The 115,343-nt window shown below is 59.0% G+C and carries 101 protein-coding genes and 1 tRNA gene (1 of these 102 running past the window's edge); 76 read left to right on the top strand and 26 right to left on the bottom strand.

Annotated elements, in window-relative coordinates:
- The 4 genes from FGQ67_RS04040 to nhaA all read left to right on the top strand — a co-directional run.
- A protein-coding gene (locus tag FGQ67_RS04040; protein WP_197736861.1) for a PTS sugar transporter subunit IIA crosses the window boundary here: on the top strand, positions 1–231 show its 3' portion. Its footprint begins 102 nt before the window's first position; the window shows 231 of its 333 coding nt (coding positions 103–333); the start codon falls outside the window, past its left edge; it ends in the stop codon at positions 229–231.
- 241 nt (positions 232–472) lie between these two features.
- Complete coding sequence (locus FGQ67_RS04035; protein ID WP_117820909.1) at positions 473–1,426, top strand: ROK family protein; 954 nt, start codon at positions 473–475, stop codon at positions 1,424–1,426.
- A gap of 166 nt (positions 1,427–1,592) precedes the next feature.
- Complete coding sequence (locus FGQ67_RS04030; protein ID WP_138340242.1) at positions 1,593–2,516, top strand: manganese-dependent inorganic pyrophosphatase; 924 nt, start codon at positions 1,593–1,595, stop codon at positions 2,514–2,516.
- A gap of 267 nt (positions 2,517–2,783) precedes the next feature.
- The gene (gene nhaA / locus FGQ67_RS04025) at positions 2,784–4,142 is read left to right on the top strand and encodes a Na+/H+ antiporter NhaA (protein WP_138340240.1); all 1,359 of its coding nucleotides are present in this window, start codon (positions 2,784–2,786) and stop codon (positions 4,140–4,142) included.
- Between the two features lie 373 nt (positions 4,143–4,515).
- Here nhaA and FGQ67_RS04020 read toward each other — a convergent pair whose 3' ends face one another.
- On the bottom strand, positions 4,516–4,770 hold the full coding sequence (locus FGQ67_RS04020; protein ID WP_055285533.1) for a hypothetical protein: 255 nt from the start codon (positions 4,768–4,770) through the stop codon (positions 4,516–4,518).
- A 149-nt stretch (positions 4,771–4,919) separates the two neighbouring features.
- Here FGQ67_RS04020 and FGQ67_RS04015 point away from each other — a divergent pair, with 149 nt between their 5' ends.
- From FGQ67_RS04015 to FGQ67_RS03985, 7 genes are all read left to right on the top strand, one after another.
- Entirely contained in the window at positions 4,920–6,224 is a 1,305-nt protein-coding gene (locus FGQ67_RS04015) for an aspartate aminotransferase type Ic (protein ID WP_138340238.1), read from the top strand.
- A gap of 51 nt (positions 6,225–6,275) precedes the next feature.
- A complete protein-coding gene (locus FGQ67_RS04010) occupies positions 6,276–6,590 on the top strand; it encodes an STAS domain-containing protein (RefSeq protein ID WP_138340237.1) in 315 nt (104 codons plus the stop codon).
- A gap of 152 nt (positions 6,591–6,742) precedes the next feature.
- Positions 6,743–7,333, top strand: a complete 591-nt coding sequence (locus FGQ67_RS04005) for a twin-arginine translocase TatA/TatE family subunit (protein ID WP_171025189.1) — start codon at positions 6,743–6,745, stop codon at positions 7,331–7,333.
- Positions 7,333–8,124 carry a twin-arginine translocase subunit TatC gene (gene tatC / locus FGQ67_RS04000; protein ID WP_171025188.1) on the top strand — a complete coding sequence of 264 codons (792 nt, stop codon included), beginning with the start codon at positions 7,333–7,335 and terminating at the stop codon, positions 8,122–8,124. The genes FGQ67_RS04005 and tatC overlap by 1 nt, the downstream gene beginning before the upstream one ends.
- Before the next feature lie 6 nt (positions 8,125–8,130).
- Positions 8,131–8,487 (top strand): hydrogenase maturation nickel metallochaperone HypA, encoded by a 357-nt coding sequence (gene hypA / locus FGQ67_RS03995; RefSeq protein ID WP_138340233.1) that lies wholly within the window; start codon positions 8,131–8,133, stop codon positions 8,485–8,487.
- Between the two features lie 55 nt (positions 8,488–8,542).
- Positions 8,543–9,226, top strand: a complete 684-nt coding sequence (gene hypB, locus FGQ67_RS03990) for a hydrogenase nickel incorporation protein HypB (RefSeq protein WP_138340231.1) — start codon at positions 8,543–8,545, stop codon at positions 9,224–9,226.
- 54 nt (positions 9,227–9,280) lie between these two features.
- On the top strand, positions 9,281–11,875 hold the full coding sequence (locus FGQ67_RS03985) for a DNA topoisomerase I (protein WP_138340229.1): 2,595 nt from the start codon (positions 9,281–9,283) through the stop codon (positions 11,873–11,875).
- A gap of 76 nt (positions 11,876–11,951) precedes the next feature.
- Here the strand turns inward: FGQ67_RS03985 and FGQ67_RS03980 are convergent, their stop codons facing one another.
- The gene (locus FGQ67_RS03980; protein WP_138340227.1) at positions 11,952–12,938 is read right to left on the bottom strand and encodes a zinc-ribbon domain-containing protein; all 987 of its coding nucleotides are present in this window, start codon (positions 12,936–12,938) and stop codon (positions 11,952–11,954) included.
- A gap of 240 nt (positions 12,939–13,178) precedes the next feature.
- On the opposite strand from FGQ67_RS03980, the gene tmk reads away from it, so the two are divergent.
- The 13 genes from tmk (at position 13,179) to FGQ67_RS03915 (ending at position 27,013) form a co-directional block, all read left to right on the top strand.
- Complete coding sequence (tmk, locus tag FGQ67_RS03975; RefSeq protein ID WP_138340226.1) at positions 13,179–13,862, top strand: dTMP kinase; 684 nt, start codon at positions 13,179–13,181, stop codon at positions 13,860–13,862.
- A gap of 1 nt (position 13,863) precedes the next feature.
- Entirely contained in the window at positions 13,864–14,991 is a 1,128-nt protein-coding gene (locus FGQ67_RS03970) for a DNA polymerase III subunit (RefSeq protein ID WP_138340224.1), read from the top strand.
- Complete coding sequence (locus FGQ67_RS03965; protein WP_138340223.1) at positions 14,982–16,682, top strand: PSP1 domain-containing protein; 1,701 nt, start codon at positions 14,982–14,984, stop codon at positions 16,680–16,682. Before FGQ67_RS03970 ends, FGQ67_RS03965 begins: the two co-directional genes overlap by 10 nt.
- Before the next feature lie 101 nt (positions 16,683–16,783).
- Complete coding sequence (locus FGQ67_RS03960) at positions 16,784–17,590, top strand: ComF family protein (RefSeq protein WP_138340222.1); 807 nt, start codon at positions 16,784–16,786, stop codon at positions 17,588–17,590.
- 11 nt (positions 17,591–17,601) lie between these two features.
- Positions 17,602–18,711 (top strand): hypothetical protein, encoded by a 1,110-nt coding sequence (locus FGQ67_RS03955; protein ID WP_138340220.1) that lies wholly within the window; start codon positions 17,602–17,604, stop codon positions 18,709–18,711.
- A 732-nt stretch (positions 18,712–19,443) separates the two neighbouring features.
- The gene (locus FGQ67_RS03950; protein ID WP_249934379.1) at positions 19,444–20,454 is read left to right on the top strand and encodes a substrate-binding periplasmic protein; all 1,011 of its coding nucleotides are present in this window, start codon (positions 19,444–19,446) and stop codon (positions 20,452–20,454) included.
- A 317-nt stretch (positions 20,455–20,771) separates the two neighbouring features.
- Entirely contained in the window at positions 20,772–21,356 is a 585-nt protein-coding gene (hpf, locus tag FGQ67_RS03945; protein WP_055310422.1) for a ribosome hibernation-promoting factor, HPF/YfiA family, read from the top strand.
- A gap of 79 nt (positions 21,357–21,435) precedes the next feature.
- Positions 21,436–22,389 (top strand): DegV family protein, encoded by a 954-nt coding sequence (locus FGQ67_RS03940; RefSeq protein ID WP_118388337.1) that lies wholly within the window; start codon positions 21,436–21,438, stop codon positions 22,387–22,389.
- 92 nt (positions 22,390–22,481) lie between these two features.
- Positions 22,482–23,561, top strand: coding sequence for an NAD(P)-dependent oxidoreductase (locus FGQ67_RS03935; protein WP_138340216.1), 1,080 nt, complete (start codon positions 22,482–22,484; stop codon positions 23,559–23,561).
- 5 nt (positions 23,562–23,566) lie between these two features.
- Complete coding sequence (locus FGQ67_RS03930) at positions 23,567–23,995, top strand: hypothetical protein (RefSeq protein ID WP_138340214.1); 429 nt, start codon at positions 23,567–23,569, stop codon at positions 23,993–23,995.
- Between the two features lie 15 nt (positions 23,996–24,010).
- Positions 24,011–24,709, top strand: coding sequence for a hypothetical protein (locus FGQ67_RS03925; RefSeq protein WP_138340212.1), 699 nt, complete (start codon positions 24,011–24,013; stop codon positions 24,707–24,709).
- 6 nt (positions 24,710–24,715) lie between these two features.
- Positions 24,716–25,801: an isocitrate/isopropylmalate dehydrogenase family protein gene (locus FGQ67_RS03920; RefSeq protein WP_022094615.1), complete on the top strand. Its 1,086-nt coding sequence runs from the start codon at positions 24,716–24,718 to the stop codon at positions 25,799–25,801.
- A gap of 126 nt (positions 25,802–25,927) precedes the next feature.
- Positions 25,928–27,013, top strand: coding sequence for a hypothetical protein (locus FGQ67_RS03915; protein WP_138340210.1), 1,086 nt, complete (start codon positions 25,928–25,930; stop codon positions 27,011–27,013).
- A 114-nt stretch (positions 27,014–27,127) separates the two neighbouring features.
- On the opposite strand, the gene FGQ67_RS03910 is transcribed toward FGQ67_RS03915, so the two are convergent.
- Together FGQ67_RS03910 and FGQ67_RS03905 are read right to left on the bottom strand one after the other, a co-directional pair.
- Entirely contained in the window at positions 27,128–27,367 is a 240-nt protein-coding gene (locus FGQ67_RS03910; RefSeq protein WP_138340207.1) for a helix-turn-helix domain-containing protein, read from the bottom strand.
- Between the two features lie 9 nt (positions 27,368–27,376).
- Positions 27,377–28,015 carry a DUF2975 domain-containing protein gene (locus FGQ67_RS03905; RefSeq protein WP_171025187.1) on the bottom strand — a complete coding sequence of 213 codons (639 nt, stop codon included), beginning with the start codon at positions 28,013–28,015 and terminating at the stop codon, positions 27,377–27,379.
- Between the two features lie 701 nt (positions 28,016–28,716).
- Between FGQ67_RS03905 and FGQ67_RS03900 the strand changes: the two genes are divergently transcribed.
- The 8 genes from FGQ67_RS03900 to nagA all read left to right on the top strand — a co-directional run bounded on the left by FGQ67_RS03900 (position 28,717) and on the right by nagA (position 35,407).
- Entirely contained in the window at positions 28,717–29,160 is a 444-nt protein-coding gene (locus FGQ67_RS03900) for a PTS sugar transporter subunit IIA domain-containing protein (RefSeq protein WP_117743271.1), read from the top strand.
- The gene (gene yajC / locus FGQ67_RS03895; RefSeq protein ID WP_022094612.1) at positions 29,160–29,441 is read left to right on the top strand and encodes a preprotein translocase subunit YajC; all 282 of its coding nucleotides are present in this window, start codon (positions 29,160–29,162) and stop codon (positions 29,439–29,441) included. The genes FGQ67_RS03900 and yajC overlap by 1 nt, the downstream gene beginning before the upstream one ends.
- Positions 29,442–29,477: 36 nt before the next feature.
- Positions 29,478–29,960, top strand: a complete 483-nt coding sequence (gene agaV / locus FGQ67_RS03890) for a PTS N-acetylgalactosamine transporter subunit IIB (protein WP_117640370.1) — start codon at positions 29,478–29,480, stop codon at positions 29,958–29,960.
- A gap of 90 nt (positions 29,961–30,050) precedes the next feature.
- Positions 30,051–30,851, top strand: coding sequence for a PTS mannose/fructose/sorbose/N-acetylgalactosamine transporter subunit IIC (locus FGQ67_RS03885; RefSeq protein ID WP_138340202.1), 801 nt, complete (start codon positions 30,051–30,053; stop codon positions 30,849–30,851).
- Positions 30,841–31,923 carry a PTS system mannose/fructose/sorbose family transporter subunit IID gene (locus FGQ67_RS03880; RefSeq protein WP_022094609.1) on the top strand — a complete coding sequence of 361 codons (1,083 nt, stop codon included), beginning with the start codon at positions 30,841–30,843 and terminating at the stop codon, positions 31,921–31,923. Before FGQ67_RS03885 ends, FGQ67_RS03880 begins: the two co-directional genes overlap by 11 nt.
- A gap of 184 nt (positions 31,924–32,107) precedes the next feature.
- Positions 32,108–32,839, top strand: a complete 732-nt coding sequence (locus tag FGQ67_RS03875; protein WP_138340200.1) for a GntR family transcriptional regulator — start codon at positions 32,108–32,110, stop codon at positions 32,837–32,839.
- A gap of 114 nt (positions 32,840–32,953) precedes the next feature.
- Positions 32,954–34,120, top strand: a complete 1,167-nt coding sequence (locus tag FGQ67_RS03870; RefSeq protein ID WP_138340197.1) for an AgaS family sugar isomerase — start codon at positions 32,954–32,956, stop codon at positions 34,118–34,120.
- 117 nt (positions 34,121–34,237) lie between these two features.
- On the top strand, positions 34,238–35,407 hold the full coding sequence (nagA, locus tag FGQ67_RS03865) for an N-acetylglucosamine-6-phosphate deacetylase (protein WP_138340194.1): 1,170 nt from the start codon (positions 34,238–34,240) through the stop codon (positions 35,405–35,407).
- Positions 35,408–35,482: 75 nt separating this feature from the next.
- On the opposite strand, the gene FGQ67_RS03860 is transcribed toward nagA, so the two are convergent.
- The gene (locus tag FGQ67_RS03860; protein WP_249934377.1) at positions 35,483–36,067 is read right to left on the bottom strand and encodes an NADPH-dependent FMN reductase family protein; all 585 of its coding nucleotides are present in this window, start codon (positions 36,065–36,067) and stop codon (positions 35,483–35,485) included.
- A 158-nt stretch (positions 36,068–36,225) separates the two neighbouring features.
- On the opposite strand from FGQ67_RS03860, the gene FGQ67_RS03855 reads away from it, so the two are divergent.
- The 3 genes from FGQ67_RS03855 to FGQ67_RS03840 all read left to right on the top strand — a co-directional run bounded on the left by FGQ67_RS03855 (position 36,226) and on the right by FGQ67_RS03840 (position 38,773).
- Entirely contained in the window at positions 36,226–37,107 is an 882-nt protein-coding gene (locus FGQ67_RS03855; protein ID WP_138340191.1) for an aldose 1-epimerase family protein, read from the top strand.
- 59 nt (positions 37,108–37,166) lie between these two features.
- The gene (locus tag FGQ67_RS03850; protein WP_138340188.1) at positions 37,167–38,102 is read left to right on the top strand and encodes a hexose kinase; all 936 of its coding nucleotides are present in this window, start codon (positions 37,167–37,169) and stop codon (positions 38,100–38,102) included.
- Between the two features lie 197 nt (positions 38,103–38,299).
- The gene (locus FGQ67_RS03840; protein ID WP_117654927.1) at positions 38,300–38,773 is read left to right on the top strand and encodes a NanQ anomerase/TabA/YiaL family protein; all 474 of its coding nucleotides are present in this window, start codon (positions 38,300–38,302) and stop codon (positions 38,771–38,773) included.
- A gap of 196 nt (positions 38,774–38,969) precedes the next feature.
- Here FGQ67_RS03840 and FGQ67_RS03835 read toward each other — a convergent pair.
- Positions 38,970–39,045, bottom strand: a tRNA-Thr gene (locus tag FGQ67_RS03835).
- 157 nt (positions 39,046–39,202) lie between these two features.
- Between FGQ67_RS03835 and FGQ67_RS03830 the strand changes: the two genes are divergently transcribed.
- On the top strand, positions 39,203–39,685 hold the full coding sequence (locus FGQ67_RS03830; RefSeq protein WP_138340186.1) for a PTS sugar transporter subunit IIB: 483 nt from the start codon (positions 39,203–39,205) through the stop codon (positions 39,683–39,685).
- A 325-nt stretch (positions 39,686–40,010) separates the two neighbouring features.
- Here the strand turns inward: FGQ67_RS03830 and FGQ67_RS03825 are convergent, their stop codons facing one another.
- Positions 40,011–41,063, bottom strand: coding sequence for an aldose epimerase family protein (locus FGQ67_RS03825; RefSeq protein ID WP_138340183.1), 1,053 nt, complete (start codon positions 41,061–41,063; stop codon positions 40,011–40,013).
- Positions 41,064–41,267: 204 nt separating this feature from the next.
- Between FGQ67_RS03825 and FGQ67_RS03820 the strand changes: the two genes are divergently transcribed.
- Entirely contained in the window at positions 41,268–42,032 is a 765-nt protein-coding gene (locus FGQ67_RS03820) for a DeoR/GlpR family DNA-binding transcription regulator (RefSeq protein WP_249934376.1), read from the top strand.
- Here the strand turns inward: FGQ67_RS03820 and FGQ67_RS03815 are convergent, their stop codons facing one another.
- The 3 genes from FGQ67_RS03815 to FGQ67_RS03805 form a co-directional block, all read right to left on the bottom strand.
- Positions 42,033–43,289: an ATP-binding protein gene (locus tag FGQ67_RS03815; protein WP_138340180.1), complete on the bottom strand. Its 1,257-nt coding sequence runs from the start codon at positions 43,287–43,289 to the stop codon at positions 42,033–42,035. It abuts the gene before it with no gap.
- Positions 43,290–44,029: 740 nt separating this feature from the next.
- The gene (gene lacG, locus FGQ67_RS03810) at positions 44,030–45,451 is read right to left on the bottom strand and encodes a 6-phospho-beta-galactosidase (RefSeq protein WP_212746003.1); all 1,422 of its coding nucleotides are present in this window, start codon (positions 45,449–45,451) and stop codon (positions 44,030–44,032) included.
- A 76-nt stretch (positions 45,452–45,527) separates the two neighbouring features.
- Positions 45,528–47,285 (bottom strand): PTS lactose transporter subunit IIBC, encoded by a 1,758-nt coding sequence (locus tag FGQ67_RS03805; RefSeq protein ID WP_138340178.1) that lies wholly within the window; start codon positions 47,283–47,285, stop codon positions 45,528–45,530.
- A gap of 285 nt (positions 47,286–47,570) precedes the next feature.
- On the opposite strand from FGQ67_RS03805, the gene FGQ67_RS03800 reads away from it, so the two are divergent.
- Positions 47,571–48,572: a LacI family DNA-binding transcriptional regulator gene (locus FGQ67_RS03800; RefSeq protein WP_171025186.1), complete on the top strand. Its 1,002-nt coding sequence runs from the start codon at positions 47,571–47,573 to the stop codon at positions 48,570–48,572.
- Between the two features lie 109 nt (positions 48,573–48,681).
- Here FGQ67_RS03800 and lacG (FGQ67_RS03795) read toward each other — a convergent pair whose 3' ends face one another.
- Positions 48,682–50,121, bottom strand: a complete 1,440-nt coding sequence (lacG, locus tag FGQ67_RS03795) for a 6-phospho-beta-galactosidase (protein WP_138340173.1) — start codon at positions 50,119–50,121, stop codon at positions 48,682–48,684.
- A gap of 66 nt (positions 50,122–50,187) precedes the next feature.
- Positions 50,188–51,954 (bottom strand): lactose/cellobiose PTS transporter subunit IIB, encoded by a 1,767-nt coding sequence (locus FGQ67_RS03790; RefSeq protein WP_138340170.1) that lies wholly within the window; start codon positions 51,952–51,954, stop codon positions 50,188–50,190.
- 357 nt (positions 51,955–52,311) lie between these two features.
- Here FGQ67_RS03790 and FGQ67_RS03785 point away from each other — a divergent pair, with 357 nt between their 5' ends.
- The 7 genes from FGQ67_RS03785 to FGQ67_RS03755 all read left to right on the top strand — a co-directional run bounded on the left by FGQ67_RS03785 (position 52,312) and on the right by FGQ67_RS03755 (position 58,415).
- Positions 52,312–53,316: a LacI family DNA-binding transcriptional regulator gene (locus FGQ67_RS03785; protein ID WP_138340168.1), complete on the top strand. Its 1,005-nt coding sequence runs from the start codon at positions 52,312–52,314 to the stop codon at positions 53,314–53,316.
- Positions 53,317–53,530: 214 nt separating this feature from the next.
- Complete coding sequence (locus FGQ67_RS03780; protein ID WP_006234827.1) at positions 53,531–53,869, top strand: PTS lactose/cellobiose transporter subunit IIA; 339 nt, start codon at positions 53,531–53,533, stop codon at positions 53,867–53,869.
- A 218-nt stretch (positions 53,870–54,087) separates the two neighbouring features.
- Positions 54,088–55,101, top strand: coding sequence for a hypothetical protein (locus FGQ67_RS03775; RefSeq protein ID WP_171025185.1), 1,014 nt, complete (start codon positions 54,088–54,090; stop codon positions 55,099–55,101).
- A gap of 306 nt (positions 55,102–55,407) precedes the next feature.
- On the top strand, positions 55,408–55,836 hold the full coding sequence (lacA, locus tag FGQ67_RS03770) for a galactose-6-phosphate isomerase subunit LacA (RefSeq protein WP_138340165.1): 429 nt from the start codon (positions 55,408–55,410) through the stop codon (positions 55,834–55,836).
- Positions 55,837–55,899: 63 nt separating this feature from the next.
- Complete coding sequence (gene lacB, locus FGQ67_RS03765; protein WP_138340163.1) at positions 55,900–56,424, top strand: galactose-6-phosphate isomerase subunit LacB; 525 nt, start codon at positions 55,900–55,902, stop codon at positions 56,422–56,424.
- A gap of 117 nt (positions 56,425–56,541) precedes the next feature.
- Positions 56,542–57,423: an aldose 1-epimerase family protein gene (locus tag FGQ67_RS03760; protein WP_138340162.1), complete on the top strand. Its 882-nt coding sequence runs from the start codon at positions 56,542–56,544 to the stop codon at positions 57,421–57,423.
- Between the two features lie 56 nt (positions 57,424–57,479).
- Complete coding sequence (locus FGQ67_RS03755) at positions 57,480–58,415, top strand: hexose kinase (protein ID WP_138340159.1); 936 nt, start codon at positions 57,480–57,482, stop codon at positions 58,413–58,415.
- A gap of 257 nt (positions 58,416–58,672) precedes the next feature.
- Here FGQ67_RS03755 and FGQ67_RS03750 read toward each other — a convergent pair whose 3' ends face one another.
- The 3 genes from FGQ67_RS03750 to FGQ67_RS03740 all read right to left on the bottom strand — a co-directional run bounded on the left by FGQ67_RS03750 (position 58,673) and on the right by FGQ67_RS03740 (position 63,103).
- Positions 58,673–59,974, bottom strand: coding sequence for an ATP-binding protein (locus FGQ67_RS03750; protein ID WP_138340157.1), 1,302 nt, complete (start codon positions 59,972–59,974; stop codon positions 58,673–58,675).
- A gap of 304 nt (positions 59,975–60,278) precedes the next feature.
- Positions 60,279–61,907, bottom strand: coding sequence for a UDP-glucose--hexose-1-phosphate uridylyltransferase (locus FGQ67_RS03745; protein ID WP_249934375.1), 1,629 nt, complete (start codon positions 61,905–61,907; stop codon positions 60,279–60,281).
- Entirely contained in the window at positions 61,898–63,103 is a 1,206-nt protein-coding gene (locus FGQ67_RS03740) for a galactokinase (protein ID WP_171025184.1), read from the bottom strand. The genes FGQ67_RS03745 and FGQ67_RS03740 overlap by 10 nt, the downstream gene beginning before the upstream one ends.
- Positions 63,104–63,486: 383 nt before the next feature.
- Between FGQ67_RS03740 and FGQ67_RS03735 the strand changes: the two genes are divergently transcribed.
- Together FGQ67_RS03735 and FGQ67_RS03730 are read left to right on the top strand one after the other, a co-directional pair.
- Entirely contained in the window at positions 63,487–64,473 is a 987-nt protein-coding gene (locus FGQ67_RS03735) for a LacI family DNA-binding transcriptional regulator (protein ID WP_138340295.1), read from the top strand.
- A gap of 129 nt (positions 64,474–64,602) precedes the next feature.
- Positions 64,603–65,763 (top strand): FprA family A-type flavoprotein, encoded by a 1,161-nt coding sequence (locus FGQ67_RS03730; protein WP_171025183.1) that lies wholly within the window; start codon positions 64,603–64,605, stop codon positions 65,761–65,763.
- A gap of 67 nt (positions 65,764–65,830) precedes the next feature.
- Here the strand turns inward: FGQ67_RS03730 and FGQ67_RS03725 are convergent, their stop codons facing one another.
- Entirely contained in the window at positions 65,831–66,634 is an 804-nt protein-coding gene (locus FGQ67_RS03725) for a DeoR/GlpR family DNA-binding transcription regulator (RefSeq protein WP_138340154.1), read from the bottom strand.
- 334 nt (positions 66,635–66,968) lie between these two features.
- Between FGQ67_RS03725 and FGQ67_RS03720 the strand changes: the two genes are divergently transcribed.
- Entirely contained in the window at positions 66,969–67,826 is an 858-nt protein-coding gene (locus FGQ67_RS03720; protein ID WP_022095149.1) for a class II fructose-bisphosphate aldolase, read from the top strand.
- A 705-nt stretch (positions 67,827–68,531) separates the two neighbouring features.
- Here FGQ67_RS03720 and vsr read toward each other — a convergent pair.
- Positions 68,532–69,518: a DNA mismatch endonuclease Vsr gene (gene vsr, locus FGQ67_RS10260; RefSeq protein ID WP_249934374.1), complete on the bottom strand. Its 987-nt coding sequence runs from the start codon at positions 69,516–69,518 to the stop codon at positions 68,532–68,534.
- 249 nt (positions 69,519–69,767) lie between these two features.
- Here vsr and FGQ67_RS03705 point away from each other — a divergent pair, with 249 nt between their 5' ends.
- Both FGQ67_RS03705 and FGQ67_RS03700 read left to right on the top strand, forming a co-directional pair.
- Positions 69,768–70,553, top strand: a complete 786-nt coding sequence (locus FGQ67_RS03705; RefSeq protein WP_138340152.1) for an ABC transporter ATP-binding protein — start codon at positions 69,768–69,770, stop codon at positions 70,551–70,553.
- On the top strand, positions 70,543–72,744 hold the full coding sequence (locus tag FGQ67_RS03700) for an ABC transporter permease (RefSeq protein ID WP_138340150.1): 2,202 nt from the start codon (positions 70,543–70,545) through the stop codon (positions 72,742–72,744). The genes FGQ67_RS03705 and FGQ67_RS03700 overlap by 11 nt, the downstream gene beginning before the upstream one ends.
- A 183-nt stretch (positions 72,745–72,927) precedes the next feature.
- Here the strand turns inward: FGQ67_RS03700 and FGQ67_RS03695 are convergent, their stop codons facing one another.
- Positions 72,928–73,893 (bottom strand): response regulator transcription factor, encoded by a 966-nt coding sequence (locus tag FGQ67_RS03695; protein ID WP_138340148.1) that lies wholly within the window; start codon positions 73,891–73,893, stop codon positions 72,928–72,930.
- Positions 73,894–74,223: 330 nt separating this feature from the next.
- Between FGQ67_RS03695 and ptcA the strand changes: the two genes are divergently transcribed.
- From ptcA to FGQ67_RS03675, 4 genes are all read left to right on the top strand, one after another.
- The gene (ptcA, locus tag FGQ67_RS03690; RefSeq protein ID WP_117583532.1) at positions 74,224–75,297 is read left to right on the top strand and encodes a putrescine carbamoyltransferase; all 1,074 of its coding nucleotides are present in this window, start codon (positions 74,224–74,226) and stop codon (positions 75,295–75,297) included.
- 133 nt (positions 75,298–75,430) lie between these two features.
- Positions 75,431–76,870, top strand: a complete 1,440-nt coding sequence (locus FGQ67_RS03685; protein WP_138340146.1) for an APC family permease — start codon at positions 75,431–75,433, stop codon at positions 76,868–76,870.
- A 367-nt stretch (positions 76,871–77,237) separates the two neighbouring features.
- Positions 77,238–78,443 (top strand): agmatine deiminase family protein, encoded by a 1,206-nt coding sequence (locus FGQ67_RS03680; protein ID WP_138340144.1) that lies wholly within the window; start codon positions 77,238–77,240, stop codon positions 78,441–78,443.
- A 573-nt stretch (positions 78,444–79,016) separates the two neighbouring features.
- Entirely contained in the window at positions 79,017–80,444 is a 1,428-nt protein-coding gene (locus FGQ67_RS03675; protein ID WP_138340142.1) for an APC family permease, read from the top strand.
- A 35-nt stretch (positions 80,445–80,479) separates the two neighbouring features.
- On the opposite strand, the gene FGQ67_RS03670 is transcribed toward FGQ67_RS03675, so the two are convergent.
- Complete coding sequence (locus FGQ67_RS03670) at positions 80,480–80,671, bottom strand: hypothetical protein (protein ID WP_138340140.1); 192 nt, start codon at positions 80,669–80,671, stop codon at positions 80,480–80,482.
- 89 nt (positions 80,672–80,760) lie between these two features.
- Here FGQ67_RS03670 and FGQ67_RS03665 point away from each other — a divergent pair, with 89 nt between their 5' ends.
- The 4 genes from FGQ67_RS03665 (at position 80,761) to FGQ67_RS03650 (ending at position 86,551) form a co-directional block, all read left to right on the top strand.
- Positions 80,761–81,753 (top strand): LuxR C-terminal-related transcriptional regulator, encoded by a 993-nt coding sequence (locus tag FGQ67_RS03665; RefSeq protein WP_171025182.1) that lies wholly within the window; start codon positions 80,761–80,763, stop codon positions 81,751–81,753.
- 307 nt (positions 81,754–82,060) lie between these two features.
- Positions 82,061–83,689 carry an amidohydrolase gene (locus FGQ67_RS03660; RefSeq protein ID WP_138340136.1) on the top strand — a complete coding sequence of 543 codons (1,629 nt, stop codon included), beginning with the start codon at positions 82,061–82,063 and terminating at the stop codon, positions 83,687–83,689.
- 87 nt (positions 83,690–83,776) lie between these two features.
- Positions 83,777–85,153, top strand: coding sequence for an MATE family efflux transporter (locus FGQ67_RS03655; protein WP_138340134.1), 1,377 nt, complete (start codon positions 83,777–83,779; stop codon positions 85,151–85,153).
- Between the two features lie 228 nt (positions 85,154–85,381).
- A complete protein-coding gene (locus FGQ67_RS03650) occupies positions 85,382–86,551 on the top strand; it encodes an ATP-binding protein (protein WP_212746002.1) in 1,170 nt (389 codons plus the stop codon).
- 371 nt (positions 86,552–86,922) lie between these two features.
- Here FGQ67_RS03650 and FGQ67_RS10255 read toward each other — a convergent pair whose 3' ends face one another.
- Positions 86,923–87,726 carry a helix-turn-helix domain-containing protein gene (locus FGQ67_RS10255; RefSeq protein WP_249934373.1) on the bottom strand — a complete coding sequence of 268 codons (804 nt, stop codon included), beginning with the start codon at positions 87,724–87,726 and terminating at the stop codon, positions 86,923–86,925.
- 178 nt (positions 87,727–87,904) lie between these two features.
- Here FGQ67_RS10255 and aguA point away from each other — a divergent pair, with 178 nt between their 5' ends.
- From aguA to FGQ67_RS10080, 3 genes are all read left to right on the top strand, one after another.
- The gene (gene aguA / locus FGQ67_RS03640; protein ID WP_138340132.1) at positions 87,905–89,026 is read left to right on the top strand and encodes an agmatine deiminase; all 1,122 of its coding nucleotides are present in this window, start codon (positions 87,905–87,907) and stop codon (positions 89,024–89,026) included.
- Positions 89,027–89,245: 219 nt separating this feature from the next.
- The gene (locus tag FGQ67_RS10085; protein WP_171025181.1) at positions 89,246–89,416 is read left to right on the top strand and encodes a hypothetical protein; all 171 of its coding nucleotides are present in this window, start codon (positions 89,246–89,248) and stop codon (positions 89,414–89,416) included.
- A 75-nt stretch (positions 89,417–89,491) separates the two neighbouring features.
- Complete coding sequence (locus FGQ67_RS10080) at positions 89,492–89,662, top strand: hypothetical protein (protein WP_171025180.1); 171 nt, start codon at positions 89,492–89,494, stop codon at positions 89,660–89,662.
- A 358-nt stretch (positions 89,663–90,020) separates the two neighbouring features.
- Here FGQ67_RS10080 and FGQ67_RS03635 read toward each other — a convergent pair whose 3' ends face one another.
- From FGQ67_RS03635 to FGQ67_RS03615, 5 genes are all read right to left on the bottom strand, one after another.
- Complete coding sequence (locus FGQ67_RS03635) at positions 90,021–90,671, bottom strand: GNAT family N-acetyltransferase (RefSeq protein ID WP_138340130.1); 651 nt, start codon at positions 90,669–90,671, stop codon at positions 90,021–90,023.
- Positions 90,672–91,128: 457 nt separating this feature from the next.
- A complete protein-coding gene (locus tag FGQ67_RS03630) occupies positions 91,129–92,160 on the bottom strand; it encodes a 3-deoxy-7-phosphoheptulonate synthase (RefSeq protein ID WP_138340128.1) in 1,032 nt (343 codons plus the stop codon).
- 578 nt (positions 92,161–92,738) lie between these two features.
- A complete protein-coding gene (locus FGQ67_RS03625) occupies positions 92,739–94,595 on the bottom strand; it encodes an ABC transporter ATP-binding protein (protein WP_099432176.1) in 1,857 nt (618 codons plus the stop codon).
- Entirely contained in the window at positions 94,595–96,961 is a 2,367-nt protein-coding gene (locus FGQ67_RS03620; protein WP_138340126.1) for an ABC transporter ATP-binding protein, read from the bottom strand. The genes FGQ67_RS03625 and FGQ67_RS03620 overlap by 1 nt, the downstream gene beginning before the upstream one ends.
- On the bottom strand, positions 96,958–97,407 hold the full coding sequence (locus tag FGQ67_RS03615) for a MarR family winged helix-turn-helix transcriptional regulator (protein WP_050766108.1): 450 nt from the start codon (positions 97,405–97,407) through the stop codon (positions 96,958–96,960). The genes FGQ67_RS03620 and FGQ67_RS03615 overlap by 4 nt, the downstream gene beginning before the upstream one ends.
- A gap of 248 nt (positions 97,408–97,655) precedes the next feature.
- Between FGQ67_RS03615 and FGQ67_RS03610 the strand changes: the two genes are divergently transcribed.
- The 4 genes from FGQ67_RS03610 to grcA3 all read left to right on the top strand — a co-directional run bounded on the left by FGQ67_RS03610 (position 97,656) and on the right by grcA3 (position 102,388).
- Positions 97,656–98,405, top strand: a complete 750-nt coding sequence (locus FGQ67_RS03610; RefSeq protein WP_006234857.1) for an SDR family NAD(P)-dependent oxidoreductase — start codon at positions 97,656–97,658, stop codon at positions 98,403–98,405.
- Between the two features lie 110 nt (positions 98,406–98,515).
- Complete coding sequence (locus tag FGQ67_RS03605; RefSeq protein WP_138340124.1) at positions 98,516–99,535, top strand: 2-keto-3-deoxygluconate permease; 1,020 nt, start codon at positions 98,516–98,518, stop codon at positions 99,533–99,535.
- A gap of 464 nt (positions 99,536–99,999) precedes the next feature.
- The gene (pflB, locus tag FGQ67_RS03600) at positions 100,000–102,051 is read left to right on the top strand and encodes a formate C-acetyltransferase (protein WP_055310750.1); all 2,052 of its coding nucleotides are present in this window, start codon (positions 100,000–100,002) and stop codon (positions 102,049–102,051) included.
- A gap of 85 nt (positions 102,052–102,136) precedes the next feature.
- Positions 102,137–102,388, top strand: coding sequence for an autonomous glycyl radical cofactor GrcA3 (grcA3, locus tag FGQ67_RS03595; RefSeq protein WP_117746636.1), 252 nt, complete (start codon positions 102,137–102,139; stop codon positions 102,386–102,388).
- 120 nt (positions 102,389–102,508) lie between these two features.
- On the opposite strand, the gene FGQ67_RS03590 is transcribed toward grcA3, so the two are convergent.
- Positions 102,509–103,798: an IS110 family RNA-guided transposase gene (locus tag FGQ67_RS03590; RefSeq protein WP_171025179.1), complete on the bottom strand. Its 1,290-nt coding sequence runs from the start codon at positions 103,796–103,798 to the stop codon at positions 102,509–102,511.
- 468 nt (positions 103,799–104,266) lie between these two features.
- Between FGQ67_RS03590 and FGQ67_RS03585 the strand changes: the two genes are divergently transcribed.
- The 11 genes from FGQ67_RS03585 (at position 104,267) to FGQ67_RS03535 (ending at position 115,271) form a co-directional block, all read left to right on the top strand.
- The gene (locus tag FGQ67_RS03585; RefSeq protein WP_225093894.1) at positions 104,267–105,277 is read left to right on the top strand and encodes a LacI family DNA-binding transcriptional regulator; all 1,011 of its coding nucleotides are present in this window, start codon (positions 104,267–104,269) and stop codon (positions 105,275–105,277) included.
- 184 nt (positions 105,278–105,461) lie between these two features.
- Positions 105,462–106,844 (top strand): family 43 glycosylhydrolase, encoded by a 1,383-nt coding sequence (locus tag FGQ67_RS03580; protein WP_138340120.1) that lies wholly within the window; start codon positions 105,462–105,464, stop codon positions 106,842–106,844.
- Positions 106,845–106,889: 45 nt separating this feature from the next.
- A complete protein-coding gene (locus tag FGQ67_RS03575; protein ID WP_052044095.1) occupies positions 106,890–108,341 on the top strand; it encodes a PTS transporter subunit EIIC in 1,452 nt (483 codons plus the stop codon).
- A 101-nt stretch (positions 108,342–108,442) separates the two neighbouring features.
- Positions 108,443–109,885: a glycoside hydrolase family 32 protein gene (locus FGQ67_RS03570; RefSeq protein WP_138340118.1), complete on the top strand. Its 1,443-nt coding sequence runs from the start codon at positions 108,443–108,445 to the stop codon at positions 109,883–109,885.
- Positions 109,886–110,160: 275 nt separating this feature from the next.
- The gene (locus tag FGQ67_RS03565) at positions 110,161–111,015 is read left to right on the top strand and encodes a DegV family protein (RefSeq protein WP_249934372.1); all 855 of its coding nucleotides are present in this window, start codon (positions 110,161–110,163) and stop codon (positions 111,013–111,015) included.
- A gap of 186 nt (positions 111,016–111,201) precedes the next feature.
- Complete coding sequence (gene pflA / locus FGQ67_RS03560; RefSeq protein ID WP_138340114.1) at positions 111,202–112,020, top strand: pyruvate formate-lyase-activating protein; 819 nt, start codon at positions 111,202–111,204, stop codon at positions 112,018–112,020.
- A 262-nt stretch (positions 112,021–112,282) separates the two neighbouring features.
- A complete protein-coding gene (locus tag FGQ67_RS03555; RefSeq protein ID WP_138340112.1) occupies positions 112,283–112,843 on the top strand; it encodes a hypothetical protein in 561 nt (186 codons plus the stop codon).
- A gap of 20 nt (positions 112,844–112,863) precedes the next feature.
- Entirely contained in the window at positions 112,864–113,370 is a 507-nt protein-coding gene (locus tag FGQ67_RS03550) for a serine hydrolase (RefSeq protein ID WP_138340110.1), read from the top strand.
- Between the two features lie 78 nt (positions 113,371–113,448).
- Complete coding sequence (gene mtnN / locus FGQ67_RS03545; RefSeq protein ID WP_006234870.1) at positions 113,449–114,189, top strand: 5'-methylthioadenosine/S-adenosylhomocysteine nucleosidase; 741 nt, start codon at positions 113,449–113,451, stop codon at positions 114,187–114,189.
- Between the two features lie 38 nt (positions 114,190–114,227).
- Positions 114,228–114,818: a ribosome biogenesis GTP-binding protein YihA/YsxC gene (yihA, locus tag FGQ67_RS03540; protein WP_055252447.1), complete on the top strand. Its 591-nt coding sequence runs from the start codon at positions 114,228–114,230 to the stop codon at positions 114,816–114,818.
- Positions 114,819–114,911: 93 nt separating this feature from the next.
- Positions 114,912–115,271 (top strand): DUF3990 domain-containing protein, encoded by a 360-nt coding sequence (locus tag FGQ67_RS03535; protein ID WP_138340108.1) that lies wholly within the window; start codon positions 114,912–114,914, stop codon positions 115,269–115,271.
- Positions 115,272–115,343: the final 72 nt, after the last annotated feature.

The following is a 115,343-nucleotide window of genomic DNA, read 5'->3' as shown; positions in this document are numbered from 1 at the left end:
GGCGATTTTGACGCCGCCGAGGAGCTTATCAAGCAGGGCGACGAGGCCTATAACGGTGGCCACGATGTTCACATGGGGCTTCTGAAGAAGGAGGCCAACGGCGAGCGTAACGGCGAGGCCCCGTTGATTTTGCTGCATGCCGAGGACCAGATGGCCGGCACCGAGACCATGCGCGTCATGGCGACGGAGCTCATCGAGGTTCACAAGCAGCTGCAGGCACTTCAGGCCTAGTCGGCGTTATCGCCGCGACGGACCGTGCGGTCCAACAGACAACATAGTCCCTTTGACGGGCGCCGGGAGCCTCCGCCTCCCGGCGCCTTTATTTTTGGGGATGGTCTTGCGCGGCCTGTTGGGCAGCCAATTGCGTTACCCCAGATAAAACCTGCCAAAACAAACCTGTCCCTTTTTGGTAGGTTTTTGCCTTGAGAGCGGTACCATACAGGCAATGTTTAAACGAGAAAGGTGGGCTCCCATGGAACCTAAGCAGTACTACATCGGCATCGACGTCGGCGGCACTTCGGTTAAGGAGGGCCTGTTCGACGAGGACGGCAACCTGCTTGCCAAGGCCAGCGTGCCCACGCCTCCTATCGTTGACGCTGCGGGCTTTGCCGCGGTGACCGAGGCTATCGACCAGGTGGTCGCCAAGGCACAGATTCCGCGTGCCTTTGTGGCGGGCATTGGTCTGGCCGTTCCGTGTCCCATTCCGGCGTCGGGCGATGCCAAGGTCAAGGCCAACATTGCCATTAACCTGCCCGAGCTGAGGGTCGCCATTCAGGAGCACTGCCCCGATGCGGTCGTTAAGTATGAGAACGATGCCAACGCCGCTGCCATGGGCGAGGCCTGGCTCGGTTCTGCCAAGGGCGTGCAGAACGTGGTGATGGTCACCATCGGTACCGGCGTGGGCGGCGGCGTTATCGTTAACGGCGACGTGGTATCGGGTGTTGTGGGCGCCGGCGGCGAGATTGGCCACATGTGCCTGAACCCGGCTGAGGAGCGCACCTGCGGCTGTGGCGGCCATGGCCATCTGGAGCAGTATTCCAGCGCCACCGGCGTGGTGAGCAACTACCTTGCCGAGTGCAAGAAGGCGGGCGTCGAGCCCATTGAGCTCACCGGCCCCTCCGATTCCAAGGACGTGTTCCAGGCCTGCCGCGAGGGCGACAAACTCGCGCTGGCAGCTGCCGATACCATGGCTGACTATCTCGGCCGTGCTCTGGCACTTATCGCCAACGTGGTCGACCCCGAGATGTTCCTGATCGGTGGCGGCGCGTCCGCTTCGGCCGATGTCTACCTCGATAAGGTTCGCGAGCACTTTAAGCAATACGCGCTTTCCGCCTCGCGCGAGACGCCCATTAAGGTCGCTTCGCTCGGAAACGACGCCGGCATCATCGGTGCTGCCTACGTAGCCCTGCGCGCCGCCGGTAAATAGCTGCTGCAAGGGGGTCAAGTTGCTTTGCACCAACACGGTGCAAAAGGGACAGCCTTGGCCCCCATGCCTGCCCCAAAATATGCCGTGCCCCTTCCGTCTGCGAAGGCTCGGCGCCAGCGTGCTACCATAGCTACGTCCAAGTACACATATCAAGTGGAGGATATCCATGGCAAACGTTCTTGTCTTTGGTCACCAGAACCCCGATAACGACGCCATCATGAGCGCCGTCGTCCTGTCCCAGCTGCTTAACCAGGTTGAGTATGCCGGCAACACCTACGAGGCTTGCGCTCTGGACCAGCTTCCGGCCGAGTCCGCCAAGCTGCTCGCCGATGCCGGCATTGCCGAGCCTCGCGTAATCGAGTCCGTCGAGGCCGGTCAGCTCGTCGTCCTCACCGACCACAACGAGTCTGCCCAGTCTGTCGCCGGCCTTAAGGACGCCACGGTCTTTGGTGTCGTCGATCATCACCGCATCGGCGACTTCGAGACCGCCGGCCCGCTGCACTACATCTGCCTGCCCTGGGGCTCCAGCTGCACCATCGTCACCAAGCTCGCCGGCGTGCTCGGCGTTGAGCTTTCCGACGTCCAGGCCAAGCTGCTGCTCTCGGCCATGATGACCGACACGCTCATGCTCAAGAGCCCCACCACCACCGATGTCGACCGCGCTGTCGCCGCCAAGCTCGGCGAGCAGGTGGGCGTCGACCCGGTCAAGTTTGGCATGGAGGTCTTCCTCACCCGTCCGTCCGGCTCCTTCACCGCAGCCGAGATGGTCGGCAACGACATCAAGATGTTCGAGCCCGCCGGCAAGAAGCTGCTCATCGGCCAGTACGAGACTGTCGACAAGACCCGCGCACTCGGCATGATCGACGAGATCCGCGAGGCCATGCGCGCCTACGCCGCCGAGAAGGGTGCCGACGGCATTGTCCTGTGCATCACCGACATCATGGAGGAGGGCTCGCAGGTCCTGCTCGAGGGCGAGACCGAGGCCGCTCAGAAGGGCCTGGGCATTGCCGACGAGCACGATGGCGTCTGGATGCCGGGCGTCCTCTCCCGTAAGAAGCAGGTCGCTGCCCCCATTATGGCCGCCTGCTAGGTTTAGTTGGCCAAACGCCACGACCGGATCGCGGACGTCCCGCGCTCCGGTCGTTTTTTGTGCACGGCGCCGCGTCGTCTCTTGGACAGGCGTGCCTGTGCCGTTGAGCAAATAATGTTCAACCTGTGGTTCCGCTTTTCGGCCACGCCTGCGTGCTTGTCGTGCAGGGTAGGCTAGATGCAAGCGTAATACGTTAGAGCGCGGCGCCGCCACTTGGGCGGGCCGTGCTTTTTTAAGACGGGAGCTTTCCCGTGAAAGGAGCCGCCCATGGCAGCAACTGAGCAGCTGTTCAACGTTCGTGAGCGCAAGCGCTTTGAACGTCACGACATTTGGGAACGCATCGCCGAGAACGGCACGATTTCCGCCGCCGTCATGGTCTTCGCCGCCATCGCCGCCGTCATTTGCGCCAATACCGATGCCTACGAGGCCATCCATCACTTTTTGGAGACCCCGCTGTATGTGGGTCTGGGCAACCTTACGGCCGGTCTTACCGTTGAGCTTTTCGTCAACGACTTCCTCATGGCGATTTTCTTTTTGTTGGTGGGCATTGAGCTTAAGTACGAGATGACGGTCGGCGAGCTCAAGAATCCGCGTCAGGCCATGCTTCCCATGCTGGCGGCCGTGGGCGGCGTCGTCGTTCCCGCCTGCATCTACCTGATCTTTAACCATGCCGGCGCCCACAACGGCTGGGCCATCCCCATGGCAACCGATATTGCCTTCGCGCTGGGCGTGCTGTCGCTTTTGGGCAATCGCGTGCCCAACGGCGTGCGCGTGTTCTTCTCGACGCTCGCCATCGCCGACGACCTCATCTCCATCGCCGCCATTGCCATCTTCTACGGTCAGAGCCCCAACCCGTTTTGGTTGGGCGCCGCCGCGCTTGTGACCTGCGCGCTCGTGTGGCTCAACAAGACGCAGCATTACCGCCTTGCCCCGTATTCGGTACTGGGTCTGCTGTTGTGGTTCTGCATGTTCAAGAGCGGCGTACATGCTACGCTTGCCGGCGTCATCTTGGCCTTCACCATCCCGGCCAAGTGCGGCGTCAAGCTCGATAGCCTCACCGATTGGTTGGGCGAGTGCCTGCCGCTGCTCGATGACCGCTACGACGACGAGGCACACATCTTGGGCCAGCATGACTTTACCGTCTCGACCACCAAAGTCGAGCGCGTCATGCACCGCGTGACCCCGCCGCTCATCCGCATGGAGCGTCTGATCTCCACGCCGGTCAACTTTGTGATCCTGCCGATTTTCGCGTTCGTCAACGCACAGGTTCGCCTGGTGGGCGTGGATATGAGCACGCTGCTCACCGACCCGGTGACGCTCGGCGTGTACTTTGGCATGCTGCTGGGCAAGCCGATTGGTATCTTTGGCATGACGTTCGCCTTGGTCAAGCTCAAGATCTCCGAGCTGCCGCATAACGTTAACTGGCACATGATTGCCGGCGTGGGCATTCTGGGCGGCATCGGCTTTACGATGTCGATTCTCATTAGCGGCCTCGCCTTCCCGACGGCCCAGTTTGAGGTTCTGGCCGCCAAGGCCGCTATTCTCGCCGGCTCTGTTACCGCGGCCGTACTTGGCATGATCTACATGAGTGTGATCTGCAAGCACCCCGCGCCCAAGGACGAGTAAGAGCGCGAAAACCGGCTCCAGAACCGATTCGGGCGCGTTCAAAATGCGGATTCGGGTGGTGCTTGCCGCCTGCCAGACACGCCAGTGGTCAAAAAACGCCGTTTGTGAGTACTGTCACAAACGGCGTTTCATTTTAGGTGCGGAAAATAATGAACACAATCATGCTATCTGTATGTTAACGAGTAATCGCTTGACTCCAATTTGGCGATAGCTACTACTCGGAAAGAAAATCCAGGCGAAAAAACGCCGATTTGGGGGCTTAATCGCTGCTACTAAAAAGGTAACAGTACTCATATTTGCCCTTTTTTGGCCACAAGCCCTAAAACAAGCCTCGCCAGGGTCGGGAAACGGGCCAAATCGTCGGCCTCGAGGCTCATTCCACGGTGCCGTAGATGGCGCCCCAGCCGTGGGCGGCCAAGGCGGAGTTGAGTTGGTCGCAAAGTGACTGGCGGTCGTAATAGCCGGGCGGCAAAAGGTTGACGATTTCCATGAGATCGGGCGCCAGGTCCAAGATTTCGGCCTGTACGATTAGATCCAGTCGGTCGATGGCGTGGCGGTCGTAAAACAGCCCGTCGACCAGGCGCTGTAGGTCGCCGAACTCCTCGGCCTGGAACGATCCGTACTCCATAGTGCCTCCTTGGGCGCCCCACGCCGGCATGCGCGGCGATTCGTAATTTATTGCGATGGACTTAATCTATCACGGCTTCATACCCTTGCGGCGGTGGCGGTCTATACTTAGACGAACTGCAACGTCCCGCTTCGCGAAAGGTCGCACCCATGCAGACGATCTACCAGAAGATGGAAACCACCGAACTCGATGCCGCCATCGAGGCGCTCAAGGCCGAGGTCGCCGAGGTCAAGGCCAAGGGCCTGGCGCTCGACATGGCCCGCGGCAAACCGTCGCCCTCCCAGGTTGACATCTCTCGACCCATGCTCGATATCCTCAATGCCGATGCCGATCTGCACGACGGCAACGTCGACTGCTCCAACTACGGCTGCTTTGAGGGCATTCCCTCGGCGCGCAAGCTAGCGGGGGAGTTCTTGGGCTGCCCTGCCGAGCAGACGCTCGTGCTGGGTTCGTCGAGCCTGCTGATCGAGCACGATATCGCCGGCATGTTCTGGCGCTGCGGCTCGTGCGGCAGCGAGCCTTGGGAGGCTTACGAGGCCGCGCACGACGGCAAGAAGGTCAAGTTCCTGTGCCCGGTTCCCGGCTATGACCGTCACTTTGGTATCACCGCCGACCTGGGTATCGAGAACATCCCCGTCGCGATGACCGAGAATGGTCCCGACATGGACGAGGTCGAGCGCCTCGTTGCCGCCGACGATTCCATCAAGGGTATCTGGTGCGTGCCCAAGTATTCCAACCCCACGGGCATCACCTTTAGCGAGGACACTGTGCGCCGCCTGGTCGAGATGCCCACGGCCGCGCCCGATTTCCGCATCTTCTGGGACAACGCCTACTGCGTGCACGACCTGTACGACGAGACCGACGAGCTCGCAAACATCTTTGACCTCGCTCGCGCGGCGGGCACCGAGGACCGCGTGGTGGCCTTTGCATCGACGTCCAAGATCACCTTCCCGGGCGCCGGCATCGGCTTTATCGGCGCGAGCCCCGCGGTCATCGCCGAGTTCTCCAAGCGCCTGAAGGCCGGTCTGATCAGCGCCGACAAGCTCAACCAGCTGCGTCACGTGCGCTTCCTTCCCACCATCGAGGCGGTCAAGGAGCACATGAAAAAGCATGCCGAGTTCCTGCGTCCGCGCTTTGAGGCCGTCGAGCGCAAGCTCACCGAGGGCCTGGGCGACACGGGTTGCGCCACCTGGACGCATCCCCGCGGCGGCTACTTTGTGAGCTTCGATGGTCCTGAGGGCTCGGCCCAGAAGGTCGCCGCGCTTTGCGCCGACCTGGGCGTCAAGCTCACGCCGGCTGGTGCCACCTGGCCTTATGGCAAGGATCCGCGCGACACCAACATCCGCATCGCGCCGAGCTATCCCACGGTCGAGGACCTGGAGGCCGCGCTCGATGTGCTGGTGCTGGCCGTTAAGCTCGTCGCTGCCGAGCTTGCGCGTGCCGAGCGCGCCTAACGCGCGGCTTCCCGTACTATCCGCACTTTCGATACGTAAAGGAGCGTATACATGGATTTGGGTATTTCCACCAACCCCACGCCGGAGCTCTACACCATCAAGGTGGCCGGCGAGATCGATATCTCTAACGCCGACAGTCTGCGTAATGCCATCGACCTGGCGCTCGAGCAACCCACTGAGGCCGTTGAGCTCGATTTTGCCCAGGTGAGCTACATCGATTCGACGGGCATTGGCGTGCTCGTGGGCGCTGCGCACCACGCGGTCGACCATGGTAAGCGCTTTAGCTGCACCAATGTGCAGCCCCAGGTGATGCGCGTGGTTCAGCTGCTGGGCGTCGACCAGGAGATCTCGATCACGGCGGCATAAGCCCTGCCCCAAAAGGGCGTGCCGTTTGGCATATGTTTGTGATGCGCTCGGACGTTTTGGCGTCCGGGCGCTATACTTGACCGAATGAATAGACGAGTTCCGGCCGAATGGCGCGGTGCGGGCTCGACTCACATCGAGCCTTGGAGGTATGTGTGTTTGGTATTGGAGAGGGTGAGCTCGCGATCATCGTGGTCTTCGGCTTTTTGCTGTTTGGCCCGGATAAGCTCCCACAGATGGGCCGCACGATCGGCCGTGCTATTCGTCAGTTCCGCGAGACGCAGGAAAAGATGACGGCCGTTGTTCAGTCCGAGATTATCGATCCGGTGAGCGAGGCCGCGTCGGCCCCGGTCAAGCCCAAGAAGGCTGCCGTCGATGACGATTCCGATGCGGACGAGGATGCTGCCGAGACGACTGCGCCCGCAAAGAAGGAGACCTTTGCCGAGCGTCGCGCCCGTCTTGCTGCCGAGAAGGCCGCGAGTGAGGCTGCCGTCGAGGGCGAGGGTGCTGCTGGGGAGGCCGAGGGTGCCGAGCCTGCCGAGGCCGAGCCTGCTGCTGCCGCCGCCGAGCCTGAGCCTGCTGCAGAGCCGGAGCCCGAGCCCGAGCCGACAGAGCCCACGACGGCTGACCTCTACGCCCGTCGTCCCCGCAAGCGCAAGGCCGTCGTCGACCAGCTCGCCCGCGAGCTCGAGGCCGAGGACGACGCCACCGCTGCCGCCGACGCCCCGAAAGGAGACGATGAGTAATGCCTATCGGACCTGCGCGTATGCCGCTCTTCGATCACCTGGGAGAGCTCCGTCGCCGCCTGACCATCGTGGTTGTTTCGGTGTTTGCCGCAGCTATCGTGCTGTATTTCGCCACGCCTGTGGTGCTCGACATTCTGGAAGACCCCATCCGCTCCTTTGTGCCGGACGGTAAGTTCTACATCACCACCACGCTCGGCGGCTTTGGCCTGCGTTTCTCGCTGGCCATCAAGATGGCCGTGGTCATGTGCACGCCCATGATCATCTGGCAGATCTTGGCGTTCTTCCTGCCGGCGCTTCGCCCCAACGAGCGCAAGTGGGTCGTGCCTACGGTGCTCGCCTCGACGGTGCTGTTCTTCCTGGGCGCAATCTTTTGCTACTTCATCATCATTCCTGCGGGCTTTGAGTGGCTCATCGGCGAAACCTCGGCCGTCGCCACGGCGCTGCCCGATCTGGAGAACTACGTCAACATGGAGCTGCTCTTTATGATCGGCTTTGGTGTGGCGTTTGAGCTGCCGCTCATCATCTTTTATCTGTCCGTCTTCCATATCGTGTCCTACGCGGCCTTCCGCAGTGCCTGGCGTTTCGTGTACGTTGGCCTGCTTGTGGGCTCGGCTGTGATTACGCCCGACGGCTCGCCCGTTACGCTGGGCCTCATGTATGGCGCCCTGCTCTCGCTCTACGAGATTTCGCTTGCCATCGCCCGTGTGGTCATTACCGCGCGCGAGGGCAAGGAGGGCTTGTTCGTGAGTCGTCTGGACCTGTTCTCGGACGACGAGGACGACGAGGAGTAAATCGGTATGCACGAGGTTGGCATTGTCAACGGCATACTCGATACAGTGATTCGCGCGGCGCGTGGGGCGGGGGCCTCGCGCGCCGTTTTGGTAACGCTGCGTATCGGGGATATGACCGAAGTTGTGCGCGAGGCGCTCGACTTTGCGTGGGAGACGTTCCGAGACGAGGACCCTCTCACATACGGCTGCGAGCTTGCCGTGGAGGAAGTCCATCCACAAAGTGAGTGTCTGGACTGCGGTGAGGTCTTTGAGCACGACCGATTCCATTGCCGTTGCCCCCAGTGCGGCGGCGCCAACGTGCGTCTGCTGCACGGCCGCGAGCTCGACATCGCAAGTATCGAAATCGAAACCCCCGACGATTAGCCCGCCAGCTACCTGGGGACGGGGTATAAATGGTAGAAGTTAAGGAGTGCCGAGTATGGCCGAGAAAACAATTGATATCGCGTCGCCGATCCTGTCGCGCAACGAGCGCCTGGCAGATCAGCTGCGTCAGCGATTTAATGAGACAAACACCTATGTGATCAATGTGCTGTCGAGCCCCGGCTCGGGTAAGACAACCACGATTTTGGGCACCAACGAGCGCCTGCGCGATAAGGCCGGCCTGCGTTGTGCCGTCATCGAGGGCGATATCGCCTCGGATGTCGATGCCATCACCATGAAGGAAGCCGGCATGCCCGCCATCCAGATCAACACGGGCGGCCTGTGCCACCTCGAGGGCAACATGATCATGGAGGCCGTTGACGCCTTCGACAAGGCTGTGGGTCTGGAAAACATCGACGTTATCTTTATCGAAAACGTGGGTAACCTGGTCTGCCCAGTCGACTTTGACTTGGGCGAGAACCTGTCCATCATGATTCTCTCGGTGCCCGAGGGCGACGACAAGCCCGTCAAGTACCCGGGCATCTTCCAGCACGCCGGCGCGCAGCTGCTCAACAAGGTCGACGTGGCTCCGGCTTTCGATTTTGACATGGATAGGTATACTAAGACACTCGATGACCTCAATCCACAGGCGCCGCGGTTTGCCGTGAGCGCGCGCAAGGGCGAGGGCATGGATGCCTGGTGCGATTGGCTCATCGGGCAGATTGAGCAAGCAAGGGCGTAAGTCGGCCGCCATACGGGCGGGCGTAGCCGCAGAGATACGAGATAGGAGCCTCTTTTGAAGCTCATCATCGCCGAGAAAAACGACGCCGCGCGTCAGATCGCCGAGCGTCTGTCCACGGGCAAGCCCAAAAAGGACAAGGTGTACAACACCGCAATCTACCGTTTTGAGTGGAAAGGCGAGGAGTGCGTGACCATCGGCCTTGCCGGTCACATCCTGGCGCCCGATTTTTGCGACAGCGTGCTGTTCGATAAAAAGCTGGGTTGGTATTCGGTCACCGAGGACGGCGAGATGTTGCCGGCCGATATGCCCGATGGCCTGGCCCGCCCGCCGTACGACACCAAGCGCAAGCCGTTCCTTGCCGATGGCATTTCCATCAAGGGCTGGAAGCTCGAGAGCCTGCCTTACCTCACCTGGGCACCCGTCATTAAGCTACCGGCCGAGAAAGAGCTCATTCGCTCACTCAAGAACCTGGCCAAGAAGTCCGACAGCGTCATCATTGCCACGGACTTCGATCGCGAGGGCGAGCTGATCGGTTCGGATGCCCTCAACAAGGTGCGCGAGGTTGCGCCCGACCTGCCGGTCGCCCGCGCCCAGTATTCTTCGTTTACCAAGGCCGAGATCACGCAGGCCTTCGATAACCTCGTCTCGCTCGACCAGAACCTGGCCGATGCCGGCGAGAGCCGTCAGCACATCGACCTCATTTGGGGTGCGGTGCTCACGCGCTACCTGACGCTCGCCAAGTTTGGCGGCTTTGGCAACGTGCGTTCCGCCGGCCGCGTGCAGACGCCGACGCTTGCCCTGGTGGTCGAGCGCGAGCGCGAGCGCATGGCGTTTGTGCCCGAGGACTATTGGCAGATCCGCGGCATGGGTGCCGCTCAGGGTGCTGCCGAGGATGATCGCTTTAAGATCGCTCACAAGACGGCGCGCTTTACCGACAAGGATGCTGCCGAGACGGCGTACGGCCATGTCGACGGCGTTGCGACGGCAACCGTCGCCGCGGTGACCAAGCGCTCGCGCAAACAGCAGCCGCCCACGCCGTTTGCGACCACCTCGCTGCAGGCTGCTGCCGCAGCCGAGGGCATCTCGCCTGCGCGTACCATGCGCATCGCCGAGTCCCTCTACATGGCGGGCCTTATCAGCTATCCGCGTGTCGACAACACCGTGTACCCCGCGACGCTCGATCTGGGCGCCGTGGTGAGTGACCTGGCAAAGATCAACCCGGCGCTGGCGCCCGTGTGCAAAAAGGTGCTCGCCGGTCCCATGAAGCCCACGCGCGGCAAGGTCGAGACCACCGACCACCCGCCCATCTACCCCACGGGCGAGGGCGATCCGTCCACGCTTGATGGCGGTCAGCGCAAGCTCTATGACCTCATCGCTCGCCGCTTCCTGGCGACGCTTATGGGTCCCGCGACCATCGAGAACACCAAGCTCGAGCTCGATGTGAACGGCGAGCCGTTCGTGGCTTCGGGCGATGTGCTCGTGACCCCGGGTTTCCGCGAGGCGTATCCGTATGGACTCAAGCGCGACGAGCAGATGCCGCCGCTGGAGCAGGGCGATACGGTCGACGTGTTCGACATTAAGCTCGAGGCCAAGCAGACCGAGCCGCCCGCGCGCTACAGCCAGGGCAAGCTCGTGCAGGAGATGGAGAAGCGCGGCCTGGGTACCAAGTCCACGCGCGCGAGCATCATCGAGCGCCTGTACGCCGTGCGCTACCTCAAAAACGATCCCGTGGAGCCGAGCCAGCTGGGTATCGCCATTATCGATGCGCTGTCGCAGTTTGCCCCGCGCATCACGAGCCCCGATATGACCAGTGAGCTCGACGGCGACATGACCCGCGTGGAGCGCGGCGAGGATACCGAAGAGCATGTCGTTACGCACTCGCGTGCGCTGCTGGCTGGCGTGCTCGACGAGCTGCTCAAGCACACGCAGGAGCTCGGCGACGCCATCAGCGATGCCGTCACGGCCGATGCGCGCGTGGGCGCCTGCCCCAAGTGCGGCAAGGACCTGGTTATGAAGACGAGCGCCAAGACCCGTGGCAGCTTCATTGGCTGCATGGGTTGGCCCGACTGTGACGTGACCTATCCGGTGCCGAGCGGCGTCAAGGTGAGCCCGCTCGAGGGTGAGGCGGCCGTGTGTCCCGAGTGCGGCGCGCCGCGCATCAAGTGTCAGCCGTTCCGCCAGAAGGCCTTCGAGATTTGCGTGAACCCGACGTGCCCCACCAACTACGAGCCCGACCTTAAGGTGGGCGAGTGCAAGGTGTGTGCCGAGGCCGGACGCCATGGCGACCTGATCGCGCATAAGAGCGAAAAGAGCGGCAAGCGCTTTATCCGCTGCACCAACTACGACGATTGCGGCGTGAGCTATCCGCTACCGGCGCGCGGCAAGCTCGAGGCGACGGGCGAGACCTGCCCCGAGTGCGGTGCTCCCATCGTGGTGGTCAACACGGCACGCGGCCCGTGGCGCATCTGCGTGAACATGGACTGCCCGACCAAGGAGAAGAAGCCCGTCCGCGGCCGTAAGACCACGACTAAGGCGAGCACGGTGAAGAAGACCACGGCGGCCAAGAAGACGACGGCTAAGAAAGCCACTGCCGCCAAGAAGACGACCGCGAAGAAGTCGACTGCCAAGAAAGCAGCCGCCGACAAGTAACGGCGCAGTCGAAACAATGCCCAAAAAACGAGCGAGGACCCCGCGATCCTCGCTCGTTTTTTAGACCGGCAGAGCGCTAGTTCACTTCGACGGGTTTGGCGCCGGGATAGCGCTCCTCAAAGTCTAGGCGGTACTTATTGTCATTGGTGCCCGCCACGTTGTCGCGCGACAGCGGCGCCACGATCTCATTCTTGTGGTCCGCAGGCTTGGCGTATTTCAGGCTGATCTCCCAGGCATCACAGATTGCGTCAATGCGGTGATCCAGGTCGTCGTACAGGGCGATGATGTCCTTCCAGGAGCTGTAGTTCTTGGAGCTCGTCGGGACGTCTAGGTCCTCGACGATGTCGTAATACTGCTCGATGGTGTTCTCCGTGCGCTCGGCGACGTCGGCGAGATTTTGACGGGTGGTTCGATCCTCTTCCAGATAGCTGCCGTTGAAGTTCTGCGCGCAGCCACGGACGTAGTTGTCGAGGTCTTCGAGCAAGTCGTAGTATTCGCTTAGTCGGCGGTAGAGATTCTGCTCGGAGAGCGTTGCTTCGCCGCCATCCTCGTCGTCGTCATCGTCATCATTGTCGTACAGGCTGTTGGGATCGCCGAGAGGCTTTAGGTCATCGTCGTCGACGTCATGGTGCAGCTTAGCTACCTCGGCGGTCGTCTGCGTGGCGGCGTTGTCGAAAGGCTTGATCACAAAGAAAACGACCAGGGCGATGATGATCGCCACCAGCACAACGATAACGGCGATAAGCGGCCCGGTGCCGCTCTTTTTGGGAGCGGGGGTCTGTGGTGAAGCGGGCGCGTATGCGGGAGCCGGCTGCTGTTGGGGCGAGCCACTCGCGACGGGTACGCGCTGCGTAGTCTCGACGGTCGCGGGGCCTGCGGCGGGGTCGGGGCGATAGGCGAGGGGGTCGTCCGCCTTGGCTTGCGGCGTATCGAGGGAACCGGTCTGCTCAAAAGCGGGCTGGCTATCGCTCGCGGTTGTTTGCTCAACGGGTGCACCGCACGAGGTGCAGAACTTGGCATCATCTGCAAGAAGCTTGCCGCACGAGGCGCAATACCGAGACATTGCCACTCCTTTCGCCACATTTCAATGCAATACGACGATTATACCCAGCGTCCAAAATTCCCCATCATAAGTTGCGGTGAAATAGGGACTGTTTGGCGGTCTCAGAGCTTCAATCAGTCCCTATTTCACCGCAACTTTGGAAAGGCACCTTTAGCCATTGGGGACGCACCGAGCACTGGGGTATCATGGCTTGGTTGCTATAAATCGCATTTACGCGCCTTGTAGGAAGGGGCTGCGCCCATGGCTTTTGAGCCCGCTCAACATAGCTTTATCACGCTCGAGGGCGTCGACGGTGCCGGCAAGTCCACGCAGGCGCGCCTGCTTGCCCGCGCGCTCGAACTCGCTGGCTACCAGGTTGTGAGCCTGCGCGAGCCGGGCGGTACCGCCATCAGCGAAAAGATCCGTGCTCTGCTGCTCGACCCCGCCAACACGGCGATGGGTGACACCTGCGAGCTGCTGCTCTACGAGGCGGCGCGTGCCCAGCTGGTGCACGAGGTCATAGCTCCCGCCCTTGCTGCCGGCAAGGTGGTCCTGTGCGACCGCTTCTACGATTCCACAACCTGCTATCAGGCGTTTGCCGATGGCCTCGACCGTCAGATGGTACGCGATGCCAACAACCTGGCTGTCGCCGGTACGCATCCGGCGCTCACGCTCGTCTACCACATCACACCCGAGCAGGCGGCGTTACGCATGGCAGCCCGTGGCGCGGCAGATCGCATGGAGGCAAAAGGCATGGCCTTCCAAGAGCGCGTCTACCAGGGATTTTGCGCCATTGCCGCCGAGGAACCAAACCGCGTAAAGCTCATCGACGCGACCACGTCCATCGAGGACGTCTTCGCGCAGACGGTCGAGCAGGTTCGCGCCTACGGCCTCGACATTTCCCAGGACGCCGTCACCGCCGCGCTTGCCCAGGAGGCCGAGTAGCATGGCCCCCGCTCAGGCAAGCCTACTGGCCAAGCTCGACACCCAAGAGCGCGTGCGCGACTTTTTGACCAATGCCGTCGCCAGCGGTCGCGCATCGCACGCCTACCTGTTTTTGGGCGCGCCCGGCGCGGGCAAGCTCGACGCCGCGTGGGCGCTCGCCCAAGCCTTCCTGTGCGAGCGGGATGGCTGCGGCTCATGCGATAGCTGCGTGCGCGTCGCCCGCCATACACACCCCGACGTGCACTATTACACGCCCGAGAGCGCCACGGGCTACCTCATCGCCCAGACCCGCGAGCTGCTCGATGACGTGCCTCTGGCGCCCATCCGTGCCAAGGCCAAGGTCTACATCATCGACCGTGCCGAGCAACTGCGCGCCAACACCGCCAACGCACTGCTCAAAACACTCGAGGAGCCGCCCGAGGGCGTTATGTTCATCCTGCTGGGCACCTCGGCAGACGTGATGTTGCCCACCATCGTGAGCCGCTGCCAGTGCGTGCCGTTTCGGCTGGTATCGCCCACCGTCGCCGCGCAGGCCGTGAGCCGCGCCACCGGTCAGGACCCTGCGCGTTGCCGCATGGCCGTCGCCGTAGCGGGAAGCCCCACGCGTGGCATCGAGTTCCTCAAGAGCGCCGAGCGCCAGGACGCCCGCCGTCAGATGGTTCGCGCCATCGATTCGCTTATCGTCGCCGACGAGGCCGACGTGCTCAGCCGCGCCAAGTCACTCATCGTCGCCGTTAAGGCGCCGCTCGCCGAGGTCAAGTCCACGCAGGAAAAGGTGCTCGAGCAAAACGCCGACTACCTGTCGCGTGGAGCATTGAAGCAGCTTGAGGACCGCAACAAGCGCGAACTCAACGCGCGCGAGCGTTCGGGTATCATGGAAGCGCTGGCGAGCGCGCGGACGCTCATGCGCGATGTGCTGCTGACGCTTCAGGACGAGGCAGCCGACGTGGTGAACGAAGACGTGCGCGACACGATCGGTCGGCTTGCCGCCGCGACCAATGTTGCGGGTGCCACCCGGGCGCTCGAGGCAGTCGCGACCGCCGAGCGCAACATCGCCAGAAACGTTACTCCCCAGCTGGCCATCGAGGTCATGCTGTTCGATATCAGGAAGGCACTGAAATGCCGTTAGTCGTACCCGTTAAGTTTACCTACGCCTCGCGCGACCTGTGGTTCGACCCGCAGGATCTGGATATCCTCGAGGCCGATTATGCCATTTGCTCCACCGAGCGCGGAACCGAGATCGGCCTGGTCACGGCCGACCCCTTCGAGGTGCCGCTCGACGAAATCGGTCAGCCGCTCAAGCCCGTGTTGCGCGTGGCGAGCGACATCGACCTGCAGCTTGCCGACGACCTGGCCATCCAGGGCGACGAGGCCATGGTCGACTTCCGCCGCCTGGTCAAGGAGCTCGACCTCGAGATGAAGCCGGTCGGCGTCGAGTACCTGTTTGGCGGCGAGAAGGCCGTGTTCTACTTTGCGGCCGAGGAGCGCGTCGATTTTCGTCAGCTCGTCAAGGACCTGTCCTCGACGCTGCACATTCGCGTCGACATGCGCCAGATCGGCGTGCGCGACGAGACCCGCCTGGTGGGCGGCTATGCCCAGTGCGGCCAGGAGCTCTGTTGCACGCGCTTTGGCGGACAGTTTGAGCCCGTCTCGATTCGCATGGCAAAAGAGCAGGACCTACCGCTCAACTCGTCCAAGATCAGCGGCGTTTGCGGCCGCCTGATGTGCTGCCTGCGTTATGAGTTCGAGGCGTACAAGGACTTTAAGAGCCGTGCGCCCAAAAAGAAGACACTCATCGATACGCCGCTCGGCAAAGCGCGTATTCAGGAATATGACACGCCGCGTGAGCAGCTGGTGCTGCGCCTGGAGAACGGCAAAGTCTTTAAGGTCAACCTGGCCGATATGACGTGCTCGGAGGGCTGCAAAAAGAAGGCTGCCGAGCAGGGCTGCAACTGCCGCCCCGACTGCGTGACGCGTGACGTGCTCGAGCGCATCGAATCGCCCGAGATGCGCCTGGCGCTCATGGAACTCGATCGCGAGAACGGCGTCGACGTGGGCGATGGCCTGTCGAGTGCCGACCGTCTGGCCGGCACGTCGATGCCCAAGCGCCGTCGTCGCGATGCCGATTCCGATACCCGCGCTGCTCAGAGCCAGGGCGAGGGTCGTGGCCGCGGAAAGGGCCGTGGTAAGGCCGAGGCACCCGAGGCCGAGGAGGCCGCCGGTGGACGTCGTCGTCGCAAGCGCGCGGGCTCGGGCGATGCTGCCGAGGCTGCAGCCGCGGGCAAGAACGCCTCTCGCGAGCGCGAGGTTCAGCAGCCCCAGCAGCAGAATCGTGGCGGTGGCATGAACCCCACACGTCGCCGCCGCCGTCATCTGTCGAGCGAGGAGCGCGAGGACGCCTTCCGCGCCGCAGCTGCTCGCGAGGCTGGTGCCGCTTCCAAGGGCCCCTTGGCCTCCGATGCACCTGCCGACAAGGGCGGCAAGTCACATGGCGAGGAGGAGCGCGCGCCGCGTCCGCGCCGTCGCCATTCCTCGGGCGCGCAACAGAAGCCCTCGGTGCCCTCCGTGGCCGATCAGGTCTCGGATGGCGAGGTCAAGGTCACGCGCCGTCGTCCTGGAGACGGTGGGGGAGCTGCTGCCAAGGCTTCGCGCGGCGCCGCTCGCGACGAGCGCGAGCCGCGCGAGGATCGCGGTGGCGAGGGCTCGGCCGACCAGGGCCAAAAGCGTCGCCGTCGCCGTCGCTCTCGCAAGCCGCGTCAGGACGGTGGCGAAGGTTCGACCCACACCTCGTCCGCACCGCAACCGCCTGCCGGCGAATAACGTCCGTAAGCGGATGTAACCCGCCTGACCCCAGCACCTTTGGGTATCATGGCTCTACACCGACAACCCTCCCTTCGCCTTCGCGTAGGGAGGGTTGTGTCATGAAAAGACATCTGAACGTATTGGCTCGCTTGCAGGGCGCAGACGTCCTACCGTTTGCGGACGAATTGCTACCGCTTGCCGAGCGCGCGACGTACGAGGCGCTCGAGGCGTTGTCGCCCACGCGATGCGCCGGTTGCGAGCGTTCCGGTGCGCTTATTTGCCAGGATTGCCTGGCCTCATTCGCGCTCATCGATCCGTGCCATAGTTGCATCCGATGCGGCGCCCCGTTTGGGGATTTGCTGTGTACCGAGTGCTCGGTCGAGGGCACGTCTTCGGCAATGGCCGAGGCGCTCGATCGCTGCCTGACATGTGCCGTCTACGCACATCCGTTGCCGCGCATCATCAAGGCGTACAAGGATGCGGGCGAGCGCCGTCTGGCACCGTATCTGGCGGAGTTGCTCTACGACACTGCCTTGCATGCCCAGGTGGCAGCCCCCGATCGCTACGACAGTGTGCTGTCCGGCGCCGACGCGGTGGTATTTGTGCCCGCGACTGCGGCAGCGTTTCGGCGGCGTGGGTTCGATCATATGGAAGCAATCGCGCGCCCATTTTGCGAGCTGTCGGGTGTTCCGCTGCTCGACGCCCTCGTTAAGTACGGCCATGGCGACCAACGTGAACTCGGTCGTGAAGAACGCCGTGAACGCGCCCGAGGCATGTACGAGACCGTTGAGGACGTGCGGGGCCGCCGCCTGCTGCTTATCGACGACGTTATCACCACGGGTGCGACGATGGCAGCGGCTTCGGCGGAACTCAAGCGCGCCGGTGCCGCGACCGTTGATGGCCTCGCTATCGCACGCGTTTGGTAGGGGTGATTCATGTGGCGGTAAAGATTGAGCGGTGCAACGAGCCGACAGGCGAACGGCTAGCGGCTTCCATAATCCTAACAGGCGCCTCGGCGCTACGCATGATGCGCGCCGAGCGCCGGCAGATGGGCTACATCGGCTGGAAGGACCTTGAGCCCGAGGAGGAGTGCCGCGTGCTGTGTACGTCATCGCCTTCGACCGAGGATATCTATCTTCCCGACCTGGTGCGAATTGGAGTCAAAAGCGGCGAGGTGCAAGAAGATCTGTGCTTGCTGGTGGGATCTGCGGCGCAGCGCCGACGCATGCCTGGTGTGGGCTGGTCCGTGTGTTCCGGGTTGCCTGCCGGCTCGATTCTAGAGGTGGAACCGGGGGTGTACAGCCTATCTCCCGAGGCCCTTTGTGTTGCCGTCGCCCGCGAGGTCGGCTGTATCCAGGCGTTTGCCCTGGCCCAGGAACTGTGTTCCAAGATTTCACTGAGCGATCGCGGGAAGTATCTGCCTCCCTACACCTCACCTGTTGCGAATAGACTCGCAAAGGACAAGGACCAACCGGCAGACGTGGGCTACTTTGAAGTCGAGCCGGTGTTGACGCCCGATCGCCTGACAGATTACCTCGCGGCATGCAAGGGGAGTGCGGCCAAACAACTGCGGCGGCTGTGTCCCTATCTGTCGGAAAACCTGCGCTCACCCATGGAGTGCATCATGCTTGCCATGTTTTCGCTTCCGTTTTCCTATGGCGGATTTGCCTGCGGTCCCTTTAAGACCGACTACAAGATCGAGTTCGATGACCGCGCGCAGGCAATCTCGGGGATGCCGCATGCAGTTTGCGATGCGTATCAGGAAGCAGCCCGGTTTGACCTGGAATACAACGGTGAGCTGGGTCATTCCTCTCGAAGGGGACGTGTCCATGACGAAAAACGCAACACGGGCTTGATTACTATGGGAATCGAGGTCGCGACGGTCAATAACGAGATGCTCTGCGACATGGAAGCGATGGAAGCGCTCGCATGGCGCATTCACCAGCGCATGGGTAAGCGATATCAGAATCGCGTAGAGGCGCGTCGAAAGAGGCAAGATACTCTGCTGAATACGCTCCGAGTGTGCTTTGGGCTCAAGCCGGCGTAAAACTATGGCTTTATAGGGGGTCTGTTTATATGCCCTGTGCAAATAACGGCAAATATGAGTACTGTTACTAGATTAGTGGCAGCAAAAACAAAGAAACTTGGGCCGAAAATCTGGATTCATTGAAGAGATAATAAACGAATGTGGAATATCTTGGCGCCAAGCAGGCTGTGCGGAACTCAAGAAGGACTCGCGGGGCGGAAAAACGCTGCTACTAAATTGATAGCAGTACTCATATTTGCCGTTTTTTGCACACGGCACCCTGAGGCGGGTGCCCCGGAGCTCCCCGTAGGGGAGCTCCGGGCTTCATGGGGGCACGAATGGTCCGCTCCGACCTGCAAAATCTATGCTCACGGTGCGAATGGCGCCCCTAACCTTAAACTTTAGCTTGAACTTAGCTATAATGCGCTACGTTCCTGCCAGGCTGTGGTTGCGGACGGACGAAATGTCCATCCTAGTCCAAGACAGACGCGGTCAAAGGGATCCACGTAAGCGACCGCGTGCGCGCGGCGCGATCATGGCGCGTCCTAGATGTAAGCCGCACCGTCCGTTCTACTTTCTTTGGGGCAATACCGCCTCGCGGGCGAGCGGGCCAGTCGTGAAGGTGGCTATGGCCTCCCGAGCAAACACCCCGGTGCGCAAGTGTGGGGTCAAATACCAGGTCAGCTGGTGGGAACACCCGTTATTCCGCGCAACGCACGGATTGTATACGACACAGAAGGCAGGGTAGTGGACATGGTGAGGGGCAGCTTGATGCACGCGGCTCGGTTGGGTGCTGGGACCGCGGCGGTCATTGCCGTATTGGGCTTGAGCGGATGCGCGTTCAACCCACTGTCCACGTTCACGACGCCCACGATTGACCAGATCGAGCGCCAGACCGTTACCCCTACGGTGTCGGACGATGCCCTGGTCACTCCCGGTACCCTGACGGTTGCCCTCGATACCTCCGATGCCCCGCAGGCCATGCAGGGCGCCGATGGTAACCTCACGGGCTACGCGGTCGATGCTGCCCGCGCCCTTGCAAGCCGTATGGGCCTCAAGGTTGCCTTCGTCGATGCGTCTTCTGCCGATTCCGCGCTTGGCGACAAAAAGGCCGACATCTTCATTGGCGATATCAATTCCGCGGATGGTGATATCAGCACGCTTGGTACTTGCCTGTACGACGCTGCGGCAGTGTTCGGAAAGACGAGCGACGGCGAGTCGCTGAGCGTTTCCACCGAAACGCTTAACACCGCTACCCTGGGCGTTCAGACCTCTTCGGCCTCGCAGGAAGCGCTCGCCAAGCAGAGCATCACGGCCAACCAAAAGACCTTCTCCAACATCAACGAGTGCTTTGAGGCGCTCGAGTCCGGCGAGATCGACTACGTGATTTGCGATTCCACGGCCGGCGGCTACCTTGCGCGCCTGATGAGCCAGATCTCTTACGTCGGCGCGCTCGAGACGCCCTCGACGCTCGGCGTCGCGGGCCTCGCGGCCAACGACGGGCTATGCCGTGCCGTGAGCGATGCCCTCGACGGTATCACGGTCGACGGCACGCTCGAGGCGGTCCACTCCGTCTGGTACGGCACGATGCCCTATGACCTCACCACCAAGACGGTCTCGGGCGCCGACGTGCAGTCAACCGACACCGGATCCAGCGAGTCCTCATCCTCCGATTCGAGCAGCGAGGGCGCAACCTCCGAGGATAAATCGTTCAGCCAGGAGGGCACTATCACCGACGACGACATTAACAAGCTCAATAGCTAGTTATTGCTAGGGGTGGCGTCTCACATGCGCTAGGAGAGAGGCCTCTTCACGGTTTCAACACGCATTGCCGGGCTTTCCCAACAGGGGAGCCCGGCTTTTTCGTTTCCATAAAACCAGCAGGTCGAATACGTTTTTTAGGTGCAAAACCAAAGTCGCCGTCGCTCTCCCATAGCGCACTTTGCCGTGGAAAAGTACGAGACTTCGGTATGCGGTATCAAGCAATCGTTATTCGGGTCTTTAGGAATCCGCGTGATTAAATGCACGGCAATGGGTACATAGCCAGTACAGTAAGTCCCCGAGGCAGATTGGAGCCACGTATGGATATCAAGGTTTCTGGACGCAAGACGACGGTAACCGATGCTCTGCGTGCGCATGTGGATGAGAAGATCGGCGAGGCGCTCAAGGTTTTCGATATCGAGCCCATGACGGTCGACGTTGTACTTCGCTATGAGAAGAACCCCTCGAACCCCAACCCGGCAATCGTCGAGGTTACGGTTCGTGTCCGCGGTTCGGTGATTCGCGTTGCCGAGCACGGTGCAGATATGTACGCCGCCATCGACCTCTCCGCCGATAAGGTCACTCGCCAGCTGCGCAAGTTCAAGACCAAGGTCGTGGACAACCGCCAGGGCGGTGCCAGCGCGGCGGATGTCGCACCGGTCGAGCGCGTCGAGGATCTGGCCGACCTGCTGCTGCCCGAGGAGGAGGACGACCTGCTCGTCCGCGAGAAGGTCATCGATGTCACCCCGATGACTGAGGAGCAGGCGCTGGTGCAGACCGATCTGCTCGGCCACGACTTCTACGTGTTCGAGAACGCGACGACTGGCCTCATCAATGTGGTGTATCACCGTAAGAATGGTGGATATGGCATCATCAAGCCCCGCATCGAAACACTTGACGAGTAAAATACGTTAACTTGCATGAGTTAACGGTTGGCGGCCATCCCATGCGGGTGGCCGCCTTTTTACGAAAGGAGTCGCTTTGATGGACAAGGCCGCATCCGCCGGTCATTCGGACCGTTGCCGCATCGTCGTCGATACCTGCTGCGACTTTAGCCCCGAGGTCGCCGCGAACCTCGATGTCGATATCTTGGGCTTCCCCTTTATCATCGATGGTGAGGAGCGCACGGACGATATCTGGTCGAGCATGAGCCCTAAGGAGTTCTACGACCGCATGCGCGCCGGTGCCCGCGTGTCCACCTCGGCCGTGTCGCTCGGTCGCTATATCGAGTTCTTTACCGAGTGCGCCAAAGAGGGCACGCCCACGGTCTACCTGTGCTTTACCTCGGCGCTGTCGTCGAGCTACAACTCCGCGTGCCAGGCGGCAGATGCCGTGCGCGCCGAGTATCCCGATTTTGAGTTGTACGTGGTCGACAACGCTCTGCCCTGTGCGACCGGCGAGCTCTTGGCGCTCGAGGCCGTCCGTCAACGCTCGGCGGGACTCACCGCCAAACAGCTGGTCGACTGGGCAAACGAGGCCAAGACCTATGTCCACGGCTACTTTACGCTCGAGAGCTTTGACGCGCTGGCTGCCGGCGGCCGCATTCCGCCTGCGGCGGCACAGCTCACGGCAAAGCTCGACGTCAAGCCCGAGCTCTCTTACGACCTTGCCGGCTCGCTGTCGCTGATCGGCGTCAACCGCGGCCGCAAGAAGGCGCTCAAGTCCATCCTCAAGTCGTTCCGCGAGAACTATGTGCCCGATCGCACCATGCCCATCGCCATCATGACGGCCGATGCCGAGAAGGATGGTGACTGGCTCGAGGCTGCCGTTCGCAAGGAGGAAGGTTGCGCCGACGTCACGATTATCCGTAGTTCTGTCGGTCCTACCATTGGCTCGCACGTGGGGCCCGGCATGGTGGCACTTGCGTTTTGGGGCAAGAACCGCGCCGAGAAAGCCTCGCTTTCCGACCGCATCGCACGCCGTGTGCGTGGTGAGTAGACAGGCGCTACGACCACAGGCGCCCCGCAGCTCAAGCGCTGGCACTGAGTATTCAACCTGGTAATAACACCCAACCCAAAAGGAAAGGTTTCATGGCAAACAAGCTCTCCGTCGCATTTATCGGCACCGGAATTATGGGTGCCCCCATCGCCGGTCACATCCTGGATGCCGGCTATCCCGTCACGGTCAACAACCGCACCAAGTCCAAGGCTGCCGCGCTTATCGAGCGCGGTGCCGTTTGGGCCGATACGCCGGCAGATGCCGCGGCGAACGCCGATGTCGTCTTTACCATGGTGGGTTATCCCTCCGAGGTCGAGGAGCTCTACCTGGCGGGCGACGGTCTGCTCGCGTGCACTAAGCCCGGCGCGGTCCTGATCGATCTCACCACGAGCTCGCCCGAGCTCGCCCGCGACATTGCCGAGGCCGCCCAGGTCTCCGGCCGCATGGCGTTTGACTGCCCCGTCACCGGCGGCGAGTCGGGTGCTATCGCCGGCACGCTCACGGCTATCGTGGGCGCTACCGAGAACGATATCGCGCCGGTCCGCGACATCCTTGCCACCTTTGCGGCCAACATCTGCTGCTTCGACGGCGCCGGCAAGGGCCAGGCTGCCAAGCTCGCCAACCAGGTGTCGCTGGGCGCCTGCATGGTCGGCATGGCAGACGCTATGGCATTTGCCGAGCTGAGCGGCCTTGACCTGGAGAAGACCCGCCAGATGATCCTGGGCGGTACCGGCAAGTCCGGCGCCATGGAGAGCCTGGCTCCCAAGGCGCTCGACGGCGACTACAAACCCGGCTTTATGGTCGAGCACTTCATTAAGGACCTGCGTCTGGCGCTCGCCTACGCCGATGACCGCGAGCTCGCGCTGCCCGGTGCCGACGTGGCCTTTACGCTTTACGACATGCTCGACGCCATCGGTGGCGCCAAGCTGGGCACCCAGGCCATCACGGTCCTCTACAAGGAGGAGGCCGACGCCATCGCCGCCGGTCTGGACTGGTCGCAGTATCGTCCCGAAGAGCACGGTGCTCACGAGGACGGCTGCGGTTGCGGCGAGCACGGCGACGATCACGAGTGCGGTTGTGGCCACCACCATGGCGAGGACCACGAGTGCTGCGGCGGCCACGGCCACGATGACGGCCACGAGTGCTGCTGCGGCCACCATCACGGGGAGTAGCGCCCATGAGCTGGACGTTCGTGGTGCTCGCGCTAGTGCTCTTTATCTTTGCGATTTACATTGGCTTTTTGTGCGGCCAGTGGGCGTGCGAAAAGCGCGTCATCACCAAGCGTGACTACTGGATTGCCAATTTTGCAGGCGCGGCGGCAGTCGTCCTACTGACCTGGGTGTTTTCGCTGTTTCCGCTGGTGCAGTTTGCGCCGATCGGCTGGCTCGGCGGCTTTATCGCCGGCCTTAAGATGAGCTTTGGCGAGTCCGTCGGCCCGTGGCGCAAGCACGACGAGGTCTTTAATGTCAACAAGGCCCATCGCGCCGCCGCCGATGCGGGCGACGCCGAGGAGCGTCGCCGTGCGCGTCACAATGGTGCAGCCGACCGACAGCTCATCTCGGTCACCGATGACAGCAAGGGTGCTGGCAAGCACGCTAAGAAATAGTAAGAAGAGGTAACTATGGCAGAAAACAAGGAAGAACAGCTCACCGACGAGGAGCTGGCACAGCTTCAGCTGGTAGAGGAGAACGAGAACGCCGTCGACCGCCTGGTCAAGGAGCTCGGCTGCCCCACGCGCCGCATCCGCCAGTTTGCCGCCCGCGTGCTGCATCTGCTGGCCGAGCGCGATCCGCAGCGCGTCGTGCCCTGCGTGCCCGCGCTGATCGAGGCACTCGACCGCCCCGAGGCTCAGACCCGCTGGGAGGCTCTCGATGCCTTAGCGGCGCTCGCCACTACCTGCCCCGAGCAGCTGGGCGATGCCTTTGAGGGCGCCGAGACCGCGCTGTTCGACGAGATTTCCTCCACGCTGCGCTATGCCGCCTTCCGCCTGCTGTGCGTGTGGGGCGCCACGAGCGTCGAGCGTTCGCGCGAGGCTTGGCCCATTCTGGACGAGGCCATCCAGTGCTACCACGGCGACCTCGAGTATCGCGACATGCTCGGTTGCCTGTACGAGTTTGGCCAGGGCGAGATCGACGCCGAGGTCGCCGAGAAGCTTGCGCTGCGCCTTAAGTTCGATGCCGAGAACGGCAAGGGCAGCTATCTCAAGGCCCGTTCGAGCGAGATTTGCGAAATGCTTGTTAAACGTTTTGGCCTGGATCTCTCCAAAAAGAAGAAGCGTGCTAGCGTTAAAAAAGCTGACGACGCCGAAGACGAGGAGTAACAGATTATGGCGCACGATGTAGTCCTGATTCCCGGTGACGGTATCGGTCCCGAGATTACGCAGGCCATGCGCCGCGTGGTCGAGGCCACCGGTGTCCAGATCAATTGGAACGTCCAAGAGGCCGGTGCCGGCGTCATGGACGAGTTTGGCACGCCACTGCCTCAGCACGTGCTCGACGCGGTCGCCGAGACCAAGGTTGCTATCAAGGGCCCCATCACCACGCCGGTCGGTACGGGTTTCCGCAGCGTCAATGTGGCCCTGCGAAAGCACTTCGACCTGTATGCCTGCGTGCGCCCTTGCCTGTCGCAGCCGGGCGACGGCTCGCGCTTCCGCGACGTCGACCTGGTCATCGTGCGCGAGAACACCGAGGACCTCTACGCCGGCATCGAGTTCGATGAGGGCGCTGCCGAGGTCGAGGAGCTCTCGCAGCTCGTCGAGCGCTCGGGTCAGAAGACCTTCGCCGCGGATTCCGCCATCTCAATTAAGCCGATTTCCATCGCCAAGAGCCGCCGTATTGTGGAGTACGCCTTTGAGTACGCCCGCCGCTGCGGCCGCAAAAAGGTGACGGCCGTGCATAAGGCCAACATCATGAAGGCGACCGATGGTCTGTTCCTGCGCGTTGCGCGCGAGGTGGCCGCCAACTATCCCGATATCGAGTTCAACGACAAGATCGTCGACGCCACCTGCATGGGCCTGGTCCAGAACCCCAACGACTTCGATGTCCTGGTGCTGCCCAACCTGTACGGCGACATCGTGAGCGACCTGTGCGCCGGCCTCGTGGGCGGTTTAGGGATGGCCCCCGGCTCCAACATCGGTGCTGACTGCGCCATTTTCGAGGCAACGCACGGCTCCGCGCCCGATATCGCTGGCCAGGATATCGCCAACCCCACGGCCGAGATCCTCTCTGCTGCGATGATGCTCGATCACCTGGGCGAGAACGACGCTGCCAATCGCATTCGCGCCGCCGTATCTGCCACGCTCGACGAGGGCGAGCAGGTTACCGGTGACGTGCGTCGTGCCCAGACCGGCTCCGTTGAGGGTGCTGTGGGCACGCAAGCTTTTGCCGATGCCGTTATCGCGCACCTGGCCTAAGGTATGCACACTGCAAACGCCTAAATAGTACTTAAGTGTTTGCGTATAACCTGAGAATCAATACGCCCGGCGCTCTGTCGGGCGTATTCTATTGCGGACTATGTTTCCTAACAAGGAGTAACTGATATGGGTCTGATTCAAAAGAAGGACGAGAAGGACGAGATCGACGGCATCCAGATCATCGAGCGCGGCGAAGGCCCCGACGGTGACGAGGACGAGAAGATCGACCTGGTCGCCGGCACGTCTGCCGAACATATTGCCGCCGACACGACCGCCGAGGAGGAGGACGCTCGCCTGGAGGCAAAGATCGCCGCGGACGCAGCTGACGAGAACCTCATGCCCGAGGAACAGGACGAGGACGACGACTCCGACGTGGACGACCATGCATCCAAGCATAAGAAGACGATGATTGCCGCCTTTGTGGTTGCCGTCGTGATCGCTGCCGTGGTCGGATTCTTTATTGGCAATGGCGGCTTTGGCGGCAAGGGTGTCGGCTCGTCGACCCTGACCGAGGACCAGCTCGATTCGACCGTAGCAAGCTACAGCTACAACGGCAAGAAGAGTGACATCACCGCGCGCGAGGCCATCGAGAGCCAGTACAGCCTCGATACCGTCAAGGACGGCGATGGCAACTACGCCGCTCCCTCTGCCGACATCATCCTGTCCTACGTACGCAACAAGATTCTGCTCGATGCTGCCGAGGACGAGGGCATCACCGTCTCTTCCAAGGAGATGAAGAAGTACGCCGAGGATTCCATCGGCACTTCGGACTACAAGACCATGGCCAAGCAGTATGGCGTGTCCAAGGATCAGGCCAAGCAGATCGTCCGTCAGTCCGCGACGCTGCAGAAGCTCTACAAGAAGAAGGTCGGCGACAGCTCCGCAAGCATGCCGACCGCCCCGACCGAGCCTGCTGACGGCAACGAGGAGACCGCGAGCAAGGACTACGCCGATTACATCATCAAACTTGCAGGCGACGAGTGGGATAGCGAGAAGGGCACCTGGAAGGACGCCGATAGCACCTACGCTAAGGCCTTCGCTGACGATGCCTTTACGGCCGATAGTGCCACCTACAAGCAGGCCATGACCGCCTATTACACCGCCTATCAGCAGTATTCCTCGCAGGCTTCGAGCGCCAGCTCCAAGTGGACCGAGTACGCCAACGGCCTCTACGCCAAGGCCAACATCAGCATCTACGGCCTGTTTGCGTAAAGAGTCGCACGGCTCATCGAACATCTAGCCGATAGACAACAAATAGCCCGCCAGTACAGAAGTCGTTCTGGCGGGCTATTTGCGTTGAGGGCATGATCGGCGGCTTAATTATGGCTATTCACCTTTAAGCCCAAAAAGGCTATCGGCTTCATCGTCGGATATATATTCCAGCACATCGCCCGGTTGGCAGTCGAGTGCACGGCATATCGCGTCAAGAGTTGAAAAACGTATGGCAGAAACCTTGCCCGTCTTAATGCGTGACATATTGACCTGGGAGATGCCCACACGTTCCGCAAGCTCTTTGGATGAGATCTTGCGTTCGGCGAGCATGCGGTCAAGCCGCAGAATAATCATGGATTCCCCCTAGAGCAACTCGTCATCTTGTTTTTGCAGGATATACCCGTAGCGGAAGATGCTGGCAATCAGGCAAATAATCAGGCCTGCAAAGAGCATGGAGGGCTCGAATAACTGGCCGGCGAACGCATCCGTAAAGCTGCCGCCAAATCCTGAGAGTATCATTCCCGTGATTACGGCACCAAGAAGCCTCACGGCAGCGCCGCCGATAAGGAATAAATGTCCTACTCGACGAAGTGTGTGGTTGCATTCAAGGTCAAAGGGCCTACCTTCCTTCTCAATGTTGAAGAAAAGCCTGCGCACGCTTAGCGCGATGGTGAGCGCGAGGCATGTCATCAAGAGACTCCCTATGGCAGTGTGACCATCGTGTGCGACGAGCATAAGTGGGGCCTGTGCATTAGTACCGACGATAGCGAGGCACGGTCCTTCGCCGGCTTGAAGTTCTACGGATTGGAGACACGACCCTTGGGAGAGGCCAGGCAATATGAGTAGAAGGTCAATCGCAATGACTGCGAGGAGTCCCTGAGCGAGCGCGGTGGTGATGCAGATCGTGGCCCATTTGCAGATGCGAGCGAGCTTCCTCAGTTTGGCTATCGTCTGTTCGCGGCTGATGGTTTCATTCGATATAGATGCGTTTCGATGGGCCATAACCCCTCCAATCGGCGATTCGGATGATACTTGTATCATATCAGAATTAACGATAAACGATAAATAATTACGGATACTGAGTAAGTAATGATTGAAAACGATTAGCGTGAGCTATTAGCCCATTTTGGGTGCCGGAGTTGGCGTTCGGGGGATGAGGACAAATGCCAAAACTTCCCGTGATCGCGCATGCGCTCCATCGGGTTCCCCTAATTCATCAGGGAAAACAACTGCAAACGATTGCAAGTAACCGGTGAACGGTCGAAAACTACCGTTCACCGATAATCTCAAAACTGGTTCTAACTGGTATTAAGTCAAAAAGACCAATTCACATATCTTCACAATGACCTGCAATTTTTCTTTACGCTATTTTTAGCCGCCCTGCGTTGTATTGACACGAAAAGAGTTCCGATTTTTTGCCAAAGCGTTTCGAAACGGTTTCAAAACCGCAGGTAGAAGTATTAACGACCGGTAAACGGTCGATTTATCACCGTGAGCGGTGCAAAAACGTTTTACCGTATGAATCAACGAAAGCGACCTCTTCTGTGGTGATATAGTGGCAACAATACGTCACGTGGTTACTACCAGTTGAGAAACCACTGGTCTTTAAAGAACGCTTTCCAAGAAGCTTTAAGGGCGATTGCCCGCTGGCTTCCGAAAATCATCGGACTCAGATCGTACACACCTTCGGAAGGGAAATTTGAATGGTTGGCTTTATTCTTACCGGTCATGGACAGTTCGCACCCGGCCTTGCAAGCGCTATCGCTATGGTTGCCGGCGACCAGCCCGCTTTTACCGTCGTTCCTTTTGAGGGCGACCAGGCTGCTTCCTACGGTGAGGATCTCCGCGCCGCTATTACCGCCATGCGCGAGGAGTGCGATGGCGTGCTCGTCTTTACCGACCTGCTCGGTGGTACCCCGTTCAACCAGTCGATGATGATTGCCCAGGATGTCGACAACGTCGAGGTTCTGACTGGCACCAACCTTCCCATGGTTATTGAGCTTCTGTTCCTTCGCGGCAACGCCACGCTCGCCGAGCTTGGCGAGCAGGCCGTGACCGTTGGTCAGACGGGCATCACCGCCCAGACGGTCGCATCCGTTGCCGGCTCCGACGAGGAAGATATCTTCGGCGACGAGGACGGCATCTAATGGCCGATTTCGGAGCCAACGTCCTGAGCTCTTCGGTCGCCCTTTTAGGCCTGCTTGTCATCATGGGCTTGATTTACACCATCTGGTCGCAAATCAACATGAAGAAGAAGCAGAAGTACTTCAAGGAGCTGCATACCGAGCTCAAGCCGGGTCAGGAGGTTCTTTTCGCCGGCGGTATCTACGGAACCGTTAAGGGCATCGAAGGCGAAAAGGTCCAGATCAAAGTCCGATCCGGAGCCGTCGTAGATGTTTCGCGTTACGCGATTCAGGAGATCAAGTAACTGTCGTCAGCAAATAACGAAAGGAAGCTGATCAACATGGCAGAACCCAACATTCTTCTTACCCGCATCGATAACCGACTGGTTCATGGTCAGGTTGCCACCCAGTGGAACTCCACTCTGGGCTCCAACCTCATCCTCGTCGCCAACGACGACGTGTCGACCAACACCATGCGCCAGAACCTCATGAAGATGGCCGCTCCCACCGGCGTCGCTACGCGTTTCTTCTCCCTGCAGAAGACCATCGACGTCATCGGCAAGGCGAGCCCGCGCCAGAAGATCTTCATCGTGGCCGAAACACCGGAAGACGTGCTTACGCTCGTCAAGGGCGGTGTGCCTATAAAGAAGGTAAACATCGGCAACATGCACATGTCGGAAGGAAAGCGCCAAGTCGCCACCTCCGTCGCAGTTAACGACGAGGATGTCGCTGCGTTTAAAGAGCTGCAGGAATTGGGGGTGGAGTTGGAGATCAGGCGCGTTCCGAGCACGCCTGTTGAGGACACGAGCAAGCTCTTCTCGTAATCCTCGTGATCCACGTTGTCAGGAGTGAAACCCTGACATTCTGTACGTGATATCCAAAGTGCGTACATACATTTTGAAAGGAGGAGCAAGATGGAATACACGATCTTCCAGGTCGCTCTGGTCTTCATCGTCACGTTCGTCGCGGCAATCGACCAGTTTAACTTCCTCGAGTCTCTCTATCAGCCCATCGTCACCGGCGCCGTCATCGGTCTTATCCTTGGCGACCTCAACACCGGTCTTCTCGTGGGTGGTACTTATCAGCTCATGACGATCGGCAACATGCCGATCGGAGGTGCTCAGCCGCCTAACGCTGTTATCGGCGGCATCATGGCAGCCATTCTCGCTATCGCCACGGGCCTCGAGCCCAACGCGGCAGTCGGCCTTGCCATTCCGTTCGCTCTGCTTGGTCAGCTCGGCGTTACCCTGGTCTTCACGCTTATGTCGCCGCTCATGTCCTCCGCGGACAACATGGCTCACAACGCTGACACCAAGGGTATCGAGCGTCTGAACTACTTCGCCATGGCTCTGCTCGGCCTGATCTTCGCCGTCGTCGTCACCCTGTTCTTCATCGCTGGCGCCACCATCGGTCAGACCATCGCTTCCGCCATCCCGACTTGGCTGCAGACCGGTCTCTCCGCTGCAGGCGGCATGATGCGCTTCGTCGGCTTCGCCGTCCTGCTCAAGGTTATGATGAACCGCGATATGTGGGGCTTCTTCTTCATGGGCTTTGGCCTCGCGCTCATCACCGTTGCCAACGATTCTCTGGCAACCCCTGCTCTGCTCATCCTCGCTCTCATCGGCTTCGGCATCGCTTTCTGGGACTTCCAGCAGCAGACCGAGCTGAAGGGTGCAGCTGTTTCTGACGGAGGTGACTTCGAAGATGGCATCTAATGAGTATGTGATCCCGGAGCACTACGAGGATCTCACTCCTGCTCCGCAGCTCGACCAGAAGACCCTCAACAAGATGGCTTGGCGCTCCTGCTTCCTGCAGGCCTCGTTCAACTACGAGCGTATGCAGGCCGCTGGCTGGCTCTACTCCATCATCCCCGGTCTGGAGAAGATCCACACCAACAAGAACGACCTCGCGGCTTCCATGAGCCACAACCTGGAGTTCTTCAACACTCACCCGTTCCTCGTCACCTTTGTTATGGGCATCGTGCTTTCGCTCGAGCAGAACAAGGTTGACATCCCCACGATCCGCGCCGTCCGCGTCGCCGCAATGGGCCCGCTCGGTGGTATCGGTGACGCCCTGTTCTGGCTGACGCTCGTGCCTATCACGGCCGGCATCACCTCCAACATGGCCATCAACGGCAACGCCGCTGCACCGATCATCTTCCTGGTGATCTTCAACGTCGTCCAGTTCGCTCTGCGCTTCTGGCTCATGAACTGGTCCTACAAGCTTGGCACCAGCGCTATTGACGCTCTGACTGCCAACATGCAGGCCTTCACGCGTGCCGCTTCCATCATGGGCGTCTTCGTCGTCGGTTGCCTGGTCGTCACCATGGGTGGCACCCAGATCAACCTCCAGATCCCCAACGGCACCACCCGTGGCCTCTCCGCCACTACCGTGATCGTCTCCGAGAAGGAGGCCGAGAACTTCACCGGTATGGAGGGCATCGATACCGAGACCGCTGAGGCCGGTACCATCGCCATGACCGATGAGGACGGCAACGCCCTCACCGCTTCCGATGCCGACGGCAACGCTGTCGAGTGCGGCGTCACCGATCTGGGCAACGGCATGGAGTCCGTGACCTACGGCACCGTTACCGAGGATCCGGTCAACTTCTCTGTTGCCGACACCCTCAACACCATCGTCCCGAAGCTCGTCCCGCTTATGCTTACGCTGCTGCTTTACTACATGTTCGCTAAGCACAGCTGGACCCCGACCAAGGGCATTCTGCTGCTCTTCGTCCTCGGCATCCTGGGCGCTGGCCCGCTTGGTCTCTGGCCGAGCATCTGGTAAGGCTCTAGCTTGAGGGGTGTGTCCCTACGCGGCTCACACCCCGACCCCTTAAGCCATGTGTATGTTAAAAGCCGCGTGCTCGAAAGAGCGCGCGGCTTTTGTTTTCTTGTTGATTTGGGTGTGGCAGACAGATAATGCTAAACACCCAAGGTAGTAGCCGAGTTTGAGAAAATGGGAGGATAGGATGGCGATCGGAGCGCGTAAGCAACCGCTGTACGATCAGCTGGTCGATATTCTGACCGAAAAGATCGACCATGAATATCGCGCCGGTGACATGATTCCTTCCGAGCGCGAACTATCGGAGCGCTATGGTCTCTCGCGCACTACGGTACGCCTGGCTCTGCAGGAACTGGAGCGTTTAGGATTGGTGGTTCGGCAGCACGGTCGCGGTACCTTTGTGACCGACCGTTCGGCAAAGGCAACCAATCTTATGCAGTCCTACAGCTTTACCGAGCAGATGCGCGCGATGGGTCGCGACCCCGAGACCACGATTCTCGAGTTTTGTGAGATGGAGGCCGATAAGAATCTGGCCGAGCATATGGGATGCCGTATCGGCGACCGTATCTTTAAGCTCAAGCGCCTTCGTTCCGCCGACAACATGCCCATGATGGTCGAACGCAGCTATCTACCGGTTCGTCAATTTCTGTCCCTAAAGCGACCGCTACTGGAGCGTAAGCCGCTTTACGATGTGATTGAGCAAGACTTTCAGCAAAAGATACGCGTGGCCGAGGAGGAGTTCTATGCGAGCATAGCCCGTCCCACCGACGCTCACCTTTTGGGAATTGTCGAGGGCTCGCCTGTGCTCGATTTGGTCAGGACTACGTATAACGAGTCAAACGAGGTTGTGGAGTATACACTCTCGGTTGCTCGTGCCGATCAGTTTAAATACAAGGTTTACCACCAGCGTAGCGACTAGTGTTCGCATCGTATCCATATGATGATTCTTTGCATTTAACTGGTTACTACCAGATAACCAACTGAAGTGTATAATTGCACGTCAGAGGATTACTTCTAGAGAGAGGTATTAGAAATGTTCGAGAAGAGTGTCGAGGAGCTCACCGAGCTCGGCGCCCAGATCACCACGGCCGAGATTGCTCAGCAGCCCGAGCTTTGGCGTGATACGCTCAACATCTATCGCGAGAACAAGGAGGCCATCGAGGCCTTCCTGGCCGAGGCTCGCGCTATGGGCGAGGGCCGTCTGTCCGTTGTCTTCACCGGTGCCGGTACGTCCGACTACGTTGGCGATACCTGCGCCCCGTACCTGCGTCACGCTGGCAACACTGATCTCTACGACTTTAAGCCCATCGCCACGACCGACATCGTGAGCGCTCCGCGCGACTTCCTGCGCGCCGAGGATCCCACGCTCGTGGTTTCCTTTGCCCGCTCTGGCAACAGCCCCGAGAGCCTTGCCGCCGTTGCCGTTGCCAAGGAGCTCGTCCACAACGTCAAGTTCCTCAACATCACCTGCGCTCCCGAGGGCAAGCTTGCCGTCGAGTCTGCCGATGATCCCAATGCGCTGACGCTGCTCATTCCGCGCGCCAACGACAAGGGCTTCGCCATGACCGGTTCTTATTCCTGCATGACCCTGCTCTCCACCCTTATTTTCGACACTGCCTCTGACGAGCAGAAGGCCGAGTGGGTCGAGACCATCGCCAAGATGAGCGAGGAGGTCATCTCCCGTGAGCCCGAGATCGCCGATTACCTGGCTGGCGACTTCAACCGCGTGACCTACTTGGGTTCTGGCTCCTTCGGTGGCCTTGCTCAGGAGAGCCAGCTCAAGATCCTCGAGCTCGCTCACGGTCTGGTCGCTACTTCCTACGACACCTCCATGGGCTATCGTCACGGACCTAAGTCCTTCGTCGACGATAAGACGCTCGTCTTCGTGTTCGTCAACAACGACGCCTACACCCGTCAGTACGACATCGACATCCTCAACGAGATCGGTGGCGACGAGATCGCTCAGCACACCATCGCCGTTCAGCAGGAAGGTGCCACCGTCTATGAGGGTGAGTCCTTCACCTTTAAGGGCTACGAGGCACTTCCCGAGGGTTACCTTGCTCTGCCGTTCGTGATGTTTGCCCAGGCTATCAGCCTGCTCAACTCCGTGCGCGTGGGCAACACGCCCGATACGCCGAGCCCCACCGGCACGGTCAACCGCGTGGTTAAGGGCGTGACGATTCACCCCTTCACCGCTTAATCGCGTCCCCCTGTAAGGGCGCCCGTCCGCTCATAACGGCGGGCGGGCGCTTTTTGTTTTACGTGAGCTGGGTATAAGCATCACCACAGTCAACTGCTTTAGAAGCAAGGAGTGCATATGAGCACGTACGCAATTAAGGCTGACAAGTTCTTCTTGCCGGCAGGCCCGCAACTGGGCGGCTATCTTATGGTCGAGGATGGCGTCTTTGGCGCCTGGCAGGCCGACGAGCCCTCTTGCGAGATTAAGGACTACACGGGATCGTGGATCGCACCGGGTATGGTCGATACTCACATCCATGGCTTCTACAACCACTCAACTACCGATAACGATCCCGAGGGCATCGATATCAGCTCGACCGAGCTCGCCCGTCGCGGTACCACCAGCTGGCTGCCCACGACGTTCACCGATGGCGTTGAGCAGATCAAGGACGCCTGCGCCGCTATCGCCAAGGCGGACGAGGGTCGCGGCCCCGACTTCTGCGGTGCTCGCATTCAGGGCATCTACCTGGAGGGCCCCTTCTTTACCATGAAGCACGTGGGCGCGCAGAACCCCGCTTATCTTATCGACCCCTCCGAGGAGGTCTTCGATCAGTGGCAGGAGGCTGCGGGTGGTCGCATCGTTAAGAGCGCCATGGCGGCCGAGCGCGACGGTTCCGCTGCTTATGCGGCTGCTCTGAACGCCAAGGGTGTGGTGACCAGCATCGGTCACTCCGACGCCACCTACGATGAGTGCATCGCCGCCATCAACGCCGGTGCCAGCTGCTTTACGCATACCTATAACGGCCAGCGCGGGCTGCATCACCGTGAGCCCGGTGTCGTGGGTGCTGCCATGTCCACGCCCGAGACCTACGCCGAGATCATCTGTGACGGCAAGCACGTAAACCCTGCCGCCATCAAGGCACTGCTGCAGGCAAAGGGCTGGCAGCACACGGTGCTCATCACCGACTGCCTGGGTTGCGGCGGCATGCCCGAGGGCAGCTACACCAGTGGTGGCATGGACGTCATCATGAAGGACAACCTGTGCTGGCTCGCTGACGGCAAGAGCATTGCCGGCTCGGTGCTCACGCTTGCCCAGGGCGTCAAGAACATCGTCGACTGGGGCATCGCCAGCGCCGATATCGCCATTCGCATGGCAACCGAGGTGCCGGCACGCTCCGCGCACATCGAGGATAAGTGCGGCAGCATCATGCCGGGTCGCGACGCCGACTTTGTCGTGTTCGACCATGAGCTCACCCTCGTCGAGACGTATGTTGGCGGCCAAAGCGTCGGCAACGCCTTTACCGAGTAACGATAGAAAAAGACGGCGGGCCCGAATCTGCTCGGACCCGCCGTATGGGTTAAACGCTCAAAAGCACCTTAACAGTTACAGCTTGTTAGCGATCTTCTTTGCCGTGCGCTTAACGCCGGCCACCAGGCCTCCTGCAGGATGCTCCTTTTCGTAGGCTAGACGCTTCTCGCGCTTGGCGTACTCTTCCACGATGATGTCGCCATACTCGTTTTCGATCTTGTCGAAGAAGTCGACGGCGCCCTTAATTTCCTCGGCGGTCGGGTGTCCCTTTTGGACACCGCCGGTGAGTTTGAACGGCCCCCACGTATCAAAGCCGGGGCAGCCGTAGACACCCATAAAGATGGCCTGCTTCATGCGGCAGATGCCATCGATATCCTTGCCGTACCACTTGTTTTTGCCACCGTAGGTCATAAGGCCAAACACCTTGTCCTGCGGTTGCAGCACGTTAGTGAGCACGCGTGCCATGTCCTTGTCGATCTCGGAGTAATAGATGCCCGTGGCGACACCGATCAGATGATATTCGTGCAGGTTGGGATACTCGTTTTTGCCGAGCGCCTTGACGTCGAGGGTATCGATCTCGGGGTGTGCCTCGACGATGGCGTCCACGAGCTTTTTCGTATTGCCGTGATGGCGCGAGGCGTAGAGGATGATGGTTCGCATAAGAAGGCCTTTCAGCTGTAATTGCATCAATGTCTGTATGGTACCCCGTTGCATGGCTGGGATACCGGACGCATCGATGAACGTGCGGGTTTGTCCTTTGGTCAGGGCCGAGACGGGTTCTTGCGAGCAAAAAAAGCAGTTGTTCGAAAGGATGGGCAATGGAATACGCTCTCTCCAACGATTCGATTTCTATTAAGGTGTCTACGGCCGGCGGCTCGTTTACCTCGATTGAGGCCGACGGTCGCGAGTATTTGTGGCAGGGTGATCCCGCAGTGTGGTCCGGCCAGGCGCCGATCTGCTTCCCGATTTGCGGAGGCCTGCGCGATGGCAACGCCATGACGTTTGCCGGGCATCATGTAAAGCTCGCTCGCCACGGGTTTGCGCGCAAGCAGGAGTGGAAGCTGCTGAGCCAAGGCGAGAACGAGCTGGCGATGTGCCTGGCTTCCGAGGATAACGCCGCGCTGCTGAGCGATTATCCGTATCCGTTTAAGCTTGTCGCCCGTTATACGCTCGAGGATACCGCCGTGCGCGTCTCCTATGAGGTGACCAACGAGGGAACCGAGGACATGCCGTTCTTTATCGGCGGTCATCCCGGCTTTAGGTGTCCGCTCGATGAGGGCGAGGCCTATACGGACTACGAGCTGCGCTTTGAGAAAGACGAGGCTGCGGAGCTCTGCACCGCCGTTCCCTCGACTGGATTGATTGACGTCGCAAACCGCTCCAAGAACCCCATGGTGGGAAAGACGCTGCCCCTGTCGCACGAGCTCTTCGATTTTGCGGAGACCATCTTTGACGTGCTCGAGAGCCGTCAGGTCACGCTTTCCAAAAAGGGCGAGGACAAGGGCGTCCGCCTGAGCTTTGAGGGCTTCCCATATCTCATTGTGTGGAGCAAGCCCGAGGGCGATTTTGTGGCAGTTGAACCTTGGGGCGGCCTCTCGACCTGCTCCGATGAGGACGACGTACTTGAGCATAAGCGCGGCTGCCTTGTCGCCAAGCCCAAGGAGACCATCGTTCGCTCGTTCACGATTGAGATTCTGTAATTCCGTTTTGTCGACTCGTATCGCGAGGCACAAGGAGCCTGCGAGATAAGGAGCTAAAAATGATCCTCACCGTTACGATGAACCCGTCTGTCGATACGCGCTATCAGCTCGATGAGCTCGTTATCGACGACGTCAACCGTGTGACGCCCGAAAAGACCGCCGGCGGCAAGGGCCTCAACGTGGCCCGTGTGCTGGGTCAGCTGGGTGACGACGTTGTGGCAACCGGTCTGCTCGGCGGCCACATGGGCGCCTACATGGCTGAGCTCATGGACGCCAACGGCATTAACAACGACTTTGTGCCCATCAAGGGCGAGACTCGCATTTGCCTCAACATCCTCCACGCCGGCAACCAGACCGAGCTGCTCGAGAGCGGCCCGACAATTGCCCCCGAGGAGCTCGATGCCTTTACTGCCAAGTTTACCGAGCTTGCGAGCAAGGCCGATGTCGTTACCATCTCGGGTTCGCTGCCCCGCGGCGTCGAGGCGGACTACTATGCCAAGATCACGGGCATTGCCGAGAACGCCGGCGCCAAGGTGCTGCTCGATACCTCGGGTGCCTCGCTTGAGGCTGCGCTCAAGTCCGAGGTCAAGCCCGAGCTGGTTAAGCCTAACCTGACCGAAATTAACGGCCTTCTGGGCACGAGCTTTACCACCGACGATGTGGACGAGCTCCGTTCCGCGCTCGCCTCTGACGCCCGCTTCTCCGATATCCCCTGGGTCGTCGTATCCATGGGCGCTGCCGGCTCAGTTGGCTTCCATAACGGCCGTGCGTTCCGCGCCAAGACCCCCGATATCCCCGCCGTTAACGCTACGGGCTCTGGCGATTCGACCATTGCCGGCTTCGCACATGCGATTGCTGCTGGTGCGGATGACGAGACGGTGCTGCGTACCGCCAACACCTGCGGCAAGCTCAACGCCATGGATCCCATGACCGGCCATCTGGTCATGGATCGTTGGGACGAGGTCTACAACGGCGTTGTCGTGACTGAGCTGTAAGAGTTTGGGCGACGGCCCCGGCATCGCTTGCTAGCTCATGTTGACGACAAGTGCGGTAGCATTATGCCGGGGCGCGACGCCGACGTTGTCGTGTTCAATCCCGACCTTACCCTGGTCGAGACGTATGTGGGTGGCAACAGCGTCGGTAATGCGTTTACCGAGTAGCTGCCAAAGAAACGATCCGAGAGGGGATTTAGATGATTTACGGTGCATTGGGCGATATCGAGGAGTACCGCGGAATGCTCAAGGGCCTCGACGTGCTGATCGACTGGCTCGAGGAGAACGACCCGGCGCAGCTCGAGGTCGGCAGCCATCCGATTCTGGGCGATAAGGTCTTTGCGAACGTCATGGCTCCCACGACGCGTCCCGAGGCCGAGGCCCACTACGAGACGCATCAGCGCTATCACGACCTGCAGATCGACGTCGAGGGTCGCGAGGCCTTTAAGGTCGCCACGGGCAGCCTGACGCTGGTCCAGGAGTTTGACGAGAAGGACGACTACGACCTGGTCGATTCCGACGCTTCGATCGCCGGCGATCTTGCTGACGACAAGTTTGCACTGTTCGTTGCCGGTGAGCCGCATATGCCCACGCTCGAGTTCCCGGGCGATGGCGCACAGCCGGTCAAGAAGATCTGCTTTAAGCTGCTTGCAGACGCTTACTGGGAGGAGTAACGCGCTGCTCGTGAGCTAGCGTGGTTCCCCTTGGGGAGCGCGTTTGAGCCCCGCCGATCGCGATTCCTTTGGGGATTGAGGTTGGCGGGGCTTGTTGTTGAGTAGGGGAGTTATAGGCAGCGTTGTGCTTGGATTGGCGGATGTTCGCCAGAAATCGGCAACAAAAAAGCCGCCCGAAGGCGGCTATCTTGTGCAATGGAGCCAGCGACCGGGCTCGAACCGGTGACCCCCGCTTTACGAGAGCGGTGCTCTACCAACTGAGCTACGCTGGCGGCCATGTGGTGACGCAACTGAGGCGTCAACGGCTGTCTATGATACGGGACATCGCACATCCGCGCAAGTGTTCTGACGGCTTTTCTCACTTTAAATGCACTAATATTGGAGACGTGATGTCCCGCTCGTATGGGTCTCAAACAGAATGGGGCAGCCATGGCTCAACCCAAGATCCTTCTCACGCGTATCGATGACCGTTTCATTTACGGGCAAGACGTTGAGCTGTGGAACGAAGCCGTGGGTTCCAACCTTGTTTTAATCGTCAACGATGAGATCGCGGCGGATTCGCGCCAATGGGCACCCATGAGGGTGGCGGCGCCGGAAGGCGTTTGGACGCGGTTTTTCTCGGTGCAAAGGACCATCGACATCATTCATACCGCAACGCCGCGTCAATGGATTCTGATCATGGTAGACTCACCCGTCGATGCGCTCGCGCTGGTTAAGGGTGGTGTGCCGATCACCAAGATCAACATTGGCCATATGCAGGCAGGGGAGGGCAAGTACCCCATAACGCCCGCAGTCGCCGTAGACGACGCAGATATCGCTGCCTTCAAAGAGCTGCAAGAACTCGGCATAGAGCTAGAAATCCGCTACCTTCCCAGCTCCAATCCCGACCCCATCGACAATTTGTTCAACTGATCCCTTGGGGACGGAGGAAAACGGATCATTTTGCCCTTGCGAGGGATGCGCGCGATACCGCCTATCAAAAACTATGCCCATTTACTACGTTTGATCGGCTATCGCCGAGCATGTCGAATTTGAGAAAAACAAAACCGCAGGTAGGCGGCTCGCGAATTTAGCAAAAACCGGTGCATGGTCGGGCATCCCGAGCTAAACGTAGTAAATGGGCATAGTTTTGATATGTCACTCATACAGTCACAGCGAAAATGAACCCAAAAGATGAAAAACGCCCACCGGCGGTGGTGTCGGCGGGCGTTGCTGTGCGATATGTCGCATTGTGGGCTTAGTGCCTCATAAAGTGGTACTCGATTACATTGCTATAGGGGTGACCCGGGCCCACGATGCCCTGCGGGAACAGCGGCTGGTGCGGCGTGTCGGGGTACATCTCGGCTTCGAGGGCAAAGCCGGCGCCCCAACCATAGTTGGCGTCGTCCTTGGCGTGCTCGTCGCCAAGCCAGTTGCCGGTGTAGAGCTGCACGCCCGGGGCGGTGGTGTAGTAGTCCAGCTCGCGGCCGGTCCACATCTCCTCGACATGCAGGGCGCGACGCAGGTTGCGGCCGTACTGATAGCCATCGATGCACAGGCAGTGGTCGTAGCCACGTGCCTGCTTAATCTGCGGGTCGTCGGCTTCCATGCCGGGAGCGACGGGGCGCAGCTCACGGAAGTCAAACGGCGTGCCCTCGACCGGAGCAATCTCGCCGGTGGGAATGTTCTGCTCGTTGATGGGCAGGTAGTGGGCGGCGTTGGCGACAAAGAAATGTTCGCAGTCCATGCCGGCGTTATGGCCGGCAAGGTTAAAGTACGTGTGGTTGGTCATGGACACGTAGGTGGCGCGGTCGCTCTCGCAGCCATACTCGATACGAAAGACGCCGGTGCGCGTCACGGTAAACACGGCTGTAAAGGTGCGGTTGCCGGGAAGATCCAGCTCGCCATCCTCAAGCGAGGTGGTCATGCGCACGGCGTTGTGAGTCTCGTCGAGCTCAACGTCCCACACGCGTTTATGCAGACCGTGCTCAAGATCGCTGTGCAGGTTGTTGACGCCCTCGTTGGCCGGCATATGCCAGTCCGTGCCGTCGATGGTGATCGTGGCGCCCGCGGTGCGGTTTGCCACGGGGCCGATGGTCGCGCCAAAGCAGGCGGGGTTGTCAAAGTAATCCTCGAGCTTATCGAAGCCCAGCACCACATCGCGCACATTGCCGGGAATGTCGGGCACATCGATGCCAAGCACGGTGGCGCCATAGTCCATAATGCGAACGCAGATCTCGGGCCCGTTGAGGGTGTAACGATGAACGGGGGTGCCGCACGGCGCGGTGCCGAAAAGCTCGGAAGTGATCATTTGGTTCCTAACATCGAGGTATTTCGGACAAACTGTAGCGCGAACAGGCAAGATTATCACTACACCCCACTAAAGCAGGGAGTATTTTTCTCAAAAAAAGTAATGAAGGCGCAGTTGAAGGCTCATTTTTGGTCCGCGCAAGTCTGATATAATTTGTTCATTATTGTTTGAATTGACGTATGCGCGGAACAGCGAGGACTCATCGTGATTAAGGCAGAGCGACAGGATAAGGTTCGCCAGCTGCTCGAGGAGCAGGGAACGGTCTCGGTTAAAGAGATCTCGGACGCCCTGGGCGTCTCGGACATGACGATCCGCCGCGATCTGGAGGAACTCGCGAGCCTGGGCGAGATCGAGCGCGTTCACGGCGGCGCTCGCAGCGCGCAGAGCCGTCCCCATGCCATGCTGCGTCACGAGTACTCTCATAGCGAAAAGCGCACCAAGCACGCCGAGGAAAAGCTGCAGATCGCGCGCCGTGCCGTGGAGCTTATTGAGGAGGGCTCGACTATCTTTTTGGGTACGGGCACCACGGTTGAGCAGATGGCCTCGATGCTGCCGGCGTGTCGCCTGCGCATCGTGACTAATTCCCTTTCGGTTTTTAGCCTGCTCGAGGCGCGCGAGGATTGCGAGCTGTGCCTGGTGGGCGGCATGTATCGCCGCCGCACTGCCGCTTTTGTGGGACCAACAGCCGAGGATACCCTGCGTGCACTGGGCATCGATGCGGCGTTTATCGGCGCCAACGGCATTCTGGATGGCGACGTGTCCACGTCCAACATGGATGAAGGCCGCATCCAGCAGCTCGCCTTTAGCAAGGCCGACTCGCGCTATCTGATCGCCGACTCCAGCAAGATCGGCAAGCGCGACTTCTACACCTTCTGTCGTCTGGACAATTTGGACGCCGTGGTGTGCGAGCCGGGTATTGCCGCCGAGGATCGCGCAGCCATCGAGGAACACACGCAGGTCATTTGCTAACTAGCGTAGCAGGCGATACTTCTGCCCTCTGCCGGTGCCTTCAACTGTCGCCAGGCCTGTCTCAACGAGTTTTTTGAGGATGCGAAGAAGCTTCGAGCGACTAAAGGTGACTTTGGCCGCAAGCTCGCTTGTCGATTGAGGGTGTACTCCGCTCAGCAGTCCGAATACGATAAGTTCGTCGCCTTTGAGCCCCGGGTTATCCATGAGTAGGGGAAGTGTTACCACAATGGCGTTATCCGAAACTTGAAACCGGGGCTTTCTGACGCTGTCCTTATAGGTATCGCGAATTCGCATGATGCCCGTTCCAAAGGCTTCGATAAGACCCAGGCGCAAAAAGACTTCGGCAAGAATACGATTGCGTCTAACGGATAGCATGTCGGACAGATATTCATCGACGGTCATGCTTGCCGGCAAGCCGCCGGGCGAAGCGACTTCCACACGGTCGTCGAACATCGAGATGCGGATGTGTGCGGGCGCATCCCAAGTCCTATGAACGACTGCATTGGTAATGGCCTCGCGGAATGCTTCGAGCGGAATGAGCTCCTTGCGGATCCGCTCCATCCCCTGGATCTCTTCGTAGCAGTACTGGGCTTCGAAAAGCTCAAGGGCTCCGTCAATTTCCGCTAGAACGGATGCATGTTCAAGAGTCTTGCGCTGCTTAATGAGGTTGATAGTTTCACCAAACACTGCGATGTCGATACCCGGGAAGCCATTCTCGTCCGCGAGCAGTTCTGCCGCGTTGTTGTAGGTTCCGGTTTCATCAAGCAGGCCAAGGGTTTTGAGAGTATCGGTTGTGAATGACTGAAGCGAAAGTTTTGCTGTTAGACGATTCTCTAAAACGGTGAAAGATAAATCTTGTTTGTTTGCCGGGAGCTGCTCAAAGGAGAGGTTTTGACCCTCGAGTACAAGACGCGAAAGGCCTAGGGTATCAACTGGAATGGTCGCGGTGTCATTGCGCTTGTATGCCTTCGAGCGGTATAGGTAAGGCTTCGATCTGCCGGGAAAGACCGTAAGCTCCACGGTTGCATCGGGCTCGTCGATCTTTAGGGAGTAATCGGGCTGGGGGATGATCGAATCGTTAATCTTGTTTTCGATATCCAGGCAGGTCTGCTTGGGGTCATCGAGGCCAACGGCTTCTCCGTCGTCGTTAATTCCAAATAGAACGCGTCCTCCCGTGCCATTTGCATAAGCGGAGACGGTTTTAAGGAACGAATTGGTGACGCATTCCTTGAATTCAAGATCTTTGGATTCTTGCATTGTGATGCTCCGTTTCGCTTCAATTTGACGTGAAAAATAACACGTAAAAATTTTACACGTCATTTTACGCGTCAAAATTATGACACGAAAAAATTTGCGTGTCATTATGCGCGTCAAAGTGACGCGAAATGACGCGCAAACGCGAATGCATTGGCATTCTGAACAATAACGGAGTTTGTAAGCCTGGGGCTTGATTGGGCTAACGCATGGAATTATCCGTATTCTCGAACACGCTTTCGGTATCATTTTGGCATTAAAAGATACCGAAGTGTGTTCGTGATGCCGATAATAATTAAGAAAGAGGAGCGCTTCGTAGCTGCCTGGAAAGTGAGGATTTGACCATCTGATTGTCTCGATCTGTAACAACTAGGCGATCAAATGCTCGTTAGATGTTACAGATTTAGATTTTCTGCCTGGCCGATTCCGTTTGTCTCAATCTGTAACAACTGGGACCGAAAAGCTCGGCTAGATGTTACAGATCGAGATTGAGCGGATTGACCTGTGCGTTTGTCTTGATCTGTAACAGGTAGACGGTCGAAAGTGGGCTACGTGTTACAGATTTAGATATTTCTGCTCGGGCGTTCTGTTTGTCTCGATTTGTAACAACTAGGGCCGAAATACTCGGCTAGATGTTGCAGATCGAGACGAATGATCCGCTCGGGCTCACCAAAAAACAAAAAAGGCCGCATGCGAACCCGTGGGGGATTCGCATGCGGCCGACAGGGGGTATGCGGCGGAAACTAGGCCATGAGCAGGCCGGTCTCCGAGACGTTCTTGTACCAGTACGCGCTCGCCTTGGGATAGCGCTTCTGGGTCTCGAAGTCGATGTAGAACAGACCGTAGCGCTTGTTGTAGCCGTTGGTCCAGGAGAACTGGTCCTGCAGCGACCACACAAAGTAGCCGTCGACGTTCACGCCGCCGTCGATTGCCTTGAGGATCCACGCGAGATGCTGGCGCATGTAGTCGATGCGAGGGGCGTCGTCGATAAAGCCGTCCTCAAAGTCGTCCTTATAGCCCATGCCGTTCTCGGTGATGTAGATCTTCTTATAGTTGGGGTAATCGTTCTTAATGCGGAGCAGCAGGTCGTACAGGCCCTCGGGATAGATGATCCAGTCCCAGTCGGTGGTGGGTACGCCTTTGCGCACGCATGACTCGCCCACGCCCTTGAGGAACCAGCGCGAGGAGCCCTTGTCGCCAGTGCCATTGTGGTTGATGTCGTTTTCGCCCTCGGCGGCACGCAGGAACTGGCACTTGTAGGTGTTGACGCCCAGGCAATCGTTGTAGGGGAGCGCGGCGGTCAGCGCGGCGATGTCCTCGTCGCGAACATCGAGCTCGCCGCCGGCGATATGGGCCAGCTTGGTCGCAGCCTCCATGGTGTCGGCTGCATAGTGGCCGCGAAAGGTGGCGTCGAGTACCCAGCGGTTGTTGATGACGTCGGCCATGCGGGCGGCCTCGCAGTCGGCAACACTGTTGGGATCGAGGGGATACTTGGGCTCCAGGTTCTGGACAATGCCGATCTCGCCCTCAAAGCCGCCCTCGTGGAAGGCGACGACGGCCTTGGCATGGGCCACCATCATGTTGTGCATGAGCTGGAAGGCCTTGTCCAGGCGATACTTCTCGCCGTGCGGCCAGTTGCCGACGATAAAGCTGCCCTCGGCGGTCGCGGGAATCTCGTTAAAGGTAAACCAGTGCTTGACCTCGGTGAACTCGGCAAAGCAGAACTTGGCGTACTCGACAAAGGCGTCGATCGTCGTGCGCGTCAGGAAGCCCTCGCCACCGTCCTGGTAGAAGGCCTCGGGAGTGTCAAAGTGATCGAGCGTGACATAGGGGATAACGCCGGCTTTGTTGCAGGTGGCAAAGAGCTCGTGATAGAAGGCAACGCCCTCGGGGTTAATCTCACCAGTGCCGTTGGGGAAGATGCGGCTCCAAGCGATGGAGACGCGGATGCCGTTGATGCCGAAGCGCTGGCACAGGTCGATATCGACCGGATACTTGTTGTAGAAATCGCTTGCGGGGTCGGGGGAGAAGCGACCCTGAGCAGCCAGGAAATCGTCCCAGGGCACTTTGCCCTTGCCGTGCGTGCGGGTCTCGCCCTCAACCTGGTAAGCGGCGGTGGCGCCGCCAAACACAAAGCCGTCGGGGAACTTCATGGGATTGGTCATGAGTCATCCTTTCTGTGGGATACGAATAGGGAGAGGTGCCCGAACTGGGGATTCGGGCACCAACAGAGGGAGGTAACTAGTCGAGGTTCTCGCGGAGCCACTTGATGGCGCCAGCGGGGTCACGGGTAAGGTCGATATATTCCTTACCGCGCGGGGCGAGCAGCTTAATACCCAGACGGTCGGTGTCGGCCTTCATGTCGTTGTAGTAGCTGCGAACCTGCGGAGCGAGCACGATGACGTCGTACTGGTCCATGATGGCAGTGTGCTGGCCATAGGCGCCTGCAGAGGAGGCGATGTTCTCGCCGGTCTGTGCGGCGCCTTCCTTAATGGCGTTGGCGAGCATGGCGGAGGTGCCAGCGCCGGCGCACAGGACGAGGACCTTCAGACCGTCGACATCCTTCTTGGCGGATGCGTCGGCGGCGGGCTCGGGCTGATCGGCGACAGGCTCGCTGTCGACGGCAGCGGCGGTCGGCTCGATGACGGGCGCAGGGGTGCTGGCAGCGATGGTGGCAGCACCATCGGACTCGAGACCCAGCTCGGCGGCGCGCTCGGCCTCCTGGTCGCAGAGGAGCTTATCGTATGCCTTCAAGAACGGCAGGTAGATGACGGCGTCCAGCAAGATGATGATCGCGACAAATACCAGGGCAATAAGCTGGAAGTTCGTGGTGATGAAGATACCGATGGGGGCGGGGGTGGCCCAAGGCACCACGAAGGAGAAGCCGTTCATGCCCACGTTATCGATAAAGAACTTGGCAACACTCACGTTGACGCAGCCGGCGGCAACAAAGGGGATGAGCATGTAGGGGTTGAGGATCATGGGCGCGCCAAAGAGCAGCGGCTCGTTGACAGCGAAGGCAACAGGAACAATCGAGGCCTTACCGACGGCTTTGAGCTGCTTGGACTTCATAAAGAGAATCAGCAGAAGCGGCACGATGAACGTGGCGCCGGTGCCGCCGAACTCACCCACGAGCGACATGTTAAAGGTGAGGGAGTGGGCAGGGTGGCCACCGGCCAGCAGAACCTGCAGGTTCTCGGCCTGGTTGGCAAGACGGATGGGGTCGATGCCCGGCTGGACAATCGAGGGGCCGTGGACGCCGATAAACCAGAAGAACGCGGTGGCAGCCTGGATAAGGATGAGGCCAGGGTAGGTCTCTGCTGCGGTGAAGAGCGGAGAGAGCAGCTTGATGAGCAGCTCGGAGAACGGAACGCCCATGAGGTTGCGCACAACCACATCGATGATGCCGCAGATGATGACAGCACCGCCGAAGGGGATGATGTCGCGGAAGTTCTGAGCGATGGCACCTGGGACCTCCTTGGGCAGCTTAATGGTCAGATCGCGCGAGACGCAGAACTTGTAGACCCACACGGTAATGAACGCAGCGATATAGGCCGAGAACAGCCCGCGCGTGCCCATGCTGGTGCAATCGAAGACCGAAAGCTCGGAGCCGTCGAGCTTGGTGGTGAACTGCGTAACGGCGAGCAAAAGCATGCTGCACTGGGCGGCAACCATGGTGGAGCCGTCGTTGAGCACCTTGCCGGCGGGCATCCGACGGTTCATGGAAGCCGTGAAGTTCTTGGCGGTGGTGCCGGCAACCATGATGCCCATGACGCCCATGGTGAAGTTGTACAGCTTGTTGCACCAGTCGATGAGCGGCTGGGGAAGCGTGACGCCAACGACGCCGGGGAGCGTGGCGATGAGCAGGAAGATCGAAGAGGTGAGGACAATGGGCATGCACCCAAGGAATCCGTCCTTGATGGCCTGGAGATAGATGTTCCTCGAGATCTTCTCAAAGAACGGTTGATGCTTTTCGAGCATCTTTACGATGGCGTCCATAGAGCTCCTTTGCTACTTGATGCGCGATGCATGTGGATGGAACTGGTCGTCGATGGATGGTCAGGACTGCCCGGAAACCTTCCTGCGTAAGGAAGGCGTTACGAAATGACAACGTTGTCATTTCGTTAATGACAACGTAAGACATTTTTGGAAGAGCAACAAGGATTTACGCGTGAGCGGTCGATATTGTCCGGTAAACGGTTGATTCGAGAATTGAGCAGGTAGTGTATGCTAGAACGCAAAAAAACAAGCGATACGAAACCGACGGGAGAAGCAGTGGCAACGATGGACAAGAAAAACGTCTCAATGAACGATGTAGCGGTTGCCGCAGGTGTCTCCCTCAAGACGGTGTCTCGTGTGATCAACGAGCCCGATAGCGTGCGCGAATCGACGCGCGATAAAGTCCATGCGGCCATGGAAGCGCTTGGGTTTCGAACTAACTTTGCCGCGCGCTCGCTCAAGTTGGGCCGTTACGGGTGCATTGGCGTGGTGTTGTTTCACTTGTCAGGCGGTGCCGTGGACATGATCGACGGTATCGCCGATGCCGCCGAAGAGCGCGGGTTTGCGCTCACGATGATCAAGAAGCGGGCAGGGGAGAAGATGACCCTTGCCGATGCGGCGCGCAGGATGTCACAGCTGCCTGTCGATGGCATGATCTTCAACTTGCGCCAGATGGTCGACGACTTCGATACGTTCGAGGCGCCAAAGGACCTCAAGACCGTAATCATCACACCGATGGAGCATCCTACCTGCTCCACCGTCAGTGACGACCAAGAGGGTGGTGCGCGCATGGCGTGCGAGTACTTCTTGGATCATGGTCACAAGAACGTCTACTTCGTTGCCGGTAAAGAAGAATCGCTGTCGAGCCAGTGCCGTATGAAAGGCTGGCGCGCGGCGCTCGAGGCGCGTGGCATTGAGCCGCCCGACCCGCTGCAGGGCGATTGGAATGCGGATAGTGGCTATGCCGCAGGCCTTGTGCTTGCCGATAAGCCCGATTGCACGGCGGTCCTCGCTGCTAACGACTGCATGGCAAACGGCGTGATGATGGCCCTGCATGACAAAGGACTGAGCGTGCCCGACGACGTGTCCGTGATTGGCTTCGACGACGAGCTCTACAAGACGATCCCCAACTCGATTCTGACGTCGGTGAAGTTTCGCCACCGCGAGCTGGGCATCCGTGCGCTCAATGAGGTCGTCGCAGGTTTGGAGGCTCCGAGCTCCAGGAGCCGTACGCTCGTCTCGGGCGTGTTGGTCGAGCGCTTGAGCGTGCGAGACTTGCGGGCATAAATCAGCCCACCCAAAACCAAAAAAGCCGGGGGCGGCGCGTCGTGTGACGTGCCGCCCCCGGCTGAGAAATGGGGAGCAGGTTATGTGAGCGGGGCAGCCCCGCGAGCCGCTAGTCCAGACGACGGGTCTCGGCTACGTGCTTATACCAGTATGCGCTTGCCTTGGGCGTGCGCTTCTGGGTCTCAAAGTCTACGTAGAAGAAACCGTAGCGCTTGTTGTAGCCGTTGGTCCAGGAGAACTGGTCCTGCAGGCTCCACAGGAAGTAGCCTCCCACGTTGACGCCGACCTCCATGGCCTTGAGCAACCAGCGCAGGTGCTGCTCGATGTAGTCGATGCGCGGCTGGTCGTCCACAAAACCGTCCTTGTAGGGGTCCTTGTAGCCCATGCCGTTTTCTGTAATGAAGATCTGCTTATAGTTGGGGTAGCGCTGCTTAATGTAGACGAGCAGATCGAACAGGCCCTCGGGATAGATGATCCAGTCCCAGTCGGTGGTGGGGATGCCAGGCTTGTTCACATGCTCGCCAATACCCTTAACGCGCCAGCGGCCGGTGCCCTTCTCGCCCGTACCGTTGTGGTGCAGGTCGTTCTCGCCATCGTAAGCCTTCAAAAAACGGCACTGATAGTTGTTAACGCCCAGGTAGTCGTTGTAGAGCGCGGCCTCGCGCATAATCTCGAGGTCCTCGTCCAGAATCTCGATGGTGCCGCCCGAGACGGCAGCCAGGCGGTTGGCGCACTCCAAGGTGTCAGGCGCGTAGTCGCCGCGGAAAGTGACGTCGAGCAAGAACTGGTTCTGCAACACGTGCTCGTTATTAGCGGCTTTGATGTCGGCGGGGTCGTTCTCGTTGAGCGGGTACTTAAACTCCAGCGACTGGATGACGCCGATCTTGCCCTTAAAACCGCCGTTGTGGAAGGCCAGCACGGCCTTGGCGTGGGCGAGCATCATGTTGTGCTCGCACTGGAAGGCTTCGGCCAGATGCGCCTTGACGCCACCGGGGAAGGTGCCCTCGATGTAGGTGTTGGAGGCGTCCGCCCAGATCTCGTTAAAGGTGAACCAATAGGTCACCTGGTCGGCGTACTCCTTAAAGCAGAAGGTAGCAAAGTCCACAAAGGCGTCGATGGTCTCGCGGTTGAGGAAGTCGCCCTTCTCAAAGAGGGGCAGCGGCGTATCGAAGTGATGCAGCGTGACGAACGGCTCAACGTGGTGCTTATGGCACTCGGCGAAGAGGTCGTGGTAGAACTGCACACCCTCGGGGTTGATTTCGCCGGTGCCGTTGGGGAAGATGCGGCTCCAGGCAATGGAGAGACGGATGCCGTTGATACCGAACTCCTCGCACAGCTCCAAGTCGACGGGGTACTGGTTGTAGAAGTCGGAAGCGGGATCGGGGGAGAAACGGCCCTGGGCCTCCAGGAAGTCGTCCCAGGCAACCTTGCCCTTACCGTGGGTGCGGGTCTCGCCCTCTACCTGGTAGGCAGCGGTGGCGCCGCCAAAGACAAAGTCCTCGGGAAACTGCGCAGGCGGGTTGGTGACGCTAGCAGGGTTAACGGACATGATGATCCAATCGTCTAAATCGAAGGGCCAGCCGGTCTTGGATGGTCGGCTGGCCCTGAGCGTTACTTACTTCGAAAGCTGCTCGGAGACGAAGGCGAGAGACTTATCGCCGTTCTGGGAGAGCTCGATGTACTGCTTGCCACGGCAGGCGACGCACTTGTTGCCCACGCGTTCGCAGTCCTTCTGCAGGTCGGCCAGGTAGCTTGCGGCCTGCGGGGCCAGGACGACCAGGTCGAAGTCGGGGAGCATGTCGACGTGGTTGCCATAGGCCTCAGCAGCGGTCTCGAGGTTAATACCGCGCTCCTTGGCAGCCTTGGCCAGCGCGTTGGCGAGCAGGCCCGAGGTGCCGCCGCCCTGGCAGAGCACGAGCACGCGCTTGCCGTTGAGGTCGCTAGTGGCCGTAGCCTCGGTGGCGGCAGTGGCGGGGGCGTCGGCCTTCACAGCCTCGGCAGCAGCGCCGGCGGCAACGCTCTTGGCGTCAGCCTTGCCCTGGAAGGCATCGTTGAGCTTGGCGGCCTTTGCGGCGTTCTTGGCGGCGAGCTCCTCCTGGGAGATCTCGGCCTCCTCGGCGCACTTCTGGGCGTCATAGGCACGGAAGAACGGATAGTACAGGGCAAAGTCGACGACCAGGATGATGGCGAGCATCACAAAGGCGAGCGGCTGGAAGCCCAGGCCCATGATGGTGCCGATGGGGCCGGGGACGGTCCAGGGCAGGGTGTACATAAAGCCGTTCATGCCCAGGAAGTCGATAAAGATCTTGAGGATCCAGATGTTGGCGATCGGGGCAAAGACGAACGGGACAAAGAAGACGGGGTTGAGCACGATGGGCGCGGCGAACAGCAGCGGCTCGTTAACGGCAAAGCACACGGGGACGATAGCGGCCTTACCGACGGCGCGCATCTCCTGGGACTTGGCCAGGAAGCAGAACATAAAGACCAGGACGAGCGTGGCGCCAGTGCCGCCCATGCAGACGACGAAGTACTGGGCGCCCTGGGTCAGGACAGCGGAGGCGTGCTCGCCGGCCTGGAATGCAGCCAGGTTGTCGGTCATGTTGGCAACGAGGGCGGCGGCGATGGCGGGCTCGACGATCGAGGGGCCGTGGACGCCGACGAACCAGAACAGGCTCATGGCGCCGTAGATCACAGCGAGACCGATATAGCCGTCGGCAGCGGTGAACAGGGGCTGGAACACCTGGATGACGCCCTGGGCAAAGCAGAAGCCAAAAGCAGCGCGGAAGACGATGTCAAAGACCCAAAAGACGGCGATGCAGACGGAGAAGGGGATGATGTCCTTAAAGGTCTGCGAGATGTTGGGCGGAACCTGCTCGGGCATCTTGACGGTGATGTTGCGCTTGATAAAGAACTTGTAGATGATGCCGGTCACAAACGCAGCGATGAAGGCGGTCAGCAGGCCCTTGGAACCAAGGTAGGTGGTGTTGAAGCCGCTGGCGGCGTCCGTGGCGATGGTGTCGCTCGAAAGGAGCAAGAAGCCGATGATGGCCGCGCACATGCACGAGATAAAGTTGATCTGGTTATTCTTGGGCAGGTCACGGTTCTGAGCGTCGGCGAAGTGCTTGGCGGTGGTGGCGGCACAGGCGATGGCCAGGATGCCCATGGAGTAGTTGTAGCACTTCCACAGGGCGTTGTTGATGTCATCGGGCCAGTAGAAACCCCAGATGTTGGGGACCGAGGCTACGAGGCAGAAGATGGAAGAGAAGATGATGATGGGGATGACGGAGATAAAACCGTCGCGGATCGCCTTGAGGTACTTGTTGCGGGCGATCGCGTTGAAAAAGGGCTGGCCCTTTTCGATAGTGGCGATGAGTTGCTCCATGCAAAGCTCCTAAGAGTCGGTGGGTTAGCAACGATGGTAGCTTTTGACGTTTGCTTGCCAAAATGTTGACGTTGCCATTTTGCGACACAAAAAAAGACGCGAACCGGTGGTTCCTGTGCCTGCGAACCGTCGATTCCTTGCGCGTAAACGTTTGAGCCGCCCGGTGGCTCTGTGTTTGCACAATGGCAACGTTAACATTTGGGCGACAAAAGCCGTTCGGGGAAGCAAAAATGTCGGTGAACGGTAGGTTTTGGGTGGTGAGCGTATGGTGGGGGAGGCGTTGGATATACTTGAAGGCGTTAAAAATGACTGCGTAGGGTGCCACCAATGGCATCGTCGACATAGAAAGATCGACCTATGGCCGCTGTTAAAAAATCGGTTTCCGTTAAGGATGTGGCGCGTCTCGCGGGCGTCTCGGAGCAGACAGTCTCGCGTACGGTGCACGATTCGCCCAGCGTGCGCCCCGAGACCAAGGAGCGCGTGCGTGCCGCCATGCGCGAGCTGGGGTATCGCCCCAATTTTGCCGGTCGATCGCTGCGCCGCGGTAAGTTTAAGACCGTCGGCGTCGCCATGTTCAACATTACCGGCACCGGCAACCTCGACCGTATGGAGGGCTTTGCTGCCGCCGCCGATAAGCACGGATACGCCATTACCCTCACGAAAGTAGATGGGCATCCGTATACCCTCGAGAGCGCATCGTCGCGCATGAGCGCACTGCCGGTGGATGGCATGGTCGTGATCATGAATCGCATGCCGGCGGACTTTGGAACCTTCGAGCCACTGCCCGGCATGCAGACAGTGCTCGTTACGATGTTGGAGCACCCGCTCTGTTCAACGGTCGATAACGACCAGTTCGATTGCTCGCGCCAGGTTGTCGAGTACTTGCTGAGGCAGGGGCACAAGACCGTGCATTTCATCTCGTGTCCCGAGCGCTCGCTTTCGGGCATGCAGCGCGAGGAAGGCTGGCGCGAGACATTGCACGCACATGGTATTGAGCCGCCGCGACTCGTTCGTGGCGATTGGACGGCACAGAGCGGGTATGCTGCCGGTCAGGCTCTGGCGGACGATCCGACCTGTACGGCCATTTATGCTTCCAACGACGCCATGGCCTACGGCTGCATTCGCGGACTCGAGTCGCGCGGAAAGCACGTGCCCGAGGACGTGAGTGTGGTGGGTGTTGATGACAGTCTGGGCGACATCGTGCCCGATCGTCGCCTGGCCACCGTGCGCTTTGACAACAGGCGCGTCGGCATGTGGGCGGTCGACAAGATCGCCGGCGCCGAGGGCGTTGTGTCTGGCGTGGAGCACATGCTGATCCCCGGCGTGCTCGTGGAGGGCGATACGGTACGCGATTTGCGTTAGGGTGCGGTCCTGTTTGGGTTTCCGCTAATCATGTTTGATATTGTTCGAAATGGTTTGGAAACCGTTCACGGGCGAAAAAAGACCGTTCACGGCTCGAAATAACGGTTTGCATTGTTCCTTTTTGTTTGAATGTTATTGTTTCTGTCATACACAGCGCAGCGCGTATGCCCGGACGCGATGCTCTCCGTTGGTTCATATGTGAAAGGAACGCAATATGGCAACCAAAGAAGAAATCTCGATGGTTGGATTCGAGATCGTCGCATACGCGGGTGACGCCCAGACCGACCTGCTTGCAGCGCTCGATGCCGCCCGCGAGGGTGACTTTGAGAAGGCCGAGCAGCTGCACAAGGATGCCAGCGACGCGCTCATCGGCGCTCACGACACGCAGACCAAGCTGCTTTCGCAGGAGGCCGGCGGCGGCGAGATGGAGATGACCTTCATCATGGCCCACGCTCAGGACACCCTGATGACCACCATGATTCTGGAGAAGCAGACCCGCTTTACCATCGATGCCTACAAGCGCATTGCCGAGCTCGAGGCCAAGCTCGCCTAACGAGCCCTCACAACCAAGTCTCCTTCCAAAAGCTCTGCCGCATCCGCGACAGGGCTTTTCTGTCCCTCAGCCTAAGTTGCGGTGAAATAGGGACTGGAAAGGGGTTGGCAGGCATAAAACAGTCCCTATTTCACCGCAACTTATTGGGCGCTGTTGGACATTTTGCTTCGTGGGTATACTTCCATCCGCAATACAGGCCGGACTGAGGAGGTATCCAAATGCCGGACAATGGATCGATTCAAAAGAAAGGCGCGCATGAGATGTCTCACGGGCGCCCTGTCCAAATAACCGAGCATACGACAGTGACGGAGCTGCAACCCAGCCTGTCCGATGTCGTGTGCGCAAACAAAAAGTTGCAGATCGGGTTCATCGTCGCGCTCGTGGTGCTGGCACTTCTGTCGGGCTTTGTCGCGCGCCCGCATTTTGCAGACACCAAGACCTGGGATTCCACCATCGAGGTCATCGACCAAAAGAAGGGCAACGTGCTGGCGCTCACGACGTCGTGCGTAGCGTTGTCTGCGGGTATCACCGCACTGCCGGGCGACACAGGAACGCCGGTGGCCGAGCAGCTCGCACAGCTTTCGGGCAACCTGGGCATCGTGCTCGCCGTGCTCTACCTCGAGAAATACCTGCTTACTATCTTATGGTCGGTCGGGCTGGGCATCCTGATCCCGTTTTCGCTCGTACTCTTTGCGGTGTCGCTTGGCATTCACGGACGCTGGAGCACCAGCGCTGTCCTGCGCCGTGTGGCAACGCGCGTGCTGGTGGTTGCTATGATCGGCATGGCGCTTGTACCCGTGAGTGTGTGGGTATCGCAAAAGGTCGACGAGACATATCGTGTCAGCATTGAGCAGGCCGAGCAAAAGGCGGAGGATGCTGCGGAGAAATCGACCGATGCCAGCTCCAAAACAAGCAAGAAAAAGTCCAAGGCCACGGAGTCCAAGAATGTGCTTGAGCAGCTTGCCGACGGTGCCTCGGGTCTTGTCACGACGGTGACCAGCGGCGCCAAGCAGATGACCGACGAGATCGTGCAGCAGGTGACCGACCTGATCGAAGGCGTCATCGTAATGATCGTGACCTCGTGCGTCATCCCGCTGCTGGTGCTCGTGGCGTTTCTGTGGCTGGGCCATACCCTGCTAGGGATTGATATCTCCGGTCCCGCGAACTACCTGACGGGCCGTTTTCTGAGCGCTCCGTCCAAGCATGCCAAGAAGAGCGGGCAGGCTGAGTGATCAACAAGGCGCGTTTTTGGAAGACCGAACCGTAAGAAGGGCGGCCGAGATGCGTTCTCGGTCGCCTTTTTTGTTGAGTGCGTGAGCGTTCGCGCCTCCGTCAGACCTAACGGTCTGAAATCATCCGTGAACGGTAATTGTTCAAAAAAGAACAAAGATAAACAAATAGTTGTTGCAGTCGCTGTTCGAATGTGTTCAAATAAACATGAACAGTGAAGAACCGCACATTCAGATGCCCGGACCTGAACGCGATTCAACACTTCCAAACAGAAACTACGCACCTGCGTATCTCTCAAGGAGGATGTCATGAGGGTTGTAATCGCTTCCGATGCCGACGGTATGTCGATGAAGGAGTCCATCAAGGAGATGCTCATCGCCGACGGTCACGAGGTCGTCGACTATTCCGAGACCCCTGCCGCGGACTTTGTCGATTCCGCGACCGCCGTCGCCAAGGACCTGCTGGAGCACAAGGATTCCCAGGGCTTCGCATTCGATAAGTACGGCGTCGGTTCCTATATGGCCGCCGTCAAGATGAAGGGCATGGTCGTCGCCAACATTTCCGACGAGCGTTCCGCCTACATGACCCGCGAGCACAACGGCTCGCGCATGGTCACCATGGGCCCGGGCGTCGTTGGCACCGAGGTCGCCAAGAAGATCGCCCGCGAGTTCCTGCGCGCTCAGTACGCCGGCGGCCGTCACCAGATCCGTGTCGACATGCTCAACAAGATGGCCTAACGAGAGCCACCGAGAACTCGAACTTCTACCTCAACTTGTGAATTCAGACGAAAGGACGTTCTGATGAAGAAGACCATCGCAATCGGTTGCGACCATATCGTTACGGACGAGAAGATCTATCTGGCCGACCGCCTGGAGCAGGCTGGCTACCAGGTGCTCGACTGCGGCACCTATAGCCACAGCCGCACGCACTATCCCATCTACGGCAAGGCCGTGGGCGAGGCTGTTGCCAGCGGCAAGGCCGACTTTGGCGTGGCCCTGTGCGGCACCGGCATCGGCATCACCAACGCCGTCAACAAGGTCCCCGGCGCCCGCTGCGCCCTGGTCCGCGACATGACCTCTGCCCTGTATGCCCGTCGCGAGCTCAACGCCAACATCGTGGGCTTTGGCGGCAAGATCACCGGCGAGTTCCTGATGGCCGATATCATGCTTGCCTTCCTGGAGGAGCCCTACGAGAAGACTCCCGAGCACGACGCCCTGATCGCCAAGATCGACGCCTGCAATAAGGCCGACGCCGAGGCTCAGGCTGACCCGCACTTCTTTGACGAGTTCCTCGAGAAGTGGGACCGCGGCGAATACCATGATTAGCGGGTATCCGGCGTAATTAACTAGTCCGTTGACGGCTCGCGTTTCTGTGAGGGGCGCGGGCCGGTTTTCTATCAGCCCATTGACTCGGCGGGCTGGCGTAAGAAAGGGAAGGCTCCTATGGAGTTTGTTCTTGATAACGGTTCTATCCGCATAGCGCTAAGCACGGCGGGTGGCTCATTTACCTCTATTACGGCAAATGGTCGTGAGTACCTGTGGCAGGGCGATCCGTCGGTCTGGTCGGGTCAGGCGCCCATTTGCTTCCCGATCTGCGGTGGCCTTCGTGACGGCCGCGCGATGACCATGGGCGGTCGCGAGGTAAAGCTCGCCCGCCACGGCTTTGCGCGCAAACAGGAGTGGAAGCTTGAGGAGCAGAGCGACAACATGGTTGCGCTGAGCTTAAGCTCTGCCGACCATGCTGAGTTGCTCGAGCAGCACCCGTATCCGTTTAAGATCGTCGCTCGTTACACGATCGATTCGGAAAAGGTGGCCGTGTCGTACGAGGTGACCAATGAGGGCACCGAGGACATGCCGTTCTTTGTGGGCGGTCACCCCGGCTTTAAGTGCCCGCTCGACGAGGGCGAGTCCTACGACGATTACGAGCTTCGTTTTGAGCAGCGTGAGGCCGCCGAGCTCTGTACTGCCGTTCCCTCGACGGGCCTGATTGATGTTGAGCATCGCAGCAAGAACCCCATGATCGGCCAGAACCTACCGCTTACCCACGAACTCTTTGACTTTGCCGAGACTATCTTCGACGTGCTCGAGAGCCGCGTGGTTACGCTGACCAAGAAGACCGAGGACAAGGGCGTGCGCCTGACGTTCCCCGATATGCCGTACCTGATTGTGTGGAGCAAGCCCGAGGGCGACTTTGTGGCCGTGGAACCGTGGGGCGGCCTGTCCACCTGCTCCGACGAGGACGATATTCTGGAGCACAAGCGTGGCTGCCTGGTGGCCAAGCCGGGGGAGACCGTCACCCGCGGCTTTGAGATCGAGATCCTTTAAAGAGCTATCGTATGTTTGGGGACGCACATGTCGTGCCCCGGAAACAGGAGTTCAAGATGATTCTGACCGTTACCATGAACCCGTCGATTGATACGCGCTATCAGCTCGACAAGCTGATTATCGACGACGTGAATCGCGTGACGCCCGAAAAGACCGCTGGCGGTAAGGGCCTCAACGTGAGCCGCGTGCTGTTGCAGCTGGGAGATGACGTGCTCGCAACCGGTCTGCTCGGCGGCCACATGGGCGCCTATATGGCAGAGCTTATGGATGCCGACGGCGTCAAAAACGAATTTGTGCCCATCGCCGGTGAGACGCGCATTTGCCTGAACATCCTGCACGAGGGCAATCAGACCGAGCTGCTGGAGAGCGGTCCGCAGATCGCGCCTGCCGAGCTCGACGCCTTTACGGCAAAGTTCGCCGAGCTTGCTGCTAAGGCGGACGTCGTGACGCTTTCGGGCTCGCTGCCGCGTGGCGTCGATGCCGGCTACTATACCGAGCTCGTCAAGATCGCCGAGGAGGCGGGCGCCAAGGTGCTGCTTGACACCTCGGGTGCATCGCTGGAGGCCGCGCTGGAGTCCGACGCTAAGCCTGAGCTCGTAAAGCCCAACCTGACCGAGATTAACGGCCTACTGGGTACGTCCTTTACGACCGATGATGTCGATGCCCTGCGCGAGGCGCTTGCCGCCGATGGCCGCTTTGCCGGTATTCCCTGGGTTGTCGTTTCGATGGGTGCTGCCGGTTCGGTGGGCTTCCATGAGGGCCGTGCGTTCCGTGCCAAGACGCCCGCGATTGCCGCCGTCAACGCGACGGGTTCCGGCGACTCGACGATCGCTGGCTTTGCGCATGCCATCGCTGCCGGCGCCGACGATGTCACCGTGCTCAAGACAGCCAACACCTGCGGCAAGCTCAACGCCATGGATCCCAAGACCGGCCACCTGGTCATGGACCGCTGGGATGAGGTCTACAACAGCGTTGAAGTAACGGAGCTTTAGAGTTACGCGGTTTTACCAAACGCCGTAACCGGCCGACGCTGAGCGGGCCGCATTTGGACAATCTGACGTTCAACTTCAAGGGCGCGACCAGAAGGTCAGCGCCCTTTCGTTTCACGTCACCTTGTCTCAAATGCGGCCCGCTCGCTGCCGTTGCCAAGACATCGGCGTTGCCTTGCTTCGGGAATGCGGCAGATGGGGACGTTTCTTTTCTGCCGGCAGTTTGGGACACTCCTTACGGGGCACCCCCTCCACAGCGCCTACGCCAGCTTGTCGATTTGCCCAATCTCCCAGAGCGGAATGTTGACGAGCGTGCCCTCGTCTCTATATGTCGCTAACGATGTTCTCACGCAGCGCTCGAGCTTGAACTTTTCGCAGGCAATCCTCAGGCTCTTTGCTTTGAGGTTCTCTGCCGCCTTGACCTCGAGCGGAAGCACGGTCCCCGCATGGTCGATGGCAAAGTCAGTCTCTGCATTGCCGGAGGAGGATGACCAATACGCGGGAGTTTTGCCTTGGAGCAAAAGCTCCTGTGCGACGTATTGCTCGGTCAGCGAGCCTTTGAACTCCGTAAAAACAGCGGGCCCGTTCAGAACAATGGCTGGCGAGAGGCCGGAGAGTGCTCCGAGGATGCCGGTGTCGATGCAGAACAGCTTGAAGCCCGAGAGATCCTCGTAGCTTGTGAGCGGTGCTCTTAGGGCGGAAACACGTGGTACCTTATGAACGATTCCATAGTCCATGAGCCACTGGAGGCTTTCCTCAAAATCGCGTGCGCGCGCCCCGGGACGAAGCGCGCCGTAGACGAACTTCTTGTTTTCCTTTGCGAGCTGGCCGGGAAGGGATTTCCAAACCAGCCTCATGCGCTTGACGATGCGGGCTGGTGCATGCTTACCAAAATCGGATTCATAAGCTTCGATGATTTGCTGCTGAAGCCTGCGGGCCTCGATGAAATCGTGGGAGGCGGCGAAAGCGGAGACAACTTCTGGCATGCCACCGACGACGAGGTATTCCTTGAGCAGGCGCTCGAGCTTTTCGGAAACGTTTGCCAGCAGGTCCATGTTTGCGGCAAGGATGGCATCTGCGAGCGGATCGCCATCGACGGCACGAACGAACTCGACAAACCCCATGGGGCGCATGGTAAGCTGGTCGATCTTGCCGACGGGGAACGACTCGTTTTCGCGTCGGAGCGCGAGCCCCATATAGGAGCCGGCTGCCACGATATGGTATTCCGGCGCCAGCTCGTTGAAGTATTTGAGCGAGGTGATGCCACGCGGTGCCTCTTGGATTTCGTCGAAGATGATGAGCGTGTCTGTCGGCGTTATGGTCTGGCCGCGCAGGAGCTCTATCTGGGAGATGATGCGTTTGGGGTCAAGGCTTCCGTCGAACAGCGAACGTGCGCCCGGTTCGAGCATAAAGTCAAAACGGATGACGTTTTGATACTGCTGGCCTGCGAATTCGTTGAGAAGCCAGGTTTTTCCCGTCTGGCGGGCCCCCTTAAGTAGGAGGGGTTTGCGGTTTGCCCTAGATTTCCAAGCGATGAGTTCGTCCATTAGCTGTCGCTGCATACTGCCTCCTAACGATCATGGTTAGTATAAGATCGTTTTGGTCTTTCCATCGAAAAATGTGGGAGTAAACCACGTTTTTCCATCGAATAATGTGGGAGGCATCCACGTTTTTCCTTCGAATAATGTGTGGGTTTAGGTCGGCACCTGGGGACGTTCCTTTTCTGCCGGCAGTTTGGGACACTCCTTGCTTTGGTGTAAATTAGTTACCCTTGCATCAGAAAACGGCGCCCGTCGGCGATGTTGCCGGCGGGCGCCGTGGTCGTGTAGGCGCTATTCGTTAAGTGCGTGCGTTCGAGCTCGCGTGCTACAGCGAGTCGATAAAGCGCTGCTGGGCGGCGCGTCCTGCCCCGTCCCATTTAAAGACGCCGGCGTTGTCGAGCACGTGGCCAAACACCACGCCGACCTCCTCGTGCAGGATGTCGATGGCGTTATCGGCCGTAAGCTCATTGGCACGACGGGTGTAGACGTCCAGGGCCCACGCGGTGTGGCTGCGGCAAAGGTCGTCGCCCTCGAGTGCGGCGGCAAGATCGTAGCTTGCGTCAGCCTTGGCTGCCAGCAGGTGCTCGCGAACGGCACCAAGCTCGGGAACCAAACGCGGCGGTAAAATGGCCAGGCCCATGACCTCGATCAGGCCAATGTTCTCCTTCTTAATGTGGTGGTATTCGGCATGCGGGTGGAAAACGCCCAGCGGATGCTCGTCGGTCGTGATGTTGCAGCGAAGCGCCAGGTAGGCCTCGTAGATTTCGCCGCCGGCATTGCCGCGGGAGTCGACGCGGCGGATGACGGGCGTCACGGTGTTGTGCGCCACGCCATCGGCTGTGTGCGCGACGACGCCAACCGACTCATCGGTCCACTCGCGCCAGGCAAGGATAATCTTCTCGGCGGCGTCGAGCAGCTGGGCGCGGTCGTGCGAACGCAGTCGCAGCACCGAGAGCGGCCACTGCAACACGGTACCGCTGACCTGGTCAAAGCCGGGCACGCTAAACTGCGAGACCTCAGCGGCGTGCATCATGGGGAGCTCGTGTGCGCCGCCCTGGAAGTGGTCGTGCGACAAGATCGAGCCGCCCACGATGGGCAGGTCGGCGTTGGAGCCAATAAAGTAGTGCGGGAACAGGTCCACAAAATCGAGCAGGCAGGTCAGTCCCGTACGGTCGACGTGCATCGGGCGATGTTCGGAGCTCATAGCAATGCAGTGCTCGTTAAAGTACGCGTACGGGCTGTACTGGAAGCCCCACCGCTCGCCGTCGAGCTGGATGGGGATAATGCGCAGGTTCTGACGGGCGGGATGGGCACCGCCGTCGGCTGCGGCGGAGCGTCCAGGGTAGCCTTCGTTCTCGATGCACAGCTGACAGGCGGGATACTTCTCGCTCGTGTTTTTGGCGGCACCGGCCGCGGCAATATCGCGCGGGTCCTTTTCGGGCTTTGACAGGTTGATAGTGATCTCCAGGTCGCCCCAGTTGGTGGGGGTGCTCCATTTGATATTGCGCGCGATGGCGGCGCGGCGCACGTAGCCGGCATCACAGCACAGACCATAGAACCAGTCGGTCGCGGCGCGGGGCTCGTTGACGCCCATGCGTCCGTTGAACTCTTCGTTTACAACCGAAGGCCTCGGCATGAGCACGCCCATGATGCGCATGGCGATGCGGTCGCGGCCCGATGCCGTGTCCTCGGCAGCACCGTTGGCAACGGCGGCCTCGGAAAGCGCGGCAAGCGTGCCTTCAAGGTCAAAGTCGGGCAGGGTATCGGGGTGCAAGAGCGAGAGCTTCTCGGTCTTGATCGCCCAAGCCATGTCGAGTGCGGGACCAGTGGTGCCGATGCACTCCAAAATGGTGTTGTATGCCCAGATGCGATCGTCCTGGCCGATCATTGACCGGTGGATAGCGTACTCGATCAGGTTCTGTGCGGCCTCGCGCACGTCAGTCATTACAGCCATGCCGCGTAAGCCCCCTTGTCAGAGATGGCGTAGTGACGGGCAGAGCCCTCGCCCAGCCAGCCGTTCATCTTGGCAATGAAGGTGTCGACCAGGTCGAGCGGCACGAAGGCCTGGATGGTGCCACCAAAGCCGCCACCGTGGATACGGACGGCGCCGCGGCCGTCGAGCACGTGCTCGGCCAGCGCCAGGGCATACATGGAAGGCTGCTCGGAACCCAGCTTGGCAACAACATTCTGCAGGTACATGGCAGAGCTGGCGCCGGACTCGCGCGTCAGGACCAGGAACTGGTCGATGTCGCCGGCGTTCAGAGCTGCCCAGCGCTTGTCGACCAGGCCGTTCTCGTACCAGTAGTGAACGGCGCGCAGGCAGGCACGGTCGCCCAGTTTGGCGCGCAGCTCGGGGAGCCTGGCGTCAAAATCGGCAACGTCGACCTCGCACAGGCGTGCCTTGCCAAACTCGGCGGCAACGTCCTGCATCTCGCGCGGAACGGCGGCGTAGTCGTCGGTGGCGGCCACGTGGTCGGCACCGACCTTAACGAGCACGAGCGCATAGCCGTGATCCTCAAAGTTGAGCTCGAGCTTCTGGGTTTTAGGCTGAGCCTGGTCCTCAAAGTCCATGTAGGCAAGGCCGCCCAGGCACACGGCGGCCTGGTCCATCAGACCGCAGGGCTTGCCGTAATAGTTGTTCTCGGTGCGCTGGCTCATCTGCGCGAGCGCGACGGGCTCGATGGCGGGTGCGCCCCAGAGGGTTTCCATGGCACGACCGTATGCGGCCTCGACGGCGGCAGAGCTGGAAAGACCGCCACCCGAGGGGACGGAGCAGGTGAAGGCGAAGTCGAAGCCCTGGGGCTCAACGCCCAGAGCAGCGATTTCGTGGGCCATGCCGCGGACGAGGCTCGCGGACGTGCCCTTCTCGGACTCTTGAATATCCAGCGTGTCGAGCATGATTTCAAACGTAGGATAGCCCTCGTCGGCGACGCGAATCTTGTTGGAGTCGGTTGCCACGGCGATGCCGTCAACGGCGACATCGAGCGAGCCGGCGATAACGTGGCCGCCCTCGTGGTCGGTGTGGTTGCCGCTGATCTCGGAACGCCCGGGCGCGTGTACGTAGAGCACCTGGCGGTCGCCGATGGGGCCAAACTCCTCCTCGAACAGCCTGGTGAGCGTGGTGAGTGTCTTTTCGTCGGGGGCGGTCATATGGGTCCTTTCCTTGACGCGGGAGAGATTGGTCCGTGTCATTATGAGTACGTTAACAATTTTGAGCACCACAAACCAGACGGTCGCAGCGCTGCACGTTAATAGGTATGTTAACGTACTCATAACACAACGCATATCTATTTCTGAGAATCTGGTAATCGGTAGATTTTCGGCCGTGAACGGTGTAGCCGTATGGACATATGGAGCAAAAGAACCGCTGATAGAAAAAGTAGAGTACGTTAACATGCGTCCGACGATAGCGGGCCTCGGTGCGGGGCGTGCTTCCGCTCGGGCCGACATTCACGCTATTCAGATCTTGCGAGAGCGAAGGTGATTTTGTGGCAAGGCGCCCTTCCAATGATACAGGTACGCGCCCGGTTTCCATGGCCGACGTTGCCCGCGCTGCCGGTGTTTCGCAGCAGACGGTTTCGCGCGTTGCCAACGGCCTTCCTAACGTCAACGAGCAGACGCGCCAGCGCGTGCAGGCCGCTATGCAAGAGCTCGGCTTTCGTCCGAGTTATGCCGGTCGCTCGCTGCGCGACGGCCGTTACCATTCGGTCGGCCTATGCATCAACGATGTCACCAAGTTTGGCAACCTCTCAATGATCGACGGCATCGCCAGCGCTGCTCGCGAGCATAATTGCGCCATCACGCTGGTCGAGATGTCCAAGACCGAGGAATTCTCGCTTGCCGAGGCCACGCGTCGTATGGCCGCATTGCCGGTGGACGGCATCATCATCGGCATGAGCCGCATGGCGCCCGATTTTGAGACGTTTGATCCACTGCCGGGCATTGGCACGGTCGTCGTTACCATGTACGCGCACCCGCGGGTGACCACGGTCGACTCCGACCATTACGGCTGCTCGCTCTTGCTTATGAATCACTTGTTTGAGCTGGGGCACGAGCAGATTCGCTATATTGGCGGCCCGTCGTTCTCGGTCGACGAGCAATTTCGTCGCGCCGGTTGGCAGGATGCACTCGAGCGTAAACACATCGAGCCGGCAGAGCCGCTCGAGGGCGACTGGTCTGCCAACAGCGGCTACGAGGCCGGCAGGTACCTGGCCGAGCACGATCACACCATGACGGCGATCTATGCGGCAAACGATCAGATGGCAAATGGCGCGATTGCCGCGCTGCGTGATAGCGGCCTGCGCGTGCCCGAGGACGTAAGCGTGGTGGGCGTCGACGATTCGCTCGATGATTTTGTGGCACACAACGAGCTCACGACCGTCCGGTTCGATCTGCACCAGCGCGGTCGCGAGGTGTTTGAGCATGCGGTTCCCAAGGAGGGGGCAACGGACAAAACCGTCGCCATTCGCATCCCTGGTCAGCTCATCGTTCGACATACCACAGCAGAGCCGCTCGCATAGTTTTTGCAGGTCAACGGCGGTATATTCCGCCTCAATAACAATCGGTAAGGATGTTGGCAGATAGCCGTGGCTATGGAGACGAGTGTTATGATAGACGGGCTCTTTTGTCTATCTAGGAGGCTTTGCCTGATGGAGATCACCAAGGATATCCGCTACATTGGCGTCAACGATCACGACATTGACCTGTTCGAGGGCCAGTATGACGTGTCCGAGAATGGTATGGCATACAACAGCTACGTTATCTTGGGCGACAAGATCGCCGTCGCCGATTCGGTTGACGCTGGCTTTGTCGATGAGTGGCTCGGCAACCTCGAGGCCGCGCTCGACGGCCGTACGCCCGACTACCTGGTTGTCCATCACATGGAGCCCGATCACTCCGCCGGTATCGCCGCCTTTATGGAGCGCTATCCCCAGGCACAGATTGTGGCCAGCATGGGCGCTTTCCGCATGATGGTCAACTACTTTGGCACCGACTTCCCCGAGCGCAAGATGGTCGTCAAAGATGGCGACGTGCTCGACCTGGGCGGCCACAGCCTGACGTTTGTCGGCGCCCCCAACGTTCACTGGCCCGAGGTACTCTTCTCCTACGAGTCCACCGATAAGGTGCTCTTTAGCGCCGACGGCTTTGGAAAGTTTGGCGCCAACGACATCGAGGATCCCGAGGGTTGGGCCTGCGAGGCGCGCCGTTACTACTTTGGCATCGTCGGCAAGTTCGGCAAGTTCGTGCAGGCCGTGCTCAAGAAGGCCGCCGACCTGGACATCCAGATTATCTGCCCGCTCCACGGCCCCGTGCTGACCGAGAATCTGGGCTACTACCTCGACACTTACAACACCTGGTCGAGCTACCAGCCCGAGGACGAGGGCATCACGATCGCCTATGCGAGTGTGTATGGCCATCTGAAGGCTGCCGTTGAGGAGCTCGCATCTGCGCTCGAGGCCCGCGGCCAGAAGGTCTCCGTCTTTGACCTGGCACGCGACGATATGGCCGAGGCTGTTGAGGACGCGTTCCGCTATGACCGTCTGGTGCTCGCCTCCATCACCTATCAGGGCGAGATCTTTCCGTTCATGAGCACCTTTATCCACACGCTTGCCGAGCACGCCTATCAGAACCGTACGGTGGCGCTCGTTGAGGCCGGCTCCTGGGCGCCCACCGCTGCCAAGGTTATGACCAAGGAGCTCGAGGGCATGAAGGACATCACCCTGACGCAGAACAAGGTGACCGTCCTGGGCTCGCTCAACGACGCTTCGCGCGCCCAGATCGAAGCCCTCGCCGACGAGCTGTCCAAGTAACAACGCGCTTGCTTCTACCGTCAAAACCACCACAAAGGTGCCTGTCCCCTTTGTGGTGGTTTTTGTTTTAGGCGGTGGCGAGGATGAGGGTTGGGACGTCGACGTCGGTGGCCTCGGCGATTGAGGTAGCGACGGAGCCATCGGGATCACGGTCCATCACGATGGTGTCGACATCGGTAAGTTCGGCGAAGCGGTACATGCCGCGTCCGTTAACCTTGCTGGCGTCCATGAGGGCGACGCTTTGATGGGCCGCGGCGATCATAGCCGTTTTAGTCTCGGCCATCTGGGGAAAGTCGGTCGTAAAGCCGCAGCTGGAGACAAAGGCGCCGGGGCACATGACGGCCAGATCGGCATGGACCATTTGGAGCGCCTGCATAGTGAGCGGTCCGTACAAATAACGATGGCCTTTGCGCAGCGCCCCGCCCAGCATGACGACATCGACCGAGGGCATGCTCTCGTCGATGTAATCGGCAATGGTAATGTCTGCCGTGATGACGGTGATGCCGTCGCGCTGGTCGAGGAGCCGGACGAACTCGAGCGCCGTGGTGCCCGAGTCGACGAGCAGCGTGTCGCCGTCATTGACGAGCTCGATGGCGCTTTGCGCGATGGCCTGCTTGGCAGCGACGTTGACATTGATGCGGCGATCCTGCGTGGAGACGGTCAGGCGTTTGTGGAGCGAGACGGCACCGCCGTGCGTGCGGCGCAGCTTGCCTGCTTCGGCGAGCGCGTCCAGGTCGGCGCGGGCGGTGACGGAGGACACGCCAAAGGTCTGGGCGATTTCTGCTACCTGCACCGAGGCGTTATGATCGAGCATTTCCATGATGGCGGCGCGGCGTTCGTCGGCAAAAGCACGGTTGGTAGCTTGGGTCATGTCTGCTCCATTTTCGGCTAAATTTGCAGGAATTGTGTTGACTCTATTTTCGTTCATTTTCTTTTTGAGTAAGAAAACACCTTTCGATTACTTATCTTTTCTATAAAAGAAAGACGCTCAACGCCCAAAATTCAATATCGAACACGCCCACTCGGCTCCAATTCCTTCCGTTTACTTTTCAAAAACGACGGTATTGACCTGCATGGGCTCAATATCTCGCACGTGCAAAGACGCTGAATTTCATACAATGAGCGCAGCAAAACGCAAGGTAAAACGCCTTGCGGACACGTACGCCCGATGTCCAGATGCGGGCGAGGGAGAGGAGCAAACGCTCATGGCACTTGTTACCACCGAAAAGATGCTCAAGGACGCTCAGGCCGGCCACTACGCTGTTGGCGCTTTCAACGTCGAGAACCTCGAGTTTGTTATGGCCGTTTTGGCTGCTGCCGAGGAGACCAAGTCCCCCGTCATCATGCAGACCACCCCGGGCACCATTAAGACCGCTGGTCTGGACTACTTCTACGGCATGGTCAAGGCTGCCGCCGAGCGCGCTTCCGTGCCCGTCGCTCTGCACCTCGATCACGGCGATGGCTATGACCGCTGCATGCAGGCTTTCCGCACCGGCTACACCTCTGTCATGATCGACGGCTCGCACGAGTCCTTCGAGGACAACATCGCTCTGACCAAGTCCGTCGCCGACGCTGGCCGCGCCATGGGCGTGCCCGTCGAGGCTGAGCTCGGTAAGGTTGGCGGCAAGGAGGACGACGGTCCCGCGGTTGAGGGCGAGAGCCCCTACACCGATCCGGCCGAGGCCAAGGAGTTCGTCGAGCGTACCGGCTGCACCTCCCTCGCAATTGGCGTTGGCACCAGCCACGGTGTGTACACGAGCGATCCGCACATCGAGCAGTCCGTGGTCAAGGCCATCCGCGACGCCGTTGACGTGCCGCTGGTCCTGCACGGCACCTCCGGTGTGCCCGATGAGCAGGTTGCCGAGGCTGTGAAGAACGGTATCTGCAAGGTTAACTACGCCACCGAGCTGCGTCAGGCCTACACCAAGGGCTTCATGGCCTACATGGCCGAGAACCCCGCCTGCTTCGACCCCAAGAAGCCGGCCAAGGAGGGTATGCGTGAGATCACCGAGCTGGTTAAGATCCGCATGACCAACCTCAACTCCGTGGGCAAAGCAGAGTAACAGCAAGGGTACTCCGACTCGCTACATATCCCGGGGAGGGACGAGGGCTTAGTTCCCCAATCGTCCTCGGGCATGCAAAAAGCCTCGCTGCGCACTTCGTGCGGCGAGGCTTTTTGCCCCCTGCGGAAAGATTGGGGAACTAAGCCCTCGTCCCTCCCAAGTTGACCTGCTTGAGGTCGTCGCCCTTGTGGCGTTGGGGCGGAAATGGGTGGAACGTTAGGGCTTCTTTGCTGATGGGGGATTAGTATGCCCGGGCTTGGTTGGGGAATGACTTGTTTAGGGATGCTTGGAGCTTTTCGAACGATGCTCGCAAGTTGTGGCTCTGGTCTGTTGAGCGTTTGGCTTTTGTGGTGGGGGAGTCGAGGAGGCCGTTTCTCTGTGTCGGGGGGAAGGAGAAAAGGTCCGCATGTTTTAGGGATGGCTGCTGTGCTGCGTCATTGGAAGAATGCATGCTTATGCGGCCTCCTCGATGTCCACCAAAAGGTTGCGCACGGGGTGTGCTGCTAGGTCCCGTGCGTTGGCAGTATTATGCCGCGGACGTCGCAAAGAAGCGCTAAAGAAAGGCTTAATGAGGTTTGCAATTACGATGAAACCGCAGGTCAGAGCTATCGAGTAACACTCTTGAGAGGTTTTGAACTTAAGGGCTTTCTAAGGTTTGTGGCGCGGATGTGGCTCGCCTGTGTGGGGCGTGTGGACGGCTCGTTCCTAGCGCTGCGGCTCTGTGGCGCGCACCTGCTCGATGACCTTTTCCATTGTGGCGTCGATGCGGTCTTTTTTGAGCTCGCATTCCCAGATGGTTATGGGTGTCCAGCCCATTTGAGTGAGTGCTGCCACGGCAGCGCGGTCGCGCTCGACGTTGCGACGGAACTTTGCCTCCCAAAACTCAACGTTGCGCTTGGGCTGGCTCGGATTGCACTTGGGGCAGCGGTGCCAAAAGCAGCCGTTGACGAAGATGGCGATCTTGCGGCCGGGGAAGGCGATGTCGGGCTTGCCGGGAACCTTCCATTCCAAGCGATAACCCGTAAGGCCCGCTGCCCGCAGGCGCTGGCGAACGAGCAGCTCGGGTTTGGTGTTCGCACGCTTGTTGCCCTTCATGGATTTTTTTATAGCGGCGCGACGGCGCACGAGCTCACGCTCGTCGGCGGAAAGGTCCGAGGTGTCGATGCCGTCCAGCAAGCCGGGCTTGGGGCGCTTCTTGCTGCGGCGCTTAGGTGCGCGCTTGGGCTTGGTGGCGGGTTTGTCGGCTGTGGTGGGCGTGGCGTCATCGGCGGAGCTTGCCTCGAGCCGATCTTCCTTCAACTCAATCAGAGCATCGATAAGCCCTTTGTCGGCGGGCATCCATTCCACCATGGCAAGCGAGGTGCGCGGAATCCAGCGGATATCGAGCTGGCGGTCGTGCTTCTGAGGCTCATCGGATTCTTTAGCCAGCGAGCAGTAGTAACACTCCATTGAGAGATGAAAATCGGGGTAGTCATACTCAACGGTGTAGAAGTCACGCAGGTTGGTGACTTTGACCTGCAGCTCTTCCATGAGTTCGCGGCGTACGGCGTCCTCGGGCGACTCGCCGCGCATGAGCTTGCCACCGGGGAACTCCCAAAGTCCCTGCATGTTGCCGTAGCCGCGCTGCACGGCAAGCAGCTCATCGGATCCTTCCTTGCGAATGATCCCAGCGGCAACATGAACAGTCTTCAACAGGAGTCCTCTCTCAACAACGACACATGACAGGGTAGTCTTTTTGGGACGGGGCTTTTTTAGCTGCCCTATGTCAAATGCCGCCTCATGCTTCGAAGGTTTCAGATGGGGTAGCTAAAAAAGCCCCGTCCCAAAAAGACTACCCCTACCTTACACAACGGTAAGGCAAGCGTAAGCCATATCGATGGTAGCCGACTCATCTTCTTGCGACTATAGATGCCGTAGACTAATTGCAAGAAAGGACTCGGTATGCAAACCACGCACATGGCGACCCCGGTACTGGAGGTCGCGCATCTCGAAAAGGTATACGGAGCGCTGGGCAACGTGACCCGCGCGCTCAACGACGTCAGCTTTACCGTCAACCGCGGTGAGTTCGTGGGCATCATGGGCGCTTCGGGCTCGGGCAAGTCGACCCTGCTCAACTGCGTGTCGACCATCGATAGCGCCACGAGCGGCACGATCCGCATCAACGGCCAGGACGTGACGCGCATGAAGCAGACCAAGCTCTCGCAGTTCCGTCGCGAGGAGCTCGGCTTTATCTTCCAGGACTCCAACCTGCTCGATACGCTCACGGCACGCGAGAATATCGCCCTGCCGCTCACCATTGCCCGCACAAACTCGGCAGAGATCTCGACCCGCGTGCAGGATGTGGCAGCGCGCCTGTCCATCAGTCAGGTGCTCGACAAGTATCCCTACCAGATGTCCGGCGGTCAGCAGCAGCGCGTTGCCGCGGCCCGCGCGCTCGTCACCGACCCCACCATGATCATGGCCGACGAGCCCACCGGCGCCCTCGATTCCAAGAGTGCCCGCCTGCTGCTCGAGAGCCTGGAGGCACTGAATCGCCGCCTGCGCGCCACGGTGCTCATGGTCACGCACGACAGCTTTGCCGCCAGCTACACGAGCCGTGTGCTGTTTATTCGCGACGGCAAGATCTTCACCGAGCTGCGCCGCGGCGACACCGACCGCCGAGAGTTCTTCGACCGCATTATGGAGGTCGTTGCCATGATGGGCGGTGAGGGCTCCGATGCTCTGTAAACTCGCTTGGGGCAACGTCCGCCGCGCCGGCCGCGACTACCTCGTCTACTTGCTGACGCTCACCCTGGGCGTCACGGTCTTCTATGCCTTTAACACCATCTCGATGCAGGTCGACATCGCCGGAATCGATGAAGAGGGCTTGGCGCAGGTTATGGGCAGCATACTCGGCGACCTGACGTACTTTTTGGCCGGTGTCATGGCCTTTTTGATGGTGTACGCCAATAACTTCATCATGAAACGCCGCAAGAAGGAGTTTGGCCTGTACCAGGTGCTCGGCATGGGGCGCGGGCGCGTCGCCACGATCATGGCGCTCGAGACCGTGATAGTATCGGTCGTGGCCTTTGTCGCCGGCATTGTGCTGGGTGTGGGACTCTCCCAGCTCATGACGTTCTTTACGGCCTCGCTTTTTAAGACACAGATCGCCAATTTCCACTTCTTTTTCTCGGTGCATGCGTTCAATCTGACCCTTGCCTGCATGCTCGTAATGTTTGTGCTCACGCTACTGCTGAACCTTCGCGCCGTGCGTCGTACCAAACTCATCGAGCTTATGGGTGCCGAGCGTCGCAACGAGAGCATCAAGACACGCAACCCCTGGATCGCGATTGCCATCTTTGCCGTGGGCGTGGTGCTTGTGGGCGTGGCCTATTACCGTCTGCTACGTGATGGGTTCCCGCTAACCGCGACGGACAGCAAGCTGCAAGAGGCCATGAACCAGTTTGGTATTACGACCGCTATGGTTACCGTGGGCACCTTTGCCCTGTTTTGGGGACTCTCAGGCATGCTCATCAAGCTGCTGCAGAGCCTGCGCGGCGTGTATTGGCGCGGCCTCAACATGTTTACCGTGCGCCAGCTTGCGGCCAAGGTCAACACGGTGTGCTTTTCGATGGGCGTCATCGCGATGCTCCTGTTTTTGGCCATCACCTCGGTGACGTGTGGTATGTCGATTGCCAATGTGATGAACGAAAACCTGGAGCGCTATAACCCTGTTGACGTGTCTCAGACGTATGTCTATTACACGCCCGATACGCTCGACTACTACAAAGAATATGTCAATCCGTCTGAAGCCGACCGCATGGTGCTAGCCGATACAACGGTCGATTTGTACCCTGCATGGCACGGCAAGGGCAAGTCGGCGGACAACAACGACGAGACCGGCAAGAAGGTCGATATCGCCGATGTTGCCGGTGAGCATGTGCAGATCGATTCGTATCTGAGTTACCCATTTGGCGGTTCGAACCCTTCGGTGTCTGCGGGTGAGATGTGCAAAACCATGGGCGAAAAGCTTCCCAAGGCGCTCGGGGGTAGCAATGCCGATACGATGGGTCTGTTTGTGACGCCGGCAAGCCAGTACAACAAACTGCGCCAGATGATGGACGAGGAGCCGGTGAGCATTGGCCGCGACCAGTACCTGCTTACGTGTGATATGGGCGGTGAGCTGGGCGACCTGTACACCAAATACATGGCCGGCGGCCATACCCTTACCTTGGGCGGGCATGAGCTCAAGCCCGCAACCGATAAGTCGGACAAGGACACGGCGGCCATCGCCAACTCGGCGATGGGCAGTAATCCGGGTACCGTCGTCGTTGCCGACGAGCTGTTGTCCCAGCTTAACCTGCAGCCGTATTCCAGCAACCTGCTCGTTAACTACAAGCAGGGGATGGATGTGACCAAGGCCGATGAGAGCATTAAATACACCCTGCTCGACGATCTGCTCGTGGATGGCAAGAAGCCGGGGTCATGGGGAGTCTTTATGACGCGCTCCGAGATGTATACGCAGGCGGCGCAGATGAACGGCATGATTAGCTATCTGGCCATCTACATTGGCTTTGTACTGGTCGTTGCGTGCGCGGCGATACTGTCGATCCAGCAGCTCTCCAATGTGGCCGACGGCAGCCGCAGCTATCGTGTGCTGGCACAGATCGGCTGTGACGACCGCCAGATTCGCCATTCGGTGATGGCGCAGCAAGCGGTATTCTTCCTGTTCCCGCTGGCAGTGGGCCTGGCGCACTCCTTTGTGGCGCTCAAGGTGATTATCGAGCTGGTGAGCATATTCGGAGATATGAGCATCGGCGGCACCGTGGGCCTCACCTGTGCAATCTTCCTGGCAGCCTATGGTGGCTACTTCCTGGTGACGTACCTCATGAGCGCCGGCATGGTACAAGCTGCCATCGCTACCCGCTACAGCGAATAGGCGACCTAAAGCAAAACAATTGCAGGTAGAGCATAAGTCAGCGAAAACGCCCCAGAGCGAGCAAGATGACGTAAAAGAGGAGGGAAGCGTACTTTGGTACGCGACCGACGATTGAACGTCAGGTTGCCTCTCTGGGACGTTTGTAGCGTCGAGCCGTTACGCGGTTTGGTAAAACCGCGTAACCTACCTTTTCCAGAAGTGGAGGATGAGGGTCGTGCGGTTTTGCTGTTCGGTTTTGACCAGGATGTTGTGGATGTGGGTTTTGACGGTGCCCACGGCAAGGAACAGCTCGTCGGCGATCTCTTGGTTCGACTTGCCCAGCACAACCAGGCGCATGACCTCGGTCTCGCGGTTGGAGAGCTTGTAGGCGTTGCGATAGAAGGGCATCTGCTCTTCGATGTGTCGATCAAGATCGCTGACGTTCTTTTCCTCGGGAGCCTCCTGCATGCGGATTGAAAGCACGTGATAGGCGTAGATGATCAGCAGGATGGCAAAGTAGCAAGCGAAGACGTTCTCGCTAAAGTTGCGCTCGGACAGGTACAGCTGCAGCCAAGAGGGCGCCAGGCTCATGGGAACTACCAGGATGTTGTAGAAGTCCTCGGCAACGATGCAGCCAACCAGAATGGCGCCGATAATCAGGTGTTTCTTTTGGTTGTTAACACGTGCCTTCAGCTCAACCTTCGTACTCTTGCGAGCCGTCCAAAAGATATACAGTCCCACAAAGACAAGGAACACCTGGCGCATGGTGTAGTAAAGCCACTGGTGCATGGGACCATAGGGGACGGCGACGATAATCAACAGCTCGCTTACCAAGAACGTTGCGACGGGAATGACGAACAGCTTCTTAGAGTGCTTGTCGAGCAAATCCATGGCAATCAGCCAAATAAAAGCCTGTGAAGCGGTCGCCACAAGGGTCCGCAACACAGGCATGGTAATTGAGTAATAGTCGCTGGCTGGAAAACTCTGGTTTTGCAGCGTGTATTCAAAAAAGAAAATCTCGGTCATCTCGATGGCATAGCAGATAAATACGCCGCTGCCATAGATAAAGAAGCGTCGACGAGACGAGGCATAGGCGGCAAGCGAGAGCACCGCCGTCACAATACAGATCACGAGTATCGCTAGGGTATAGAAGAACATCAGGGTGTTCATCTGTCACCGTCCCATCTCATTTATTCTATGGCCGAGCTCTGTATACCTTGTGGGATATAGACGTCTCAACCCTTCGTTTCATTGCGGATTAGGCGCCGAGATACAGCATAGCCGTATACCGTTCGCGGTTCTAGATGGTAAACCCCCTGTAAACTCTTGACCTGCGGGTTTATATTGGTTTAGAGGGGGTGTAACTCCATGAACGGTCTTTAATCCCGAATAAACTAGGTAAAAATTGCATACGGGTGAATGATGGTCTTGTCAACACGAGGCGTGATGTTCGAGCGCCTCATAGTAATAGTCGGCAAGACCGGCGGAAAGGAAATCGACATGGCACTGCCTAAGGATTTCATCGACACCAACGACTTCACCAAAGAGCAGATCCTGGCTATCGAGGATCTTGGTCTGGCAATGAAGAAGGCCATCAAGGTTGACGGTTATTATCCGCACCTGCTCCGCAACAAGAGCCTTGGCATGATCTTCCAGCAGGTCTCCACCCGCACTCGTCTTTCCTTCGAGACCGCTATGACCGACCTCGGCGGCCATGCTCAGTTCTATGGCCCTGGCACCATCCAGCTCGGCGGTCACGAGTCCCTGGGCGACACCGCTCGCGTTATGGGCTCGCTGCTCGACATCATGATGGCTCGCGTTGACCGTCACAAGGACGTCGTCGGCCTCGCCGAGGGCTCCGCTGTGCCCGTCATCAACGGCATGTCCGAGTTCAACCATCCCACGCAGGAGATGGGCGACCTCATGACCATGCTCGAGAACCTCCCCGAGGGCAAGAAGATCGAGGACTGCACCCTGGCCTTCATCGGCGACGCCACCCAGGTCTGCGTCTCCCTCATGTTCATCGCCTCCAAGGTCGGCATGAAGTTTGTCCAGTTTGGACCTAAGGGCCACCAGATCCCCGACGGCGGCCTGCACGTTGGCACCGTCGAGGAGCGCGCCGAGTTCGGCAAGCAGATGATGGCCATCGCCGAGGAGAACTGCAAGGTCTCCGGCGGCTCTGTCGTCATCTCCGACGACATCGAGTGCATCAAGGGCGCCGACTTCATCTACACCGACGTGTGGTATGGCCTGTACGACGAGGAGGTCTCGGGCGAGAACTACATGGACGTGTTCTATCCCAAGTATCAGGTCACCATGGACATGATGAACTTTGCCGGCCCCAACTCCAAGTTCATGCACTGCCTGCCGGCCACCCGCAACGAGGAGGTCGTCGACGAAGTCATGGACGATCCCGAGCGCTCCCTGTGCTGGGTCGAGGCCGAGAACCGCAAGCACTCCATCCGTGCTCTCCTTGCCGCCCTGGGCAAGCGCACCCCGCTCAACGACGAGGGTGTCGAGTACTCCGCCAAGGCTGAGCTCCACGCCGCTCTCGAGGCTCTCGAGCAGCTCTAAGCCTCAAGGCTTCTAAAAGCACGTTTGCGGGCGGCGGATGCTCGTCTCCTGTCGCCCGCTCACCGAGGCCCAAGCAATTGCCTTAATACCTTAGGGCCTCGGATCTGTCCAAGACTGAGCGAAGGAGCTCATCATGAGCGACGGAAAGAAAAAGCTTTCCTTCTTGACGGTCATTTCGACCATCATCTGCGTCGTCTTCGTTTGCGAGGCCGCCGCTCCTGCTGCTGCCATTGGCAACCAGCAGTTCTTCTGGTGGATCTTCCTGATCCTGACCTTCCTGCTTCCCTACGGCATGGTTGTCGCCGAGCTCGGTACCACCTATGACGGCGAGGGCGGCATTTACGACTGGGTACGCGATGGCCTGGGCGACAAATGGGGCGCCCGCATCTCGTACTACTACTGGGTCAACTACCCGCTGTGGATCGCCTCGCTGGCTACCATGTTCCCCGACATTTTGGGCATGGTCTTTGGCGTCGAGTTCAACTTGATCGCCAAGATGGGTATCGATCTTGCCTTTGTGTGGATCGTCTACCTCATGGGCCGCTCCAAGGCGGCCGACTCCGAGTGGGTCCTTAACGGTGGCGCCATCATCAAGGTCGCCGTTGCCGTTATCGTTGGCGCTTTGGGCATTTGGTATGCCATGGAGAACGGTTTTGCGAACGACATGTCCGCTGCCACCTTCCTGCCCGAGCTCACCAACACCAACGCTCTCGGCTACCTGTCGATCATCATCTTTAACTTCATGGGCTTCGAGGTCATCTGCACCATGACCGACGACATGGCCGATCCCGCTCGCGATATTCCCAAGGCTATCATTGTCGGTGGCGTGGCTATTGCCGTCATCTACCTGTTCGCTGGCTTCGGCATCGGCGCCGCTGTGCCGGCCGACTCCATCGACCCCGACTACGGCATGATCGTCGCAGTCCAGACCATGGTGGGCGACTCCATGATCTTCAAGGTCATCTGCATCGCCTTCCTGATTACCCTGTTCGCCAACATGGCTGCTTGGTCCTTCGGCGTCAACTCCGTCGCTCGCTATGCTGCTGAGCACGGCAACATGCCCAAGGTCTTCGCCTCGATGATCTCCGAGGACGACATGCCCAACGGCGCCAACCTGGTCAACGCTGTCGTTGCCTCCCTGGTTCTCTGCCTGCAGCTCGTTCCCATCGACGCCATCTCCAACGGTGTCTTCTGGATGCTCTTCGGCACCTCCGTCGTCTTCCTGCTGCTCACCTACATCCCGATGTTCCCGGCATTCCTCAACCTTCGTAAGAACGACCCGAACCGTGAGCGCATCTTCACGTTCCCGTTTAAGGGCGCCATGATGAAGGTCATGCTGGCCATCCCCTGCATCGAGCTGGTTCTTGCCATCGTTGCAACGCTGGTACCGTTCTCCGCCGCTGAAATTGGCGACAAGGTCCCGATGATCGTCATCTTCATCGTGCTCGTGCTCATCGGCGAGGTCGTCCGCGTCGTCAGCGCCAAGGGCCGCAAGGAAGAGTACAAGGGTCTAACCCCTGAGCTCGCAGCCCAGCGTCTCGCTGAGGAGGCCGCCGAGGCCGAGGAGAACTAGAGCACCCGGTTCTGGGGCTCCGATCCTCCTCGCGTACCAACGTGCGCTTCGTCGGGCTTGTCGCTCCCGACTCCGGGCACTCCGGCCTCTTCGGAGGCGTGCCCAAGCGACAGGTTTGCTAACCATTCCCTGGGGTGGGTGTGAGCTATTGCTCCGGTAACCACCGCCTACCCCAATCTCTCTTCCGTATCCTTCGTGCGTTTTGTCTCCGCGCACCAGGTTACGTCGTCGCTTGCCGGTGCGACTCCGTGAAAACCGGCGCCGGGCGCCCCGACCTTTGCCGGGGAACGGGCGCCTACCATCTCTTGGTTTTAGGCTGCGGGTAACCCGCCCGCGGCAAACGATCGTTCGATTTGGAGGAAATCTTATGCGTACGATCACCGAGTCCGAGTCCACCCCCAAGGCCGACGGCTTCTTCATGCCCGCCGAGTTCGCCCCGCAGGATCGCGTGTGGATGGGCTGGCCCCACCGCACCGACACCTGGGCCCACGGCGCCAAGCCTGCTCAGAAGCAGTATGCCGCCATCGCCCGCGCCATCTCCGAGTTCACCCCGGTCTATATGTGCGCCAACCAGGTCGACTATGCCAACTGCAAGGCCGTCTTCGAGAACGACGAGAACGTCACCGTCATCGAGATGACCACCGACGACGCCTGGTTCCGCGACACCGCCGCCACCTACGTCATCAACGGCAAGGGCGAGAAGCGCGCCAACCACTGGCACTTCAACGCCTACGGCGGCCTCGTCGACGGCCTCTATTTCCCGTGGGACAAGGACGAGCAGATCGCCCTTAAGATGGCTGAGCTCTCCGGCTGCCGTCGCTATCGTCCCGATGACATGATCCTCGAGGGCGGCTCCATCACCGTCGACGGCGAGGGCACCCTCGTCGTTACCGACCAGTGCCTGCTTTCCCCGGGCCGCACCTGCTCTGCGGTTCTGGAGGAGGAAGAGGATCCCGAGTCCATCTGGCCCAAGTACCACAAGAAGTTCGAGCCCTGGAGCGAGGAGCTTCGCGAGTACATGAACGAGCACCTCAAGGATTACCTGGGTGTCGAGAAGGTCATCTGGGTCAAGGAGGGCATCGACCCCGAGGAGACCAACGGCCACATCGACGACGTCGCCACGTTCATCGCCCCGGGCGTCATGGCCTGCATCTGGACCGACGACCCCGAGTACCCGTTCTACGAGCAGTGCCACGCCGCCTACGAGACCCTCTCCAACGCCGTCGACGCCAAGGGCCGCAAGCTGAAGGTCTACAAGCTCTGCATGCCCGTGAACCCGCTGTTCATGGACCAGGCCTCCTGCGACACCATCGACGCCGACGAGAACGCCGAGCCGCGCGTTGCCGACGAGCCGCTGATCGCCTCCTACATGAACTACCTGGTCACCAACCACGGCGTTATCGTCCCGCAGTACGGCGACGAGAACGACCAGCTGGCCGTCGACACGCTCCAGAAGATCTACGACGAGGTCTGGGGCGAGGGCGTCTACAAGTGCGTCGGCGTCCAGTCCGAGCAGGTCGTCTTCGGCGGCGGAAATATCCACTGCATCACGCAGCAGGAGCCGTCCGCTTAATCGTCTGGCTTCCTGAGCCACGGCACCTTCCCGTTCATTCGTCGCTTGCGTACCAAAGTACGCTTCGCTCCTCTTTCACGGGAATCTGCCGCACCTCAGAAACCCAGCCGATCAATCGGACCGGCTGGGTGTTAGGAATATCCAGCCGATCAATCGGACAGGGGGCAGCTGACTCGTCCGGGGCATGGCGTCAGTTTGCTCGATGTCTTGGTTGGCTGGGTTTTCTTTGGGCACTCCGTTGCCTCCACTTCGGAGTGCCCTTTTTCTTTGATTGAATACGCGTCTGACCTGGGATTTTTTGCGGGTTAGGCCAATTGTTCGCTTGAATTTCCCAGGTCAGACGCGTCTTCAATTGCGAGAAGTTTTCGGTCGCGAGCGCGGCCGTTTTGATCGGAGTTTCTATGTACCAGCGTATCGTTATCTACACGCGCCTGTTCCGCGAGCGCTGGTCCAACAATTGCATTCTCTCCTCTCTTTGGGATGGCACCTGTACCGGTGACGCGGCCTGCAACCCTACCTTGGGCTGCGCCTTCGGTACAGATGCCATCCTTTTTGCTGTAGGGGGAGCGTGCCATGGCAGGTAAAAAGTTCTCCCTCTTCGAGGTCATCCTCTCGGTCATCTGCGTCGTGTTTACCATCGAGGCGGCGGCTCCGGCATCTGCCATGGGCAACGTGCAGTTCTCCTGGTGGATCTTCCTTATCATCACGTTTTTGCTGCCCTATGGCCTGGTGGTGGCCGAGCTGGGCACGGCATTCGATTCCGAGGGCGGCCTGTACGACTGGGTTCGCCTGGGTCTGGGTGACCGTTGGGGTGCCCGCTGCTCTTGGTGCTACTGGGTCAACTTTCCGCTGTGGGTGGCAAGCATCGCCTGCATGTTCCCCAGCGTTATCAATGCGGTATGGGGTGTTGAGTTTTCGCTCGGCGCTCGGATCGTCATCGAGCTTGCTTTTGTGTGGGACGTCACGCTCATGGCGATGCAGCCGGTGGCCGAGGCCGATTGGGTTATGGACGGCGGTGCCGTCATCAAAGTACTCATTACCGCTGTGGTGGGAATTGTCGGCATCTGGTTTGCCTGCAACAACGGCTTTGCCAACGACATGTCGTTTGAGACCTTCATTCCAGATTTGGGCGACACCAATTCGTTGACGTACCTATCGATCATCCTGTTCAACTTTATGGGCTTCGAAGTGGTTGCGACCTTTGCCAGTACGATGAAAAACCCGTCGCGCGATATCCCCAAGGCGGTTATCGCCGGTGGCGTGGCCATTGCGGCAATCTACATCATTTGCGGCATTGGCATTGGAGCCGCGGTTCCCACCGAACAGCTTTCACTCGATTCGGGCATTGTGGACGCGGTCGCCGCTATGGTGGGGCGCACCCACTCGCTAACGATGATCGTGGGCATGGCCTTTTTGGTGACGCTGTTCGCCAACATGATCTGCTGGAGTTTTGGCGTTAACAACGTGGCGAGCTATGCCGCGCGCCACGGCAACATGCCGCGCCCCTTTGCGCTGGTGTCCAAGAAGACGGGCATGCCCAACGGCTCGGCGCTCATCAACGGCTGTTTCGCCAGCCTGGTGTTGCTGCTCCAGATTCCGTTGGGCGAGGGCTCCGACGTCTTTTGGGTCTTCTTTTCCATGAACGTCGTCTTTCTGCTTATGAGTTATATCCCGATGTTTCCGGCGTTTTGGCGCCTGCGCAAATACGACGATCGCCCGCGTGTGTTTCGTGCGCCCTTCGAGGGCAAGGTGCTTGCCGTGGCGCTCGCAATTCCCGTGGTAGAGCTCGTGCTTTCGATCGTCGCTACGATCGTGCCACTCAACAGCTCGCCCGCCGAGATGGCAAAGTTGCCCATTCTCGTGGGTGTGGTGATCGGCGTGTTGCTGGGCGAGGTTTCGCGCCTCATATCGCGCCGCGGCCGCAGCGTCGACAATCCCGGCGTTGGTGCAAGAAGGACAGGTTTCTTTGCACCAAAACGTTTCTTTGCACCAAAACAGTAGCTCCGCGAGCTGCGCGGCGCTTGCCGCATCTTGGATTACTGTTCGCGGTGCTCGGGATTGGAAGCGAGCTTAGGCGCAAAGTAGGGGACGTGGCCCAGGTAAGGGCAGCTGTCGTTGCGCTCATCAACGATGCAGGGAACGTCATCGTAGGTCATGGTCGAACCGATCTTGGCGATGGCCTTGGCGGCGGGCGCGACAATAATCTTGAGCGGTGCAATCGGCGCCATGGCATCTCCTTTCGATCTTGGTATTCGTTCGATGTCTTACCATAACTGTAATGCGGAATCAAGCTGGTTGTGTGCGGAATGAGAGTAGTATGAGCTTCGCATTCTTTATCTACACGATTCTTGTCATGGGCGTTGGATTGGTGACGGCATCAACTGCACTCGTAATATGGCTCATGACTCGTCGACGCGATTGTTTGGTGGCGGCCGCGGGCTTCCTTCTTTATATCTTCGATATGTCGGTGATCTTCTTTGATGAGTACAACCGGCTCAAATATGACTATGTGGTGACGTTTAATGAGCCGCTTCAACATCCGTTACTGCGCTGCGCGCTGGGCGTGGCGATTCTTGCGTGCGTATGGCTTTGGGTAACGTTTCGCTTACACGATGAGGTGACCGTTAAGCGCGTTGCCGCATATGTCGTACCGATCGCCGTGCTTCAGCTTGCTCTGGTGCCTCGTACTGGCTTTGCGGGCCAGGTTCAGCAATATCTTTTTTGGCTTACGCGCGATTTGGGAATGGCATTCTGTTTGGTATATGCTTACGCTCGCTATCGCAAGACGGAGAATAGGGCTGAGCGGCTCGATCTTGAGCGCACTCGGACGTTCTTTCGCATAGCCTGCGTGCTTACCGTGATGGTGGTTATCGAGGATACCTATATGATCCTATTCTGCACGCCTGACGTTGACAACGTGATGGTGAGCGCCTTTTTATGGTATCTGGGCGAGCGGAATATCTCAGAGAATTTATTGTTTGTGGCTGCAGCCGTTCAGCTATTTAAACAGTTCAGCCATATCTTACGTGTGTTCTCGCGTCACCCTCGTGCCGATGAAGAGGTAGCGACAGAGCGCCGTGATGCACGGGAGGACCTTGTCTCGCGTGTTGTGATTTTCTCGGACGAGCATGGGCTTTCAAAGCGTGAACAGGAAGTGCTTACACTCGTATTGCGTGGACTCGATGTCCAAAATATTGCTAACGAACTTGTGATTAGTCCGGGTACCGTCAAGGCTCACCTGCATCGCATCTATGTAAAGAGCGAAGTCAAGGCGCGTGACGACTTGATTGAGACATTCTGGCGCTCGTAAGGCTGGAGTGGTTCGGCTGACGGCGTATCGCAGACCACTTGGCGTAATGAAGCGACAATAAACTTTGACAATAAAATACCTGCTCAGACGTGTAAACCTTCTTAAGCCGTCCGTTCGCTCGCTTCCATCTTGGCAGCTTGTGCAGGAGGTGCGTCAATGGGTGTTGACACGGGGCGTAGGGCGCTGGACAGACACCCGACCGCTCGTAGGCACGTGTCATGTAGGGAGCGACAAATGCTCCCTCACCGATTGGGCGCGTCGTATCGTGGCGCTCATCCATTGTCCTGTAACGTCTGAGGAGGCTCATATGGACAAAGCGGATTTAGTCATCAAAAGTAATGCTGTGTTCACTGGTGACGGGCTGGCCCCGTTCAAGGGCGGCGTTGCCGTCGCAGGTGACAGGATTGTTGCGTGCGGCGAGGATAAGTACCTCGACGCTTTTATCGGGCCCGATACCGAGGTGCGCGACTATGGCGATAAGCTCGTCATGCCTGGCATCATCGACTCACACACTCACTATGCCCAGGGCGCCTTTGTGTCCGATCCCGATTTCGCCGTCAATCTCATCGATTGCACAAGCTTTGAGCAGTGTATGGAACGCGTGCAGGCGTTTGCCGAAGACCACCCGAACAACGAGTGGATCGTGGGCTATCAGGTTATCCAGTTCCAGTGGGACGTGCCCGAGATGCCTACGGCGGCAATGATCGATGAGTACATTTCGGACCGTCCGGTCTTTTTGCAGCAGGTTGACGTGCACACGTTTAGTGCCAACACCTGCGCAATCGAGAAAATCGGCATTACTGCTGAAACGCCAGACCCATCAGGCGGCAAGATTCTTAGGGATGAAGCTGGCAACCCCACTGGGGTCTTCTCGAACAACGCGGGATCCCTTTTCTTGGATGAGGTATACAATCCTGCCCCCGAGGTGGCTAGTGCTTCCTTTGCCAAGACCGCGCATCGTGCCAACGCTCTCGGTATTACGACAGTCGGCATGGTAAGCCCAACTTTTGTGAGCATGGATAACCCCTATAAATTCCTCGCGGAGCTTAACCGCAAGGGCGAACTTCCGTTGCGCGTGTTCATGTACACAGACCTTTTTGAGAACGAGGCCATGACGCTCGAGGAGATTCGGGCGAAATACGACTTCCCGGGCACGCAAGTCGAGTGGCATGGCTTTAAGCAGTTCATTGACGGTGTGTGTTCCGATCATACTGCTTGGATGCTCGAGCCCTATGCTAATGCTCCCGAGACCTGTGGCGAGCCGGCTGAGGAACCTGAGCGTGTGCGCAAAGCCATCCTTAAAGCGCTTGAGTGGGGTGTCGACACGCGCATCCATGCCATAGGCGATCGTTCCGTACGCTTTATCCTGGACTGCTTCGAGGAGGGCGAGAAGCGTTACGGTCTTATGGGCTGTCGTCACTCCATGGAGCACAACGAGACTGTTCAACCTGAGGATTTGCCGCGCTATGCGGAGCTCGGCGTCTGTCCGGCCATGCAGCCGTGGCATATGCTGCTTGATATGGCAGACTTGGCAAAGGACGACGCCGTTGGTCCCGAGCGCGCGGCGCTCTCGTGGCCAATTCATAGCCTGCTCGCGAGCGGTGCCTGCGTGCATCTGGGCTCCGACTTCCCGGTCGTGGGGCTTGAGCCTATGGAGGAAGTCTATGGAGCGGTCTACCGCATGCTCGAGGATGGATCTAATCCTGAGGGTTGGTTCCCCGAGGAGCGAATCACTATGGCCGAGGCCCTGCGCGCATACACCTACGGCAGCGCCTACGCTATGCATGCTGAGGACCGCATCGGCACACTCGCCTGCGGCAAGCAAGCCGACATTTGCGTACTCGACCGCAATCTCTTTACCTGCGAGCCGGCAGAGGTGCTCGAGGCTACCGCGGCCCTTACGATGATCGCCGGCAAGGTGGTCTTTGAGGCCTAGCGCCATCGTTTGGTTGGGCGGCTTGGCGCCAGTTGTCAGCCGCCTGACATCCATTCAGCACTACTCTCTCAAGGAAAGGGGAGAACAATGGCAGAAGAAGTAACCGCTGCCGTGGAGGAGGAGCGCGAGCTCGCCTCCCAACCGATTCCCGGTCTGGTGCGTAAGTACACCATCGTCACCGGCCAGGGCATGCTCGCCCAGATCATCATGGTGGTCCTCGAGGGCCTCGTGATGGGTTGGGGCCTGGGTGCCCACGGCCTGGCCTGCGTCTCGATCATCATGTCGGTCGAGTACATCAACCTGGCCTTTGGCAACCTGTTTGGCACCGGCGTGCCCGCCGTGGTGGGCAACCTTTTGGGTGCCGGCGACATTAAGGGCGCAAGCAAGGCTTTTAGCCAGGGCTTTTGGCTCACCACGATTGTGAGTGTGCTGCTTGCTGTGGTGATGGCCGTGTTTACCGAGCCCATCTGCGCATTCTTTGGCGCCACGCCCGACATCATGGCCGATACCGTTGCCGGCGTGCGCACCTTCGCCGTGCTGCTGCCGCTCACGGTCATTGGCCAGATGGTCACCGCTGTGATGCGTGTGGACGAGAAGGTTCAGGTCCAGGCCAACCTCATGACCGTTTCAGCCATCGTTGCCATCTGCTGGCTCGCGCTTTCTACGTTTGTGCTCAAGTTTGGCGTTATGGGCGCCGGCGTGTACTACGGGCTTTCCATCGGTATCTGGGCCATCGGTATCTTCTGGTTCATCGGGGGCAAAAAGTCCCAGCTCCAGATTAGCCTGGCCGACCTTAAGCTCGACCTCGCCGTCTGCGGCCAGATCCTCAAGATCGGCTTCCCGTTCTTCCTGGTCCAGGGCGCGACCTTTATCTTTAACACCGTTGCCAACTCGCTTTTGGGCTCGCTCGGCGGCGACATGGGCTCGCTCTACATCGCAGCCTTTGGCGTGATCAACGGCTACATCCTCTACATCACCATGATGGTTGCCCAGTGCTTCTCCTATGGCCTGCAGCCCATCGCTGCCTTCAACGCCGGCGCAAAGGCTTGGGCGCGCCTTAAGGAGACGCTCTCTTGCACGCTTAAGTACCAGGTTGTGACGCTGGCGCTGGTCACCGTCGCGCTCTGGCTTGCCGCCACTCCGGTGTGCGCCTTCTTTGCCGGCAGCGATCCTGCGCTCGTTGAGGTTGCCGCCAACGCCACGCGTACCGTCATCCTGGCTGTTGCCCTGGGCTATCTTGCCATGACCATGTCGATATATTTCCAGGCGGTCGAGAAGGTTGGTGTCGCCACGTTTACCGGCCTGCTTCGCTATGTGATCTGCTCAGTGCCGCTTATGTACCTCCTCGGCAACATGATGGGTGTTGAGGGCGTGTGGATCGCCCTGGTGGTGGCCGACGCCATTACCGGCATCATCTCCATTGCGCTCGCCGCGCACGAGTCCAAGCGCCTTGCCACGCTCTAGGCTCGGACATGGCTGGCGTACGATAGTCGAACAAGTTAACTCGCCTGCAAGCCACCACAATGGGGACAGCCCCCATTGTGGTGGCTTTTGTTATTTAGGGTCTGAGATTTCGGCTCTATAAATAATGCTTTTGAACTAGGCTACTATAAGATTGTGGTAAACGCTAATATAAGATTATGGCGAATGAAACTATCCGATTATGGTAACAGCGCAATAAGGGGCGTTGATATGGCTGAGTTCATTAACAGGGATTTGCATGAGTTACTCATTCGCATGGCAGGCTGGTTTCCTGTTGTGTCGTTGACAGGGCCTAGGCAGAGCGGTAAGTCTACGCTGGTTCGGCATACCTTTCCCGACTATTCCTACGTCACGCTTGAGGACCCTCAAACGAGGCGCGCGGCCTTGGAGGATCCGGTGAGTTTTATCCGCAACCGAAAGGGCGGACTCATCATCGATGAGGCGCAATACGCCCCGGATTTGTTTTCAATGATCCAGGTTGTTTCGGATGAGCGGGGAGACGCCGGTCAATACATCCTTACAGGCTCGCAAAACTTTTTGATGATGAAAAGCATCGGGCAGTCTCTTGCCGGGCGAGTCGGGATCTTGAAATTGCTGCCATTATCGTTTCGAGAAGCGGAGAGGGGCCAGCAGGGGCAGCTGGAAGTGGATTTGTTCGCGCTCGAAGGGGGATACCCTCGCCTGCGTTCCGCCGGAATGCCGTCCTCGGTTTATTTTCCCAGCTATATCGATACCTATGTTGAGCGCGATGTTGTGGGCTTGCTTGATGTGCGCAATAAGGCGGAGTTTCATAAGTTTCTGTCCATAATTGCTCAGAGCGTCGGTGCCCTCATCAATATATCCTCGCTTTCTCGAGATACGGGCGTGAGCGTATCGACCATTAAAAGCTGGTTGTCCATCCTGGAGCAGAGCTACCTGACGTTTTCGCTGCAGCCCTATTATGCAAATGCCAAGAAGCGTCTAACTAAAACGCCCAAGCTCTATTTTTACGACACGGGGCTGCTCTGCTACTTGCTCAAAATTGGATCACTGGAGCAACTATTGGAGAGCCCTTATCTGGGGGCCGTTTTCGAAAACCTCATCGTTTCCGAAACGGCGAAGAGCCATCTCAACGTGGGCGAGAATCCCGAGCTGTATTTCTATAGGGACGACAGCAAGCGTGAAATCGATTTGCTCGACTGTACAAACTCAGGGAGTCCCAAGGCTATCGAAATAAAATCATCCAGAACGTATCACGATAAGTACGCCCGCCATCTACAGACTGTATGCGATGAGATCGACATTGCAAAAGATGCGCGCTATGTTGTAGCCCGCGTGGACTCAACGTATGAGTCGAAAGACTGTAGTGTGGTTTCGGCGCGTGATTGGCTTTTACGATAACAAGCTCGGCGTATTAACAACAGCCGCGAAGGGAACCGGCCCCTTTTTGCGGCGGTTTTTGCCTATCTGGTGCGTCTTAGATGCAAGTGAGTAGACTTATTTGGATATGCCGAGCACACCGCGGCAAATGCTCAATAAAACCGCAGGTCAGAGCTGTGGCGTTTTGGGGCGTGCTTGGCCTCCTGCAAAAAGCCTACTCACTTGGTTTTTCTGCTGGAAGACCGCCGTGAGGGAAGGCAGCTCCCTCGTGGCGGCTGACATTTGCCCAGATAAAACCTACCAAAATAACCCCGTCTACTCTTTGAGCCAGAGCCGACACTAATTCAAATGGCGAAATCAAAGGGCGTTCTCCGTATGGAAGGCGCCCTTTTTCATCGCAGGATGTTTTGCGCGGCAGTCATAAGGCCCAGTCGGTTACTGACGCCGAGCTTGCGATAGATGGCGTTGACGTGCTTCTTTACGGTTGACTCGCTTATGAAAAGCTCGTTTGCCATCTGTTTGTTTGTTTTGCCGTCGAGCATGAGCTGCATGACTTCGGCTTCGCGCGGTTGGATATTATGTTCTGTAATGAAAGCATTCAGCTGGTCTGTGTCTTCGGTCTGGGTGAGATTAATGCCCCGAGGATAGAGGTTGGCGAGCGCGAGGCTCGCGTGCCGAGCGATTTCGAGCAGGATTGCGAGCTCGGTGTCGGTGAAGTCTCCGGCCGTGCGTTCGCGAAACAGGGTGATGCTTCCTAGCGGGCTGTCGTTGTGCGCGAGCGTGGCCGTACAGCCAAAGTAGACGCCCTGCGGTTCCATCCATTTGCGATAGATGGGCGTGGCATCGCGTCGCTCGACGTCCACGAGGTCGAGGTCGCGGTAGACGCCGACCTTATGTAGGTCAAAGCTCCATGTTGTATAGTCCATCGCGGCGTAGCGGTTGTAGTAGTCGCTCAGCGCGCGGTCGTCCATTCCGCTGCTTGCGGGGTGGACGTAGCGTGGGGCGTCACTGCCTGCCGCCTCGATCAGGTCGAACATGGCGATCCGATGGGGCACGAGCCCTGTCGTTCCCTCGAGGGTCTCCTTTTGCAGCTTATCGACACCGTGTGATGCGTGGATTGCAAGCGCGAGCTCGTTGAGAGCAGTCCAGGTCGTACTGTCCAACTCAATAGTCTGCTGTTTATTGCATGGGGGCATAGGGCGTCCTTTCCATTGTGGAACCCAGTATGTCATGTTCTCGGCCTGAATAGAACTTTAGGTCAGCGAATGGTATACCGTTGGTCGCTGAAAGGGGCTCGAGGGACTATTGAGAACATCTCGGTGCGGCCGCATCATGGTCTCGTCAAGCAAAAGCACCGAGATTTAGGAGCTTGAAATGAAGACCATCTACGAGAGTGAATCCACGCCTAAGAAGGACGGGTTCTATATGCCCGGCGAGTATGAGGAACAGGAGCGCACCTGGATTCTGTGGCCGCACCGCTCCGACGTGTGGCGCTGCGGCGCCAAGCCGGCGCAGAAGGTCTTCACCGAGATCATTAAGACCGTTGCACGCTTTCAGCCCATCACGGTAGGCGTCAACACCGAAGACTTCCCCGCGGTGTGCGAGATCTTCGACGGTGTTGAGAACGTGCGCGTTATCCACATGGAGTACAACGACAGCTGGATTCGCGACCCCGGCCCGGCGTTCCTCGTTAATGACAATGGGGAGGTGGCCCTTTCGCACTTCCACTTTAATGCTTACGGCGGTTTCATTGACGGTCTGTACTTCCCGTGGGACAAGGATGCTTCCATTGGCCTGCAGGTGGCACAGCTTGAGCAGGTTAACCGTTATCGTCCCGAGGACTACATCCTCGAGGGTGGCTCGTTCAACTGTGATGGTCAAGGCACCGTCGTGACCACCGAGATGTGTCTGCTCAACGAGGACCGCAACCCGCAGTACACCAAGGAGCAGATTGAGGAGAAGCTCTCTGAGTATCTCGGTATCGAAAAGGTTATCTGGATCAAGGACGGTATCGATCCGTACGAAACGAACGGTCATGTGGACGACGTCGCATGCTTTAGTGCGCCCGGCGAGGTCTGCTGCATGTGGACCGATGATCCCAACCATAAGTTCTACAAGGAGTGCCAGGAGGCGTACAAGACGCTCTCCGAGTCCACGGATGCCAAGGGTCGCAAGCTCAAGATCCACAAGGTGATCATGCCTGCGACTTCGGTATATATGACCGAAGAGGAGGCCAGCACGATTGATCCCGTCGAGGGCGTGCTGCCGCGTACCCCCGAGGACGCCTTCGAGCCGAGCTATCTCAATTTCCTGCCCATCAACGGAGCGGTGCTTGTGCCGCAGTTCGGTGACCCCAACGACGCCCAGGCGCTCAAGGATATCCAGGCTGCTTATCCGGACCGTGAAGTCATCGGTATCATGACTCGCGAGGTTATCTACGGCGGCGGCAACATCCACTGCATCACCCAGCAGCAGCCCAAGGCGCGCCACAAGTAGTAGCTCCTTGGTAAACAGGGTTTGATTATCCGTAAATGAAAGTCCGCCGGCTTCAATGGCCGGCGGGCTTTTTGTGTGGCGGCTTGGGCGTTTGCCCAGATAAAACCTACCAAAATAAACCTGTCCCTTTTTGGCAGGTGGTTTCAGCTGAACGGCGGGCCGTGCGGCTTGGGTGTGCGGGCTCACAATCTGGGGAAACCAAACAGATTGGGGGCTTGTATGATCGACTCGAAGGGAAACGTGCGACCCGAGGGCATGTTTAACAGGGCACACCTGGCCCCCGAAGCCCCGCGCGCATACGATGCGCTACTCGAGTGCGTGCTCAACGGGCAGAAGGGCTGCGAGGTTTCGGCGCGTGCGGGCATGGATACCATCAAGGCGCTCGTATAGCTTTACGCTTTCGGATGTGACACATAGGACTGCATGCGCCGCTCCCGGCTATATTGCCTCCGAGTGCTTTAGCTCATGGAGATAGCCGGCATCAGCGATTTCGAGAGCCTGGCAGCCGCCACGAATGCCCCGGTGTTTACACCTCAGACGGACGACTTTGGACTCGCGGTCCATATCTTCAAGATGCTCAATCGCGGAATTCATCCGTACAGTTCTGGCGAGCTGGACCTAGAATTTTTGACCTAGACGACGATATTCCGGCTCTTCCGCTCAATAGCTGCGTGTGCAATGGGCGCAGCTCCTTTGTGGGGACGCTGATCGGATATGTTGTCCCTAGTTACGCTCTTGCGATCAATGACTTTGGCAACCTTATGGGCGAGGCTTTCCGCCGGTCGCTCTTTGGCAAAGCGCATGAGCGCCTTGATGCGCGCACATGGGCGCGCCTGCTCGCCCTGTATCTGTCTGAGACGGTTGAGTGTCCGCGCGGTCATCTATATCACGCTTCGCAGGATGAATGTCCCTACTGTCGAGGAGAGCGCACCCTGTTAGCTCTCTTGGCTGATTGCTGACTGCCTTGGAGAAAGCCCGTGAGGCGGCACACAGGCTAATCCTGCGTGTCGCCTCCGTACATGTAGACGATAAAGCCGTCGCCGGTGTCTTGGCTGTGATCCTCCAGGATGCGCTTCATGTTGAGGTGCTCGTAGAACTGCCAATCGGAGTTACAGTCGCTCATCAGGAAGAACTTGGTGCAGCCTGCCTTGGCGAGCTCGGCGCGCGAAAGGTCGATGAGTGTGCGGCCGAGTCCCTTGCCCTGCCACTCGGGCACGATGATGATCAGGTTGAGCTGGCCCTGGGCATACTCGTTGCCCGTGGCGGCAAAGCGGTCGGCCGTGGCCTTTTCACGACTGTCGCCAAAGAGCGAGCCCTCGAGCTTGGCATCGGCGGTCTTTGCCATCTCGGTTGCCTGGGCGAGCATCTCGTCGTAGCAGGGCTCCCACGTGGGATTGGTGCGCGGCTTGCCGTCCTCGAAGATGCCGATACAGCAGGCGGCGATAGTGCGGCCCTCGGCCTCGGCGACGAGTGCGATGGGAGAGCGTTGCAGCTGCATAGCGATGTTAAAGCGCGCGCAGAAATCGGCGGCTTCGACGTCGCCGCGGTTGCGTAGTGTGTTGCACCACAGCTGGTTGTAAATGGCGGCGATGCCGGTCAAGTCATCGAGCGTGGCGGCGCGCAGAGTTACGTTGTCAAGGCTCATGGAGGCTCCTTCCAGGTTGGGTCAGGCCATCTCTGAGTGTGACATGGACGCAGGATTGCCGTATCGACCATTCGGCAGACGACCCTCGATCCCTCGGGGACGGAGGGCCCTAAGAAGGAATGAGGGTGGATTTTCGGACACTTGTTCAATGAGAGTGGATAATCTCCCACTTTCGCTCGAAAAGCAGGCCACAAAAACGGGAGATTATCCACTCTCATTCTGGGTAGTCGTTTAAGAATGTCCCCAACGACTACCCCAAAAGGAGCGTCCCCAAGTGCCAGCTTTGGCAACGACGCTGGTAGAAAAACGTCAGCGAAAACCCGCCAGAGCGAGCAAGGTGCCTTGAAGCGAGGCGGCATTGACCTTTTGGTCATGCCGTCGAAGCTGAAAGGCAGATTGCCGCTCTGGCGGGTTTGCAGCGTCGGCCGGTTACGGCGTTTGGTAAAACGCCGTAACTCTAAATCCGCTCTGCGATCTCGTGGATGAGGTAGTTGGTCTTTTCCCAGCCCAGGCACGGGTCGGTGATGGACTTGCCAAAGACGCCGCCGTCGACCGGCTGGTTGCCGTCCTCCAGGTAGGACTCGATCATAAAACCCTTGACCAGCTTGGAGATTGACTCGTTGCGGCGGCAGCTGTCGAGCACCTCCTTGCAAATGCGATACTGCTCCAGCGGACGCTTGCCCGAGTTGTCATGGTTGCAGTCGATGACCGCTGCCGGATTGGCATAGCCGGCGTGCTCGGTATAGCGCTCGGCCAGGCGCTCCAGGTGTTCGTAGTGGTAGTTGGGGTAGGTGCGCCCATCGAGACCGATGTAGCCACGCATAACGGCGTGCGCGAGCGGATTGCCGCCGCACTCGACCTCCCAGTTGCGGAAGATGAAGCTCTGGTGCGCCTGCGCGGCGTAAATGGAGTTGAGCATAACGGTGGTAGAGCCGGCAGTGGGATTCTTCATGCCGACGGGCACCGAAATGCCGCTCGACACCAGGCGATGCTCCTGGTTCTCGACCGAGCGTGCACCCACGGCAACATAGCTCAGCAGATCAACGAGGTATTGGTAGTTGGACGGATAGAGCATCTCGTCGGCGGTGAAGAAGCCCGTTTCCTCAATAACGCGCAGGTGCATATGGCGGATGGCCTTGACGCCCTCGAGCAGGTCGTCGGGAGCCTCGGGGTTGGGGTTGTGCAGAAGACCCTTGTAACCGGTGCCCTTGGTACGCGGCTTATTGGTGTAGACGCGCGGAATGATGATGAGCTTGTCCTTGACCTCCTCGGCGGTCTTGGCCAGTCGGTTCATGTACTCAAGCACCGAATCCTCGCGGTCGGCAGAGCACGGGCCGATGATGAGCACCTTGCGTGCGTCCTCACCGGTAAAGACTTTGGCGACCTCGGCGTCAAATGCCTGCTTTTTGGCGGTAAGCTCGGCAGAAAGCGGCATTTCCTCGCGGATCTCCATGGGGATCGGCAACTTGCGTTTGAATTCCATGGCCATAGGGGCCTCCTCAATCTATAGAAAGAGCAATAAGCGTACTGTTGAGTGTTCGGCATTATCCGCTGTCGCACGCTAAAGTGCAAGCCCTTGTTACCCCGAAACCTGCCAAAAAGGGACAGGTTTATTTTGGCAGGTTTTATCTGGGTAAACGTCGGCGGATGTCGGGAGGGAGTGGCACCGCGCGCGACCCTAAGGCTGTTGTCGGTTCCCCAGGAAACACCCCGCGGGCAAAAAATGCCAAATATGAGTACGGTTGCTATCTTAGTATCATATCGGTCTAGCAAGATAATAGACAAAGTGAAAAATATGTTCATTAACGTTGGCACGCAGAAGCCCGCTAACGGGCGTTTTGATTAATTTGAAGGCGTATAGAGGCCGCAAGGAGGTCGTTTGAGGCTGTTTTGGCTGATACTAAAAAAGTAACAGTACTCATATTTGCCCTTTTTTGCCCACGGGGCCTCGAAGGGGCTGTCAATCAGGTCCCAGGGGAGGCGGCTCAAGGGCCGCAGAACAAAAACGGGGGCGCAGGTTGTCCTGCGCCCCCGTTCTCGGGCGTTATTCGTTCCCTGCGGCAGAATTTACGCCGCTTCGTCGAACTGCGAGTTGTACAGGTCGGCGTAGAAGCCGCCCTGGGCGAGCAACTCGTCGTGCGTGCCCTTCTCGACGATGTCGCCGTCGCGAATTACCAAGATCACGTCGGCGTTGCGGATCGTGGACAGGCGGTGCGCGATAACAAAGCTGGTACGGCCCTGCATCAGCGCATCCATGGCACGCTGAATAAGCTCCTCGGTACGGGTATCGACGTTGGAGGTCGCCTCGTCCAGAATCAGCGCCGGGCGGTCGGCCAAAATGGCACGGGCGATGGTCACGAGCTGGCGCTGACCCTGCGACAGGTTAGTGCCCTCCTCGTTGATCATAAAGTCGTAGCCGCCGGCGAGCGTATGGATAAAGTGGTCGCAGCGTGCGGCGCGTGCGGCGGCTTCGACCTCGGCATCGCTCGCATCGGGACGTCCGTAGCGGATGTTCTCGCGGATCGTGCCGTTAAACAGCCAAGTATCCTGCAGCACCATGGCAAACTCGCCGCGCAGTGCCGCACGATCCCAGTCTCGCACGTCGACACCCTCGACGCGCAGCGAGCCGCCGTCCACATCGTAGAAGCGCTGCAGCAGCTTGATGAGCGTGGTCTTGCCGGCGCCGGTGGGACCGACGATGGCGATGGTCTGGCCGGGCTGCGCCTCGCAGCTAAAGTCGTGGATGATGGTCTTGTCGGGCGTGTAGCCAAACTTGACATGGTCAAACTCCACGTGGCCGGGGCGCTTCTCGGGAATCTGCGCGTCGGCCTTCTGCTCCTCCTCGGGCGCGGCCAGGAACTCAAACACACGCTCGGTGGCAGCTGCCATCGACTGCATCGTGTTGCTCACGTTGCCCAGCTGCTGCACGGGTTGCGTAAAGTTGCGAACGTACTGGATAAAGCTCTGAATGTCGCCGGGCGTGGCATTGCCGGTCAGCGCGAGCTGTGCACCCACCACGACGACGCCCACGTAGCCCATGTTGCCCACCAAGCTCATAAGCGGCATCATCAGACCCGACAGGAACTGCGAGCGCCAGCCACTAATAAAGAGACGGTCGTTTTGGCGGTCGAACTCCTCGATCGAGGCCTCGGCGCGGTCGAACACCTGGATGACGTTCTGGCCGGCAAAGTCCTCCTCGATAATGCCGTTGACGGCGCCCAGAACCTGCTGTTGCTCGCGGAAGTACGGCTGCGAGAAGTGAATCATTACGGTCAGGATAATCGCGGCGGCCGGCAGCGTGAGCACGGTGACGCCGGTAAGCGGCAGGCTGATCGAAAGCATCATGACGAGCACGCCGATAATCTGCGTCACCGACGTGATGAGCTGCGTCACGCTCTGGTTGAGCGACTGACCCAGCGTATCGACGTCGTTGGTGATGCGGCTGAGTACGTCTCCCTTGCTGTGGCCGTTGAAGTAGCTCATCGGCACGACGGCAATCTTGGCGGCGATTTCCTTGCGCATGCGGTAACAAATCTTTTGCGTGACGCCGGTCATGAGCCAGCCCTGGATGAGGCTGCAGACAGAGCTCGCCAGATACAGGCAGAGCAAAAAGCCGAGCGTCTTGGCGATCCAGTCAAAGTCAACGTCGCCGGTGCCGTTGACCTTGGCGACCAGGCCTTCGAACAGCTTGGTCGTAACCTGGCCGAGCACCTTGGGTCCCACAATGTTAAAGATGACCGAGCACACGGCAAAGGCGACGGCGGCAAACACGGCAATCTTGTGCTGGCCGATATAGCCGAGCAGCTGCCTCATGGTGCCCTTAAAGTCCTTGGCCTTTTCGCCGCGACGCATGCCGCCCATGCGGCCCATGGGACCGCGCTGGCGGGTGGGCTTGGGAATCTGAGTCTTGGTCTCGTCGGCCATTAGCGCTCGCCTCCTTCCATGACGCCTGCAATTTCTTCTTGGGTAAGCCCCAGCTCCTCGGCGGAAAGCTGCGACTGTGCGATCTCCAGGTACGCCGGGCAGCTGCGCAGCAGCTCCTCGTGCGTGCCGGTGCCCACTACGTGGCCGTCGTCGAGCACGATGATCTGGTCGGCGTGCATGATGGTCGCGATGCGCTGGGCCACGACCACGAGCGCGGCGTCGGTAACGTTTTTGGCCAGCTCCTCGCGTAGACGCGCGTCGGTCTTGTAGTCGAGGGCACTAAACGAGTCATCGAACACCACGACCTCGGGCTTTTTGGCCAACGCGCGGGCGATGGCCAGGCGCTGGCGCTGACCGCCCGAGACATTGGAGCCGCCCTGGCTGATGGGGGAGTCGTAACCGCCCTCACGCTCGGCGATAAAGTCCTCGGCCTGTGCGATGCGCGCGGCCTGGCGCATGTCATCATCGCTCACCATGTCGCCGGCAAACTTGAGGTTGCTCTCGACGGTGCCCGAGAACAGACGACCCTGCTGCGGAATATAACCGATGCGGCGGCGCAGCTCGGAAAGGGTCATGTCGCGCACGTCGATGCCGTCGAGCGAAATGCTGCCGCCCGTGACGTCGTACAAGCGTGGAATCAGCTGCACGAGCGTGGACTTGCCCGAGCCCGTGGAGCCAATGATGCCGAGCATCTGACCGGCATGTGTGGTGAAGTTCACGCCGCTGATGACATCGGCGCGGGCATCGGGGTACTGGAAGCTCACGTCGCGGAAGGTGAGCTCACCGCGCGGCGCGCTGGCTGCGGGCAGTTTGGGCGAGGCAGGGTCGTTGATGCTCGTGGGGCAGGTGATGACCTCTTCCACGCGCTCAGCTGCGACCTCGGCGCGGGGCAGGATGACCGAAACCATGGTGAGGATCATAAACGCCATGACGATCTGCATAGTGTAGGAGATGAACGCCATCATGTTGCCGACCTGCATCACGCCGTCGGACACGCCCTGCGCGCCAAACCAGACGATAAGCACGGTGATGCAGTTCATGACGAGCATCATGAGCGGCATCATAAAGCTCATGGCTCGGTTGGTGTAGAGCTGCGTGGTCATCAGGTCGAGCGAAGCCTTGTCAAAACGCTCGAGCTCATGCTCCTCGCGGTTGAACGAGCGGATGGGCATAAGGCCGTCGAGCAGCTCGCGGGCGGTAAGGTTCACGCGGTCCACAAAGCTCTGCATCTTTTTGAACTTGGGCATGGTGAGGCCCATAAGCACGCCGACGACGGCCGAGACCGCGATGATGGCCACGGCGATGGTCCACTCCAGGCCGGTGTGGTTGGCCAGGACACGCATGACGGCGACGATGCCCATGACGGGGGCCATCAGACACATGCGGATAAACAGGGTTGCGGCCATCTGAATCTGCTGAATGTCGTTGGTGCAGCGGGTGATGAGCGAGGCCTGGCTAAACTTGCCCACCTCGGCCGGCGAGAAGTGCATAACCTTGTTGAAGGTCTCGCGGCGCAGGTCGCGGGCGATGGAGCAGGCGGTGCGCGAGGCCACGGCACCGGTCAGGATGGTGGCGACGAGCGAGATCAGGCACAGACCAAACATCGTGGTCGCCATGCGGCCCAGGTAGGCGTTCTGCACGTCGGCGGGGTCGATGCCCTGCGCCTTGTACTCGTCTTGCACATAGCTCACGGCGCGTTGGGTCACGATGGAGCCCGACATGGAGCCCATTTTGTCCGCCATATCGTTGGCGCCCTCGACGAGCTTGCTTTGGTCTACCAGACCGCCCTTGACACCTAGGCGCATACTCTTCATGGTGATCTTGCCGCCGTCGGCATCAATCTGCTTTTGCATGCTCTGCGCCGCTGCGGCCTTCTGCTGCATCTCGGCGAGTTGCTCGGGCGTCATCGCCGCCGTCTGCTCGGGCGTGGGCATGGCCTGGGCGCCGCTGTTGTCTTTTTCACCGGACGTGCCCATCATGTCGCCCATGGAGTTGGCGTCAATACCCTGGTTGAACGAAAGGACGACAGTCTCGGGCAGACTCATGATGTCGGCAATCTTGCCGCCGTCGGCGCGCTCCTCCTCGGTGCCCTTGTACGTTCGAATGCCGTTATTGTCCGCCTTGCTAAACACGGCCTCCACAGACTTGGCGTCTTTGGTGCTCATAAAGAGTTCGAGGTCGTCGAGCGATTCGGCACGGATGGTGTCGGGCACGGGCGACGCGATGCCGCCTTGCTGCACACCCACGTCGACGATGTCGCTCATATAGGTAGGCAGCGCCAGATCGGCGTTGCAGCTGATTACGATAAGTACGATAGCTGCGAACAGTGCCAGGATATGTTTTTTAAAGAGCTTGAGAATCCTCACTCGGCATCTCTCCTTTCTTGATTGCGGTCGATAATTTCGTTGGCACGTCTTAGAAGGCGCACCATCTCCTGGGTATCTGTTTCGCCGAGCTGCTCGAGGAAGGCCGCGGTGCGGTCCTCGAATTCCCGGCGTTTGATTTCGATGACCTGGAATCCCTTGTCGGTCACCGTGACGTGTACGCGACGACGGTCGGTCTTTGAGTGCTCGCGCTCGACCCAACCCTTGGCCTCGAGGGCGCGCAGGATATTGGCGATACGGGCGCTCGAGACCCAGGCACGATCGGCGAGTTCGCTCGGCGTGAGCGAGCCGCCGGCGCGCATGAGGGCGCGCATGACGGCCATCTCGCCACCCAGAGCCTGGTCGGCAAAGCGCGAAACGCGCTGGTGCATGCTGCCAAACTCGGTAAAGAGCTGACGCCCAAGCTCATGGAAATCGGTATCTTCCACCGAAAACCCCTAACACTAGAAACTATTTTCGGTGAAAGATGATACCCGCGTATTCGGGTCTCATGCAGTGGGCAATATAAAGAGCGCATAAAGAGTAAAAAATTCAATCGCTGAAGCGTTTCAAAGAACTATTATGCCCGCGGTTAGGCGAGGGGTTGTCACCACCATGACGACTGGGACTCATTTATCGCCACGTGCGATGCTCCAACTTCCCGCAAGGAGACACCTGAATCAAGGGGGTTGGAGTCATGGCATTTGACTTCACGGGCAAAACCGCGATCGTTACCGGCGGCACTCAGGGCATTGGCCTCGAGATTGCCAAGGGCATCGTTGCGGGCGGCGGACACGTCGCGCTCATCGCAAGGAACGCTGCTAAGGGCGAGGCCGCGGTGGCCGAGCTTGGCGAGGGCAACAAGTTCTATCAGCTCGATGTCGCCGATGCACCCAAGGCGCGCGAGACCGTCGAGCAGATTTTTACGGACCTGCCGCAAACCAACATCCTGATCAACTGCGCTGGCGTCATCAGCACCAAGAAGTTCGACGAGATCGATGACACCGAGTGGCGTCGCACCATCGACATCAACCTCAACGGTACCTTCACTATGATGAACGCCGTGTACCCGCACTTTAAGGCGGCCCATGCCGGCACTATCGTCAACGTGAGCTCTGTCGCTGGCAAGATCGGTGGCGGCCTGCTCGGCACCGCGGCCTACGCGAGCTCTAAGGCCGGTGTCAACGGCCTGACCAAGGCAGTCGCCAAGGAAGGCGGCAAGTTTGGCGTCCGCTGTAACGCCGTGTGCCCGTCGCTCACGTTGACCGATATGACCTCGATTCTCTCTGACGAGAACTCTCAGCGTATCATCAACGGTATTCCTCTGGGCCGCGCCGCCCAGGCCAGCGAGCCTGCGCAGATGGTGCTGTTCTTCGCTTCCGACCTCGCCAGCTTCGTGAACGGCGAGATCGGTGACTGCGACGGTGGCATCGTTCTGGACGGGTAATACTCCGCGACGATTATTCGGCGACGGCTCCTGCGACTCGGGACCGTCGCCTTCTTTCTGATATAGGCGTATGCGGCTACGATTCGCATGCATCCAAAGGAGATATATATATGAGTGAATCGACTGCGGTGGAGGCGCCGGCGGCAAAGGAGCCGTTCTTTAAGATGTCCTCCATCCCGGGCGCCAATATCTTGGTGCCGCTTCTGTTGGGCTGTCTGCTCAACACGCTATTCCCCGACCTGTTCAAAACGCTCGGCAGCTTTACGCTTGGCATGACCCAGCAGGGCGCTGGCCCGCTCGTGGGCGCTTTTTTGCTCATCGTCGGTACGACGATTTCGTTTAAGAGCGCTCCTGCCGCCGCTGCCCGCGGCGCCATCATCATCGCCGTCAAGCAGATCGTGGTCGTTGCCATGTCGCTGCTCATCCTTTATGTGTTCAACGACAACTTGTTTGGCATCTCTGCCATGGTGATGCTGGCGGCTTGCACCGGCGCCAACAACGCTATGTACGCTGGGCTGATGGGTACCATGGGCAACGAGGCTGAGCGTGGCGCTGTCGCCATCACCACGCTGGTTGTCGGCCCTCCGGTCACGATGATCGTGCTCGGCGCTGCCGGCCAGGCCCCGATCGGCTGGTCGCTCGTGGGCGCCATTCTGCCGATCGTCGTCGGCATTATTCTGGGTAACCTGTTCCCCAGCTTTAAGAAGATGATGGCACCGGCACTTTCCGCCATCATCGTGCTCGTCTTCTTTGCCATGGGCTCGACCATGACTTTTGGCCAGCTTATCAACGGCGGTCTTCCCGGCATCCTGCTCGGCGTGATCTGCTCGGTGATCTTTGCAATTCCCGTCATCGCGGTCGATAAGCTCACGGGTGGTACGGGTGTCGCAGGTGCGGCCATTTCGAGCTGCGCCGGAGCCAATGTGGCCACGCCTGCTGCCATGGCAAGCGTCAACGGGGCCATGTACGGCGGTGCGGTGCTCGCGACGGCTACGGCACAGGTTGCTGCCTGCGCAATCGTTACGGCTATTTTGACCCCGCTGGTCACCAGCTGGTGCTACAAGCATTTTGAGGGCCAGGGCAACGGCGATAGCAAGGCAACGGCCGACAAGGCCGCCGCAGCCGCCTAATGCCAAGCGGCAATCAAAGCTAAAAACTAGCCATGCCACAGGGCGGCCACGGGGGATTCCGTGGCCGCCCTGCAGTTTCTGTAGGGTCTCTGGGACGCTTTACCCTGCTAAAGCTGGCATAACAGCTAGAGCGAACGTCGTACAAAGGCAAGGAAAAATAACATACAAATCGGTGAACGGTAGTTGTTCGCGCTCGCATTTCCTGCGGGTTTGTAAAAACGCCCTTATGATATAAAAAAGAAACATATAACAGCCCAGATGGAGAGGGTCGCTATGTTATCCTTCTCAAACGGGTGAAATCTTGGGTTTTGGGTTGTAGTTCCAAGGTGGACAAACGTTTTCCCTGCACCAATGTGTGGTGAAGAACGGAAGAAGCCGGTAGTGCAAGCCGAACATTCAAGAATTCAATAAGCAGCGGTGTGAGAGAGCGCCGCATTACACGTAACTAGGAGCGTGGTTACACAATGCAGGAGGCATGGGAAGGCTTCAAGGAAGGCATTTGGACGGGAGAGGTTGACGTCCGAGACTTCATCCAGAAGAACTACACCCCCTACGAGGGCGACGAGTCGTTCCTCGCCGGCCCGACCGAGCGTACCAAGGAGCTGTGGGGCGAGGTTCTCGACCTGCTGCTTAAGGAGCGCGAGCAGGGCGGTGTCCTCGATATGGACACCAAGACCGTCACGGGTATCGTGAGCCACCCCGCTGGCTACATCGATAACGCCCATCGCGAGAAGGAGACCATCGTCGGTCTCCAGACCGACAAGCCGCTCAAGCGCGCTCTGCACGTCAACGGCGGTATCCGCATCGCTTGCCAGGCTGCCAGCCAGCACGGCTATAAGGTTGACGAGAACGTTGTCGAGCGCTACACCTTCGAGCGCAAGACCCACAACGCTGGCGTCTTCGATGTCTACACCCCCGAGATGCGTGCTTGCCGCTCGGCTCACATCATCACCGGTCTGCCCGATGGCTATGGCCGCGGCCGCATCATCGGCGACTACCGTCGTGTTGCCCTGTACGGCGTCGACTACCTGATCAAGGACAAGGAGGCCCAGAAGGCTTCCACCCCGACGGTCATGACCGCCGACAACATCCGCGATCGCGAGGAGCTGCAGGAGCAGATCCGCGCCCTCGGCGAGCTCAAGATGATGGCCGAGACCTATGGTTTCGACATTTCCAACCCTGCTACCAACACGCAGGAGGCCATCCAGTGGATGTACTTCGCCTACCTCGCTGCCGTCAAGGAGCAGAACGGCGCCGCTATGTCCATCGGCCGTACCTCCACGTTCATTGACATCTACGCTGAGCGCGACCTTGCCAACGGTACCTTCACCGAGGAGCAGATCCAGGAGTTCGTGGATCACTTCATCATGAAGCTCCGCATGGTCAAGTTTGCCCGTACCCCCGAGTACCAGGCCCTGTTTACCGGCGACCCGCAGTGGGTCACCGAGTCCATCGGCGGCATGGGTGTCGACGGCCGTACGCTCGTTACCAAGATGAGCTATCGCTACCTGCACACGCTCGAGAACATGGGCACCAGCCCCGAGCCCAACATGACCGTTCTGTGGTCGACCCGTCTGCCCGAGAACTTCAAGAAGTTCTGCGCCAAGACTTCTGTCGCCAGCTCCTCGATCCAGTACGAGAACGACGACCTCATGCGCGTCTATCATGGCGACGACTACGGTATTGCCTGCTGCGTGTCCTCCATGCGCATCGGCAAGGAGATGCAGTTCTTCGGCGCCCGTGCCAACCTGGCCAAGTGCCTGCTGTACGCACTCAACGGCGGCGTCGACGAAGTCTCCAAGAAGCAGGTCGGCCCCAAGTATCGCGCCGTCGAGGGCGATACCCTCGATTACGACGACGTTGTGGCCAAGTACAACGACATGATGAAGTGGCTCGCCGGCGTGTACGTCAACTCGCTGAACATCATTCACTACATGCACGACAAGTATTGCTACGAGCGCATCCAGATGGCTCTGCATGACAAGCACGTGCACCGCTGGTTCGCTACGGGCATCGCTGGCCTTTCCGTCGTGGCTGACTCCCTGTCCGCCATCAAGTACGCCAAGGTCCACCCTGTCCGTGATGAGAACGGCATCATCGTCGACTTCGAGACCGAGGGCGAGTTCCCCAAGTACGGTAACGACGACGACCGCGTCGACCAGATCGCTCACGACGTTGTGCACCAGTTCATGGAGTACATCCGCATGAACGACACCTACCGCAACTCCGTGCCCACGACCTCGGTTCTGACCATTACTTCCAACGTCGTGTACGGCAAGAAGACCGGCTCCACCCCCGACGGCCGCAAGGCTGGCCAGCCGTTCGCCCCGGGTGCTAACCCCATGCACAAGCGCGATAGCCACGGCGCCATCGCTTCGCTGTCTTCGGTTTCCAAGCTCCCGTTCCGCGATGCTCAGGACGGCATTTCCAACACCTTCTCCATCATCCCGAGTGCGCTCGGCAAGGAGGACCAGGTGTTCTTTGGCGATATCGACCTTGATCAGCTGGGCGAGTAACTATTGTTAGTGCTATACTAACAATAACGATTACTGATTAGCGCACCGGTTTCGGCCGGCGCCTATCAATCGAAGGAGACACATTATGAAGGTTTCTGAAGTTTCCGAGACTCAGGCCGATAACCTGGTCCACATGCTCGACGCTTACGCCGAGAAGGGTGGCCACCACCTGAACATCAACGTCTTCAACCGTGAGACGCTGCTCGACGCTCAGGCTCACCCCGAGAAGTACCCGCAGCTGACCATCCGCGTTTCCGGCTATGCCGTGAACTTCCACACGCTCACCAAGGAGCAGCAGGACGAGGTCATTGCGCGTACCTTCCACAACAAGTTCTAAAGGGGTTTAACTCCCGCAGGATCGCCGGGCCGTCTTGGGTTACTTTCCAAAACGTCCTCGGACATGCAAAGGGCTCCGCTGCGCGCTTCGCGCGGCGGAGCCCTTTGCGTCCTGACGCTCCTATTTGGCAAGGTGTTTTTTAGAATCCATTTTGCGCTCGGCCTCGAACGCCTGCCTGTCCCAATTGAGCGGGAGCCCCGCCTCGACCCACGCCTCGTAGGCCCTCCTTATTGGCTTGAGCTCCCTTTGGCCCCTCTCCAGCATCGAGATGTACTTCTCGCTGGTGCCCAGTATGGACGCCGCCCTCACCTGGCTGACCTTCGCCGCGCGCCTGGCCGCCACGAGCTCCGACGCGTCCGCCGGCCTCCTTATCTCGTGCGGGCGCATCAGCGCCCGGTACGCCTCCCTGGCCACGTAGCGCTTGAGGCACCTCATGACCTCCCTGTCGCTCTTCCCCCGCGCCCTGGCCCTCTCGGCGTACTCGGCGGTCTCGGGGTCGCGCATGACCCTCTGCCTCGCGATCTCGTGCAGCGCGCTGTTCGCCTGCCGGTCGCCGCCCCTGTTGAGCCTGTGCCTCACGGTCTTGCCGCTCGAGGCGGGGATGGGGCAGGCCCCGCATATCGCCGCGAACGACGCCTCGGAGCGCAGCCTGCCCGGGTTGTCCCCGGCCGCGACCGCGAGCTTGGCCGCGCTCACGGGCCCGCACCCGTACATCGCCAGCAGCGCGGGGCAGTTCTCCTCCAGGGACGCCTCGATCGCGCGCTCCATGTCGAGCGCCGCGTCGCGCGCCGCCGCCCACAGGTCCGCCAGCGCTCCGAGCGCGGCGCCCAGCGCGCCCTCGGAGCGCACGGAGGGGAGCTCCTCCATCAGCCTCGGCCCTCCCATGCCGCGGAACCTCGACCTGAGCCCCTCCGGCGCGGTGGTGAGCAGCGACCTCGCGGTGTTGATCGCCGAGGTCCGCGCCTTCACCGCTCCGGAGCGCGCCGCGAGCATGCAGCGCACCCCGTCGACCCACCCGTCCTGGCTCTTGGGGGTCCCGAGCTTCGAGCCGGACATCGCCGCGCGGGCGGCCCTCTCCGCGTCCGACTCGTCGCACTTCCCCTGCCCCGGGCGCCTCCTCTGCGTCCTCGCCGGGGAGAGCGCCTCGCGCACGGGCATCCCCAGCGACGCGAGGTGCCTGGTGAGGCCCGCCCCGTAGGACGACGTCCCCTCCATCGCGACGCAGGCCGGCTCCCCGGCCGCCGCGATCGCCCCGGCGAGCGCCTCGTAGCCCGCCGCGTCGGCGGGGAACCGGCGGGACAGGACCCTGCGGCCCCTCCAGTCCAGGACGCACAGCCAGTGCGAGTCGGCGTGGGTGTCGACCCCGCAGAAGACCGGCCCGCGGGCGCCGGGTGTCGATTCGGTTCTCATGTCTCGCTCCGTTCTTTCCGTGCTCGCCTGGACCGGGCAGACGGCACACTGACGGGGCGCGATAGAATGCGGTTGTTCGGGTCCGCGGTATCGCTCCATGCTCCTATTAGGTCATGCGGCGGTCTCGGCTCGCCGCGGCCCGCGCGGGACATGTCAGGAAACGAGGGCAGCCCTGTGGGCGCCAGCGGAATGTGGGGTCACCGCGCGGTCCGCATCTGATGGTGTCGACGTCAATGGTATACGGGTGCATCATCGACGTCTTCAATACAGAAGATATCAGTGCGGGATGTTTTGGAAAATAACCCAAAACCGGCCATGTGGGGTCCTTTGGAGTCACCCTTTAGGCGGAACTCTCCTAATTATTTGGATGAGTCGTTTACTTACTTGTACTGTTACCGTCTTCCCGCTCTTGTTGGGGTATGCTTTGTTCGTATGTAAACGTATGACATGTTGATGGGGGAGGGTGCTATGGCTCGCGAGAGTGCTCGTTCTAAGGATACGGCTAAGCCTGGCATCAAGGAAGTTGCGGCGGTGGCGGGGGTTTCGCCTACTACGGTATCTCGCGTGCTTAATAATCGCGGCTATATTAGCCAAGAGACCCGCGATAAGGTCCATGCCGCGATGAAGCGCATCAACTATACGCCCAACGATATCGCCCGTGCCATGCTCAACGGTCGCCTGAATCTTATCGGTATGATCGTCCCCTATGTCAGCAGTCCGTTTCATGCCCAAGTGGTTCAAGTCATTGAGCATACCCTGGCCGAAAACGGTTTTAAGATGCTGCTGTGCAATAGCGCCAATCGACCCGAGCTTGAGCGCTCTTATATCGACATGCTTCGACGCAATATGGTTGATGGCGTCATCGTCAACTCGCTTAATATCGGTGCCGAGGCGTATGCCGAGATGGGCTTGAGTCTGGTTGGTATCGACTGCGACCTTGGCGAAGCCTCTGTTCAGATTGCGAGCGACAGCTATAGCATCGGCGAACTTGCCACGCGTCGCCTGATCGATGACGGATGTTCACGCATCCTGTGCCTGCGCAGCAATAGCCGCATGCGCATGCCTGCCAATAAGCGTACCGATGCCTACCTCGATGTTGTTGAGCAGGCCGGTTTGCCCGCGCTTGTCCGTGAGGTTGAGTTCGTTAAGCCCGACGACGAAAAGAGCGCGGTCGTTGCGAAGATCCTCGATGAGAACCCCGATATTGACGGCATCTTTGCGGGAGACGACACGATGGCGGCTATCTGTCTTAACGTGATGAAGCAGCGCGGCTTGAGCGCTCCGGGCGATATTAAGGTCGTGGGCGCGGATGGTGCCCGCCGCACTATGACGTTTATGCCTGACTTAACAACCGTACGCCAAGATATCGATCGCATCGGAGAGCTCGCGGCGCAATCCATCATTGCTCTTATTAACGGCGAAAAGCCCGAATCGAATATCAAGCTCCCCGTTGAACTCATTGAGGGTAAAACCGCGTAGTTCATCCCGTGCCAAAAGAATTCCTCAAACACCTCTGATGACCGTTCGCCGGCATATGTCAACCGTTTGCCGACGACTGGAACTGCGAAAAGACGTATTGGTGTGAAAACGTTTGACATATGAAAACGATTGACATATCTTGCAGTTGTACCGAGTTAGTATCTCGTGAGAAAGGAAGTCTCGGATGCACAAGGTGTATTACCAGCCTGAGGGAATTTGGGTAGGCGACATCATGCCGTACGGCGAGGACGGCACGTTCTATCTCTATCATCAGCGTGACACGCGAAACCCCGGACCTTTCGGAGAGCCGTTTGGCTGGGCACTCGCGACAACCAAGGACTTCGTCAATTACAAAGACTTTGGCGAGAGCCTTGAGCGTGGCGGCGACGAGGAAGTCGACCAGTATGTTTATGCCGGCACGGTGTTTAAGGTGGGCGACAAGTACCATGCGCTCTACACTGGTTGCAATCGCGATAAGGTCAAGGCACGCTTGATGAAGCAGGTTCTTCTTCACGCAACGAGTGACGACGCCGTCAAGTGGGAGAAGAACATCGCCGAGACGCTGCTTCCGCCCCGGGAGGGTTACGATGACCGCAACTGGCGCGATCCCTTTGTGCTTTGGGATGAGGAGAACGAAGAGTACATGCTCATCCTCGGCACGCGTGTGGGCGAGGACAAGCGTCTGATGACCGGTCGTCTGGTCAAGTTCACCTCCAAGGACCTGGATACCTGGGAGTTCCAGGGCGACTGGTGGAATCCGGGCCTGTACACCATGTTCGAGATGCCTGATCTCTTTAAGATGGGCGACTGGTGGTATCTGGTGTTCTCCGAGTACAGTGATGGCAACAAGACCCGTTACCGCATGTCTCGCTCTATCAACGGTCCTTGGATCACTCCTGCGGACGATTCCTTCGATGGCCGCGCGTACTATGCCGCGCGTACCGCATTTGATGGTGAGCGCCGCGTTCTCTTTGGTTGGGTTCCTACGCGTGACGAGGGCGGTGACCCCAGCTCTTACCTGTGGGGTGGCACCTTTATGCCCCTCGAGATCGTTCAGCGTGCCGACGGAACGCTCGGCACCAAGCTCCCCGACAGCATGCTTGGCGCCTTTGGCGAGGGCAAGGCTGTCGAGACCTTTGAGCTTTCCTGCGAGTCGGGCAAGGTCGAGCAGGTGCTCGCCGCGGATGCCGGCTCCACCTACTTGCTCGATGCCGACATTGAGCTCGGCGGTAACGCTGCCGGCTTCTCGGTCAAGTTCGCCGAGGACGCCGAGACTGGTCTTGCCTATGAGTTCCGCGCCAACCTGCGCGAGGGCAAGCTCGAGTTCACGCCGGCTCCCCAGTACCCGTGGTTCCAGGTCAACAACATGGGCCTCGAGCGTCCGTTGTTCTTTAAGGGCGAGGGCACTCACCATGTGCGTCTGGTCGTCGACGACGACATCGCGACCATCTTTGTCGATGATGTTGCGCTCAACGCTCGCTTCTGCAACAAGCAGGGCCAGGGTGTGGCGCTTACCGTCACCGACGGTGCGCTCAAGTGCGCAAACGCAACGATCGCGTCTCTGTAGCGGCAACGAACCGTTTTATGATTTAGAAAAGGAATGGAGAGGAACATGGACTACAAGGCAGTGTCCCAGCAAGTCGTCGACAACGTCGGCGGACTGGAGAACATCGAGGGCGCCACGCATTGCGTGACCCGTCTGCGTCTGGTGCTCAAGGATACGAGCAAATACAACAAGGCCGAGCTCGAGAACATCGATGGCGTCAAGGGCGTGCTGTACAACAGCGGCCAGCTCATGATCATCTTCGGTACCGGTACCGTCAACAAGGTTTACGATGAGTTTATGGCTCTGACGGGCGTTAAGGAGATCAGTGCTTCCGAGGTCAAGGGCGCCGAGGCGGACAAGAAGGGCAAGTTCTTCTCGGTCCTCAAGGTATTCTCGGACATCTTTATCCCCATCATTCCCGCCTTCGTCGGCGCTGCAATCATCATCGGCCTTAAGTCGCTGATCGTTGCCAACGGCCTCTTTGGCATGGAGGGCAGCCTCGCCGATCACAGCGAGTTCCTCAAGAACCTCGCAAGCTTCTTTGCCATTATCGCCACCACGTTCGACTACCTGCCTGTCCTGGTTATGTACAGCGCGGTCAAGCGTTTTGGCGGTAACCCGATCCTGGGCATCCTCGTCGGTATCGTCATGGTTCACCCGAGCCTTATGAACCGCAACACGTTCGTTATGGACCCGACGGGTGCTGAGTACTGGAACTTCGGTCCGCTATCCATTCCCATGGTTGCTTTCCAGGGCGGTGTGTTCCCCGCAATCCTGACTGCCTGGTTTATGGCCAAGGTCGAGAAGATTGCCCAGAAGTACATCCCCGAGGTCGTTTCGTTCGTCTTTGTCCCGACCGTTACCCTGATTCTTGCTAACGTTGCCCTGTTCACCGTGTTCGGCCCGCTCGGCAACCTGATCGGTGACGTCCTCGCCGGCGTAATCGATATCCTGTACAACAGGATGGGCGTCTTTGGTGCCTTTGTCTTCGCCGCGTTCCTGCAGCCGCTCGTCGTTACCGGTACGCATCAGTTCATCCAGGGTATCGAGGCAAACCTTGTTGCCACGACTGGCTTCAACTACATCCAGGCCATCTGGTCGGTTTCCATCATCGCCCAGGGCGGCGGCGCCATCGGTATGTACCTCATTCACAAGAAGCACTCCAAAGAGCGCAACATCTGCATGTCGTCCTTTATCCCGACGCTGGTCGGAATCTCCGAGCCCGCTATCTTTGCTGCAAACATGCGCTATTCGATCATTCCGTTCATCTGCGCATGCATCGGTGCAGGCTGCGGCGGTGCCTTCGTCAAGCTCTTTGAGGTGCGCGCTATCGGTCAGGGTCTGACCGGCGTGCTTGGCCTGCTCATCGTCACGCCCGAGACCCTCGTGTGGTATGTGGCTGGCAATCTCATCGCCTTTATCGTGCCGATCGTCTTGATCTTTGCCTACAACAAGGCAAAGGGCGTGCCGACCACCGATGAAGAGGGCGCTGGCGCTGGCTTCGACGTTAGCTTCTAGTTGAGCCGTTCAGTGTAATCTGAGGATAAGTCCATTTGAGGAAGGGCGTTCGACTCGTGTGAGTCGAGCGTCCTTCCCCATAGACGAGAAAGTCAACGGCGATGTTAAATCAAAAAAACAAGGTGACACGCGCGGACTATGAGCAGTGGCGTGTCGGACAGGATGAGACGGCGGCTCGCATCGCGTCCGACCCCGATAGGCTTCTGTTCCATGTGGAGCCTGAGCTTGGCTGGCTCAACGACCCCAACGGTTTGGTTCAGATTGGTGATACGTATCACATCTATCATCAATACGATCCGTTCGATGCTGCGCATGGCGGTCCAGTGCTTTGGAACCATCTGACGACAAAGGATTTTGTGACGTACGAGAATCACGGCCCCGTGCTGTTCCCCGATTCCGATTTGGATTCGAGCGGAGCGTATTCTGGTTCTGCCTTTGTACGTGATGGCAAGATTCACTACTTCTATACCGGCAACGTCAAGCATTTTGACCGCGATGATTACGACTACGTGTTGACGGGCCGTGAGCAAAACCAGATTCATATGGTTGCCGAGAATCCCGACGAATTGGGCGAGAAGCGCATGGCTGTTGGACCAGTCGATTACCCCGACGATATCGGTACGCACGTGCGCGACCCCAAGATCCTTGAGCACGATGGTATCTACTACATGGTTCTGGGCGCTCGTACGAAAGACGACCGTGGCTGCGTGCTTGTCTATACTTCGCGTGATTTAGGGGTCTGGAGCTATGCGACGCGCATTGAGCTGGGCGAGAAGTTTGGCTTTATGTGGGAGTGCCCTGATCTGTTTGAGCTTGATGGCGAGCTTATTCTCGTTTGCTGTCCGCAGGGTGTGCCTGCCGATGGTTGGCGTTACCGCAATCCGCATCAGTGCGTGTGGTTCCCCATCGAGGCCGATTGGGAGGCGCCGAGCTTTAAAATCGTCGGGAAGGGCATGCCCCCGATGGTCGATGCCGGTTTTGATTTCTATGCTCCGCAGTCCTTTGAGGATGCTGCAGGCCGGCGATTGATGATCGGATGGTCGGGTTGCCCCGATGCGACGGCGGAAAACCCGACGGTGGCGCGCGGGTGGCAGTGCGCGTTGACGGTGCCGCGAGAGCTGAGCATGCACGATGGTAAGCTCTGCCAGCAGCCGGCGCACGAGATTGAGAGGATGCGCGGCGACTGCGTTCGCACGACAGGCGGTGAAACCGTTGAGGAGCCGGGCCGCCTGTTTGATCTCGTGGTTTCCTGTGAGGGCGCCAAGATGGTTGAGCTCGAGATTCGCAAGGGTGTCTTTGTGCGCTATGCGGACGGGATGCTTACCCTCGACATGGGTGACGAAGGCTATGGGCGCGACCAGAGGTCGATTGAGCTCGGCGAGCTTCGCGACCTGCGCGTGCTTTCGGACACTACGATGGTCGAGATTTTTGCCAACGGCGGTGAGGCGGCACTTACGAGCCGTACCTATTCGTCGGCGGTTCCGGCGATGGCGCTGCACGCCGAGGGCGCGGCGTCGATGGATTTCTACCGCCTCGCTCATTAACCGTGCATGGAGCACGATTGGACTTGTTGGGCGGAATGTGTCGCAGTTGCCGCGGTCAACTACCGTTTATCGCGTATAGCGACCGTTTGCGGAATAAGTAACACTCCTTAATAAACCGTGTAAAATCTCAGTTAAGCACGGAGTTTTCCAGGGAGACGCTGTCCTTTGTTATGTGCAAAGGGCGGCGTCTCTTTGGCGCTTAGATGCCGTTGTGCAACAGCGCGACGCGCGTGTCATGTATTGAAAAGCCAATGTCGAGATGGGTCGTGATAAGAATGGGCAAGTATGTAATCGTGGTTGAGTCTGGGTCGGATGTAACGCCGGAGCTCTGCGAGCGCTACGGCATCGTGCGCGTGCCCATGCATGTCACGATTGGTGACGAGACCGTCGAGGACGGCTCGATCGATCCGCTCGAGATTTATTCGCGCTGCAACGAGTTTGGTGTGATGCCCAAGACCAGTGGCTGTTCGCCAGCGGATTTTGCGCATGTGTACGACCGCATCCATGCCGAGCAACCCGACGCGACTATTTTGCATCTTGCATATTCCGAGGCCACGACCTGTTCGCATCAGTCCTCTAAGATTGCGGCTCAGGGGCGCGACTACGTGTTCTCCATGGACACGCGCTTTGTCTCGGTGGGCCAGTCGCTCGTTGTCGTCGAGACCGCCAAGTATATTGAGGCTCATCCCGATGCCACCGTTGACGAGATCTTTGCATTTACGAACTCCGTCATGGACCGCGTGTTGCTGGGTTTTGTTCCTACGGACCTTGCCTTCCTTAAGGCGGGCGGTCGCTTGTCCAACGTCGCATTCCTTGGTGCCCATCTGCTCAAGATTAAGCCCTGCATTGAGGTGACGGGCGGTAAGTTCGTGGCGACCAAGAAGTTCCGCGGTTCTATGCTCAAGTGCGCCCGCGCCTTCATTGACCACATGGTAGAGAAGGGCGAGATCGACTACTCGCATATTGGCCTGGCGTATTCGGTGGGTCTTTCCGAGGAGTTGCGCGACGACATGGAAGTCTATGCACACGATCTTGGCTTTAAGGACATTACCTGGACTCAGGTCGGCGGCGTCATCTCGAGCCATTGCGGCCCGACCGCCTTCGGCGCGGTGCTTACGCTTAAGGCGTAAGGCCTGGCGTCTATCGATATCTATTGCCTCGGCGGCGGGTGGGTTGTGACAACCTTCCCGCCGCTTTTGTGTGGGGCCAAATAGAACAACTCAATTGACCACTAAACCGTTTCACCATCATGCGTATGGGCTAGAATGGCTCTGGCATTTATGTAACTAAAACCAATGAGAGGCAAGGTAGCGGGAATGGCTGAGATGACGCTCGAGGGTGTGGACGCTCGTCCCGAGGACTCCGCGTTTGCCCTGGGCCGCGTACATTCGATTGAGACGATGGGAACGGTCGACGGACCCGGCATTCGCTTTGTGGTGTTTGTTCAGGGCTGTCCCATGCGCTGCGCGTATTGCCACAATCCCGATACCTGGTCTGTTAACGGCGGCACCATGGTGACTGTCGAGCACCTGATGGACGAGTTCCAGAGCAACCATGAGTTCTATCGCAGCGGCGGCATTACGGTTTCGGGTGGCGAGCCGCTCCTGCAGCCCGAGTTTTTGGCCGACCTGTTCCGTGCAATGCACAACAATCCCGATGGCCGCGTGCATACCTGCCTCGATAGCTGCGGATATGCGTTTGACCCCAACCACCCCGAGAAGTTCGATGCCGTTCTCAACGAGACCGATATGGTGCTGCTCGACATCAAGCATGCCGATCCGGCTGAGCATAAAAAGCTGACCGGTTGCGATCCCGCACGCATCCTGGCGTTTGGCGATGAGCTTGCACGTCGCAAGATCAAGGTCGTTATCCGTCACGTGGTGGTGCCGGGCATTACCGACACGGTGGAGGAGTGCGAGGCACTCGGTCGCCTGATTGCCCCGTGGCATAACGTGGTCGGCCTGGAGATGCTGCCGTATCACACCATGGGTGTCGTCAAATACGAGCAGCTGGGGATTCCCTATAAGCTCGAGGGCGTTCCACAGATGGATACCGCGCGCATGCCCGAGCTGCGCAACGCCGTCATGACGGGCATGAAAAAGCGCCGCGCTGAACTCAAAAACGCCATCGGCTAGCGAGCCATTTTCGCTCCCCAAAGGCACTCATTGGGGACAGACTTAAATGAATGTCCCTGGGCACCAAGTTGATTGCCAAAGAGCCCCGTCCCAAAAAGACTGGTCAAGGTTGCGGTGAGATGCGCAACAGAATCGTGCCATTTGGATAAATACGCTTGTGGTTTCTTTAAAGACACCTTAAACGCCGCTGAATATCTTTGGAAAGAAATGCCTGCTCGGTATCATGCTGCTCGTATATAAACGGTAGCAGTCAGGAGACCACGTGCGAAACATCGCATCGCGGGATGAGTATGTGCCGCAGCATAGCAGCAGATATGAGACGAAGGGCACGTCTTTGCGTGGCCTTGCCGACGCTCGCATTCGCGGGGCGAAGATTGCCGCCATAGGAATGTTAGCGTTAGCGGTTATTATCCTCGGAATTACCGCTAAAGCCTATGCCTCGGAGCGAACGGTGCGCTCAGATGCGTCAACGGTACAGCTGCAAAACGAAAAGGTTTCAAAGTCCAAAGCGTCGGCAGATCTCAAGACGAGACTTTCGAAGGTGGACTTCAACGATATCCCTTCGAGTGATACCGTTCAGACCTTCTCGTTGGTGGATAACAAGATTCCTACCTTGGAGGATAAGAGCCTTGCTTCGCTCCAGGATGCCCTGAGCCGGGCGCAGGAGCTGGGTGAAGTGGGCGTAGTGTTCTACGACCTATCGAGCGGTAGAGGCGTGACGTATAGCGCCGATGTCGAGGTGTATGGAGCGAGCAGTTACATGCGCTCTATATTTGCGAGACGTTGGTCGAATCGGGTCAGGTGTCGCTCGATTGGCCTTTAGCCACGTATGGTGGTTACAGTATGGGCTGGCAGGCGGTGCGCGACTTGATCGAGGCTGCGGTCGTTTATTCAGACAACGATTCGTTTATTGCGTTACGTGCGGCGTTTGACCGTGTCGGTTACGAGGATTGGATTGTCGGTCTTGGCATCGATTACGATACGGCACTGGATCCGATGAGTGATTTTCCGACCTACTGCCCGCGCACTTCTGCGAGGTTATGGCGCGAGATGAGCGAGTATCTGAGCATGGATACCGAGACTTCACAGTGGTTGTCGGGCCTTCTGGCATCAACATCGCGCTCGTTTATTCGCGATGGCATTGCGGATGAGCAGGTTTTGGTGCGCAACAAGGCAGGCTGGATTAGCGAGGGTGGTTACTATTCGACATGCGATGCAGGCCTCATCGACATCGATGGCCGTACCTATGTCATGAGCGTCATGACATCGATGCCATGGAGTGACCGTTCGAGCGAGGTTACGGCTGCGATTGCAAAGGCTCTGTTTGATACGCGAGCTGCACTGGCTTAGCGTGTTCGTTTGGCGAGGTCAAACAAAATGCTGGTACCATACCTTGGTTGAGAATTTCGTATAGGTTTGGGGAATGGTATGGCTACCATCGCGATTATCGGTGCGCTCGAAAAAGAGATCATGCAGATTAAGGAAGAGCTGAGCGACGTTTGCGAGGCACGGGAGGCAGGCTTGACCGTTGTGAGCGGTGAGCTCGACGGCCTGACAGTTGTCGCCACAACGGCGGGCATGGGCACGGTGAACGCCGCCGCTGCAACACAGCACCTCATTAGCAAGTATGCTCCGCAGGCTGTTGTGTTTTCGGGCATTGCGGGCGGTTTGAACCCCAAGCTCCATATCGACGACGTGGTCATTGGCAAACGCCTACGCTATCTGGATACCGATACCGCGCTTATCGCCGAGTCCGCACCGGGGCTCGAGGAGTTTGGCTCGACGCCCGCGCTGGTCGATATTGCCGCCGACGTGCTTGCTGAGCGTGGGTTTGTTGACGCTTCGAAAAATGCAGTCGCTTCGAACGAGGGCACCAAGCAGTTCCTGGTCGGCACGATTGCCACGGGTAACCGCTTTGTGACGGGCGCCACCATGCGCAACGACGCTATCGAGGCGACGCATGCCGATTGTGTCGGCATGGAGGGCGCGGCAATTGCCCATGTCGCAACCAAAAATGGTGTCGATTGCCTGGTGTTGCGCGCTATCAGCGATAATTGTGACGAGGCGTACGATGCAATTTGCGAGCGCGAGTTCGATCTGTTCGAGTACGCGCGTGTCGCAAGTGACATCACGCTCGATATCGTCCGCCGCATTGCCGCTGCGCAATAGCGCGTCTATTTGTAAGAACCTACGACCAAGGAGTGTCCATGGCCGATTCCATTAACTACCAGCTTGCCAAGTTCGTCGCCAGCTATGGCAAGGTTTCGCAGATTCCCGAGTCCACCTGCCCCGAGGTGAGCTTTGTCGGCCGCTCCAACGTGGGCAAGTCGTCGATTATGAACAAGCTTTTTGGCCGCAAGAACCTGGTCAAGGTTTCGAGTACGCCGGGCAAGACGAGCAACATCAACTTCTTTGAGGCTGACGATGTGCACTTCGTCGACCTGCCGGGCTACGGTTTCGCCCGTCGTTCCAAGGCCGAACGTGACCGCTGGGCCGAGCTCATTGGCGACTTCTTCGACTCCGAGCGCAGCTTCAACCTGGTTGTGTCGCTGGTGGACATTCGCCACGACCCCAGTAAACTCGACCATGACATGATCGACTACCTGCAGGGCAACGAGTTCAACTTTATCGTCTGCCTCACCAAAGCCGACAAGCTCAGCCGCACCCAACAGGCCCGCCAGGCGGCAGCCATCAAGAAGCAGCTCAACGTCCCGGCCGAGAACGTAATCATTACAAGCTCCCAGACTGGCACCGGCATCGACGAACTCAAGCGCCGCATCGCCGAAGCCTGCCTCTAGTCAGGGTTAAACCGTCAAAAGCCCCCGTTCATATCACCCCAGTGATAGTTATTGGTAAACTATCACTGGGGTGATATTTTTTAGGAGGTCGATATGGAGCTTTGGCACGGGTCGGAGGTTGTTGTCGAGCATCCATCGTTGGATAAATGCAGGCAATTCAATGACTATGGGCGCGGGTTTTATTGCACACCGCATGAGGAAATGGCAATGGAGTGGGCATGTCGGACCGAGTCTGATGGCATTGCCAATCGATATGAGCTTGATTTAGATGGCCTTGCGATTTTGGATTTGGAATCAGGTGAGTTCTCGATTCTCAACTGGCTTGCAATTCTGGCGAATAACAGAGAGTTTAATGTTTCAACGCCAGTAGCACGCGAGGGGCTTCGTTATCTGCTGGATAACTGCCTGATTGATATTTCTCCCTATGACGTTGTTAGCGTCGGAATAATTTAGCCAAATATAGTCGGCCGAGATTGACCAATCCCGGCCGACCCATTTTAGCCAACACGCCCGCATCTATGACTT

This window comes from Collinsella aerofaciens (assembly GCF_005845035.1).
GTDB classification, from domain to species: Bacteria; Actinomycetota; Coriobacteriia; order Coriobacteriales; family Coriobacteriaceae; genus Collinsella; species Collinsella aerofaciens_I.
This window is presented reverse-complemented; position numbering and strand designations above follow the sequence as displayed.

Bases quoted from the DNA above. Each gene is read 5' to 3' on its own strand.
- FGQ67_RS04035 (WP_117820909.1), top strand. From the start codon at position 473: ATGGAACCTAAGCAGTACTACATCGGCATCGACGTCGGCGGCACTTCG.
- FGQ67_RS04030 (WP_138340242.1), top strand. From the start codon at position 1,593: ATGGCAAACGTTCTTGTCTTTGGTCACCAGAACCCCGATAACGACGCC.
- nhaA (WP_138340240.1), top strand. From the start codon at position 2,784: ATGGCAGCAACTGAGCAGCTGTTCAACGTTCGTGAGCGCAAGCGCTTT.
- FGQ67_RS04020 (WP_055285533.1), bottom strand. From the start codon at position 4,770: ATGGAGTACGGATCGTTCCAGGCCGAGGAGTTCGGCGACCTACAGCGC.
- FGQ67_RS04015 (WP_138340238.1), top strand. From the start codon at position 4,920: ATGCAGACGATCTACCAGAAGATGGAAACCACCGAACTCGATGCCGCC.
- FGQ67_RS04010 (WP_138340237.1), top strand. From the start codon at position 6,276: ATGGATTTGGGTATTTCCACCAACCCCACGCCGGAGCTCTACACCATC.
- tatC (WP_171025188.1), top strand. From the start codon at position 7,333: ATGCCTATCGGACCTGCGCGTATGCCGCTCTTCGATCACCTGGGAGAG.
- hypA (WP_138340233.1), top strand. From the start codon at position 8,131: ATGCACGAGGTTGGCATTGTCAACGGCATACTCGATACAGTGATTCGC.
- hypB (WP_138340231.1), top strand. From the start codon at position 8,543: ATGGCCGAGAAAACAATTGATATCGCGTCGCCGATCCTGTCGCGCAAC.
- FGQ67_RS03980 (WP_138340227.1), bottom strand. From the start codon at position 12,938: ATGTCTCGGTATTGCGCCTCGTGCGGCAAGCTTCTTGCAGATGATGCC.
- tmk (WP_138340226.1), top strand. From the start codon at position 13,179: ATGGCTTTTGAGCCCGCTCAACATAGCTTTATCACGCTCGAGGGCGTC.
- FGQ67_RS03970 (WP_138340224.1), top strand. From the start codon at position 13,864: ATGGCCCCCGCTCAGGCAAGCCTACTGGCCAAGCTCGACACCCAAGAG.
- FGQ67_RS03965 (WP_138340223.1), top strand. From the start codon at position 14,982: ATGCCGTTAGTCGTACCCGTTAAGTTTACCTACGCCTCGCGCGACCTG.
- FGQ67_RS03960 (WP_138340222.1), top strand. From the start codon at position 16,784: ATGAAAAGACATCTGAACGTATTGGCTCGCTTGCAGGGCGCAGACGTC.
- FGQ67_RS03950 (WP_249934379.1), top strand. From the start codon at position 19,444: ATGGTGAGGGGCAGCTTGATGCACGCGGCTCGGTTGGGTGCTGGGACC.
- hpf (WP_055310422.1), top strand. From the start codon at position 20,772: ATGGATATCAAGGTTTCTGGACGCAAGACGACGGTAACCGATGCTCTG.
- FGQ67_RS03940 (WP_118388337.1), top strand. From the start codon at position 21,436: ATGGACAAGGCCGCATCCGCCGGTCATTCGGACCGTTGCCGCATCGTC.
- FGQ67_RS03935 (WP_138340216.1), top strand. From the start codon at position 22,482: ATGGCAAACAAGCTCTCCGTCGCATTTATCGGCACCGGAATTATGGGT.
- FGQ67_RS03930 (WP_138340214.1), top strand. From the start codon at position 23,567: ATGAGCTGGACGTTCGTGGTGCTCGCGCTAGTGCTCTTTATCTTTGCG.
- FGQ67_RS03925 (WP_138340212.1), top strand. From the start codon at position 24,011: ATGGCAGAAAACAAGGAAGAACAGCTCACCGACGAGGAGCTGGCACAG.
- FGQ67_RS03920 (WP_022094615.1), top strand. From the start codon at position 24,716: ATGGCGCACGATGTAGTCCTGATTCCCGGTGACGGTATCGGTCCCGAG.
- FGQ67_RS03915 (WP_138340210.1), top strand. From the start codon at position 25,928: ATGGGTCTGATTCAAAAGAAGGACGAGAAGGACGAGATCGACGGCATC.
- FGQ67_RS03910 (WP_138340207.1), bottom strand. From the start codon at position 27,367: ATGATTATTCTGCGGCTTGACCGCATGCTCGCCGAACGCAAGATCTCA.
- FGQ67_RS03905 (WP_171025187.1), bottom strand. From the start codon at position 28,015: ATGGCCCATCGAAACGCATCTATATCGAATGAAACCATCAGCCGCGAA.
- FGQ67_RS03900 (WP_117743271.1), top strand. From the start codon at position 28,717: ATGGTTGGCTTTATTCTTACCGGTCATGGACAGTTCGCACCCGGCCTT.
- yajC (WP_022094612.1), top strand. From the start codon at position 29,160: ATGGCCGATTTCGGAGCCAACGTCCTGAGCTCTTCGGTCGCCCTTTTA.
- agaV (WP_117640370.1), top strand. From the start codon at position 29,478: ATGGCAGAACCCAACATTCTTCTTACCCGCATCGATAACCGACTGGTT.
- FGQ67_RS03885 (WP_138340202.1), top strand. From the start codon at position 30,051: ATGGAATACACGATCTTCCAGGTCGCTCTGGTCTTCATCGTCACGTTC.
- FGQ67_RS03880 (WP_022094609.1), top strand. From the start codon at position 30,841: ATGGCATCTAATGAGTATGTGATCCCGGAGCACTACGAGGATCTCACT.
- FGQ67_RS03875 (WP_138340200.1), top strand. From the start codon at position 32,108: ATGGCGATCGGAGCGCGTAAGCAACCGCTGTACGATCAGCTGGTCGAT.
- FGQ67_RS03870 (WP_138340197.1), top strand. From the start codon at position 32,954: ATGTTCGAGAAGAGTGTCGAGGAGCTCACCGAGCTCGGCGCCCAGATC.
- nagA (WP_138340194.1), top strand. From the start codon at position 34,238: ATGAGCACGTACGCAATTAAGGCTGACAAGTTCTTCTTGCCGGCAGGC.
- FGQ67_RS03860 (WP_249934377.1), bottom strand. From the start codon at position 36,067: ATGCGAACCATCATCCTCTACGCCTCGCGCCATCACGGCAATACGAAA.
- FGQ67_RS03855 (WP_138340191.1), top strand. From the start codon at position 36,226: ATGGAATACGCTCTCTCCAACGATTCGATTTCTATTAAGGTGTCTACG.
- FGQ67_RS03850 (WP_138340188.1), top strand. From the start codon at position 37,167: ATGATCCTCACCGTTACGATGAACCCGTCTGTCGATACGCGCTATCAG.
- FGQ67_RS03840 (WP_117654927.1), top strand. From the start codon at position 38,300: ATGATTTACGGTGCATTGGGCGATATCGAGGAGTACCGCGGAATGCTC.
- FGQ67_RS03830 (WP_138340186.1), top strand. From the start codon at position 39,203: ATGGCTCAACCCAAGATCCTTCTCACGCGTATCGATGACCGTTTCATT.
- FGQ67_RS03825 (WP_138340183.1), bottom strand. From the start codon at position 41,063: ATGATCACTTCCGAGCTTTTCGGCACCGCGCCGTGCGGCACCCCCGTT.
- FGQ67_RS03815 (WP_138340180.1), bottom strand. From the start codon at position 43,289: ATGCAAGAATCCAAAGATCTTGAATTCAAGGAATGCGTCACCAATTCG.
- lacG (WP_212746003.1), bottom strand. From the start codon at position 45,451: ATGACCAATCCCATGAAGTTCCCCGACGGCTTTGTGTTTGGCGGCGCC.
- FGQ67_RS03805 (WP_138340178.1), bottom strand. From the start codon at position 47,285: ATGGACGCCATCGTAAAGATGCTCGAAAAGCATCAACCGTTCTTTGAG.
- FGQ67_RS03800 (WP_171025186.1), top strand. From the start codon at position 47,571: ATGGACAAGAAAAACGTCTCAATGAACGATGTAGCGGTTGCCGCAGGT.
- lacG (WP_138340173.1), bottom strand. From the start codon at position 50,121: ATGTCCGTTAACCCTGCTAGCGTCACCAACCCGCCTGCGCAGTTTCCC.
- FGQ67_RS03790 (WP_138340170.1), bottom strand. From the start codon at position 51,954: ATGGAGCAACTCATCGCCACTATCGAAAAGGGCCAGCCCTTTTTCAAC.
- FGQ67_RS03785 (WP_138340168.1), top strand. From the start codon at position 52,312: ATGGCCGCTGTTAAAAAATCGGTTTCCGTTAAGGATGTGGCGCGTCTC.
- FGQ67_RS03780 (WP_006234827.1), top strand. From the start codon at position 53,531: ATGGCAACCAAAGAAGAAATCTCGATGGTTGGATTCGAGATCGTCGCA.
- FGQ67_RS03775 (WP_171025185.1), top strand. From the start codon at position 54,088: ATGCCGGACAATGGATCGATTCAAAAGAAAGGCGCGCATGAGATGTCT.
- lacA (WP_138340165.1), top strand. From the start codon at position 55,408: ATGAGGGTTGTAATCGCTTCCGATGCCGACGGTATGTCGATGAAGGAG.
- lacB (WP_138340163.1), top strand. From the start codon at position 55,900: ATGAAGAAGACCATCGCAATCGGTTGCGACCATATCGTTACGGACGAG.
- FGQ67_RS03760 (WP_138340162.1), top strand. From the start codon at position 56,542: ATGGAGTTTGTTCTTGATAACGGTTCTATCCGCATAGCGCTAAGCACG.
- FGQ67_RS03755 (WP_138340159.1), top strand. From the start codon at position 57,480: ATGATTCTGACCGTTACCATGAACCCGTCGATTGATACGCGCTATCAG.
- FGQ67_RS03750 (WP_138340157.1), bottom strand. From the start codon at position 59,974: ATGCAGCGACAGCTAATGGACGAACTCATCGCTTGGAAATCTAGGGCA.
- FGQ67_RS03745 (WP_249934375.1), bottom strand. From the start codon at position 61,907: ATGGCTGTAATGACTGACGTGCGCGAGGCCGCACAGAACCTGATCGAG.
- FGQ67_RS03740 (WP_171025184.1), bottom strand. From the start codon at position 63,103: ATGACCGCCCCCGACGAAAAGACACTCACCACGCTCACCAGGCTGTTC.
- FGQ67_RS03735 (WP_138340295.1), top strand. From the start codon at position 63,487: ATGGCCGACGTTGCCCGCGCTGCCGGTGTTTCGCAGCAGACGGTTTCG.
- FGQ67_RS03730 (WP_171025183.1), top strand. From the start codon at position 64,603: ATGGAGATCACCAAGGATATCCGCTACATTGGCGTCAACGATCACGAC.
- FGQ67_RS03725 (WP_138340154.1), bottom strand. From the start codon at position 66,634: ATGACCCAAGCTACCAACCGTGCTTTTGCCGACGAACGCCGCGCCGCC.
- FGQ67_RS03720 (WP_022095149.1), top strand. From the start codon at position 66,969: ATGGCACTTGTTACCACCGAAAAGATGCTCAAGGACGCTCAGGCCGGC.
- FGQ67_RS03705 (WP_138340152.1), top strand. From the start codon at position 69,768: ATGCAAACCACGCACATGGCGACCCCGGTACTGGAGGTCGCGCATCTC.
- FGQ67_RS03700 (WP_138340150.1), top strand. From the start codon at position 70,543: ATGCTCTGTAAACTCGCTTGGGGCAACGTCCGCCGCGCCGGCCGCGAC.
- FGQ67_RS03695 (WP_138340148.1), bottom strand. From the start codon at position 73,893: ATGAACACCCTGATGTTCTTCTATACCCTAGCGATACTCGTGATCTGT.
- ptcA (WP_117583532.1), top strand. From the start codon at position 74,224: ATGGCACTGCCTAAGGATTTCATCGACACCAACGACTTCACCAAAGAG.
- FGQ67_RS03685 (WP_138340146.1), top strand. From the start codon at position 75,431: ATGAGCGACGGAAAGAAAAAGCTTTCCTTCTTGACGGTCATTTCGACC.
- FGQ67_RS03680 (WP_138340144.1), top strand. From the start codon at position 77,238: ATGCGTACGATCACCGAGTCCGAGTCCACCCCCAAGGCCGACGGCTTC.
- FGQ67_RS03675 (WP_138340142.1), top strand. From the start codon at position 79,017: ATGGCAGGTAAAAAGTTCTCCCTCTTCGAGGTCATCCTCTCGGTCATC.
- FGQ67_RS03670 (WP_138340140.1), bottom strand. From the start codon at position 80,671: ATGGCGCCGATTGCACCGCTCAAGATTATTGTCGCGCCCGCCGCCAAG.
- FGQ67_RS03665 (WP_171025182.1), top strand. From the start codon at position 80,761: ATGAGCTTCGCATTCTTTATCTACACGATTCTTGTCATGGGCGTTGGA.
- FGQ67_RS03660 (WP_138340136.1), top strand. From the start codon at position 82,061: ATGGACAAAGCGGATTTAGTCATCAAAAGTAATGCTGTGTTCACTGGT.
- FGQ67_RS03655 (WP_138340134.1), top strand. From the start codon at position 83,777: ATGGCAGAAGAAGTAACCGCTGCCGTGGAGGAGGAGCGCGAGCTCGCC.
- FGQ67_RS03650 (WP_212746002.1), top strand. From the start codon at position 85,382: ATGGCTGAGTTCATTAACAGGGATTTGCATGAGTTACTCATTCGCATG.
- FGQ67_RS10255 (WP_249934373.1), bottom strand. From the start codon at position 87,726: ATGCCCCCATGCAATAAACAGCAGACTATTGAGTTGGACAGTACGACC.
- aguA (WP_138340132.1), top strand. From the start codon at position 87,905: ATGAAGACCATCTACGAGAGTGAATCCACGCCTAAGAAGGACGGGTTC.
- FGQ67_RS10085 (WP_171025181.1), top strand. From the start codon at position 89,246: ATGATCGACTCGAAGGGAAACGTGCGACCCGAGGGCATGTTTAACAGG.
- FGQ67_RS10080 (WP_171025180.1), top strand. From the start codon at position 89,492: ATGGAGATAGCCGGCATCAGCGATTTCGAGAGCCTGGCAGCCGCCACG.
- FGQ67_RS03635 (WP_138340130.1), bottom strand. From the start codon at position 90,671: ATGAGCCTTGACAACGTAACTCTGCGCGCCGCCACGCTCGATGACTTG.
- FGQ67_RS03630 (WP_138340128.1), bottom strand. From the start codon at position 92,160: ATGGCCATGGAATTCAAACGCAAGTTGCCGATCCCCATGGAGATCCGC.
- FGQ67_RS03625 (WP_099432176.1), bottom strand. From the start codon at position 94,595: ATGGCCGACGAGACCAAGACTCAGATTCCCAAGCCCACCCGCCAGCGC.
- FGQ67_RS03610 (WP_006234857.1), top strand. From the start codon at position 97,656: ATGGCATTTGACTTCACGGGCAAAACCGCGATCGTTACCGGCGGCACT.
- FGQ67_RS03605 (WP_138340124.1), top strand. From the start codon at position 98,516: ATGAGTGAATCGACTGCGGTGGAGGCGCCGGCGGCAAAGGAGCCGTTC.
- pflB (WP_055310750.1), top strand. From the start codon at position 100,000: ATGCAGGAGGCATGGGAAGGCTTCAAGGAAGGCATTTGGACGGGAGAG.
- grcA3 (WP_117746636.1), top strand. From the start codon at position 102,137: ATGAAGGTTTCTGAAGTTTCCGAGACTCAGGCCGATAACCTGGTCCAC.
- FGQ67_RS03590 (WP_171025179.1), bottom strand. From the start codon at position 103,798: ATGAGAACCGAATCGACACCCGGCGCCCGCGGGCCGGTCTTCTGCGGG.
- FGQ67_RS03585 (WP_225093894.1), top strand. From the start codon at position 104,267: ATGGCTCGCGAGAGTGCTCGTTCTAAGGATACGGCTAAGCCTGGCATC.
- FGQ67_RS03580 (WP_138340120.1), top strand. From the start codon at position 105,462: ATGCACAAGGTGTATTACCAGCCTGAGGGAATTTGGGTAGGCGACATC.
- FGQ67_RS03575 (WP_052044095.1), top strand. From the start codon at position 106,890: ATGGACTACAAGGCAGTGTCCCAGCAAGTCGTCGACAACGTCGGCGGA.
- FGQ67_RS03570 (WP_138340118.1), top strand. From the start codon at position 108,443: ATGTTAAATCAAAAAAACAAGGTGACACGCGCGGACTATGAGCAGTGG.
- FGQ67_RS03565 (WP_249934372.1), top strand. From the start codon at position 110,161: ATGGGCAAGTATGTAATCGTGGTTGAGTCTGGGTCGGATGTAACGCCG.
- pflA (WP_138340114.1), top strand. From the start codon at position 111,202: ATGGCTGAGATGACGCTCGAGGGTGTGGACGCTCGTCCCGAGGACTCC.
- FGQ67_RS03550 (WP_138340110.1), top strand. From the start codon at position 112,864: ATGGGCTGGCAGGCGGTGCGCGACTTGATCGAGGCTGCGGTCGTTTAT.
- mtnN (WP_006234870.1), top strand. From the start codon at position 113,449: ATGGCTACCATCGCGATTATCGGTGCGCTCGAAAAAGAGATCATGCAG.
- yihA (WP_055252447.1), top strand. From the start codon at position 114,228: ATGGCCGATTCCATTAACTACCAGCTTGCCAAGTTCGTCGCCAGCTAT.
- FGQ67_RS03535 (WP_138340108.1), top strand. From the start codon at position 114,912: ATGGAGCTTTGGCACGGGTCGGAGGTTGTTGTCGAGCATCCATCGTTG.